The organism is Pseudomonas sp. S3_E10, from assembly GCF_054667615.1.
The window spans coordinates 1,827,208-1,940,665 of record NZ_CP162743.1 but is presented as its reverse complement, the minus strand read 5'-3'; the positions used below and the strand labels follow the sequence as shown (position 1 = coordinate 1,940,665).

General features: G+C 60.5%; 102 protein-coding genes, 5 tRNA genes and 1 pseudogene (2 of these 108 running past the window's edge). 62 read left to right on the top strand and 46 right to left on the bottom strand.

Translation table 11 applies throughout. The features are described 5' to 3' along the window. From AB4N98_RS08740 to AB4N98_RS08730, 3 genes are all read right to left on the bottom strand, one after another. Positions 1–588: the 5' portion of an acyltransferase gene (locus tag AB4N98_RS08740; protein ID WP_460149371.1), read on the bottom strand. 312 nt of this gene lie to the left of the window's left edge; 588 of the gene's 900 nt are visible here — the first part of the coding sequence; it begins with the start codon at positions 586–588; the stop codon falls past the left edge of the window. Then, on the bottom strand, positions 589–2,688 hold the full coding sequence (gene pta, locus AB4N98_RS08735; protein ID WP_017529885.1) for a phosphate acetyltransferase: 2,100 nt from the start codon (positions 2,686–2,688) through the stop codon (positions 589–591). It abuts the gene before it with no gap. Positions 2,689–2,767: 79 nt separating this feature from the next. After that, entirely contained in the window at positions 2,768–3,055 is a 288-nt protein-coding gene (locus tag AB4N98_RS08730; protein WP_065877324.1) for a DUF3565 domain-containing protein, read from the bottom strand. Between AB4N98_RS08730 and AB4N98_RS08725 the strand changes: the two genes are divergently transcribed. Beyond that, a complete protein-coding gene (locus AB4N98_RS08725; protein ID WP_003171645.1) occupies positions 3,054–3,539 on the top strand; it encodes an FKBP-type peptidyl-prolyl cis-trans isomerase in 486 nt (161 codons plus the stop codon). The two genes, AB4N98_RS08730 and AB4N98_RS08725, sit on opposite strands and share 2 nt — an antisense overlap. Before the next feature lie 182 nt (positions 3,540–3,721). Here the strand turns inward: AB4N98_RS08725 and rpsT are convergent, their stop codons facing one another. Further along, positions 3,722–4,000, bottom strand: coding sequence for a 30S ribosomal protein S20 (gene rpsT, locus AB4N98_RS08720; RefSeq protein WP_016976313.1), 279 nt, complete (start codon positions 3,998–4,000; stop codon positions 3,722–3,724). Between the two features lie 253 nt (positions 4,001–4,253). On the opposite strand from rpsT, the gene murJ reads away from it, so the two are divergent. The 6 genes from murJ to ispH all read left to right on the top strand — a co-directional run bounded on the left by murJ (position 4,254) and on the right by ispH (position 11,770). Further along, complete coding sequence (gene murJ, locus AB4N98_RS08715) at positions 4,254–5,792, top strand: murein biosynthesis integral membrane protein MurJ (RefSeq protein WP_135196369.1); 1,539 nt, start codon at positions 4,254–4,256, stop codon at positions 5,790–5,792. Positions 5,793–5,911: 119 nt separating this feature from the next. Beyond that, on the top strand, positions 5,912–6,850 hold the full coding sequence (gene ribF, locus AB4N98_RS08710; protein WP_017529882.1) for a bifunctional riboflavin kinase/FAD synthetase: 939 nt from the start codon (positions 5,912–5,914) through the stop codon (positions 6,848–6,850). Positions 6,851–6,864: 14 nt separating this feature from the next. Next, the gene (ileS, locus tag AB4N98_RS08705) at positions 6,865–9,696 is read left to right on the top strand and encodes an isoleucine--tRNA ligase (protein WP_065877322.1); all 2,832 of its coding nucleotides are present in this window, start codon (positions 6,865–6,867) and stop codon (positions 9,694–9,696) included. Beyond that, positions 9,689–10,198 (top strand): signal peptidase II, encoded by a 510-nt coding sequence (lspA, locus tag AB4N98_RS08700; protein WP_017529880.1) that lies wholly within the window; start codon positions 9,689–9,691, stop codon positions 10,196–10,198. Before ileS ends, lspA begins: the two co-directional genes overlap by 8 nt. A gap of 7 nt (positions 10,199–10,205) precedes the next feature. After that, positions 10,206–10,643: an FKBP-type peptidyl-prolyl cis-trans isomerase gene (gene fkpB, locus AB4N98_RS08695; RefSeq protein WP_175404195.1), complete on the top strand. Its 438-nt coding sequence runs from the start codon at positions 10,206–10,208 to the stop codon at positions 10,641–10,643. A gap of 179 nt (positions 10,644–10,822) precedes the next feature. Then, on the top strand, positions 10,823–11,770 hold the full coding sequence (ispH, locus tag AB4N98_RS08690; RefSeq protein ID WP_017529878.1) for a 4-hydroxy-3-methylbut-2-enyl diphosphate reductase: 948 nt from the start codon (positions 10,823–10,825) through the stop codon (positions 11,768–11,770). On the opposite strand, the gene AB4N98_RS08685 is transcribed toward ispH, so the two are convergent. Beyond that, positions 11,733–12,305: a GspH/FimT family pseudopilin gene (locus tag AB4N98_RS08685; protein WP_017529877.1), complete on the bottom strand. Its 573-nt coding sequence runs from the start codon at positions 12,303–12,305 to the stop codon at positions 11,733–11,735. The two genes, ispH and AB4N98_RS08685, sit on opposite strands and share 38 nt — an antisense overlap. A gap of 202 nt (positions 12,306–12,507) precedes the next feature. Between AB4N98_RS08685 and pilV the strand changes: the two genes are divergently transcribed. From pilV to thiO, 5 genes are all read left to right on the top strand, one after another. Next, the gene (gene pilV / locus AB4N98_RS08680) at positions 12,508–12,987 is read left to right on the top strand and encodes a type IV pilus modification protein PilV (protein WP_065877320.1); all 480 of its coding nucleotides are present in this window, start codon (positions 12,508–12,510) and stop codon (positions 12,985–12,987) included. Continuing rightward, positions 12,984–13,691, top strand: coding sequence for a PilW family protein (locus AB4N98_RS08675; RefSeq protein ID WP_017529875.1), 708 nt, complete (start codon positions 12,984–12,986; stop codon positions 13,689–13,691). Before pilV ends, AB4N98_RS08675 begins: the two co-directional genes overlap by 4 nt. A 10-nt stretch (positions 13,692–13,701) precedes the next feature. Next, positions 13,702–14,226, top strand: a complete 525-nt coding sequence (locus tag AB4N98_RS08670) for a pilus assembly PilX family protein (RefSeq protein ID WP_460149370.1) — start codon at positions 13,702–13,704, stop codon at positions 14,224–14,226. Between the two features lie 11 nt (positions 14,227–14,237). Next, positions 14,238–14,639 (top strand): type IV pilin protein, encoded by a 402-nt coding sequence (locus tag AB4N98_RS08665; RefSeq protein ID WP_065877319.1) that lies wholly within the window; start codon positions 14,238–14,240, stop codon positions 14,637–14,639. A gap of 62 nt (positions 14,640–14,701) precedes the next feature. Next, entirely contained in the window at positions 14,702–15,811 is a 1,110-nt protein-coding gene (gene thiO / locus AB4N98_RS08660; protein WP_065877318.1) for a glycine oxidase ThiO, read from the top strand. Here thiO and AB4N98_RS08655 read toward each other — a convergent pair. Both AB4N98_RS08655 and AB4N98_RS08650 read right to left on the bottom strand, forming a co-directional pair. Continuing rightward, positions 15,798–16,031: a PP0621 family protein gene (locus AB4N98_RS08655; RefSeq protein ID WP_017529871.1), complete on the bottom strand. Its 234-nt coding sequence runs from the start codon at positions 16,029–16,031 to the stop codon at positions 15,798–15,800. The two genes, thiO and AB4N98_RS08655, sit on opposite strands and share 14 nt — an antisense overlap. Positions 16,032–16,155: 124 nt before the next feature. Continuing rightward, a complete protein-coding gene (locus AB4N98_RS08650) occupies positions 16,156–17,181 on the bottom strand; it encodes an outer membrane protein assembly factor BamD (RefSeq protein WP_017529870.1) in 1,026 nt (341 codons plus the stop codon). Positions 17,182–17,330: 149 nt separating this feature from the next. Between AB4N98_RS08650 and rluD the strand changes: the two genes are divergently transcribed. From rluD to AB4N98_RS08615, 7 genes are all read left to right on the top strand, one after another. Continuing rightward, positions 17,331–18,293, top strand: a complete 963-nt coding sequence (rluD, locus tag AB4N98_RS08645) for a 23S rRNA pseudouridine(1911/1915/1917) synthase RluD (protein ID WP_003171668.1) — start codon at positions 17,331–17,333, stop codon at positions 18,291–18,293. Next, positions 18,290–19,015 carry a peptidoglycan editing factor PgeF gene (gene pgeF / locus AB4N98_RS08640; RefSeq protein ID WP_065877317.1) on the top strand — a complete coding sequence of 242 codons (726 nt, stop codon included), beginning with the start codon at positions 18,290–18,292 and terminating at the stop codon, positions 19,013–19,015. Before rluD ends, pgeF begins: the two co-directional genes overlap by 4 nt. Before the next feature lie 131 nt (positions 19,016–19,146). Then, positions 19,147–21,711, top strand: coding sequence for an ATP-dependent chaperone ClpB (clpB, locus tag AB4N98_RS08635; RefSeq protein WP_065877316.1), 2,565 nt, complete (start codon positions 19,147–19,149; stop codon positions 21,709–21,711). Positions 21,712–22,008: 297 nt separating this feature from the next. Next, positions 22,009–22,084 (top strand) — tRNA-Asn (locus tag AB4N98_RS08630). A gap of 9 nt (positions 22,085–22,093) precedes the next feature. Continuing rightward, a tRNA-Pro gene (locus AB4N98_RS08625) sits at positions 22,094–22,170 on the top strand. A gap of 5 nt (positions 22,171–22,175) precedes the next feature. Further along, positions 22,176–22,251 (top strand) — tRNA-Lys (locus AB4N98_RS08620). 94 nt (positions 22,252–22,345) lie between these two features. Further along, positions 22,346–22,422, top strand: a tRNA-Pro gene (locus AB4N98_RS08615). A 113-nt stretch (positions 22,423–22,535) separates the two neighbouring features. Here the strand turns inward: AB4N98_RS08615 and AB4N98_RS08610 are convergent. Genes AB4N98_RS08610 through AB4N98_RS08600 form a run of 3 tightly spaced genes read right to left on the bottom strand, consistent with a single transcriptional unit; the run spans position 22,536 to position 24,754 of the window. Next, positions 22,536–23,834 carry an NAD(P)/FAD-dependent oxidoreductase gene (locus AB4N98_RS08610; protein WP_065877315.1) on the bottom strand — a complete coding sequence of 433 codons (1,299 nt, stop codon included), beginning with the start codon at positions 23,832–23,834 and terminating at the stop codon, positions 22,536–22,538. A gap of 60 nt (positions 23,835–23,894) precedes the next feature. Then, the gene (locus tag AB4N98_RS08605) at positions 23,895–24,068 is read right to left on the bottom strand and encodes a DUF3094 family protein (protein ID WP_065877314.1); all 174 of its coding nucleotides are present in this window, start codon (positions 24,066–24,068) and stop codon (positions 23,895–23,897) included. Positions 24,069–24,124: 56 nt separating this feature from the next. Continuing rightward, positions 24,125–24,754, bottom strand: a complete 630-nt coding sequence (locus tag AB4N98_RS08600; RefSeq protein ID WP_010213242.1) for a DUF1780 domain-containing protein — start codon at positions 24,752–24,754, stop codon at positions 24,125–24,127. Between the two features lie 129 nt (positions 24,755–24,883). On the opposite strand from AB4N98_RS08600, the gene AB4N98_RS08595 reads away from it, so the two are divergent. Together AB4N98_RS08595 and AB4N98_RS08590 are read left to right on the top strand one after the other, a co-directional pair. Beyond that, entirely contained in the window at positions 24,884–25,573 is a 690-nt protein-coding gene (locus AB4N98_RS08595) for an energy-coupling factor ABC transporter permease (protein ID WP_017529865.1), read from the top strand. A 66-nt stretch (positions 25,574–25,639) separates the two neighbouring features. Continuing rightward, a complete protein-coding gene (locus AB4N98_RS08590) occupies positions 25,640–25,855 on the top strand; it encodes a hypothetical protein (protein ID WP_003171680.1) in 216 nt (71 codons plus the stop codon). Here AB4N98_RS08590 and yacG read toward each other — a convergent pair. From yacG to AB4N98_RS08570, 4 genes are read right to left on the bottom strand one after another with little or no spacing between them, the layout of a single operon-like run. After that, entirely contained in the window at positions 25,852–26,052 is a 201-nt protein-coding gene (gene yacG, locus AB4N98_RS08585; RefSeq protein ID WP_003188437.1) for a DNA gyrase inhibitor YacG, read from the bottom strand. The genes AB4N98_RS08590 and yacG overlap by 4 nt on opposite strands. Next, on the bottom strand, positions 26,049–26,672 hold the full coding sequence (gene coaE, locus AB4N98_RS08580; protein ID WP_017529864.1) for a dephospho-CoA kinase: 624 nt from the start codon (positions 26,670–26,672) through the stop codon (positions 26,049–26,051). The genes yacG and coaE overlap by 4 nt, the downstream gene beginning before the upstream one ends. After that, positions 26,669–27,535 (bottom strand): prepilin peptidase, encoded by an 867-nt coding sequence (locus AB4N98_RS08575; RefSeq protein WP_068938053.1) that lies wholly within the window; start codon positions 27,533–27,535, stop codon positions 26,669–26,671. Before AB4N98_RS08575 ends, coaE begins: the two co-directional genes overlap by 4 nt. Then, on the bottom strand, positions 27,532–28,740 hold the full coding sequence (locus tag AB4N98_RS08570) for a type II secretion system F family protein (protein ID WP_065877313.1): 1,209 nt from the start codon (positions 28,738–28,740) through the stop codon (positions 27,532–27,534). The genes AB4N98_RS08575 and AB4N98_RS08570 overlap by 4 nt, the downstream gene beginning before the upstream one ends. 202 nt (positions 28,741–28,942) lie before the next feature. On the opposite strand from AB4N98_RS08570, the gene AB4N98_RS08565 reads away from it, so the two are divergent. The 4 genes from AB4N98_RS08565 to AB4N98_RS08550 all read left to right on the top strand — a co-directional run bounded on the left by AB4N98_RS08565 (position 28,943) and on the right by AB4N98_RS08550 (position 31,385). Further along, the gene (locus AB4N98_RS08565; protein WP_026067420.1) at positions 28,943–29,356 is read left to right on the top strand and encodes a pilin; all 414 of its coding nucleotides are present in this window, start codon (positions 28,943–28,945) and stop codon (positions 29,354–29,356) included. Between the two features lie 35 nt (positions 29,357–29,391). Then, the gene (locus AB4N98_RS08560) at positions 29,392–30,792 is read left to right on the top strand and encodes an O-antigen ligase family protein (protein WP_065877312.1); all 1,401 of its coding nucleotides are present in this window, start codon (positions 29,392–29,394) and stop codon (positions 30,790–30,792) included. Between the two features lie 50 nt (positions 30,793–30,842). Then, a tRNA-Thr gene (locus tag AB4N98_RS08555) sits at positions 30,843–30,915 on the top strand. A gap of 164 nt (positions 30,916–31,079) precedes the next feature. Next, a complete protein-coding gene (locus AB4N98_RS08550) occupies positions 31,080–31,385 on the top strand; it encodes a DUF6388 family protein (protein WP_017529859.1) in 306 nt (101 codons plus the stop codon). A gap of 52 nt (positions 31,386–31,437) precedes the next feature. On the opposite strand, the gene nadC is transcribed toward AB4N98_RS08550, so the two are convergent. After that, positions 31,438–32,286 (bottom strand): carboxylating nicotinate-nucleotide diphosphorylase, encoded by an 849-nt coding sequence (gene nadC / locus AB4N98_RS08545; RefSeq protein ID WP_017529858.1) that lies wholly within the window; start codon positions 32,284–32,286, stop codon positions 31,438–31,440. Between the two features lie 245 nt (positions 32,287–32,531). On the opposite strand from nadC, the gene AB4N98_RS08540 reads away from it, so the two are divergent. The 5 genes from AB4N98_RS08540 (at position 32,532) to AB4N98_RS08520 (ending at position 38,902) form a co-directional block, all read left to right on the top strand. Next, a complete protein-coding gene (locus tag AB4N98_RS08540; protein WP_135196372.1) occupies positions 32,532–34,679 on the top strand; it encodes a DUF1631 domain-containing protein in 2,148 nt (715 codons plus the stop codon). Positions 34,680–34,740: 61 nt separating this feature from the next. Further along, positions 34,741–35,304, top strand: a complete 564-nt coding sequence (gene ampD / locus AB4N98_RS08535; protein WP_017529856.1) for a 1,6-anhydro-N-acetylmuramyl-L-alanine amidase AmpD — start codon at positions 34,741–34,743, stop codon at positions 35,302–35,304. Then, positions 35,301–36,137: a regulatory signaling modulator protein AmpE gene (ampE, locus tag AB4N98_RS08530; RefSeq protein WP_017529855.1), complete on the top strand. Its 837-nt coding sequence runs from the start codon at positions 35,301–35,303 to the stop codon at positions 36,135–36,137. The genes ampD and ampE overlap by 4 nt, the downstream gene beginning before the upstream one ends. A gap of 175 nt (positions 36,138–36,312) precedes the next feature. Further along, the gene (locus tag AB4N98_RS08525) at positions 36,313–38,343 is read left to right on the top strand and encodes a methyl-accepting chemotaxis protein (protein WP_065877310.1); all 2,031 of its coding nucleotides are present in this window, start codon (positions 36,313–36,315) and stop codon (positions 38,341–38,343) included. A 127-nt stretch (positions 38,344–38,470) separates the two neighbouring features. Further along, positions 38,471–38,902, top strand: coding sequence for a hypothetical protein (locus AB4N98_RS08520; RefSeq protein WP_017529853.1), 432 nt, complete (start codon positions 38,471–38,473; stop codon positions 38,900–38,902). Here the strand turns inward: AB4N98_RS08520 and AB4N98_RS08515 are convergent. Then, positions 38,849–39,625 carry a TatD family hydrolase gene (locus AB4N98_RS08515; RefSeq protein WP_065877309.1) on the bottom strand — a complete coding sequence of 259 codons (777 nt, stop codon included), beginning with the start codon at positions 39,623–39,625 and terminating at the stop codon, positions 38,849–38,851. The genes AB4N98_RS08520 and AB4N98_RS08515 overlap by 54 nt on opposite strands. A gap of 2 nt (positions 39,626–39,627) precedes the next feature. Continuing rightward, positions 39,628–40,623, bottom strand: a complete 996-nt coding sequence (gene cra / locus AB4N98_RS08510; protein ID WP_017529851.1) for a catabolite repressor/activator — start codon at positions 40,621–40,623, stop codon at positions 39,628–39,630. Between the two features lie 294 nt (positions 40,624–40,917). On the opposite strand from cra, the gene ptsP reads away from it, so the two are divergent. The 4 genes from ptsP to AB4N98_RS08490 all read left to right on the top strand — a co-directional run bounded on the left by ptsP (position 40,918) and on the right by AB4N98_RS08490 (position 48,092). Then, on the top strand, positions 40,918–43,776 hold the full coding sequence (ptsP, locus tag AB4N98_RS08505; protein WP_068938057.1) for a phosphoenolpyruvate--protein phosphotransferase: 2,859 nt from the start codon (positions 40,918–40,920) through the stop codon (positions 43,774–43,776). Then, positions 43,777–44,697 carry a 1-phosphofructokinase gene (pfkB, locus tag AB4N98_RS08500; RefSeq protein WP_017529849.1) on the top strand — a complete coding sequence of 307 codons (921 nt, stop codon included), beginning with the start codon at positions 43,777–43,779 and terminating at the stop codon, positions 44,695–44,697. Between the two features lie 11 nt (positions 44,698–44,708). Beyond that, positions 44,709–46,427 (top strand): PTS fructose-like transporter subunit IIB, encoded by a 1,719-nt coding sequence (locus AB4N98_RS08495; RefSeq protein WP_017529848.1) that lies wholly within the window; start codon positions 44,709–44,711, stop codon positions 46,425–46,427. Between the two features lie 123 nt (positions 46,428–46,550). After that, positions 46,551–48,092 carry an alkaline phosphatase D family protein gene (locus AB4N98_RS08490; RefSeq protein ID WP_135196375.1) on the top strand — a complete coding sequence of 514 codons (1,542 nt, stop codon included), beginning with the start codon at positions 46,551–46,553 and terminating at the stop codon, positions 48,090–48,092. Between the two features lie 56 nt (positions 48,093–48,148). Here AB4N98_RS08490 and AB4N98_RS08485 read toward each other — a convergent pair whose 3' ends face one another. Next, on the bottom strand, positions 48,149–50,674 hold the full coding sequence (locus AB4N98_RS08485) for a PepSY domain-containing protein (protein ID WP_065877305.1): 2,526 nt from the start codon (positions 50,672–50,674) through the stop codon (positions 48,149–48,151). Positions 50,675–50,810: 136 nt separating this feature from the next. Then, entirely contained in the window at positions 50,811–53,111 is a 2,301-nt protein-coding gene (locus tag AB4N98_RS08480) for a TonB-dependent receptor (protein ID WP_065877304.1), read from the bottom strand. Between the two features lie 205 nt (positions 53,112–53,316). On the opposite strand from AB4N98_RS08480, the gene AB4N98_RS08475 reads away from it, so the two are divergent. Continuing rightward, the gene (locus AB4N98_RS08475) at positions 53,317–53,997 is read left to right on the top strand and encodes a Fe2+-dependent dioxygenase (protein ID WP_017530143.1); all 681 of its coding nucleotides are present in this window, start codon (positions 53,317–53,319) and stop codon (positions 53,995–53,997) included. Position 53,998: 1 nt separating this feature from the next. Next, positions 53,999–54,754 (top strand): tetratricopeptide repeat protein, encoded by a 756-nt coding sequence (locus tag AB4N98_RS08470; protein WP_065877303.1) that lies wholly within the window; start codon positions 53,999–54,001, stop codon positions 54,752–54,754. Positions 54,755–54,809: 55 nt separating this feature from the next. Here AB4N98_RS08470 and AB4N98_RS08465 read toward each other — a convergent pair whose 3' ends face one another. The 5 genes from AB4N98_RS08465 to AB4N98_RS08445 form a co-directional block, all read right to left on the bottom strand. Continuing rightward, positions 54,810–55,973: a type III PLP-dependent enzyme gene (locus AB4N98_RS08465; RefSeq protein ID WP_014716890.1), complete on the bottom strand. Its 1,164-nt coding sequence runs from the start codon at positions 55,971–55,973 to the stop codon at positions 54,810–54,812. Between the two features lie 414 nt (positions 55,974–56,387). Further along, positions 56,388–57,545: an osmoprotectant ABC transporter ATP-binding protein OsmV gene (locus tag AB4N98_RS08460; RefSeq protein ID WP_017530141.1), complete on the bottom strand. Its 1,158-nt coding sequence runs from the start codon at positions 57,543–57,545 to the stop codon at positions 56,388–56,390. Next, the gene (locus tag AB4N98_RS08455; RefSeq protein ID WP_017530140.1) at positions 57,542–58,195 is read right to left on the bottom strand and encodes an ABC transporter permease; all 654 of its coding nucleotides are present in this window, start codon (positions 58,193–58,195) and stop codon (positions 57,542–57,544) included. Before AB4N98_RS08455 ends, AB4N98_RS08460 begins: the two co-directional genes overlap by 4 nt. Before the next feature lie 12 nt (positions 58,196–58,207). Beyond that, the gene (locus AB4N98_RS08450) at positions 58,208–59,101 is read right to left on the bottom strand and encodes a glycine betaine ABC transporter substrate-binding protein (protein WP_017530139.1); all 894 of its coding nucleotides are present in this window, start codon (positions 59,099–59,101) and stop codon (positions 58,208–58,210) included. Positions 59,102–59,121: 20 nt separating this feature from the next. After that, positions 59,122–59,874 carry an ABC transporter permease gene (locus AB4N98_RS08445; RefSeq protein ID WP_440447073.1) on the bottom strand — a complete coding sequence of 251 codons (753 nt, stop codon included), beginning with the start codon at positions 59,872–59,874 and terminating at the stop codon, positions 59,122–59,124. A 294-nt stretch (positions 59,875–60,168) separates the two neighbouring features. On the opposite strand from AB4N98_RS08445, the gene AB4N98_RS08440 reads away from it, so the two are divergent. Then, complete coding sequence (locus AB4N98_RS08440; protein ID WP_017530137.1) at positions 60,169–61,752, top strand: peptide chain release factor 3; 1,584 nt, start codon at positions 60,169–60,171, stop codon at positions 61,750–61,752. Between the two features lie 199 nt (positions 61,753–61,951). On the opposite strand, the gene AB4N98_RS08435 is transcribed toward AB4N98_RS08440, so the two are convergent. The 11 genes from AB4N98_RS08435 to AB4N98_RS08385 all read right to left on the bottom strand — a co-directional run bounded on the left by AB4N98_RS08435 (position 61,952) and on the right by AB4N98_RS08385 (position 78,345). Then, positions 61,952–62,923 (bottom strand): peptide ABC transporter ATP-binding protein, encoded by a 972-nt coding sequence (locus AB4N98_RS08435; protein WP_017530136.1) that lies wholly within the window; start codon positions 62,921–62,923, stop codon positions 61,952–61,954. Beyond that, positions 62,923–63,891 carry an ABC transporter ATP-binding protein gene (locus AB4N98_RS08430; RefSeq protein WP_017530135.1) on the bottom strand — a complete coding sequence of 323 codons (969 nt, stop codon included), beginning with the start codon at positions 63,889–63,891 and terminating at the stop codon, positions 62,923–62,925. Before AB4N98_RS08430 ends, AB4N98_RS08435 begins: the two co-directional genes overlap by 1 nt. A gap of 10 nt (positions 63,892–63,901) precedes the next feature. Next, positions 63,902–64,813 carry an ABC transporter permease subunit gene (locus AB4N98_RS08425; RefSeq protein WP_017530134.1) on the bottom strand — a complete coding sequence of 304 codons (912 nt, stop codon included), beginning with the start codon at positions 64,811–64,813 and terminating at the stop codon, positions 63,902–63,904. A gap of 10 nt (positions 64,814–64,823) precedes the next feature. Next, positions 64,824–65,834, bottom strand: coding sequence for an ABC transporter permease subunit (locus AB4N98_RS08420; protein WP_026067443.1), 1,011 nt, complete (start codon positions 65,832–65,834; stop codon positions 64,824–64,826). Positions 65,835–65,910: 76 nt separating this feature from the next. Then, entirely contained in the window at positions 65,911–67,509 is a 1,599-nt protein-coding gene (locus tag AB4N98_RS08415) for an ABC transporter substrate-binding protein (protein WP_017530132.1), read from the bottom strand. An 80-nt stretch (positions 67,510–67,589) separates the two neighbouring features. Then, the gene (locus tag AB4N98_RS08410) at positions 67,590–68,987 is read right to left on the bottom strand and encodes an OprD family outer membrane porin (RefSeq protein ID WP_017530131.1); all 1,398 of its coding nucleotides are present in this window, start codon (positions 68,985–68,987) and stop codon (positions 67,590–67,592) included. 171 nt (positions 68,988–69,158) lie between these two features. Beyond that, entirely contained in the window at positions 69,159–70,703 is a 1,545-nt protein-coding gene (locus tag AB4N98_RS08405) for an ABC transporter substrate-binding protein (RefSeq protein ID WP_370737714.1), read from the bottom strand. A 364-nt stretch (positions 70,704–71,067) separates the two neighbouring features. Next, complete coding sequence (locus tag AB4N98_RS08400; RefSeq protein WP_017530129.1) at positions 71,068–72,696, bottom strand: ABC transporter substrate-binding protein; 1,629 nt, start codon at positions 72,694–72,696, stop codon at positions 71,068–71,070. A 258-nt stretch (positions 72,697–72,954) separates the two neighbouring features. Beyond that, positions 72,955–74,556, bottom strand: coding sequence for an ABC transporter substrate-binding protein (locus tag AB4N98_RS08395; RefSeq protein WP_460149367.1), 1,602 nt, complete (start codon positions 74,554–74,556; stop codon positions 72,955–72,957). A gap of 94 nt (positions 74,557–74,650) precedes the next feature. Then, positions 74,651–77,353, bottom strand: a complete 2,703-nt coding sequence (locus AB4N98_RS08390; protein WP_460149365.1) for a hypothetical protein — start codon at positions 77,351–77,353, stop codon at positions 74,651–74,653. Positions 77,354–77,634: 281 nt separating this feature from the next. After that, positions 77,635–78,345 (bottom strand): SIMPL domain-containing protein, encoded by a 711-nt coding sequence (locus AB4N98_RS08385; protein WP_065877300.1) that lies wholly within the window; start codon positions 78,343–78,345, stop codon positions 77,635–77,637. Between the two features lie 204 nt (positions 78,346–78,549). Between AB4N98_RS08385 and AB4N98_RS08380 the strand changes: the two genes are divergently transcribed. The 3 genes from AB4N98_RS08380 (at position 78,550) to AB4N98_RS08370 (ending at position 82,190) form a co-directional block, all read left to right on the top strand. Continuing rightward, positions 78,550–79,812: an ATP-binding protein gene (locus AB4N98_RS08380; RefSeq protein ID WP_017530125.1), complete on the top strand. Its 1,263-nt coding sequence runs from the start codon at positions 78,550–78,552 to the stop codon at positions 79,810–79,812. After that, positions 79,805–80,365, top strand: coding sequence for a response regulator transcription factor (locus tag AB4N98_RS08375; protein ID WP_003171731.1), 561 nt, complete (start codon positions 79,805–79,807; stop codon positions 80,363–80,365). The genes AB4N98_RS08380 and AB4N98_RS08375 overlap by 8 nt, the downstream gene beginning before the upstream one ends. Positions 80,366–80,465: 100 nt before the next feature. Next, positions 80,466–82,190 (top strand): ABC transporter ATP-binding protein/permease, encoded by a 1,725-nt coding sequence (locus AB4N98_RS08370; protein WP_065877299.1) that lies wholly within the window; start codon positions 80,466–80,468, stop codon positions 82,188–82,190. A gap of 128 nt (positions 82,191–82,318) precedes the next feature. On the opposite strand, the gene AB4N98_RS08365 is transcribed toward AB4N98_RS08370, so the two are convergent. Then, positions 82,319–82,756 carry a Z-ring associated ZapG family protein gene (locus tag AB4N98_RS08365; RefSeq protein WP_003171734.1) on the bottom strand — a complete coding sequence of 146 codons (438 nt, stop codon included), beginning with the start codon at positions 82,754–82,756 and terminating at the stop codon, positions 82,319–82,321. 146 nt (positions 82,757–82,902) lie between these two features. Between AB4N98_RS08365 and AB4N98_RS08360 the strand changes: the two genes are divergently transcribed. The 3 genes and pseudogenes from AB4N98_RS08360 (at position 82,903) to zapE (ending at position 86,086) form a co-directional block, all read left to right on the top strand. Then, positions 82,903–83,532, top strand: coding sequence for an alpha/beta hydrolase (locus AB4N98_RS08360; protein WP_017530123.1), 630 nt, complete (start codon positions 82,903–82,905; stop codon positions 83,530–83,532). 25 nt (positions 83,533–83,557) lie between these two features. After that, on the top strand, positions 83,558–84,913 hold the full coding sequence (locus AB4N98_RS08355) for a tryptophan--tRNA ligase (RefSeq protein ID WP_017530122.1): 1,356 nt from the start codon (positions 83,558–83,560) through the stop codon (positions 84,911–84,913). 79 nt (positions 84,914–84,992) lie between these two features. Then, a pseudogene (zapE, locus tag AB4N98_RS08350) lies at positions 84,993–86,086 on the top strand (cell division protein ZapE). Between the two features lie 135 nt (positions 86,087–86,221). Here zapE and AB4N98_RS08345 read toward each other — a convergent pair. After that, positions 86,222–87,142 carry a GlxA family transcriptional regulator gene (locus AB4N98_RS08345; RefSeq protein ID WP_175404191.1) on the bottom strand — a complete coding sequence of 307 codons (921 nt, stop codon included), beginning with the start codon at positions 87,140–87,142 and terminating at the stop codon, positions 86,222–86,224. 220 nt (positions 87,143–87,362) lie between these two features. On the opposite strand from AB4N98_RS08345, the gene AB4N98_RS08340 reads away from it, so the two are divergent. Beyond that, positions 87,363–88,499, top strand: coding sequence for an acyl-CoA dehydrogenase family protein (locus AB4N98_RS08340; RefSeq protein WP_065877298.1), 1,137 nt, complete (start codon positions 87,363–87,365; stop codon positions 88,497–88,499). Positions 88,500–88,607: 108 nt separating this feature from the next. On the opposite strand, the gene AB4N98_RS08335 is transcribed toward AB4N98_RS08340, so the two are convergent. Beyond that, positions 88,608–89,648 (bottom strand): NADP(H)-dependent aldo-keto reductase, encoded by a 1,041-nt coding sequence (locus AB4N98_RS08335; protein WP_368949024.1) that lies wholly within the window; start codon positions 89,646–89,648, stop codon positions 88,608–88,610. A 248-nt stretch (positions 89,649–89,896) separates the two neighbouring features. On the opposite strand from AB4N98_RS08335, the gene rplM reads away from it, so the two are divergent. The 8 genes from rplM (at position 89,897) to AB4N98_RS08295 (ending at position 95,693) form a co-directional block, all read left to right on the top strand. Then, complete coding sequence (rplM, locus tag AB4N98_RS08330) at positions 89,897–90,325, top strand: 50S ribosomal protein L13 (RefSeq protein ID WP_003171742.1); 429 nt, start codon at positions 89,897–89,899, stop codon at positions 90,323–90,325. Positions 90,326–90,339: 14 nt separating this feature from the next. Beyond that, entirely contained in the window at positions 90,340–90,732 is a 393-nt protein-coding gene (gene rpsI, locus AB4N98_RS08325) for a 30S ribosomal protein S9 (RefSeq protein WP_003216038.1), read from the top strand. Between the two features lie 266 nt (positions 90,733–90,998). After that, positions 90,999–91,592, top strand: coding sequence for a ubiquinol-cytochrome c reductase iron-sulfur subunit (petA, locus tag AB4N98_RS08320; RefSeq protein ID WP_034095877.1), 594 nt, complete (start codon positions 90,999–91,001; stop codon positions 91,590–91,592). Beyond that, positions 91,592–92,803, top strand: a complete 1,212-nt coding sequence (locus AB4N98_RS08315) for a cytochrome b (RefSeq protein WP_003171746.1) — start codon at positions 91,592–91,594, stop codon at positions 92,801–92,803. Before petA ends, AB4N98_RS08315 begins: the two co-directional genes overlap by 1 nt. Next, positions 92,803–93,585: a cytochrome c1 gene (locus tag AB4N98_RS08310; protein ID WP_017530115.1), complete on the top strand. Its 783-nt coding sequence runs from the start codon at positions 92,803–92,805 to the stop codon at positions 93,583–93,585. Before AB4N98_RS08315 ends, AB4N98_RS08310 begins: the two co-directional genes overlap by 1 nt. Positions 93,586–93,731: 146 nt before the next feature. Continuing rightward, positions 93,732–94,349: a glutathione S-transferase N-terminal domain-containing protein gene (locus AB4N98_RS08305; RefSeq protein ID WP_017530114.1), complete on the top strand. Its 618-nt coding sequence runs from the start codon at positions 93,732–93,734 to the stop codon at positions 94,347–94,349. A 17-nt stretch (positions 94,350–94,366) separates the two neighbouring features. Then, positions 94,367–94,786: a ClpXP protease specificity-enhancing factor gene (locus AB4N98_RS08300; protein ID WP_065877296.1), complete on the top strand. Its 420-nt coding sequence runs from the start codon at positions 94,367–94,369 to the stop codon at positions 94,784–94,786. A 157-nt stretch (positions 94,787–94,943) separates the two neighbouring features. Then, the gene (locus AB4N98_RS08295) at positions 94,944–95,693 is read left to right on the top strand and encodes a FadR/GntR family transcriptional regulator (RefSeq protein WP_116078461.1); all 750 of its coding nucleotides are present in this window, start codon (positions 94,944–94,946) and stop codon (positions 95,691–95,693) included. Between the two features lie 11 nt (positions 95,694–95,704). Here AB4N98_RS08295 and AB4N98_RS08290 read toward each other — a convergent pair whose 3' ends face one another. Together AB4N98_RS08290 and AB4N98_RS08285 are read right to left on the bottom strand one after the other, a co-directional pair. Beyond that, a complete protein-coding gene (locus tag AB4N98_RS08290; RefSeq protein WP_017530111.1) occupies positions 95,705–96,028 on the bottom strand; it encodes a hypothetical protein in 324 nt (107 codons plus the stop codon). A gap of 137 nt (positions 96,029–96,165) precedes the next feature. Further along, positions 96,166–97,323 (bottom strand): phospholipase, encoded by a 1,158-nt coding sequence (locus AB4N98_RS08285; protein WP_368949026.1) that lies wholly within the window; start codon positions 97,321–97,323, stop codon positions 96,166–96,168. Positions 97,324–97,557: 234 nt separating this feature from the next. Between AB4N98_RS08285 and kdgD the strand changes: the two genes are divergently transcribed. The 5 genes from kdgD (at position 97,558) to AB4N98_RS08260 (ending at position 104,110) form a co-directional block, all read left to right on the top strand. Next, positions 97,558–98,469, top strand: a complete 912-nt coding sequence (gene kdgD / locus AB4N98_RS08280; protein ID WP_017530109.1) for a 5-dehydro-4-deoxyglucarate dehydratase — start codon at positions 97,558–97,560, stop codon at positions 98,467–98,469. A gap of 54 nt (positions 98,470–98,523) precedes the next feature. Next, on the top strand, positions 98,524–99,969 hold the full coding sequence (locus AB4N98_RS08275; protein ID WP_065877293.1) for an aldehyde dehydrogenase family protein: 1,446 nt from the start codon (positions 98,524–98,526) through the stop codon (positions 99,967–99,969). A gap of 96 nt (positions 99,970–100,065) precedes the next feature. Then, positions 100,066–101,430, top strand: coding sequence for an MFS transporter (locus AB4N98_RS08270; protein WP_017530107.1), 1,365 nt, complete (start codon positions 100,066–100,068; stop codon positions 101,428–101,430). A gap of 11 nt (positions 101,431–101,441) precedes the next feature. Next, positions 101,442–102,995, top strand: a complete 1,554-nt coding sequence (gene garD, locus AB4N98_RS08265) for a galactarate dehydratase (RefSeq protein ID WP_017530106.1) — start codon at positions 101,442–101,444, stop codon at positions 102,993–102,995. Positions 102,996–103,168: 173 nt separating this feature from the next. Further along, positions 103,169–104,110 carry an AEC family transporter gene (locus AB4N98_RS08260; protein WP_017530105.1) on the top strand — a complete coding sequence of 314 codons (942 nt, stop codon included), beginning with the start codon at positions 103,169–103,171 and terminating at the stop codon, positions 104,108–104,110. Here the strand turns inward: AB4N98_RS08260 and AB4N98_RS08255 are convergent. The 6 genes from AB4N98_RS08255 to gatC all read right to left on the bottom strand — a co-directional run bounded on the left by AB4N98_RS08255 (position 104,107) and on the right by gatC (position 109,268). Next, a complete protein-coding gene (locus AB4N98_RS08255) occupies positions 104,107–104,487 on the bottom strand; it encodes a carboxymuconolactone decarboxylase family protein (protein WP_065877292.1) in 381 nt (126 codons plus the stop codon). The genes AB4N98_RS08260 and AB4N98_RS08255 overlap by 4 nt on opposite strands. Next, a complete protein-coding gene (locus tag AB4N98_RS08250) occupies positions 104,484–105,530 on the bottom strand; it encodes a calcium/sodium antiporter (protein ID WP_083221626.1) in 1,047 nt (348 codons plus the stop codon). The genes AB4N98_RS08255 and AB4N98_RS08250 overlap by 4 nt, the downstream gene beginning before the upstream one ends. Before the next feature lie 58 nt (positions 105,531–105,588). Then, positions 105,589–105,960 (bottom strand): septal ring lytic transglycosylase RlpA family protein, encoded by a 372-nt coding sequence (locus tag AB4N98_RS08245; protein ID WP_017530102.1) that lies wholly within the window; start codon positions 105,958–105,960, stop codon positions 105,589–105,591. A 96-nt stretch (positions 105,961–106,056) separates the two neighbouring features. Then, a complete protein-coding gene (gene gatB / locus AB4N98_RS08240; protein ID WP_017530101.1) occupies positions 106,057–107,502 on the bottom strand; it encodes an Asp-tRNA(Asn)/Glu-tRNA(Gln) amidotransferase subunit GatB in 1,446 nt (481 codons plus the stop codon). A gap of 10 nt (positions 107,503–107,512) precedes the next feature. Then, a complete protein-coding gene (gene gatA / locus AB4N98_RS08235; RefSeq protein WP_460149363.1) occupies positions 107,513–108,964 on the bottom strand; it encodes an Asp-tRNA(Asn)/Glu-tRNA(Gln) amidotransferase subunit GatA in 1,452 nt (483 codons plus the stop codon). Positions 108,965–108,980: 16 nt separating this feature from the next. Further along, positions 108,981–109,268, bottom strand: a complete 288-nt coding sequence (gatC, locus tag AB4N98_RS08230) for an Asp-tRNA(Asn)/Glu-tRNA(Gln) amidotransferase subunit GatC (protein ID WP_065877289.1) — start codon at positions 109,266–109,268, stop codon at positions 108,981–108,983. Positions 109,269–109,478: 210 nt separating this feature from the next. On the opposite strand from gatC, the gene mreB reads away from it, so the two are divergent. From mreB to rng, 5 genes are all read left to right on the top strand, one after another. Next, positions 109,479–110,516, top strand: coding sequence for a rod shape-determining protein MreB (mreB, locus tag AB4N98_RS08225; RefSeq protein WP_002555108.1), 1,038 nt, complete (start codon positions 109,479–109,481; stop codon positions 110,514–110,516). A gap of 168 nt (positions 110,517–110,684) precedes the next feature. After that, positions 110,685–111,776, top strand: coding sequence for a rod shape-determining protein MreC (gene mreC / locus AB4N98_RS08220; RefSeq protein ID WP_068936336.1), 1,092 nt, complete (start codon positions 110,685–110,687; stop codon positions 111,774–111,776). Next, a complete protein-coding gene (gene mreD, locus AB4N98_RS08215; protein WP_017530097.1) occupies positions 111,776–112,264 on the top strand; it encodes a rod shape-determining protein MreD in 489 nt (162 codons plus the stop codon). The genes mreC and mreD overlap by 1 nt, the downstream gene beginning before the upstream one ends. A 50-nt stretch (positions 112,265–112,314) precedes the next feature. Then, the gene (locus AB4N98_RS08210; RefSeq protein ID WP_065877287.1) at positions 112,315–112,911 is read left to right on the top strand and encodes a Maf family protein; all 597 of its coding nucleotides are present in this window, start codon (positions 112,315–112,317) and stop codon (positions 112,909–112,911) included. A 70-nt stretch (positions 112,912–112,981) separates the two neighbouring features. Continuing rightward, positions 112,982–113,458, top strand: the 5' end (the start) of a protein-coding gene (gene rng, locus AB4N98_RS08205) for a ribonuclease G (RefSeq protein WP_003171790.1). Its footprint extends 981 nt past the window's final position; 477 of the gene's 1,458 nt are visible here — the first part of the coding sequence; its start codon is at positions 112,982–112,984; the stop codon falls past the right edge of the window.

Sequence of the window (113,458 nt, the reverse complement as noted above, 5' to 3'; positions counted from 1 at the left end):
GCGAAACGGTGAGTTCTGCTGCGCATGTTTGCCCGGCGTAAACCGTGTGCCCTCGGCAAAGTTGAAAATGCCCACCGGGTTGTCGCGAAATTTCGCGCAGGTCTTGCGGGTGGTTTCCAGGTCCTTGCCTTTCTTCTCCGGGTGTTTCTCCAGGTAGGCCTTGGTGTAGCGCTTCATGAACGGAAAGCCCAGCGCCCACCACGCCAGGCCAATCACCGGTACCCAGATCAGCTCTTGCTTGAGAAAGAACTTGAGCGGGCGAATGCGGCGGTTGAGCACGTATTGCAGCACCATGATGTCGACCCAGCTCTGGTGGTTGCTGGTCACCAGGTACGAGTGCTGATAGTCCAGGCCCTCAAGCCCTTTGAGGTGCCAGCGCGTGCGTTGCACCAGGTTCATCCAGCCTTTGTTGTTGGTGACCCAGGCTTCGTGAGTGTGGTTCATCAGCCATTCGCTGAAACGCTTGGCAAACGGCAGTGCCTTGAACAGCGCGACGATAAACAGGAACGAACACAGCAGGATCGTGTTCAGCGCCAACAGCAGTGATGCGATCACCCCGCGCATGGCGGCAGGTAGAAAAGCCAGCATTTAGATATCCATAGGTCGGTTGGCGGCTTGGATCGCAGTCAGCGCGATGGTGTACACGATGTCATCCACTTGGGCGCCGCGCGGCAGGTCGTTGACCGGTTTGCGCAGGCCTTGGAGCATCGGCCCCAGACTCACGCAATCGGCGCTGCGTTGCACCGCTTTGTGGGTGGTATTGCCGGTGTTCAGGTCGGGGAACACAAACACCGTGGCCTTGCCGGCGACCTGGCTATTGGGGGCCAACTGCCGTGCCACGTTTTCGTTGGCGGCGGCGTCGTATTGCAGCGGGCCGTCGATCAGCAGAGAGCTTTGCTGTTCATGGGCGAGCAGGGTGGCTTCGCGAACCTTCTCCACTTCCTCGCCGCTGGCGGAATCGCCGCTGGAATAGCTGATCATCGCCACGCGCGGGGTGATGCCGAACGCGGCCGCCGAGTCGGCGCTTTGCAGGGCGATTTCTGCCAGTTCGGCGGCGCTTGGGTGCGGGTTCATCACGCAGTCGCCATACACCAGCACCTGCTCGGGGAACAGCATGAAGAACACCGACGACACCAGCGTACAGCCCGGCGCGGTCTTGATCAGTTGCAGGGCGGGGCGGATGGTATTCGCGGTGGAGTGAATGACGCCGGAGACCAGGCCGTCGACTTCATCCAGCGCGAGCATCATGGTGGCGATCACCACGGTGTCTTCCAGTTGCTGCTCGGCCATCGGCGCGTTGAGGCTCTTGCTCTTGCGCAGCGCCACCATTGGCTCGACATAGCGCTGGCGGATCAGGTCCGGGTCAAGGATCTCCAGCCCTTCGGGCAATTCGATGCCTTGGGCGCGGGCCACCGCTTCCACATCCGCAGGCTTGGCCAGCAGCACGCAACGGGCAATGCCACGGGCCTGACAGATGGCGGCCGCCTGCACGGTCAGCGGTTCGCTGCCTTCGGGCAACACGATGCGTTTGTTGGCGGCCTGGGCTCGCTGGATCAGTTGGTAGCGGAACACCGCCGGCGACAGGCGCATTTCCCGTGGCGTGCCGCAACGCTGGTGCAGCCAGCGCGCATCGAGGTGGCTGGCGACGAAATCGGTGATGATCTCGGCCCGCTCGCGGTCATCGATGGGGATTTCCTTGTTCAGGTTGTTAAGCAGGTTGGCGGTCTCGTAGGAACCGGTACTCACCGACAGCACCGGCAACCCGGCCTGGAACGCGCCGCGGCACAGCTCCATGATGCGCGGGTCGGGCAGGGTATCGCTGGTCAACAGCAGGCCGGCCAAGGGCACGCCGTTGATCGCGGCCAGGCTGACGGCGAGGATGATGTCGTCACGGTCGCCGGGCGTTACCACCAGCACGCCGGGCTTGAGCAGTTCCACGGTGTTACGCATGGTGCGCGCGCAAATAATGATCTTGGTCATGCGCCGGGTTTCATAGTCGCCGGCATTGAGGATCTGTGCGCCCATCAGGTCGGCCACGTCGCGGGTGCGCGGCGCGTTGAGTTCGGGCTGATAAGGAATGCAGCCAAGCAGGCGGAAATCACCGCTGCGCAACAGCGGCGAATGTTCTTTAAGGCGCGCCGAGAACGCTTCCATGCTCTCGTCGGTGCGCACCTTGTTCAGGATGACGCCGAGTACTTTCGGGTCTTTTGGGCCGCCGAACAGTTGTGCCTGCAATTCCACGCGGCCGGAGAGTTCGGTGAGCACTTCGTTTTCCGGCGCCGATACCAGGATCACCTCGGCATCCAGGCTCTTGGCCAAGTGCAGGTTGACCCGCGCCGCATAACTGGCGCTGCGCGTGGGCACCATGCCTTCGACGATCAGCACGTCTTTGCCCACGGCCGCCTGCTGATACAGCGTGATGATTTCTTCGAGCAACTCGTCGAGCTGGCCGTCGCCGAGCATCCGCTCGACATGGGGCAGGCCCAGCGGGGGCGGCGGTTTGAGGCCGTGGGTGCGTGCCACCAGTTCGGTGGAGCGCTCAGGGCCGGTATCGCCTGGGTGCGGTTGGGCAATCGGCTTGAAAAAGCCGACTTTAAGCCCGGCTCGCTCAAGGGTACGCACCAGCCCAAGGCTGATGGAGGTCAGGCCCACACCAAAATCGGTGGGCGCGATAAAAAAAGTCTGCATGCGAATTCTCTGGAGGTGCATGGCTTCGGCGGCGCTCTATGGCTGAGTGCCTACCGGGAATCAGGCGCCAAGGTTATCGTTATTCACGCGCTTGCGTACACCAGCCGCAGGCAAAGGGCTGGCCTATTTTTTCCAGACGTTGTGCGGGGTCGAGCACCCAGGCGCGCGACTGCCATGGCGGCTGGTGGCGCAGGTGCTGGGTGTGGCCGCAGGACAGCTCGGCCACCCAGTGCCCGTCTTCGTCCTGATGAAAACCACAGACAGTGACCGTTTGTCGGCCCCGTCTGTCCGGGTTCCGTTCGCTTTCGGGCAAATCCTTGTTTAGACTTGTCCGTTCTTCATTCTTATGCAAAAGGTCTCGCCCCATGACGATCGCCGCTAACAAGGCTGTCTCCATCGACTATACCCTGACCAACGACGCTGGTGAGGTCATCGACAGCTCAGCCGGCGGCGCGCCGCTGGTCTACCTGCAAGGCGCAGGTAACATCATCCCAGGCCTGGAAAAGGCTCTGGAAGGCAAGGCAGTTGGTGATGAACTGACCGTTGCCGTAGAACCTGAAGATGCGTATGGCGAATATTCCGCCGAACTGGTCAGCACCCTGAGCCGCAGCATGTTCGAAGGCGTCGACGAACTGGAAGTGGGCATGCAGTTCCACGCTTCCGCGCCGGATGGCCAAATGCAGATCGTGACCATCCGTGATCTGGACGGCGACGACGTGACCGTTGATGGCAACCACCCGCTGGCGGGTCAGCGCCTGAACTTCCAGGTGAAGATCGTTGCCATCCGCGACGCCTCCCAGGAAGAAGTGGCCCATGGTCACGTCCACGGTGAAGGCGGTCATCACCATTGATTGATGTTTTGATCAAGCGGTAGCCAAAACGCCCCGACCTGTTCGGGGCGTTTTTTTATCTGAAATTCACCGCGTTCCAAATGTGGAAGGCGCACTTCAGAAAACAAAAATGCCCCGGACCTTTCGGTACGGGGCATTTCTTAACTGTTTCGCAACCTGGGCTGCGTTGCAGTTGTTACCACTTAGGCTGCGGCAGCAACGCTCAGAGCCTTGATGTGGCCATTCAGGCGGCTCTTATGACGAGCGGCCTTGTTCTTGTGGATGATGCCTTTATCGGCCATACGGTCGATAACAGGCACAGCCAGAACGTAAGCTGCTTGAGCTTTTTCAGCGTCTTTGGTGTCGATGGCTTTAACTACATTCTTGATGTAGGTACGAACCATGGAACGCAGGCTGGCGTTGTGGCTGCGACGCTTCTCAGCCTGTTTTGCACGTTTTTTGGCGGAAGGTGTGTTGGCCACCGTCGAGCTCCTCGAAAGACTTTTTAGGAAATAGCAAACAAAATAGGCCGCGAATCATGCCGATGACTTGACGGGTTGTCAAGGGCGGCTGATGCGAACTGCTGAGTGGTCGATCTGAAGAGGCGGGTGATTTATTTCCGGCGCTTGACCTGTAAACTCGCGAGCTTTGGCTCTGTGCTGTTGCAGGCGCGCAGTATCGCATAAGTAGGCGCTTTGTTCGCCTGCTCTTTATCCATAGGCGCAAACTCTTTCAATGAATCTGCTCAAATCGTTGGCCGCCGTCAGCTCTATCACGATGATCTCCCGGGTTTTAGGGTTTGTGCGTGACACCCTGCTGGCGCGTATTTTTGGCGCCAGTATGGCCACGGATGCGTTCTTTATTGCCTTTAAATTGCCCAACCTGCTGCGGCGGATCTTCGCCGAGGGGGCCTTTTCCCAGGCATTTGTACCGATCCTGGCGGAATACAAAACCCAGCAGGGCGAGGAGGCGACCCGAACCTTTATTGCCTACGTCTCGGGCCTGCTGACCCTGGTGTTGATGCTGGTGACGCTCATCGGCATGCTTGCGGCGCCCTGGGTCATCTGGGCCACGGCCCCCGGCTTTGCCAATACCCCGGAAAAATTCGCGCTGACCACCGACCTGCTGCGAGTGACCTTTCCTTATATATTGCTGATCTCCCTGTCGTCCCTGGCCGGGGCGATCCTCAATACCTGGAACCGTTTCTCGGTGCCGGCATTCGTACCGACCCTGCTTAACGTCAGCATGATCGTCTTCGCGTTGTTCCTCACGCCGTACTTCGAGCCGCCGGTGATGGCCCTGGGCTGGGCCGTGCTGGCCGGTGGCCTGGCGCAATTGTTGTACCAGCTGCCGCACCTGAAAAAGATCGGCATGCTGGTGTTGCCGCGTTTGAACCTCAAGGACACCGGCGTGTGGCGCGTCATGCGCAATATGCTGCCGGCGATCCTCGGCGTGTCGGTCAGCCAGATCTCCCTGATCATTAACACTGCGTTCGCTTCGTTGCTGGTGTCGGGCTCTGTGTCGTGGATGTACTACGCCGACCGCCTGATGGAACTGCCCTCCGGCGTGCTCGGCGTGGCCCTCGGTACCATTCTGCTGCCAACCCTGGCGCGCACCTACGCGAGCAAGGACCGCCAGGAATACTCGCGCATCCTCGATTGGGGGCTGCGCCTGTGCTTCGTCCTGGTGTTGCCCTGCGCCCTGGCCCTGGGCATCCTCGCCGAGCCGCTGACGGTGGCGCTGTTCCAATACGGGCAATTCGATGCCTATGACGCGTTAATGACGCAGCACGCGCTGGTCGCCTATTCCGTGGGCCTGCTGGGCATCATCGTGATCAAAGTGCTGGCACCGGGGTTTTATGCGCAGCAGAACATCCGTACGCCGGTAAAAATCGCGATCTTCACCTTGATCGTCACCCAACTGCTGAACCTGGTGTTTATCGGCCCGCTGGCCCACGCCGGCCTGGCCCTGGCGATCAGCGCCGGTGCGTGCATCAACGCTGGCCTTTTGTTTTACCAACTGCGCAAACAGCAGATGTTCCAGCCGCAGCCGGGTTGGGGCCTGTTTGCGCTCAAGCTGCTGGTGGCGGTGGCAATGATGTCGGCGGTGCTGCTCGGGCTGATGCACGTGATGCCCGCCTGGAGCGAAGGCCATATGCTGGAGCGCTTCATGCGCCTGGGCGTGCTGGTCGTCGCTGGCGTGGTGGTGTACTTCGGCATGTTGCTGCTGCAGGGTTTCCGTTTGCGGGATTTCAATCGCAAGTCCCTGAGTTAGAGAGTTTGCCGCGATAAAACGGCAGTTTTATCGATTCGACCCATTTGGCCTGCGCTGTTGCCTGTCGTCCGGGGCCGGGTGTGGTTATAATCGACCACTTTATGAGCAAGAAGCGCGTTATGCAGCTGGTTCGAGGTCTCCACAACCTGCGCCCCGAGCATCGGGGCTGCGTCGCCACTATTGGCAACTTTGACGGTGTTCACCGTGGCCACCAGGCTATCCTGGCCCGGCTGCGCGAGCGCGCCGTCGAGTTGGGCGTACCCAGCTGCGTGGTGATTTTTGAGCCACAGCCGCGGGAGTTCTTTACCCCAGAAACGGCTCCGGCCCGCCTGGCCCGCTTGCGGGACAAGCTGCAACTGCTGGCTGAAGAAGGCGTGGACCGCGTTCTCTGCCTGGCTTTCAACCAGCGCTTGCAAAGCCTCAGCGCCGCCGAATTCGTCGATCGCATCCTGGTGGATGGCTTGGGCGTACAACACCTGGAGGTCGGTGACGACTTCCGTTTTGGTTGCGACCGCGTCGGCGATTTCGATTTCCTGCAACACGCTGGCGTAGAGCAGGGTTTTACCGTCGAGGCCGCGCAAACCGTCGAACTGGACGGCCTGCGCGTGAGCAGTACACAGGTGCGTAACGCCCTGGCCGCTGCCGACTTCGCCTTGGCCGAGCGATTGCTCGGTCGCCCGTTCCGCATTGCCGGGCGGGTGTTGCACGGCCAGAAGTTGGCGCGCCAATTAGGCACGCCTACCGCCAACGTGCAACTCAAGCGCCGTCGAGTGCCGCTGACCGGGGTTTACCTGGTGAGCGTCGACATCGACGGCCAATCGTGGCCGGGAGTCGCCAATATAGGCGTCAGGCCCACGGTTGCAGGTGATGGCAAGGCCCACCTGGAAGTTCACCTTTTGGATTTTGCCGGTGATTTATACGACCGGCGTTTGACGGTGGTTTTCCACCAAAAGCTGCGTGAAGAGCAGCGTTTCGCCTCCCTTGAGGCGTTGAAAACGGCGATCAATGCGGATGTCGCCGCCGCCCGTGCACTAGCCGCACCTAGCGCCCATCGCTAACCGAAGAGCCTTAAATGACCGACTATAAAGCCACGCTAAACCTTCCGGACACCGCCTTCCCAATGAAGGCCGGCCTGCCACAGCGCGAACCGCAGATCCTGCAGCGCTGGGACAGTATTGGCCTGTACGGAAAGTTGCGCGAAATTGGCAAGGATCGTCCGAAGTTCGTCCTGCACGACGGCCCTCCTTATGCCAACGGCACGATTCACATCGGTCATGCGCTGAACAAGATTCTCAAGGACATGATCCTGCGCTCCAAAACCCTTTCGGGCTTCGACGCACCCTATGTCCCGGGTTGGGACTGCCACGGCCTGCCGATCGAGCACAAAGTCGAAGTGACCTACGGCAAGAACCTGGGTGCCGATAAAACCCGCGAACTGTGCCGTGCCTACGCCACCGAGCAGATCGAAGGGCAGAAGTCCGAGTTCATCCGCCTGGGTGTGCTGGGCGACTGGGCCAACCCGTACAAAACCATGAACTTCAAGAACGAGGCCGGTGAAATCCGTGCCTTGGCCGAAATCGTCAAGGGCGGTTTCGTGTTCAAGGGCCTCAAGCCCGTGAACTGGTGCTTTGACTGCGGTTCGGCCCTGGCTGAAGCGGAAGTCGAGTACGAAGACAAGAAGTCCTCGACCATCGACGTGGCCTTCCCGATCGCCGACGACGCCAAGCTGGCCGAGGCTTTCGGCCTGGCAAGCCTGGCCAAGCCGGCTGCCATCGTGATCTGGACCACCACCCCCTGGACCATTCCCGCCAACCAGGCGCTGAACGTGCACCCGGAATTCACCTACGCCCTGGTGGACGTGGGTGATCGCCTGCTGGTGCTCGCCGAGGAAATGGTCGAGGCGTGCCTGGCGCGTTACGAACTGCAAGGCTCGGTGATCGCCACCACCACCGGCTCCGCGCTGGAACTGATCAACTTCCGTCACCCGTTCTATGACCGCCTGTCGCCGGTGTACCTGGCTGACTACGTCGAGCTGGGTTCGGGTACTGGCATTGTCCACTGCTCGCCGGCCTACGGCGTGGACGACTTCGTGATCTGCAAGAAATACGGCATGGTCAACGACGACATCATCAACCCGGTACAGAGCAACGGTGTCTACGTGCCGTCGCTGGAGTTCTTCGGCGGCCAGTTCATCTTCAAGGCCGATCAGCCGATCATCGACAAGTTGCGTGAAGTCGGTGCGCTGATGCAAACCGACACCATCAAGCACAGCTACATGCACTGCTGGCGCCACAAGACTCCGCTGATCTACCGCGCCACTGCGCAGTGGTTCATCGGCATGGACAAAGCGCCGACCAGCGGCGACACCCTGCGTGTTCGCTCGCTCAAAGCCATTGAAGACACCCAGTTCGTGCCGGCCTGGGGCCAGGCGCGCCTGCACTCGATGATCGCCAATCGCCCGGACTGGTGCATCTCCCGCCAACGTAACTGGGGCGTGCCGATCCCGTTCTTCCTGAACAAGGAAAGCGGCGAACTGCACCCGCGCACCGTCGAACTGATGGAAGTCGTGGCCCAGCGCGTTGAACAGGAAGGCATCGAAGCCTGGTTCAAGCTGGACGCCGCCGAGCTGCTGGGCGACGAAGCGCCGCAGTACGACAAGATCAGCGACACCCTCGACGTGTGGTTCGACTCCGGCACCACCCATTGGCACGTGCTGCGTGGTTCGCACCCGATGGGCCATGACGCTGGCCCGCGTGCCGACCTGTACCTGGAAGGCTCCGACCAACACCGTGGCTGGTTCCACTCTTCGTTGCTGACCGGTTGCGCTATCGACAATCACGCGCCGTACCGCGAACTGCTGACCCACGGCTTCACCGTCGACGAGACGGGTCGCAAGATGTCCAAGTCGCTGAAAAACGTGATCGAACCGAAAAAAATCAACGACACCCTGGGCGCCGACATCATGCGCCTGTGGGTGGCGTCTACCGATTACTCGGGCGAAATCGCCGTGTCGGACCAGATCCTGGCCCGCAGCGCCGATGCCTACCGCCGTATCCGTAATACCGCGCGCTTCCTGCTGTCGAACCTGACCGGTTTTAACCCGGCCACCGACATCCTGCCGGCCGAGGACATGCTCGCCCTGGACCGTTGGGCCGTGGACCGTACCCTGTTGCTGCAGCGCGAGTTGCAGGAACACTACGGCGAATACCGCTTCTGGAACGTCTACTCGAAAATCCACAACTTCTGCGTGCAGGAGCTCGGTGGTTTCTACCTCGACATCATCAAGGACCGCCAGTACACCACCGGTGCCAACAGCAAGGCACGCCGCTCGGCGCAGACCGCGCTGTACCACATCTCTGAAGCGCTGGTGCGCTGGATCGCGCCGATCCTGGCCTTCACCGCCGACGAGCTGTGGGAATACCTGCCGGGCGAGCGTAACGAATCGGTCATGCTCAACACCTGGTATGAAGGCCTGACCGAGTTGCCGGCTGACTTCGAACTGGGCCGCGAATACTGGGAAGGCGTAATGGCCGTCAAGGTCGCGGTGAACAAGGAGCTGGAGGTTCAGCGTGCGGCCAAAGCCGTTGGCGGCAACCTGCAAGCCGAAGTCACCCTGTTTGCCGAGGAAGGCCTGACGGCCGACCTGGCCAAGCTGAGCAACGAACTGCGCTTTGTGCTGATCACCTCCACCGCGAGCCTGGCGCCATTCGCCCAGGCCCCGGCGGACGCCGTGGCCACCGAAGTGCCGGGCCTCAAGCTCAAAGTGGTCAAGTCGGCCTTCCCCAAGTGCGCGCGTTGCTGGCACTGCCGTGAAGATGTCGGCGTAAACCCGGAGCATCCGGAAATCTGCGGTCGTTGCGTCGACAACATTTCCGGTGAAGGCGAGGTTCGTCACTATGCCTGACACCCGTCGTTTCGGACGCCTGGGCTTGCTCGTGTTGAGCCTGCTGATCCTGATCATTGACCAGGTCAGCAAGGCTCACTTCGAAGGCTCCCTGGAAATGTTCCAGCAAATCGTGGTGATCCCGGATTACTTCAGTTGGACCCTGGCCTACAACACCGGCGCCGCCTTCAGTTTCCTCGCCGATGGTGGTGGTTGGCAGCGTTGGTTGTTTGCCCTGATCGCCTTGGTGGTCAGTGCGGTGCTGGTGGTCTGGCTCAAGCGCCTGGGCCGTGATGACACCTGGCTTGCCGTCGCCCTGGCCCTGGTGCTGGGCGGTGCACTGGGTAACCTGTACGACCGCATTGCCCTCGGCCATGTGATCGACTTCATCCTGGTGCATTGGCAGAACCGTCATTATTTCCCTGCGTTCAACTTCGCCGACAGTGCCATCACCGTGGGCGCAATCATGCTGGCGCTGGATATGTTCAAAAGTAAGAAAACCGGAGAGACCGTCAATGACTGATCAGGTATTGGCTGAGCAACGCATCGGCCAGAACACGGAAGTCACTTTGCATTTCGCACTGCGTCTGGAAAATGGCGACACGGTCGACAGCACGTTCGACAAGGCCCCGGCGACCTTCAAAGTCGGCGACGGCAACCTGCTGCCGGGTTTCGAAGCGGCACTGTTCGGTTTCAAGGCCGGTGACAAGCGCACCCTGCAGATCCTGCCGGAAAACGCCTTTGGCCAGCCCAACCCGCAAAACGTACAGATCATCCCGCGTTCGCAGTTCCAGGATATGGAACTGTCGGAAGGCCTGCTGGTGATTTTCAACGATGCGGCGAACACTGAATTGCCTGGCGTGGTGAAAGCATTTGATGACGCGCAAGTGACCATCGACTTCAACCACCCGTTGGCTGGCAAGACACTGACCTTTGACGTCGAGATTATTAACGTCAAAGCGCTGTAACTGAGCGTACGCGCTCTAAAATGTGGGAGGGGGCTAGCTCCCGATAGCGGCGTATCAGCTAAATATGTACAGACTGATATACCGATATCGGGAGCCAGCCCCCTCCCACCTTTGATCTCCATTGTTGGTTGAGTCAGTGTCAAATTGACTCAATGTGGCTGCAAAACACGAGGCACAGCATGCAAATCAAACTCGCCAACCCCCGTGGTTTCTGCGCCGGCGTGGATAGGGCGATCGAAATCGTCAACCGCGCCCTTGAAGTCTTCGGGCCGCCTATCTACGTGCGCCATGAAGTCGTCCACAACAAATTCGTGGTCGAGGACCTGCGCGCACGCGGTGCGATCTTTGTCGAAGAGCTGGATCAGGTGCCGGACGACGTTATCGTTATCTTCAGCGCCCATGGTGTTTCCCAGGCCGTGCGTACCGAAGCGGCAGGCCGTGGCCTGAAAGTCTTCGACGCCACGTGCCCGCTGGTCACCAAGGTGCATATCGAAGTCGCGCGCTACAGTCGCGACGGTCGTGAATGCATCCTGATCGGCCATGCCGGCCACCCGGAAGTTGAAGGCACCATGGGCCAGTACGACGCCAGTAATGGCGGCGCGATTTACCTGGTGGAAGACGAAAAAGACGTCGCCAGCCTACAGGTGAATAACCCTGAACGTTTGGCCTTCGTGACCCAGACCACCTTGTCCATGGACGATACCAGTCGCGTGATCGATGCCCTGCGCACCCGCTTTCCAGCCATTGGCGGCCCGCGCAAAGACGACATTTGCTACGCCACCCAAAACCGCCAGGATGCGGTCAAGCAACTGGCTGATGAATGCGATGTGGTACTGGTCGTCGGCAGCCCAAACAGCTCCAACTCCAACCGCCTGCGCGAGTTGGCTGAGCGCATGGCGACACCGGCATACCTGATCGACGGTGCCGAAGACCTGCAGCGCAGTTGGTTCGACGGTGTCGAGCGGATTGGTATCACCGCCGGCGCCTCGGCCCCGGAAGTGCTGGTGCGCGGCGTTATCCAGCAACTGCATGCCTGGGGTGCTACCGGCGCTGATGAATTGGCTGGCCGTGAGGAGAACATCACGTTCTCTATGCCCAAGGAGCTGCGGGTGCGCTCGCTGCTGTGACGGCCGGGATGCCGGAATAGCTCCGGCACAACGCCTGCTCGGCTTTGTCGCTGCGCAGGCTGATGCGCCCGCTGGGTGCCAGCACCACCTGGTGCAAGCTCTGGGGCTGGTCCGTGGCGCAGACATGCACCGTGCCGGCCCGAAACCCTCCTCCTGAAAACACCGGTTCGCCCAGCCCGTTGAAACGTACCTGGCTCTTGACCGGCCCATTGCCGACGATGGGCACGCGCCCGCTGTCCTGGCGCTCCAGCAGTACGGGGTTGTCATCGTCCTCTTGACCGCGCCCGCTCAGATCCGCGATTACCCGCCAGCCTTGGCTCCAGTCATCATTGACGGCGTAAATGACCACCGCCCGGTTGCGTACGATGGCTTCAGTGCGGGCGAAGCGAAGCCCGCTCGCCAGTGATCGTGCCGCGCTCTGTCGTTGCTGTGACTCGAGCAGGCTCTTGAAACCGGGCACGGCCAGGTGCGCCAGGATGCCGCTCACCAGCAGCCCGAGCAGCAGCTCTATTAAAGTGAAACCCCGTTGGCGCATGTAATGTCCCTCCGTGGACGCAGGTCTGGATGCGGCTCAGTCAAAGGTATAGCGGCTGGAACGAGGCGCTGGATGATGGCCTTTACGTCCAAAGTATTTCCCTTTGTTCCGCGAGCGGCACGGGCGAAAAACCAGCGCTAGGCTTGAGTCGCACGGCGGGCTTTGCCTGCTTTTCTGGCCTTCGACACGGATCGCGACGGTAATGCAGATTTATGTGAACACTTGTTTTTCCTGCTCTTTACCCCGGTACCAAATCGGCATGACGCTGATCGAGGCGCTGGTAGCGGTGCTGATTCTTACCGTTGGTCTGTTAGGTGCGGCTGCGCTTCAGCTCAATGCGCTCAAGTACACCGACAGCGCGAGGATGGCCAGCCAAGCCAGTTTCATCGCCTATGACATGCTCGACCGAATCCGCGCCAATTCCAGCGCGGACTACCAATGGGGGCGAATTGAGCGAGCCCCGACCACCTCTGCCGGGGTGCGCGACCTGGATCTGCGCGATTTCCAGAGCAACATCCTCGGGTTTGCCGGCGAGAGCGCCAAAGGCGCGGTAGCGGTCAGTGCAGATGAAGTGACCGTGAGCATCCGTTGGGATGACAGCAGGGCGACGCACACGGCCGGAGCCCGGGAAACGTTCACGCTGACCAGTCGCATCGGCTCTGCGTCACGAGTGGCGCAATGAGGTACCGGGTTCGCGGTTTCAGTCTGGTGGAGTTGTTATTGGCCTTGGTTATCGGGCTTGTGCTGTTGCTTGGCGCAAGCCAGGTGCTGATCAGTTCCCGCGTGACCCACGCCAGTCAACAGGCGGCGATGCTGCTGCAAGATGACGCACGCTTTGTACTGAGCAAAATGATCCAGGATATTCGTCAGGCAGGCATGTTTGGCTGTTTGGCCCCGGCGTTTATCGAGAATGCGCCTTTAGCCTTTGATCGACCCATCACCTGGAGTGCCGGGGGCGGTTCGACTTCGCTGACGTTGCTCACGGCGCAGGTTGGCGAAGAGGGTGGCAGGCCGGATTGGACGGTACTGTCGGACTGCACGTCCACTGCCCACGCCTATATCGGTAACGCTCCTGCGCCCGAGCCCGGGCAGATCCGTTTTGCTATACGCCAACTCACCTATACCTTCGAGACCGGGCAGTTGAAGGTCGCCACGCCCAATGCACCGGCCAAGGCGGTACTGGTGGATAACGTACGGGCATTCGATATCAGTTTCGGCGTGGCCGCCAGGTTGGATTCGACAGGCGTTGTGCGTTACGAGACCCGCCCCGCCGACGAAGCCTTGATCCGCAGCGTGCGCCTGCGCATGACTCTGCAAGACCCAGCTGGCCGTGTCAAAGACCAAACCTACAGTGTCGTGGCGGCGCTGCGAAACCGCCTGGGGTAGGGGCATCTTGATGATGGTGGGTATTTCTTCGCGACAGACGGGCATGGTCTTGCTGACCAGCCTGGTCCTTCTGCTGCTGTTGTCGTTGATCGGCTTGTCGTCGATGCAGGGGGCCGTTACCCAGCAAAAGATCGCCGGCAGCCTTTGGCATCGCAACCAGTCGTTCCAAAGTGCCGAGAGCGGCTTGAGGCTGGGGGAACGGGCTGTGCAGCAAATGGGCGCCGTCATGCCCCTGTGCCGGTCGATCATCCATTGTGCGCCGCCGGGCGAGGCATTTTCGGTGCTGGGCGCCGGGGCTCATCCTGTTTCGGCGGTTAGCTGGGTTGCCCTCAAGGCTGGGCTTTATGGGGTTCAATCCTTGGGGGTTGGGACCGGGCTGGCGCATTTGCCGCCGCACAGTTCTGCGGCGTTGTTCCGGGTCACGGCGGTCGGCATCAGTGGTCAATCGCGCACCGTATTGGAGACCGTGTATGCGCGGGTAGAAGAGCAGGGGTGCTCGCGGTTTCAGCGAGTGGCGTGGCGACAACTTCAATGAGGAGCAGTGGGATGGGCAAGGACAGCCTGGGCTTTACCCTGATCGAGTTACTGATCGCCATGGCGATCATCGCATTTATGGCCGGGATCGCTTACCCCGGCTACTCCGGCCATGTGAAGAAGGTTTATCGCGCGGAAATTGTCGCGTTGTTGAACGAGCAAGCCCAGCACCTGGAGCGCTTTTATACGAGCAACGGCACTTTTATTGACGCCAGTGGCATCAGCGCGGGCAATGATCGCTATAGAATCACCGCTGTGTTGAATCCTCAGGATTTCCACCTGCTGGCGGTGCCGATCACAGGCTCAGCTATGGTCGACGACCCGTGCGGTAACTTCAGCTTGACCAGCACCGGTGCGCGGGAAAACCCGGGTGCAGCGCCTGAAATGTCGCGGCACCAGTGCTGGGGGCAGTGATGAGAGTGTTGGATGACTGGGCGCCGGGTGCGCTTGTTTCTTTTTATCGGCTGGATCGAATGATGGCTAGGCAACAGCAAGTGGTGATCGTCGGTGGCGGAGTCATCGGTTTGTTGACGGCGTACAACCTTGCGACCCAGGGGCAGGCGGTGGTGCTGCTGGAGCGCGCGGGCGTGGGGCAGGAGTCGTCCTGGGCGGGGGGCGGTATTGTTTCGCCCCTGTATCCGTGGCGCTATAGCCCGGCGGTCACCGCGCTGGCGCATTGGTCCCAAGATTTTTATCCACAACTGGCCGAGCGGCTGTTTGCCGCTACGGGTATCGACCCGCAGGTACATACCACTGGCCTGTACTGGCTGGACCTGGACGACGAAACCGAGGCGCTGGCTTGGGCTGCCCGTGAAGGTCGCCCCCTGAGCAAGGTCGATATGGCGGCTGCCCATGACGCGGTTCCGGTGCTGGGTGGTGGGTATTCCCAGGCGATCCATATGGCCGACGTGGCGAATGTGCGTAACCCGCGCCTGGTCAAGTCGCTCAAGGCTGCGTTGCTGGCTCTACCCGGCGTCACCCTCCACGAACAGTGCGAAGTCAGCGGGTTTGTCCTCGGCGATGGGCGCGTGTTGGGGGTGAATACGGCACATGGCCCGATCCTGGGCAAACAGGTGGTGCTGGCGGCGGGCGCGTGGAGCGGTGAACTGCTGGGCACGCTGGGCTTGTCGCTGCCAGTGGAGCCGGTAAAAGGCCAGATGATCCTCTACAAATGCGCTGCGGATTTTCTGTCGTGCATGGTGCTGGCCAAGGGGCGTTATGCGATCCCGCGGCGCGACGGGCATATCCTGATTGGCAGTACTCTGGAGCACGAAGGCTTCGACAAGACCCCCACTGACACCGCATTGGAAAGCCTCAAGGCCTCAGCCGTCGAGCTGATTCCCGCACTGGCGGACGCCGAGGTGGTTGGGCACTGGGCCGGTTTGCGGCCAGGTTCGCCGGAAGGCATTCCGTATATCGGCCAGGTGCCGGGCTTCGAAGGGTTGTGGCTAAATTGCGGGCATTATCGCAATGGCCTGGTGCTGGCGCCGGCTTCCTGTCAGTTGTTCGCCGATCTGTTGCTGGCTCGTACGCCGATCATCGACCCTTCACCTTATGCGCCTGAAGGGCGAGTCAACGCTGGATAGACTTCGGCCCTTGCTCCAAATGCGCCTGGGTGCAGTACCACTCCTGGCGCAAGCTGAGGGCGCGGTCCTGCGGCAGGTGCACGCCGCAGTGAGCGCAGCGCACCATCAGTGCCGAATGGGGCTCGCCGGCACGCTGTTGCTTGGCGGCTGGGCTTTTGAATTTGCGCCAGAACCATACCGCGGCAGCAATAACGGCGATCCAGAACAGAAGACGAAGCATAGTAGGCAGTTCTCGACAAGTAATGCGCCAGTTTAGCCAAGGACATGTCGGGCGCACAGAGTAATAATGCTCACCCATAAAAAAGGAGCCCCCTGGGGGCTCCTTTTTACGTTTCGCCGACTGATCAGTCGAACACGCCGAACGTCATGTAGCTGAACCACGAGCGGTCCTGATTGTTGCCCAGGGCTTGCGGTGCTTCCTCTTCGATCACGTCGCCGTTCTCGTCGTGAGGCTTGAGATCCGAAGGGATGGCGTCTTTCGCGTCCTGGTACTGCTTGATCACGTCCTGATTGGCGCGGGTTTCGCCCGGCGGCAATGGTGGGCGGGACTCGATCAGGCCCAGGGTATATTTGCTCAACCACGAACGGTTGTCCGCTTCGGCGACCTGAGGCACGAACTGGCCGTCTTTCAGGCTAGGGTGATCCGGGTAGTTGAGCTTCAGGGTTTCCAGGCTGGTGCTGGCCAGATCGTCCAGGTGCAGGCGCTGGTAAGCCTCGGTCATCACGGCCAGGCCATCACCCACCGAAGGGGTTTCCTGGAAGTTCTCGACCACGTAACGGCCACGGTTGGCGGCAGCGACGTAGGCCTGACGGGTCAGGTAGTAGTGCGCCACGTGAATTTCGTAGGACGCCAGCAGGTTGCGCAGGTAGATCATGCGCTGCTTGGCGTCCGGCGCGTAGCGGCTGTTGGGGTAGCGGCTGGTCAGCTGGGCGAACTCGTTGTAGGAATCGCGGGCGGCGCCGGGGTCACGCTTGGTCATGTCCAGCGGCAGGAAGCGCGCCAGCAGGCCAACATCCTGATCGAACGAGGTCAGGCCCTTCATGTAGTAGGCGTAGTCGACGTTCGGGTGCTGTGGGTGCAAGCGGATAAAGCGCTCGGCGGCGGACTTGGCGGCCTCCGGCTCGGCGTTCTTGTAGTTGGCGTAGATGAGTTCAAGCTGCGCCTGGTCAGCATAGCGCCCGAACGGATAGCGCGACTCCAGTGCCTTCAGCTTCGCTGTGGCGCTGGTGTAGCTATTATTGTCCAAGTCTTTCTGAGCCAGTTGGTACAACTCGACTTCGCTCAGGTTTTCGTCGACGACTTCCTTTGTTGACGAGCAAGCAGCAGTCATGGCGAGGATGGCGATCAGCAGCAGGTGTTTCACTTGCATGGCGGCTTGCGTCCCTATGACGGCCGCTGTCTTGGGCGGGGCCGTCCTGTTATGATGAGCGCCCCGTTGAAAGCCTCGGGGCAAAAGACGCCGTATTTAACCACAAGCGCGCAGCCGAAACCAAAGGCTGTGCCACGCCTAGTCTGAGCATGTCCGATAAAATTGAACTTCGCGCAGAGGTGCCGTCCGAATTGGGCGGCCAACGCCTCGATCAAGTCGCCGCACAATTATTCGCTGAGCACTCGCGCTCGCGCCTTTCCGCCTGGATCAAAGACGGCCGCCTGACTGTGGATGGAGCGGTTATCCGCCCGCGAGACATAGTCCATGGCGGTGCGATTCTTGAGCTGACTGCCGAGCAGGAAGCCCAGGGAGAATGGGTCGCCCAGGACATCGAGCTGGATATCGTCTATGAAGACGACGACATCCTGGTCATCAATAAACCCGCAGGCCTGGTGGTTCACCCGGCGGCCGGGCACGCTGATGGCACTTTGCTCAATGCCTTGTTGCACCACATCCCCGACATTATCAATGTGCCTCGCTGCGGCATCGTGCACCGTCTGGACAAGGACACCACCGGCTTGATGGTGGTGGCCAAGACCATTCAGGCGCAGACGCAACTGGTTACGCAGTTGCAGAGCCGTAGCGTCAGCCGGATCTATGAGTGCATCGTGATCGGCGTGGTCGTGGCGGGTGGCAAGATCAACGCCCCGATCGGTCGCCACGGCCAGCAGCGCCAGCGTATGGCGGTGATGGAAGGTGGTAAGCAGGCCGTGAGCCACTACCGCGTGCTGGAGCGTTTCCGTTCCCACACCCACGTGCGGGTTAAGCTGGAAACCGGTCGTACCCACCAGATTCGCGTGCACATGGCCCATATCAACTTCCCGCTGGTCGGCGATCCTGCCTACGGTGGTCGTTTCCGTATTCCGCCGGCAGCCAGCCAGACCATGGTCGAGTCGCTCAAAACGTTCCCGCGCCAGGCGCTGCATGCGCGCTTCCTGGAGCTGGACCATCCGACGAGCGGTCAGCGCATGAGCTGGGAATCGCCACTTCCTGACGATTTTGTCTGGTTGCTGTCGCTGCTCAAGCAAGATCGCGAGGCGTTTGTCGGATGAGTGACTGGCTGATACCTGACTGGCCCGCGCCGGACCGGGTAAAGGCCTGCGTCACCACCCGTGCGGGCGGCGTGAGCCTGGCGCCGTTCGACAGCCTCAACCTGGGCGATCATGTCGAGGACAGCCTTGAGGCCGTCCTCGAGAACCGCCGCCGTCTTACCGAAGCCTTTGGTATTCAGCCGGCCTGGCTGCGCCAGGTTCATGGCGTGAGTGTGGTCGAGGCCGACCCCGACCGCACGGCTGAAGCCGATGGCAGTTGGACCAGCACGCCGGGCATCGCCTGCACCGCCATGACCGCCGATTGCCTGCCTGCGTTGTTCTGCAACCGTGCGGGTACCCGTGTCGCGGCGGCCCATGCCGGTTGGCGTGGGCTGGCGGCGGGTGTGTTGGAAGCTGCTTTTGAAAGCCTGGCCGCAGAGCCCGCCGATGTATTGGTCTGGCTGGGCCCGGCAATCGGTCCGCAAGCCTTCGAGGTCGGCCCGGAAGTGCGTGACGCCTTCGTGAAGCAACTGCCGGGTACCGTCGACGCCTTTGTGCCGAGCCGCAACCTTGGCAAGTTCATGGCCGACATTTATATGCTGGCGCGTCTGCGCCTCGCTGCGCGTGGCGTCACGGCCGTGTACGGTGGCGGTTTGTGCACGGTGACCGACCCGCGTTTCTTCTCTTACCGCCGCAGCCCGCGCACCGGTCGGTTTGCCTCCCTTATCTGGCTGGAACGCTAGACTCTCCTGATCCATATCAAGCATCGCCCGCTTGAATCCTCCAGAATCCACCCCATCTATAAGGGTATCTGGCAGGTTTCTTCATTCAGGAATGTTTTATAGCTCCGGCCTGCTCAAAAGGAAGGTGACTAATGCGTATTGATCGTTTAACCAGCAAATTGCAGTTGGCCTTATCGGACTCCCAATCCTTGGCGGTCGGCCTCGACCACCCGGCCATCGAGCCCGCGCACTTGATGCAGGCGCTCCTGGAGCAGCAAGGTGGTTCTATCAAACCTTTGCTGATGCAGGTGGGCTTTGACGTCAACAGCCTGCGCAAGGAGTTGAGCAAAGAGCTCGACCAACTGCCGAAAATCCAGAACCCGACCGGCGACGTGAACATGTCGCAGGACTTGGCGCGCCTGCTTAACCAGGCCGACCGCCTCGCCCAGCAAAAAGGCGACCAGTTCATTTCCAGCGAACTGGTGTTGCTCGCCGCGATGGACGAAAACAGCAAGCTCGGCAAATTGCTGTTGGGGCAGGGCGTGAGCAAGAAAGCCTTGGAAAATGCCATCAACAACCTGCGTGGTGGCGACGCGGTCAACGACCCCAACCACGAGGAGTCGCGCCAGGCCCTGGACAAGTACACCGTCGACCTGACCAAGCGCGCCGAAGACGGCAAGCTTGACCCGGTGATCGGGCGTGACGATGAAATCCGTCGCACCATCCAGGTCCTGCAGCGGCGTACCAAGAACAACCCGGTACTGATCGGTGAGCCTGGCGTGGGTAAAACCGCGATTGCCGAGGGTTTGGCCCAGCGCATCATTAATGGTGAAGTGCCGGACGGCCTTAAAGGCAAGCGCTTGCTGTCCCTGGACATGGGGGCGTTGATCGCGGGTGCCAAGTTCCGTGGCGAGTTCGAAGAGCGCCTCAAATCCCTGCTCAATGAGCTGTCGAAGCAGGAAGGGCAGATCATTCTGTTCATCGACGAACTGCACACTATGGTCGGCGCCGGTAAAGGCGAGGGCTCCATGGATGCAGGCAACATGCTCAAGCCCGCCTTGGCGCGGGGCGAATTGCATTGCGTCGGTGCGACCACGCTCAACGAATATCGCCAATACATTGAAAAAGACGCAGCCCTTGAGCGGCGTTTCCAGAAAGTGCTGGTAGAAGAGCCGAGCGAGGAAGACACCATCGCGATCCTGCGCGGCCTGAAGGAGCGTTACGAGGTCCACCATAAGGTGGCGATCACCGACGGCGCGATCATTGCGGCGGCCAAACTGAGCCATCGCTATATCACCGACCGTCAGTTGCCGGACAAGGCGATCGACTTGATCGACGAAGCGGCCAGCCGTATTCGCATGGAAATCGATTCCAAGCCGGAAGTGCTCGACCGTCTCGACCGACGCTTGATTCAACTCAAAGTCGAATCCCAGGCGCTGAAAAAAGAAGAGGACGACGCCGCGAAGAAACGCCTGGAAAAACTCCAGGAAGAAATCGTGCGCCTGGAGCGTGAATATTCGGACCTCGAAGAAATCTGGACTTCGGAAAAAGCCGAAGTGCAGGGCTCTGCGCAAATCCAGCAGAAGATCGAGCAATCCCGCCAGGAACTGGAAGCCGCGCGCCGTAAAGGCGACTTGAACCGCATGGCCGAGTTGCAGTACGGGGTCATTCCCGACCTGGAGCGCAGCCTGCAAATGGTTGACCAGCACGGGAAGGCGGAAAACCAGCTGCTGCGCAGCAAGGTGACCGAAGAGGAAATCGCCGAAGTCGTCTCGAAGTGGACCGGCATTCCGGTGTCGAAAATGCTCGAAGGCGAGCGCGATAAGCTGCTGAAGATGGAGCACCTGTTGCACCAGCGCGTGATCGGCCAGGAAGAAGCTGTGGTGGCGGTGTCCAATGCGGTGCGCCGTTCCCGGGCCGGCCTGTCCGACCCGAACCGTCCAAGCGGCTCGTTTATGTTCCTCGGCCCGACCGGTGTGGGTAAGACAGAGCTTTGCAAAGCGTTGGCCGAGTTTCTCTTTGATACTGAAGAGGCCATGGTGCGGATCGATATGTCTGAGTTCATGGAGAAACACTCGGTGGCTCGCCTGATCGGTGCGCCGCCAGGCTATGTGGGCTATGAAGAGGGCGGTTACCTGACCGAAGCGGTGCGGCGCAAGCCTTACTCGGTGATCCTGCTGGATGAAGTGGAGAAGGCGCATCCGGATGTGTTCAACATCTTGCTGCAAGTATTGGAGGATGGTCGGTTGACGGACAGCCACGGGCGTACCGTGGACTTTCGCAACACGGTGATCGTGATGACGTCCAACCTGGGCTCGGCACAGATCCAGGAGCTGGTTGGTGATCGTGAGGCGCAGCGCGCGGCGGTGATGGATGCGCTGACATCGCACTTCCGTCCGGAATTTATCAACCGGGTCGACGAAGTAGTGATCTTCGAACCATTGGCGCGGGATCAGATCGCCGGTATCACTGAGATTCAGTTGGGCCGTCTACGCGCTCGCCTGGCAGAGCGCGAGCTGTCGCTGGAACTGAGCCGCGAGGCGTTGGACAAGCTGATCGCGGTAGGTTACGACCCGGTGTATGGCGCACGGCCTCTGAAACGTGCCATTCAGCGCTGGATCGAGAACCCGCTGGCGCAGTTGATCCTGTCGGGCAGCTTCATGCCGGGTACCAGCGTTGAAGCGACGGTGGAAAACGACGAAATCGTCTTTCACTAAGCCCATCCTGCAAGGCTGATAAGAGAAGGCTCCGCATTGCGGGGCCTTTTTTTTCGATAGGGCGTTGAACTGTAAGGCAAAGGCTTGTAAAGTGCGCCCCGCAGCAACGTCAGCCCACGGGTTTCTTCTCCCCAAGAAGAAATCAGAAAGAAGCGCAAATCATTGTCTTAAAAGCAATTTAAAGGGTTGACAGGGGTTTTTAAGATTGTAGAATAGCGCGCCTCAGAGACGCTAACGTAGCGATACGGACAGGGTCGAAGAGGAAGGTTACACCGCAGTAAAATTGAAATATGTAGTTCCGTGATAGCTCAGTCGGTAGAGCAAATGACTGTTAATCATTGGGTCCCAGGTTCGAGTCCTGGTCACGGAGCCAATTTCAAACCGGGGTATAGCGCAGTCCGGTAGCGCGCCTGCTTTGGGAGCAGGATGTCGGGAGTTCGAATCCCCCTACCCCGACCATATTTGGGTCGTTAGCTCAGTTGGTAGAGCAGTTGGCTTTTAACCAATTGGTCGTAGGTTCGAATCCCACACGACCCACCATTTTTGAAACCAGCTCAGGCTGGAATCGAATCTTAAGATCAGAGGCCAAAAGCGCTGATCGAAGAAGGCGACTGAAAGGTCGCCTTTTTATTACCGGGGTATAGCGCAGTCCGGTAGCGCGCCTGCTTTGGGAGCAGGATGTCAGGAGTTCGAATCCCCTTACCCCGACCATATTGAAAATCCTCGTATCGAAAGATACGGGGATTTTTTTTGCGTGCACGAAACCCAAGTGCGCTGAAGAGTAACTGTGGGAGGGGGCTTGCTCCCACATGGCTTATGCGTTTTTAGTGAAGTTTGAGGCGCGGCTCCGTGCCACGTCCGATCTTGCTGCCCAACATCAACATCGCCGTACGGAAGAACCCATACAGCGCCATCTGGTGCATGCGGTACAGCGACACATAGAACATCCGCGCCAGCCAGCCTTCCAGCATTACGCTGCCGGTCAGGTTGCCCATCAGGTTGCCCACCGCCGAGAAGCGAGACAGCGAAATCAGCGACCCGTAGTCGGTGTACTTGTACGACGGTAACTCCTTGCCCTCAATTCGCAGTTTCAGCGACTTGGCCAGCAGTGATGCCTGCTGGTGAGCGGCTTGCGCACGGGGCGGCACGTTGCGGTCGGTGCCCGGTTGCGGGCAGGCCGCGCAGTCGCCGAAGGCAAAGATATTTTCGTCGCGGGTGGTTTGCAGTGTCTGCAGTACGTGCAGCTGATTGATGCGATTGGTTTCCAGCCCATCGATGTCCTTGAGGAACGCCGGCGCGCGAATCCCGGCGGCCCACACTTTCAAGCTGGCCGGAATCACCTGGCCGCTGCTTGTGATCAGCGCGTCAGCCGTCACCTCACTGACCGCCGAGTCGGTCAGCACGGTCACGCCGAGCTTCTCCAGGGTTTTATGCACGGGCGCGCCGATGCGCTCCGGCAGGGCAGGCAGTACCCGTGGGCCGGCTTCGATCAGGGTGATGTGCATGTTTTCCGGCTTGATGCGGTCCAGGCCATACGCCGCCAGTTCATGGGCGGCGTTATGCAGCTCGGCGGCCAGTTCAACGCCGGTTGCGCCGGCGCCGACGATCGCGACGCTGATTTTCTCCACCACATCGCTCTGCCCTGCATGAGCGCGCAGATAGTGGTTGAGCAATTGTTGGTGGAAGCGTTCGGCCTGCTTGCGGGTGTCGAGGAATAGGCAGTGTTGCGCCGCGCCTTCGGTGCCGAAATCGTTGGTGGTGCTGCCGACCGCGATCACCAGGCTGTCATAGGCCAGCACGCGCGCAGGCACTAGCTCGCGGCCTTCTTCGTCGAGGGTGGCTGCCAGCTGGATTTTCTTCTGTTCACGGTCAAGCCCGCTCATGCGCCCCAGTTGGAACTCGAAGTGGTTCCATTTGGCCTGGGCGACATAATTAAGTTCGTCTTCAGAAGAGTTCAGCGACCCGGCAGCCACTTCGTGCAGAAGGGGTTTCCAGATATGGGTCAGGTTGGTATCTACCAGCGTGATGCTGGCGGTACCGCGCTTGCCCAGAGTCTTACCCAGGCGGGTAGCCAACTCCAGGCCGCCGGCGCCGCCGCCGACGATAATAATACGATGGGTCATGGGGATATCTCGCAAGGCTAAAAGAAATCGGAGCAGTTACCCCCGCGAGCGCCAGGCAGCTCATAGCGTCAGGTAACTCAAAAGGCGGCTCAGCAGGCCGAGCCCAATCACCGCCACCAGCACCACACAGAAGAGCAGCCACGGCCGGAAAGGCTTGCGCTCGACTCTGTTCTGGGAGAGTTGCAGGTACTCTTCGACACGCTGTTGGTCGTCGGGTTTCAGGCGGCTGGTCATATAGAGCCTCGTCAGGTAGACGTTGCAAGGGGGCGCCAAGTTACAGTCCGGGGGGATCAGAGGCTGATGCCCACGTCGAACACTATGCTGCGGCCCAGGTTATTGCGCAAGAAATCCGGCGCGTCCGGGTGGGCGAACAGCACCCGCGCAAACGTCGGCCCCACCAATGACAGCGAGCGCCAGCCTTGGCGCAGGTATTCCGTGGGAGGAGGGAAGTGACTGTTGAGGTCGAGCACTTCGCGCTTGAGGCTGGTGAAGGCGACGATATCCAACTCGCCCAGGTCCATGCCGCGTTCTTTGTAGTTGTGCGCCTTTTTGCGCAATGTGGGCGCCAGGCGCAACAGGAATTCATGGGCAGGGATGCGTCGCGGCTTTGCCTCGCGCCGCACCAGTTGGCTCAAGGAGAAGGCGCTGCGACGGCGCAGTAACTCGTCGCGCCATTCGTCATTCAGGCGCCGGCCTTCATCGAGCACAAAAAACACCTCGAAACTGGCGTCGCGAAACAGCACATCCGGCGGCTCTTGCCCTGCGGCGTGGAATTCTTCGGCGCGGTAAGGCACGTTCAGGCCTTGCAGCAGGCGTTGGCAGACCCAACGCTCACGCTCCCATTTGCGGGCATTGGACAGGAACGCATTGGCTTGTTCGGCCGCCACGGTGAGCAGGCGCAAGTAATCTGAGTCATCCATGTTTGCAGCTTAGCGCTCAAATGATGACCGCAGGAAGTCCTGCTATAAAAGGTCGGTGTAGACTGGCGACTCTACTTCAACGCCAATGTAGAGGTGTGTGGTGAGGTTTTTTGCAGCGGTATTTCGTCTGTGATCAGTGCAGCAGTGCTGGCACCGAGCACTCTGAGCATCGGCTGGCTGCTGTATGCGCCGGTGGTGGCCTGGGCGGTCCTGCGCTCGCCGTGGGTTGAGTTGTTTGCCGATCGCCGACGTCAACATCTGCTGTTCGGTACGGTATTCGCGTTGTTCATGTTGTGGTTGGTCCGGCGGGATTTCGACACCGGCGTTTCCTACCACTTTATCGGCATGACGGCCGTAACCCTGTTACTGGATTGGCCCCTGGCAATCGTCGGCGGCTTCGCGGCGCAATTGGGTTTGATGTTACTCGGGCGTCAGGACCTCGCCGCTCTGGGCGTCAACGGTTTGTTATTGATTGCGTTGCCGGTGCTGGTCACCGAAGGCTGCGCACTGCTGGTGGAACGAGCGCAACCGCGCAATCCCTTTGTGTATATCTTTTGTTCCGGTTTTTTTGCTGCCGCGCTGTCGGCTTTGCTCTGCCTGTTGCTGGGGTTGGGCGTGCTGTGGTTCGACGGCCGGTTTGCGATGCCCGAATGGCTGGAGGATTTCGTCGGCTACCTGTGGTTGATCATCTTCCCCGAAGCCTTTATCAACGGCATGCTGATCAGCGCCCTGGTGGTGTTCTGCCCGGAATGGCTGGAGACCTTCAACCGTACGCGCTACCTCTCGGCGCCCTGGAAGGATGACGATTCACAGCGTTGATCCAGATCAAGCCCCAGGCGGCCAAGCGGGCCCATGCTCTGCCAAATTTCTTCAGGAGCGCGGGTCATGAGTGTGTACGAGTGGGCACGGCAGGAGCTACGCAGAAGTCAGGATGCGGCACAGGAAATCGGTTTTGACCCCGGCTTGACCCTGCGCGCAATGCTCAGCGCCGTGGTACAGCAGAGCAAGGGTGTGCGCAGTTTCGAAGATCTGGCCGACGAGCTGCAATACCTTGCAGAGAACCTCGACGACCAGCAGGAATATGCTTTTATGCGGCCTTAATGGCGCGGCGGCAGGTCCTCGGAAAACAGCTCGTCTTCAGCGTCCGGTGCCACTGGGATCTTGTGTTCTTCAGCGGCCCAGGCACCCAGGTCGATGAGTTTGCAACGGTCCGAGCAGAATGGCCGGTTGAGGTTGGTCGCTTTCCATTCCACGGGTGCGCCGCAGGTTGGGCAGTCGACGGTCAAGGGTTGGCTCATGATCGGCCTCCACGCAAAGTAAGGTAAAAGTAATGCAGTCTCTCGACCTCTGCGTGTAGCCAGGCGAGGTCTTTATCGTTGACCAGCACGTCATCGGCATGGTTCAGGCGGTCTTCGCGGCTGGATTGCGCCTTGAGGATCGCCTGCACCTGTTGCTCGCTGATGCCGTCGCGCTGCAGGGTACGCTGTATCTGCAGCGCTTGCGGCACATCGATCACCAGGATGCGTTGGGTCATGCTGTACTGGCCGGATTCGATCAGCAGCGGCGATACCAGGATCGCGTACGGCGAGCGCGCTCGCGCCAGGTGGCTGCGAATCTCTTCGGCTATCAGCGGGTGCAGCAAGCCTTCGAGCCACAGGCGCTCTTCGGGAACTTCAAAGATCAGCTTGCGCAATGCGGCGCGGTCCAACTGGCCGTCAGGCTGCAGCACGCCGTCACCAAAATGCTCGGCGATGCGTGCCAGTGCCGGACGGCCGGGTTCGACCACCCAGCGGGCGGCATGGTCGGCGTCCACCAGGTCTATGCCAAGGTCGATAAAATGTTGGGCCGCCGCGCTTTTACCGCTGCCGATGCCGCCGGTAAGGCCGAGAATCCAAGGTGCTGCAACAGAAGTGGTCATCTGAAACCGACAGACTGCAAATAGAAGTCGGTTATTTGACCACCCCAGAGCAATGCAATCCAGCCGGCAATTGCCAGATACGGACCAAACGGCATGGGTGTCGATACTTGAGCCTTGCGCACACGCATCAGGATCAGGCCGATAAACACCCCCACCAGCGACGACATCAACAGTGTCATCGGCAGCATCTGCCAGCCACCCCAGGCTCCGAGCAATGCCAATAACTTGAAGTCGCCGTGGCCCATGCCGTCCTTGCCGGTGACCAGCTTGAACAGCCAAAACACGCTCCAAAGGCTCATGTATCCGAGCACCGCGCCCCACAGGGCGTCGGGTAGCGTGGTCAGCAGCCCAAAGCCATTGACGATCAGCCCCAGCCACAGCAGCGGCAGCACCAGCACATCCGGTAGCAACTGATGGTCGGCATCGATCAGGCTCATTGCCAGCAGCCCCCAGCTCACCACCAGCACCGCGCCAGCCTGCCAGCCGAAGCCGAAATGCCAGGCCACCAACGCCGAGGTCAACCCGCAGGCAAGCTCGGTGAAAGGGTAGCGTGCGCTGATTGCCCCCCGGCAGTGAGCGCAGCGGCCCCTGAGCGCCAGATAGCTGAGCACTGGAATATTTTCCCAGGGGCGGATCGCATGCCCGCAGCGTGGGCAACAGGAATTGGGGTGTAACAGGTTGTAGGTCGGCTCGGCGGGTTCTGCGGGCAGACCCAGCACTTCAAGGGCCTGCGCGCGCCATTCGCGGTCGAGCATTTTGGGCAGGCGCCACACCAGCACGTTGATAAAGCTGCCGACTATCAGCCCCAGCACCGCTGCCATCGTGATCAAGGCCCACGGGTGCTCGCTTAGCAGCTGGCTCAAAATGCGCTCCCCAGTTGAAAGACCGGCAGGTACATGGCGATGACCAGCGCTCCGACAATACCCCCGAGTACCAGCATAATCAGCGGCTCCATCAGGCTGGTGAGGTTATCGACCAGGTTGTCGACATCCGCTTCATAGTGGCTGGCGACCTTTTCCAGCATGCGCTCGAGTGTGCCCGACTCTTCGCCGATCGCCGTCATCTGGATCGCCATGCCTGGGAACAGGCCGCTGATGGCCATGGATTGATTCAATTGCATGCCGGTGGATACATCGCGACGCATATGTTCGATTGCCTGTTTGAACGGACCGCTCCCGGCAGCCCCTGCCACCGAATCCAATGCCTGCACCAGCGGGACGCCGGCGGCGAAGGTAGTGGAAAGGGTACGGGCGAAGCGGGCGACGGCGGATTTTGTGAGCAGTTTGCCTGCCAGAGGCGCTTTCAACAAACCGGCATCCAGCCAGTAGCGAAAACCCGGCGAGGCTCGATAGGCATGGCGCAGCCCGATGACGCCCGCGCCCAGGCCCAGCGCCAGTAGCCACCAGGCCTGCTGCATGAACGCAGACAGATTGATGACGTGCAAGGTAAACCCTGGCAGTTGGCCGTTGACGCCGGCAAACAGCGCCTGGAACTGTGGCACCACGTGGATCAGCAGCACGCCCGTCACGAGGCTGGCAATCACCAATACCGCGATAGGGTAAGTCATGGCCTTTTGGATCCTGGCCTTGAGTTGCGCGCTTTTTTCCCGATGGGTCGCCACGCGCTCCAGCAGGGTTTCGAGCGCCCCGGCCTGTTCGCCAGCAGCCACCAGGTTGCAATACAGCTCATCGAAATAGCGGGGTTGTTTGCGCAGTGCTTCAGCCAGGCTGGTGCCGGCGGCGATTTGCTGTTTGAGCCCGTGCACCAGCGCGCGGACTGGGCGGTTTTCGAAGCCTTCGCTGATGATGTCGAAGGCCTGCAGCAGGGCGATCCCGGCTTTGAGCAGCGTAGCCAGTTGGCGAGTGAAGAGGGTGATGTCGGCTGTTTTTATCGGTGGGTAGAGGCTGGGCAGTAACGGGTTTTTTTTGCGCACGCGGCCGGGGCTGATGCCTTGTTGGCGCAATTGCGCCTTGACCAGGGCGGGGTTGTGCGCGCGGGTGTGTCCGCCCACCCGGCGCCCTTTGCGGTTGATGCCTTCCCAGGTATATGTCGTCGAAGCGTTGTTCATGTAACGGTTCCGCACACGGGTCGTAGAAGATTTATAGCTTAGTCAGGTGACGGATTCGGGCTGGCTGGCGTTGGCCAATAAAATGTCAGAATGTGCGTCTTGCGGGCGATTGAGCACTCGCGGGTGAGTACACTGGCGCCGCAGCACAACACGGGGCGCAGGATGCGCCTTGTCATGAGTTCTATTCTGGAGAGTGAATGTGATACGTCAGAAAGGCTTTACCCTGATTGAATTGCTGATCGTCGTTGCGATCATCGGCATTTTGGCCACTATCGGCCTGCCCATGTACACCACCCACCAGGCCAAGGCCAAGTTCACCGCCGGCCTGGCTGAAATCACTGCGCTGAAGGCCGGATACGAAAGCGTCATCAACGAGGGCACCGTGCCGAAACTGGAGTTGATCGGCGGCACCAGCCCCACCGCCAACTGCAAAATCGACGTGGTAGGTGATGTGGCCACGGGGGCGGGCAGCATCAGCTGCGAAATCCTCGACGCCCCTGCGCCGGTGCTGGGCAAGACCATCAGCCTGACGCGCACCGCCGCCACCGGCTGGAAGTGCACCACAACCGCCGAAGGGAAATACGTCGGTAAAGGTTGCGGCACTGACGGGGCGTAACTGCTCAACCATCCACAGGGACGTAGAGGTGGCCGATGGTGTTATCCGTACCGCAGCGAGGCAATATTTTCCTGGTGGTCGTGGTGTGCCTGCTGGCGGTTGGGATTTGCGCGCCGTTCAGCGGGCATGACCTGCAGCGTGTCATGCAGATCGCCATCGGGCTCTGTGCGGTGCTTTACGGGTTGTCGGTCGCCCCTGCCGTGTCGCTGGTGGATCGGCCCACGGCCCTGGGCCTGACGCTGATCATCGGGTTGGGCCTGGTGTCTTCGGCGCTGGCCCATCAGCCTGTGTGGGCACTGATTGAAGTGGCACTGTTTGTCAGCTGTGCGGCGATCACGCTGGCATTTGCCTTGCTCCGCCGTCACGGCGGAGAGTCGCTGGATCGTGTGCTGATCCTTATTGTGGTGCTGCTGTGCCTGATCAAATCGATCCAATACCTGTATGCCGGTGCCCTGGCGTTCACCAGTGGCGAACGCACCCTGGACCCAGACCTGCTGCTGTCCGGCTTTTCCAACAAGCGCTTCTACGGCCAGTTCCAGACATTCACCCTGCCGTTGCTGGCGCTGCCCTTGCTGATGCCCACTGTCTCCCGCGTTTGGCGAGGGGGCGTGTTGGCGTTGCTGTGCGTCTGGTGGCTGATAGCGATCAGCGGTGGCACGCGCGGCACCTGGCTCGGCATGAGCGCGGCGGGGCTGGTGCTCGCGGTGCTGGGGCCGGTTGGTCGACGTTGGCTGGGGTGGCAACTGGCGGCGGTGCTGGGCGGGCTGGTGTTGTATTGGCTGGCATTCACGCTGCTGGCGCAATACCTGGGGTTCGAGACAACCAAGGACGCTGGTGATCGTCTCACTACGACACTGTCGGGCCGGGAGGCGATCTGGTGGCAGGCGTGGCACATGCTTGTCGAGCATCCGTGGCTGGGCTTTGGCCCGATGCATTTTGCGGATATCGCCAACGAGATTGCCGCCCATCCCCATCAAGCAATCCTGCAGTGGGCCAGCGAATGGGGCGTGCCCTCGGCCCTGTGCGTGGCGGTATTGGCGTGGCGAGCCGGATGGGCTACGTGGGGCCTGCTGCGCAGGCGCATGCTTTGCGCCGCGCGCGTGGACCTGCTGCGGTTATGCCTGTTTGCCGCGTTGGTCGCGGCGTTGGTGCAATCCATGGTCGATGGGGTGATCGTGATGCCCAACTCCCAGGTCTGGCTGGCGCTGGTGGTGGGCTGGCTGATGGCGTTGCATGTGTGGCAGGCGCCCGCCACCGCCGCGCTGCCGCCGGCCTGGTTCGCGTGGAGGGTATTGAGCGTGCTGGCCGTTGGTCTGCTGGTCGGGGTTGCGCTTCGCGACGTGCCGCACATCAAGCATGCCCAGCAGGCGTACCTGAGCGGGGAAGGCCGTCATCTGCAACCGCGCTTCTGGGCCCAAGGCGTTATTGCCCGCTAAAAAAGGCGCGAGTTGCCGGACGCCGGATGCGGTGCTAGCTTTAGCCCACCGCCCGTGTAGCTCAGTCGGTAGAGCAGCGCACTCGTAACGCGAAGGTCGCAGGTTCGATTCCTGTCTCGGGCAAAAGAGCATCACTGTTTCAATAGACGTGTTTCAAAGGCAATGTTTTCAGATGATCCCAGAATGGTTCTGAAGGCCAGACGAGTCGGCATTCGTGCCTGCTCTTTTGTATCTGCGCAACCTTGATGTCCCAGATGCATCCCCATTCCTCGATCTAAGAGAACGACATGACCACAACTGAAATGACCCAGGAAGCTCGGCACGAAGAAGCACTCAAGAAATACCTTGAGGCCACGCCGCAGCTTAAAGACGAAATCAAGGACCTGAGCGCCGATGACCAGCGCGACCAGATTCAGTGGGCATTCGAGGACGAGGCCGAGAGCCAGAGTCTTCAGCCTTGGGAGCTGACCCTCAAGTACACCTCCACGCCGGAAGAATTCGAAGCGGCACGGCTGGCCTTGCACAAAGAGGCGGCCGAGGTGTTGGGTGTCGATTGGGAAGAGTATTGCGAGATGAATAATCTGGTCGTCTGACGCAGACACGCCGTAGTGAGCGGGCAAGCCCGCTCACTAAAACGATCAGCCCTCAGATGCTCAGCCGCATCGACAAATCCACCGCCTTCACATCCTTGGTCATCGCCCCGATGGAGATGTAGTCCACCCCGGTTTCAGCGATGGGCAGCAGGGTGGTTTCATTGATCCCGCCGCTGGCTTCCAGCTTTGCCTTGCCGCCGTTGAGGCGCACGGCTTCACGCATATCCTCCAGGCTCAGTTCATCAAGCATGATGATATCGGCGCCCGCCGCCAGTGCCTCGCGCAGTTCATCCAGGCTTTCCACTTCGATTTCCACCGGCTTGCCGGGGGCGATTTTGTGGGCGGCGGTGATGGCCTGGGCGATGCCGCCGCAGGCTGCGATATGGTTTTCCTTGATCAGGAACGCGTCATATAAACCGATGCGATGGTTGTGGCAGCCACCGCAGGTCACAGCATACTTTTGCGCCAGGCGCAGGCCCGGCAGGGTTTTGCGGGTGTCCAGCAACTTGACCTGGGTGCTGGCGACAAAGTCCGCCAGGGATTGCGCGCGCGTGGCTACCCCGGACAGCAATTGCAGGAAATTCAGCGCAGAGCGTTCGCCGCTGAGCAATGAACGTGCCGGGCCTTCAAGGTGAAATAGTGCCTGGTTGGGGCTGACGCGCTCACCGTCGGCCACGTGCCAATGCACGGCGACGCGTGGGTCCAGTTGGCGGAACACCGCGTCCACCCAGGCCGTGCCGGCGATGACGGCGGCATCACGGGTAATGATGTTGGCCGTGGCCAGCCGTTCGGCCGGGATCAACTGCGCGGTGATATCGCCACTGCCGATGTCTTCCAGCAGTGCGCGGCGCACGTTGGCTTCGATTTCGGCGGTGAGGTCGGCAAGACGGAGGTTCGGCATAACAGGCTCCACAAACAAAGTGCCCCGATTATAGGGGCTGCGTGCGTGCGAACCCAGGCTCACCACTCATTTACAGCGCAATGTCAGAGTTTGCTGGCGCAACCCCTCTCATTTGCAAGATAATCTCGCGCCTTGCAATTGGCGTCATAGCTTTGACGTGCTGGTGATAACCGGTTATTCGCAGCGCCCCAACGGGCCTGTACCCGATATTTCCCAACTCAATACCGCCGTTTCAGGAGGCCAGGATGCACAATGACGGAAAGGTGGTGCCAATCAGCACGGCGCATGCCATGCCATCGCCGCTGGCCCGTCTGCCGATAGTGTTGCAGCAGGTTCGCGACAAGGCTGCGCAACAATTGCAGCAGGGCCTGCAAGAGCTGTTCGATAACGCCGACGACACCTTGTTCGAAATGGCTGACAAGGCCGGCAACAACCTCGACCACCATATTTTTTTCGAAGCCATGCGCGACCTGCGCCTCAAGCGCAAGAACTTTGAGCGCGTGTTCATGCAGAGGCTGTTCGACGCCTTTGCCGAGTTGGGCCTGGCGGGGCGTGGTGTGCTTCAACGGGTGCCGGCTTTGTCCTATGACACGACGCCGGGCACCTCCAAGGATGAGCAGGAAAAAGCCGTGGCGCTTGACGCCATGCTTGGCCGGGTACACCACCGCGACGGCCTGGCGCTGTCACAACTCACCGCGCGCTTGAGCGCCGTGCTGGGCAATCGCCTGGATGATCGTGAAAACCCCTTGGGGCCGGCGCAGCTGTGCGAATTTTTTCTGCAGGCGGGGCGCAGCCTGGGCGTTGAGATCCGGGTCAAACTGATCATGCTCAAGCTGTTTGAGAAATACGTGCTCAGTGACGCCGACCAGCTCTACTGCGAAGCCAATCAATTGCTGGTGGCTACCGGGGTGTTGCCCGAACTCAAGGCTGTACCGTCCCGTCGCCCCGGCGGGCGCGCCGCCCGTGATCACCAGCGCGAAGCGGCAATGCCGGCGGCCGATCAGCCCGTCGATGAAAATGGCCAACAGGCATTCGCCGCCTTGCAGACGTTGCTGGCCGCAGTACGCGGTAGTGTCGCGCCCACCCTGGAAGCCAGCGCCGCACCCCAGCCCATCGCCACCCGCGACCTCGTGCGGCTGTTATCGCATTTGCAGCAATACGTGCCGGAGCCTGATGCGGAGGACGATTTTGACCTGCGCAACCAACTCGAGCAGTTGCTAACCCGCGTCAGCGTCAAAAGTGGCAAGTCACGGGTGGTGGAAGCGGTGGATGAAGACGTGATCAACCTGATCGCGTTGCTGTTCGAATTTATCCTCAATGACCGCGCCGTGCCGGATGCCTTCAAGGCCCTGATTGCGCGCTTGCAGATCCCGCTGTTGAAAGTGGCGGTGCAGGACAAGAGCTTCTTCAGCCGTGCCGGCCACCCGGCCCGGCGCCTGCTCAATGAACTCGCGGCAGCGGCCATGGCCTGGAGCCCTGTGGATGACTACGCGCGCGACAGCCTGTACATGCGCATCGAGCAGGTGGTGCAGCGTTTGCTCAATGAATATGTCGAAGATCCGCTGATTTTTTCCCAACTGCTCGCCGAGTTCTGTGGGTTTATCGCCCAAGAGCAGCGCCGCAGCGAGCTGCTTGAACAGCACACCCTCGATACCGAGGCCGGGCGCGTCCTCACCGAAGCCGCCCGGCAGCGGGTAGCCGACGCCTTGAATCGACGGCTGCTGGGCAAGGTGTTGCCGCACGCGGTCGTGCAGTTTTTACAGCAGGCCTGGAGCCAGGTGCTGCTTTTGACCTGCCTTAAGCACGGCGAGCAGTCGGTGCAATGGCAGGCGGCGCTGCGCACCATGGACGAGCTGATATGGAGCGTCGGCCTGCAGGCAGATACCGAAGCCGGACGGCACTTGCTGGAGCAGTTGCCGCGCTTGCTCAAGGCATTGCGCGACGGCTTGGCCAGCGCCGCGTTCGACCCGTTCAGCAGCCGTGATTTTTTTGTTCGCCTGCAGGCCCTGCATGTTCGGCCGCCCGACGGCGAAGGTTTGCTCGAAGTGCGCGAGCCTTTTGTGTTCAGTGTGCTGCCGCCCGATTCGGCCGAAGGCCTGGCGGACGATGATCCTGATCTGCTCAAGGTGCGCCAACTACGGCTCGGTAGCTGGGTCGTGTTCCAGCAAGACCAGGCTGACGCCCTGCGTTGCAAATTGCTGGCGATCATGGCGCCGGCCAATACCTATATTTTTGTCGGCCGCACGGGGCTCAAGGTCCTGGAGAAAAACGCCGGCCAACTGGCGCGGGCGTTCAAGCGCGGCGCACTGCATACCCTGGACGATGGGGCATTGTTCGAACGCGCGCTGACGGCTGTGATCAGTCAATTGCGTCAACTCAATCGCGGCAAGTGATCGCAACCACAGGGTCGAACGCGGCATACTGGTCATAATTAGTCACATTCAAGGATCCTGTATGCAGTTGGACCCCGCCAGTGGTTGGTGTCAGGGCATTCCCCATTGCCCTTCGCCCAACTTCAACGAGCGCCCCACAGGCGAAATCTCACTGTTGGTGGTGCATAACATCAGCCTGCCTCCGGCACAGTTCGCCACCGGCAAGGTGCAGGAGTTTTTCCAGAATCGCCTGGATGTCACGGAACATCCCTACTTTGAAGGGATCGCCGACCTGCGCGTGTCTGCGCATTTTCTGATTGAGCGCGACGGCGATGTGACGCAGTTTGTGTCCTGCAACGACCGGGCCTGGCATGCTGGAGTCTCGTGTTTCGAAGGGCGTGAAACGTGCAATGACTTTTCCGTGGGCATCGAACTGGAGGGGACGGACGATCTGCCCTTCACCGACGCTCAATATGCGTCATTGATCGACCTGAGCCGCCAGTTGCTCAAGGCCTACCCAGGCATCACCGCGCAGCGTATTTGTGGCCACAGCGATATTGCTCCGGGACGCAAGACCGACCCCGGCCCCGCTTTTGATTGGACGCGCTTTCGCAGCGCCCTGCAGGATGGAGGACACGCACGATGAGTTTTCTGGTTTTGGTGCTGGCGGTGTGGATCGAGAAGTTCTCGGCCCTGCGCCAGCGGTTGCAGCGTGACGGCGGCTGGTTGCGCGAATTGGCCAAGTTGGAAGCGAGCCCGCGCATGGGCAAGCGCCCGTGGCTGATCCTGACCGTATTGGTGTTGCTGCCGGTGGCGTTGCTGGCGCTGTTGCTGCTGGTGCTGGAGCCCGTGGCGTATGGCCTGTTGGCGCTGCCGGTGCACCTGTTGGTGGTGATCTACAGCCTGGGGCGTGGTGATCTATTGGCCGGCCTCGGTCCGTTTCGCGATGCCTGGCGGCGTGGGGACCTGCAAGCCGCCGAACATGTAGCCGAACGCGACCTGAAACTGGGCGCCGACAGCGGCGAGCAACTGCTGGAGCGCGTTCAGGGCCATCTGTTGTGGCAGGCCTATCAGAGCTTTTTTGCGGTGATTTTCTGGTACTTCCTGCTGGGCCCGGTCGCCGCCCTGGCTTATCGCCTGCTGGCGCTGGCCAGTGAACACAGCCGCAACCCTCTGGTGGCCGAGCGCGCCGGGCAACTGCGGCATGCGTTTGACTGGTTGCCGGTGCGCTTGCTGGCCGCCAGTTTTGCCTTGGTGGGCAATTTCGTTGCGGTCAGCCGGGTGATGCTGCATGAACTCCTGAGTTGGGACATCAGTGCCGCGCAGTTGGTCGAAAAAGTCGGCCTGGTGGCCGCCGAAATCCCACCGCCGGCAGTGGGCGCCGACGGCATCAACAGTCTGGATCGTCTGTGGGAGTTGCTGTTGCGCGCGGCGGTGTTGTGGTACGCGGGGTTTGCCATCTGGACCGTGTTGCCTTGATCTCAATGGTCAGCCGGGCTTGCCCGCAAGGGGCTGCGTAACAGCAGCCCCGATTCTCGCTCGTTAACCTTAAGTTACAAAACTCCCTTTCGAATTGAGCTATACAGACAGAGCGCCAAATAGTGGCTTTGTGCCGCCGCCCTGCGCCTCAATAAAAATAAAAAGGAGTTCACCTGTGAAGAGCTTGCTCTATCCCGCCGTCGCGCTGATGAATCGCTTGAGCTTTGGCATGAAGTTCAGCTTGATCAGCGTGCTGTTCCTGCTACCGATGCTGGCGACCAACTATTATCTGGTGCGCGATTCCTGGCGCGAATTCCAGGGCACCCGTGTCGAGCTGCAAAGCCTGGACCTGCTTGGCAGCAGCCTGGCCCTGCGCCGCGACCTGGAAACGCTCAACAACCAGGTGCAAATCAACGCGACCCTCGGCCAGTCCGGCAAGGCGGGTGACCTTGAAAGCAAGATCAACAGCCTGGAGCAGGGCGCGCTCAGCCGCCTGCAAGGCTTCAGCGCAATGGCCACCGACCCTGAGCAAATTGCAGTCTTTGACGGCAAGCGCGACGAATTGATCGCCGCCTTCAAGGCTCAGCAACAGGAAACCTCGCTGCTGAGCAAAAGTGCATTGATCGGCAAATTGCTCAACCAAGCGCAGATGCTCAGCCAGATCATCGCCAGCCAGTCAGGCTTGAGCCGCGACCCCCAGAGCGACTTGCGCCAGCTCAGCGAGCTGATCACCAGTGTCACCCCGCAAGTCACCCAGACCTTGGGAGAAGGGCGGGCAATGGGCGCGTACTCACTGGGCCAGGGCTTTCTCAATTCTTCCTCCAGCACGCGGTTTGACGAACTGTTGCAGCAGTTGGAAAAGCTGCAGGCCGAATACGGGTTGAAGTTGCAGGATGCCCTGGGCTCCAGCAAAGCCGCCCACGGCGCGCTCGATGGCCTGGCCAAGGCCAGCAATGCCAGCCTCAAACACGCCAGCGAGTTGTTTGAAGAACAGGTGGTCATGGCCGAAACCCTCGACGCGCCCTGGCAGGGTTTCTATGACGCGGTCAGCCAATTGATGGCCCAGACCTACCAACTCGACGAGGCCACGCTGACGTTCCTCGGGCAGCAGTTGGAGCAGCGCCTGGCGCAGAATCGCCTGCACATGGTGCTACTGGTTTCGGCGCTGACGGCGGTGTTTTTGCTGATCTTCTATTTATATGCCGGGTTCTACGCGTCCACCCGCACGACGCTGCGCAGCCTGGGCGCGATGATGGACAAGGTGGCGGCCGGCGACATGACCGTCACCTTCGTCGCCCACAGCCGTGATGAGCTGGGTGACCTCGGCCAGGTGTTCAACGGCACGGTGGCGAAAATCCATGATTTAATCGAGCGCGTCGGGCACACCGTCGGCCAGGTCGAAGTGCAGGCGGGCCAGGTGCAAACGGTTTCGGCCCAGAGCAACCAGGCGGTTTCGGGCCAGCGCACGCAAATCGAACAGGTGGCGACGGCCATGAACCAGATGTCTTCCACTGCCCAGGAAGTCGCGCGCAATGCGGCTGCTGCGGTGAGCAGTGCCCATAGTGTCAACGCAGAAACCGTCAGCGGCCGCGGCCTGGTGCAATCCCAGCAAGCCAGCATTGCGCGGTTGGCCGGCGAAATCGACCAGTCGGTACGGGTGATCAACCAATTGGCCACCGACAGCCAGTCCATCAGCAGCGTGCTGGAAGTGATCAAAAGCATTGCCGAGCAAACCAACCTGCTGGCGCTCAATGCGGCGATCGAGGCGGCGCGGGCAGGTGAGCAAGGGCGAGGGTTTGCGGTGGTGGCCGACGAGGTTCGCACGCTGGCAAGGCGCACGCAGCATTCCACCGAAGAAATCGAACAAATGATCAGCCGTTTACTCAGCGGAGTAGACGCGGCGGTGCGGGCCATGGGCACCAGCCATGAAGTGGCTAACGGCACGGTGGGCCAGTCGCAGCAGGTCCAGCAGGCCCTGGAGAATATCCTCGGCGCCATCGGCATGATCGTTGATCAAAACCAGCAGATCGCCGCCGCCGTGGAGCAGCAGACGGCGGTAGCCCACGACATCGATCAGAACATCGTCGAAATCAATCGCGCCGGCGAACATGCCGCCCAAGGCGCGCATCAGACCGAAGCGGCGAGCCGACAGCTATCGATGCAGGTGGTCGAATTGAAGCAATTGATAGGTGCCTTTCGCGTGTAGGGCGCAGATGTAGGAGGGGCGCTGCTGCCGGTGTGGCGCATGTCTGGATTTGCCTGGCCGGGTTTTCTCGTCGAGTGAATGGGTGAGAATTTGTTTCACTCAATCACAGTCCAGGGTAGGCACGACGATGACCGGTGCAATTGGCATCAAAGGGCATTGCGCCCATTGCGACATCACGTTTGAACTCAAGGCTTGGCAATTGAATGCCATCGCCATCGAAGTACCTTTCGATTGCCCCTATTGCCAGCGGGTCCTGGCGCTCAATTGCCCCCGGCAGTTGCGCCACTTCAAGGCGCTGGACCACTGGGCGCTGGTACGCCCGGGCATGGTGGCGCTGACGTGCGTGGTGTTGATCGTGGCGCTGGTGGCCGAGTGGCTGGGGCTGCTCAGTGTGCTTGGGCAGTTCAACCTTTCATCACTGGTGGTGTTGGTGCATTTCGCGGTGTTGCGCTATGCCCGTCACCAGCAACGGTTGACCTTGAACCTGCAAGCCGTGAACCCGGCGCTACCAATTAAACAACTCGCACGCATTGCGTGTGCTCGCCTCGGCCAGCAATGACGGGCTGATGCCCATGCGATCGGCCAGCGCGGCGCAGATAGCCGGCAGATGCTCGGGGCTATTGCGCTGGCCTGGGTACATGGCGGGGGCCATGTCCGGCGAGTCGGTTTCCAGTACCACCGCGTCCAGCGGCAGTTGCGCCAGTACCTTGTGCATGCGCAGCGCCTGGGGCCAGGTGGCGGCGCCGCCCAGGCCAAGCTTGAAGCCCAGCTTGATGTATTCGCGCGCCTCTTCCCGGCTGCCGGCGAAGGCATGGATGATGCCGCCCCGTGCCAGGCGGATGCGTTTGAGGGTGGCAATGACCACCGCGTGGCTGCGGCGCACGTGCAGCAGCGCCGGAAGCTGGAAGTCCGCCGCCAGTTGCAGTTGGGCTTCGAACAGGCTTTGCTGGCGTTCGCGGTCCAGGTGTTCAAGGAAGTAATCCAGGCCGATCTCGCCTACCGCGCACAATTGCCGATGGCCGCGCAGGCGGCTCAGCCAGTCGCCCAGGGCCGTCAGGTCGGCGGCGCGGTGATCGTCGAGGTATACCGGGTGCAGGCCAAAGGCGGCGAACAAACCTTCATCAGCCTGTACCAAATCCCACACGCGCTGCCAATTCTGCTGATACACCCCCAGCACCACCATGCGCCGCACGCCCACTTCACGGCTATGGGCGAGGACTTCGCGGCGGTCCGTGTCGAAGTCCGCGAAGTCCAGGTGGGTGTGGGTGTCGATCAGCTCCACGCTCAAGCCTCGACAATGCGCTGCTTGAAGGTCCGGCCGATGGCGTGTACGCCCGGTTGGTACTGTTCTTCTTCAATGACCGCCAGGGCCAGGCGCAGGGCGGTTTCGGCAATAAGCTGATGCTGCTGGGCCATGGCGTTCACGGGCAGCGGCAAGAAGTCCAGCAGTTGGGTGTCACCAAAGGTGCCCAGGCGCAACGGGCGTGATTTCAGCGGGAAGTCATGCAGCGCGTCAAACACACCCTGCAGCAACACGTAGGACGTGGTCACCAGCGCGTCAGGCAGATGCCCCAGTTGATGCAGAAGTTGCTCCATCAACTGGCGGCCACAGTCGCGGCTGAAAGCTTCGCCGTGTTCGACGATCACCTCACCCGCGAACCCTTGCAGCGCTTCACGGAAGCCGGCGGCGCGCTCCTGGCTGATGCTCAGCTCGGGCCGTGCGCCGATCAGCACAATCTGTTTGGGCAACGGCTGCAGCAAGCTGCTGGTCAGTTGCTGGCAGGCCTGGCGGTCGTCGCTGACCACCGAGCAGAACTGCTCCGGCGCCATCACCCGGTCGATGGCGATCACCGGCAGGCCCTTGGCTTGCAGCTCGCGGTAACTGTCGTCGCTGGCGGGCAGGCAACTGGCCACGAACAACGCATCGCAGCGTCGTGCGCGGAACAGTTGCAGCAGTTGGCGCTCGCTGTCTGCGTCGTCGTCGGAACTGGCGATCAGTAGCTGATAGCCGCGCGCGCGCGCGCCTTGTTCCAAGAGCTTGGCGATTCGTGCGTAACTGGGGTTTTCCAGGTCGGGCAGGATAAAGCCCAAGGTGCGCGTGTGCCGACTGCGCAGTCCGGCGGCCTGGGGGTTGGGGGTAAAACCATGGGCCTCGACCACCGCACGCACCCGCTCGACGGTAGCGTTGCTGATGCGTTGCTGTGCGGCCTTGCCATTGATCACGTAACTGGCGGTGGTCACGGAGACACCGGCCAGGCGTGCGATATCACTGAGTTTCAAACCGGGATTTCCTTGTTTTTTGGAGCTTGCCCCGACATTTTGTCCAATCGTAACCGATTCCAGCCTGCCGCCCATGTCCGCGCTCAAACGCCGAGTGGTTCTTCAAGGATGCGCAATAAACGCGTAATCTGCCATAAATTCTAGATTAAACGTTTCAGCCAGCGTATTTTTAAGACGTTCGCTACTGAGTAACTACTGCCAATTGACTACTCAGTCAGCTATCACTGAACACCTTTACACTGTTTTATTCAAAACAATACCTAGTGCACCCTTTGCACTAACTAGGAGAACGGCATGCTTGAGCTCACTGTAGAGCAGATATCCATGGGCCAAGTGGCTGTGGATAAATCTGCTGCCTTGCACCTGCTCGCAGACAAACTGGTGGCCGATGGCCTGGTCGCCGAGGGTTATCTCAGCGGTTTGCAGGCCCGTGAAGCCCAAGGCTCGACTTTTCTCGGCCAAGGTATTGCCATCCCCCACGGCACTCCCGAAACCCGCGACCAGGTTTTTCTTACCGGCGTGCGCCTGCTGCAGTTCCCCGAAGGGGTGGACTGGGGCGACGGCCAGATCGTCTACCTGGCGATTGGTATTGCCGCCCAATCGGATGAACACCTGCGCCTGCTGCAACTGCTTACCCGTGCCCTCGGCGAAACCGACCTGGGCCAGGCGCTGCGCCGTGCCGCGAGCGCCGAAGCCTTGCTGAAACTGTTGCAAGGCGCGCCGCAGGAACTGGCGCTGGATGCGCAGATGATCAGCCTCGGCGTGTCCGCCGACGACTTCGAAGAGCTGGTGTGGCGAGGTGCGCGCCTGTTGCGCCAGGCCGATTGCGTGAGCAATGGCTTTGCCGCGGTGCTGCAGCAGGTCGATGCACTGCCACTGGGCGATGGCCTGTGGTGGCTGCACAGTGAACAGACGGTCAAGCGTCCGGGCCTGGCGTTTGTCACACCGGACAAGCCCATGCGTTACCTCGGCCAGCCGCTCAACGGTCTGTTCTGCCTGGCCAGCCTTGGCGAAGCGCACCAGGCCTTGCTGGAGCGCCTGTGCGCCTTGTTGATTGAAGGCCGCGGCCAAGAGTTGGGGCGCGCTACCAGCAGTCGCGCGGTGCTGGAAGTATTGGGCGGCGAACTGCCGCCTGACTGGCCGAGCGCCCGCATCACCCTGGCCAACGCCCACGGCCTGCATGCACGCCCGGCGAAGATCCTCGCGCAACTGGCCAAGAGTTTTGACGGCGACCTGCGTGTGCGCATCGTCGATGGTCCGGTAGGCGCCGTGTCGGTGAAAAGCCTGAGCAAGCTGCTCAGCCTCGGCGCGCGTCGCGGCCAGGTGCTGGAATTTGTCGCCGAGCCGAGCATTGCCGGTGATGCCCTGCCCGCGCTGTTGGCGGCGGTGCAAGAGGGCCTCGGCGAAGAGGTCGAGGCGTTGCCGACGGTGAGCGCCCAGCCCGAAGTGCTCGATATCGAGCCGGCAGTCAGCGCGCCGCCGGCCGGCAGCCAGGTGCAGGCAATTGCCGCCGCGCCGGGCATTGCCATCGGCCCTGCGCATATCCAGGTCCAGCAAGTCTTCGACTACCCGCTGCGCGGCGAAACCTCGGCCGTTGAGCGTCAGCGCCTGCAAGCCGCCCTGGCGGACGTGCGCCGGGATATCCAGGGCTTGATCGAACGTAACCCGTCCAAGGCGATCCGTGAGATTTTCATCACTCACCAGGAAATGCTCGACGACCCCGAACTGACCGACGAAGTCGACACGCGCCTCAAGCAGGGCGAGAGCGCCGAAGCCGCGTGGATGAGCGTGATCGAAGCCGCCGCCAAGCAGCAGGAGGCATTGCAGGACGCCTTGCTCGCCGAGCGCGCCGCCGACCTGCGCGACATCGGCCGGCGTGTATTGGCGCAATTGTGCGGCGTCGAAGGCGCCCAGGAGCCGAGTGAGCCTTACATCCTGGTGATGGACGAAGTCGGCCCCTCCGATGTTGCGCGCCTGGACCCGACTCGCGTCGCCGGCATCCTCACCGCCCGTGGCGGCGCCACGGCGCACAGTGCCATCGTCGCGCGCGCCCTCGGCATTCCCGCGTTGGTGGGCGCCGGCCCCGGCGTGTTGTTGTTGGCCGCCGGCACGCCGCTGTTGCTCGATGGTCAGCGCGGCCGCCTGCATGTGGACGCCGACGCCGCGACCCTGCAACGCGCCACCGTTGAACGCGACACCCGCGAACAACGCCTGCAAGCCGCTGCGGCCCAGCGCCACGAACCGGCCCTGACCCGCGATGGTCATGCCGTGGAAGTGTTCGCCAACATCGGCGAAAGCGCCGGGGTGGGCAGCGCGGTGGAGCAGGGCGCCGAAGGCATCGGTTTGCTGCGTACCGAACTGATTTTCATGGCGCACCCCCAAGCCCCGGACGAAGCCACCCAGGAAGCCGAATACCGCCGCGTGCTCGATGGCCTCGGCGGGCGCCCGCTGGTGGTGCGTACCCTCGATGTGGGCGGTGACAAGCCGTTGCCTTACTGGCCGATTGCCGAGGAAGAAAACCCCTTTCTCGGTGTGCGCGGTATTCGCCTGACCCTGCAGCGCCCGCAGATCATGGAAGCGCAGTTGCGCGCATTGCTGCGTTCCGCCGACAGCCGCCCGTTGCGCATCATGTTCCCCATGGTCGGCAGCGTGGATGAATGGCGCGCGGCCCGCGACATGACCGAACGCCTGCGCCTGGAGATTCCGGTGGCGGACCTGCAACTGGGCATCATGATCGAAGTGCCCTCCGCCGCGTTGTTGGCGCCGGTGCTGGCCAAGGAGGTCGACTTCTTCAGCGTCGGCACCAACGACCTGACCCAATACACCCTGGCCATCGACCGTGGCCACCCGACCTTGTCGGCCCAGGCCGATGGCCTGCACCCGGCGGTGTTGCAACTGATCGACATCACCGTGCGCGCGGCCCATGCCCATGGCAAATGGGTCGGCGTGTGCGGCGAGCTGGCGGCGGACCCGCTGGCGGTGCCGGTGCTGGTCGGCCTGGGCGTGGATGAGTTGAGCGTGTCGGCCCGCAGCATTCCCGAAGTGAAAGCGCGGGTGCGTGAATTCAGTCTGAGCGAGGCCCAGCGCCTGGCGCAACAAGCACTGGCGGTGGGTTCCCCTGCCGAAGTGCGTGCCCTAGTGGAGGCCGTGTAAATGGCAAGGATTCTAACCCTGACGCTGAACCCGGCGTTGGACCTGACGGTGCGTTTGCCGCGCCTGGCGCCCGGTGCAGTCAACCGCAGCGAAACCCTGCTGACCCATGCCGCCGGCAAGGGCGTGAATGTCGCCCAAGTGCTGGCCGACCTGGGGCATCACGTAAGCGTCGGCGGGTTTCTCGGCAGCGCAAACCCCCAGGCGTTCGAGGCGCTGATCGCCGGCCGTGGGTTTGGCGACGTGTTCATTCGTGTACCGGGCGAAACCCGCAGCAATATCAAGATTGCCGAACAGGATGGCCGGGTTACCGATATCAATGCGCCGGGGCCGCTGGTGAGTGAGCAGGCGCAACAAGACCTGCTCAACAGGATCGCAACCGTCGGCCTCGACTTCGATGTGGTGGTGGTGGCCGGCAGCTTGCCGCGCGGCGTCAGCCCGCAGTGGTTTCAGGGCATGTTGGAGCACCTCAAAAACCTCGGATTGAAAGTCGTGTTGGACACCAGCGGCGAAGCGCTGCGCGCCGGTTTGAAGGCAGGCCCCTGGATGGTCAAGCCCAATACCGAAGAACTGGCCGAGGCGCTGGACAACGCCACCGATGCCGTCAGCCAACTGCATCAACAGGGTGTGGAGCACGTGGTGGTTTCCGACGGTGCCGCAGGCGTGACCTGGTACAGCTCGGGTGCGACGCTGCATGCCACGCCGCCACGGGTGACGGTGGCCAGCACCGTGGGCGCCGGCGACTCGCTGCTGGCCGGCATGCTGCATGGTCTGCTCAGCGGCGACACGCCCGAGCAGACGCTGCGCCGTGCCACCGCGATTGCCGCGATGGCGGTGACGCAGATCGGTTTCGGCATCAGCGATGACGCGCACTTGGCGCGCCTCGAAAGCGGCGTTGTTGTACGCCCGCTGACAGAACAATAAGAGGGTTTGTGATGAAGTTAGCCATTGTTACTGCCTGCCCCAACGGCATGGTCACCAGTGTGCTGTGCGCCCGCTTGTTGGACGCCGCCGCGCAACGCCAGGGTTGGAGCACCAGCGTCGAAGTGGTGGATACGCAGCACCCGGAGCGCGCGTTGTCCCAGGCCACGATCGACGGCGCCGAATGGGTGTTGCTGGTCAGCAGCACACCAGTGGATATGCAGCGGTTTGTCGGCAAGCGCGTATTCCAGAGCACCCCGGCGCAGGCGTTGGCGGATGTCGAAGCGGTGCTGCGTCGCGGTGCTGAAGAAGCCCAGGTATTTGTCGCCAGCCAAGCCCCCGTTGCGCCGAAGAGTGCCCCGCGGATCGTGGCGATCACGGCCTGCCCGACCGGCGTCGCCCACACCTTCATGGCCGCCGAAGCTTTGCAGCAGACGGCCAGGCGCCTGGGTTACGACTTGCAGGTCGAGACCCAAGGCTCGGTTGGGGCGCGTACGCCGTTGAGCCCGCAGGCCATCGCCGATGCCGATGTGGTGTTGCTCGCGGCCGACATCGAAGTCGCCACCGAGCGCTTCGCCGGCAAGAAAATCTACCGTTGCGGCACCGGCATTGCCCTCAAGCAATCCGAGGCGACCCTCAACAAGGCCCTGGCCGAAGGCAGCGTTGAAAGCGCGGCCAGCGGCGCGGTGGCCAAGCCGGAAAAAACCGGCGTGTACAAACACCTGCTCACCGGGGTGTCGTTCATGTTGCCGATGGTGGTGGCGGGCGGGTTGTTGATCGCGTTGTCGTTCGCGTTCGGCATTCACGCGTTTGAACAGCCAGGCACTCTTGCGGCGGCGTTGAAAACCATCGGCAACAGCGCCTTTACGTTGATGGTGCCGCTGCTGGCGGGTTATATCGCGTACTCGATTGCCGACCGTCCTGGCATTGCGCCCGGCATGATCGGCGGCCTGTTGGCCGGCACGTTGGGCGCGGGGTTTATCGGCGGGATCCTGGCGGGTTTCCTGGCGGGCTACAGCGTCAAGCTGATCAGCCGTGCCGTGCGCTTGCCGCAGAGCATGGAGGCGCTCAAGCCGATCCTGATCATCCCGTTGCTGGCGAGCCTGTTCACCGGCCTTGCGATGATCTATCTGGTGGGGCCGCCGGTGGCGCGCATGCTCACCGGGCTGACCGACTTCCTCAGCACGATGGGCACCACCAACGCGGTGCTGCTGGGTATCTTGCTGGGCGGCATGATGTGTGTGGACCTGGGTGGGCCGATCAACAAGGCCGCGTATGCGTTTTCGGTGGGGTTACTGGCGGCGTCCAGTGGCGCGCCGATGGCCGCGACCATGGCCGCCGGCATGGTGCCGCCAATCGGTATGGGCATCGCCACGTTCCTGGCACGGCGCAAATTTGCCCAGACCGAGCGCGAAGCCGGCAAGGCCGCGATGATCCTTGGTTTGTGCTTTATCTCCGAGGGCGCGATTCCGTTTGCCGCCAAAGACCCGCTGCGCGTGATCCCGGCCAGCATCGCCGGCGGTGCATTGACCGGCGCCTTGTCGATGTACTTCGGCTGTGTGCTGGCGGCGCCCCATGGCGGGTTGTTCGTCCTGGTGATCCCGAATGCAATCAACCATGCGCTGTTGTACCTACTGGCGATTATGGCCGGCAGCCTGTTGACCGGCGTGGTGTACGCGTTGATCAAGCGCCCGGAAGCGGTGGAGCTGGCAGTCACCACCGCCAAGGCCTGACACCCTTCAATAAATGTGGGGGCTTGCTCCCACATTGGATCTCGGCTCACCGCAGGGTGAGTGTCACATTCGCTTCATTCCTGCGTGTTTAAGTGCCCTTTTGATTCTCAAGAGGGCACCCGCATGAGCCACTTCGATCTGGGCCGTCGCCGCGTGATGCAAGCCGTCGGCGCCGGTCTTTTGCTGCCGGGCCTGGCGCCTGCGGTGATCGCGTCGGTCAAGGACCGGCCGCAACTCACTGACGGTGTGCAGTCCGGCGACCTGCTTGGCGACCGCGCCATGATCTGGAGCCGCAGCGACCGCCCGGCGCGCATGGTGGTGGAGTGGGACACCCGCAGTGTCTTCAGCAACCCGCGTCGATTCGTTTCGCCGCTGGCCGATAACCGCAGCGACTTTACCGCCCGCGTTGAACTCAGCGGGCTGCCCGCCGACCAGGCGATTTTCTACCGCGTGCACTTCGAAGATGCCCAGACGGGCATCGCCAGCGAGCCCTGGTTTGGCCACCTGCGCAGCGTGCCGCAACAGCGGCGCGACATCCGCTTTGTGTGGAGTGGCGACACCGTCGGCCAGGGCTTCGGCATCAACCCGGACATCGGCGGCATGCGCATCTACGAAGCCATGCGCCTGCGCCTGCCGGACTTCTTTATCCACAGCGGCGACACCATCTACGCCGACGGCCCGGTACCGACGCAACTGACCACCGAGGACGGGCGCATCTGGCGCAACATCACCACCGAAGCCAAGAGCAAGGTCGCCCAAACCCTTGACGAATATCGCGGTAATTACCGCTACAACCTGCTGGATGAAAACGTGCGCCGCTTCAATGCCGAGGTGCCGCAGATCTGGCAGTGGGACGACCACGAGGTGGTGAATAACTGGTCGCCAAGCAAGCAGCTCGATGAGCGTTACCAGACCAAGGACGTCAACACCTTGGTGGGGCGCGCGCGTCAGGCCTGGCTCGAATATGCGCCGATGCGCCTGCAGAGCGCCGACGGCGGTGGGCGGATTTATCGCAAGCTCAGCTACGGCCCGTTGCTGGATGTGTTCGTGCTCGACATGCGCAGCTATCGCGGTGGCAACGATGACAACCTGGGCGGCGCCAAACCCTTCCTGGGCCGCGAGCAACTCGATTGGCTCAAGCGCGAACTCAAGGCTTCCACGGCGCAGTGGAAGGTAATTGCCGCGGATATGCCGATTGGCCTGGGTGTACCCGACGGTGAAGTCAGCCCCGGCGTGCCACGCTGGGAAGCCATTGCCAATGGTGACCCTGGCGCGGCGCAAGGTCGCGAGCTGGAAATTGCCGAGCTGCTGGGCTTTTTAAGGGCGCAACAGGTGCGTAACCACCTGTGGCTGACGGCGGATGTGCACTACTGCGCAGCGCATCACTATCACCCGGACCGCGCAGCGTTCCAGGATTTCGAGCCGTTCTGGGAGTTTGTCGCCGGGCCCCTGAATGCGGGGAGCTTCGGGCCCAATCCATTGGATAAAACCTTTGGCCCGGAGGTGGTGTTCGAGAAGGCACCGCCGGCGCAAAACACCTCCCCATTTGCCGGGTTTCAGTTTTTTGGCGAGGTGAACATCGATGGTCAGACGGCGGAGTTGACCGTGATATTGCGGGACTTGGATGGGATCTCGGTGTTCCAACAGAAGCTGCAACCAACCTGACTTGAAATGCAATCCAAATGTGGGAGGGAGCAAGCCCCCTCCCACATTGGATCGCGTCAGTACACGTCTCTACGGTAACGGCCTTGCTCGATCAAGCGTTCCACCGCCTCACGTCCGAGGATATCCAGCAGTGCCTGATCCACGCCCGCCGCCATCCCCTGCAAACTGCCGCACACATAAATCGCCGCGCCATCGGCCAGCCATTTGCGCACGACATCCGCCGATTCGCGCAGTCGGTCCTGTACGTAGATCTTCTCTGCCTGATCCCGCGAGAACGCCAGGTCCAGCAAGGCCAGATCACCGCTGGCCAGCCAGCTTTGCAGCTCATCCCGGCACAGATAGTCGTGGGCGATATTGCGTTCGCCGAACAACAACCAGTTGCGCTGCTGGCCATCGGCAATGCGTGCCTTAAGCAGGCTGCGCAGTCCGGCGAGGCCGGTGCCGTTGCCCAACAGAATCAGCGGCACCGGCGCATCCGGCAGATGGAAACCACTGTTGCGCCGCAGGCGCAGGCTGATGCCCGAGCCGACCGCCGCGTACTCGGTGAGCCAACCCGAACCCAGGCCCAGGCTGCCGTCGGGGTGGCGTTCCTGGCGCACGATCAGTTCCAGGACGCCGTCGCTGGCAATCGAGGCGATGGAATATTCACGCATGCCCAGGGGCACCAGCGCGTCCACCAGCGCCTGGGCGTGTAGGCCGACCAGATGGGTGCGGTTGTCCGGCAGTTGACGGCTGGCCAGGGCCTGGTTGAGAGGCTGCGCCAGCCCGTCGATCAGTACATCGTCGCTGCCCGCCAGGCCCAGGCCGTCAAGGAAGTGCTCGATGGCCGATGGGCAGTTGCGCGGCAGCACTTCCACCAGGTCACCGGCTTGCCAGGTGTGCGGCTTGGGCGGGGTGAGGCCCAGCAGGTATACCGCCGAGCCGCTGCTGTTGGCGTTGAGCAGGCGGCGCTGGCTGAGCGTCCAGAGTTCGTACTGCGCGGTGGGCCATGCCGTTGCGGGCGCGTGGCCGGTCAGTTGCCCCAGTTGTTGTTGCCAATGCAGCAGCGCGGCGGTGTCGCCGCTGTCCACTTCCACCGGGGCGAACAGCGGGTTGCCGCCCTGGTTGGTCAACCAGAAATGCAGGCGCCGGGCAAAGCCGCAGAAGTGCTCGTACTGGCGATCACCCAGGGCCAGCACCGAGTAGTTCAGGCCCTTGAGGGAGAGGGCTTGCCCAAGCACGCTGCGTTCGAAACCGCGGGCGCTGTCGGGCGCTTCGCCGTCGCCGAAGGTGCTCACCACAAACAGTGCGTGGTGCGATTGGCACAGGTCATCCTGGCTGACGCTACCCAGCGGCTGCACCTTCACCGGCAGGCCGGCCGCCTGCAATTGCGCGGCGGTCTGCCAGGCCAGCTGTTCGGCAAAACCGCTCTGGCTGGCAAAGCCGATCAGCCAGGCCGGTGCATCGCTGTGGTTGGCGCCGAGGCCTTGGCGGGCATCGCGCACCTGGCGCTTTTTGCGACGACGGTCCAGGTACAGCAGCCAGCCGGTGATAAAGAACAACGGCATCAGCATCGAGCTGAGGGTGAGGAGAATGCGCCCGGTCAGGCCGAAATAGCTGCCGGTGTGCAGTGCGTAAAGGCTGGTCAGCAACTGCGCCTTGAAGCTTTTGTTGGCGTACTGATCGTGGGATTTGACCTCGCCGGTGGCCGGGTCCAGGTTGATCTGGTTCAGCGCGCGGTCATGGGGTGAGTTTTGCAGCAGGTAATAGACCGTGGCGGGCTGCCCGGCGACTGCCGGCATACGGATGTTGTAGGCGCTCAAGCCGGGGCCGGCGTTGCTGTAGATACTGCTCCAGATCGCCTCGTAATTGGCGACCGGCGCCGGGCCGGCGGGGGCTGGGCCGCGTGTGCGCACCCGTTCGTTTTGCGGGGCGTCGGACAGCAGCTTGGTCAGGCCCTGGCTGTACCAGTCGTAGGACCAGGACAGGCCCGTCAACGCCGCCAGCAGATAGGCCAACAGGCACCAGGTGCCGAATACCGAGTGCAGGTCCCAATTGAAACTGCGGCCCTTTTTGCGCCAGTCCAGGGTCAGCCACGCACGCCAGTTCGCGACCTGGCGCGGCCAGCGCAGGTACAGGCCGGAGAGGCAGAAGAACACCAGGATCAGGGTGCAGGCGCCGGTGATCTGCCGCCCGGTTTCACCCATGGCGAGGAAACGGTGCAATTGCAGGATAAAGCCGAAGAAGTCCTGGCCGACCACATCACCCCGATAGTCGCCGGTGTAGGGGTCGAAGTAGCGCATCTGGCCCCGGCGCTCGCCCGGCGGCGGGGTGAAGGACACGCGTGCGGCGAGGCCGCTGTCGCGTTCTACCCAGAGCATGGCCACGGTTTTGCCTTCGGTGGCTTCCAGTTTGCGCACCAGTTCGGCGGGTGGCAGCACGCCGGCTTCGCGTTTTTCTACGCTCAGTACGCTGGGGTTGAGCGCGCGCAGTAGTTCATCCTGAAACGAGACCGCCGCCCCGGTGATCCCCATCAAGGCCAGCACCAGCCCGGCAGTGATGCCGAAGAACCAGTGCAACTGGAACAGGGTTTTCTTCAACACGTCTGACCGCCTCGTCTATCTGGGTATGTAGGGCACGGCGCGCATTATGCCGTGGCTTGTCGAGAAACATTCTGTTTTACATAAAAAAGCCCCGCGCATCCGATGCGTGGGGCTGTTTGCTGCGTGTCGCGGCGGTTTAGAAGTGGAAGCTGGTGGTCAACAATGCCGTACGCCCAGCCGCCTGGTTGGCGAAGTGCGAGCCGTAGGCCTTGTCGTAGTAGACCTTGTCGGTCAGGTTTTGCACGTTCAGTTGCAGGTCGACGTTCTTGGTCAGCTTGTAGCTGGCCATGGCGTCGTAGCGGGTGTACGACGGCACGTAAACGGTGTTGCCCACATCACCGTAAACGTCGTCGACATAGAACGCGCCGCCGCCGACGGTCAGCTTCGCGGTGACGTCGTAGGTGGTCCACAGGCTGAAGCTGTTCTTCGGCGTGTTGGGCATTTGGTTGCCCTCGTTGGAACCGGCGCTGATTACCCCGTTGCGCCCGTTACGACCGGCCTTGACCAACTCGCTGTCCAGATAACTGTAGCCGGCGAACACTTGCCAGTGATCGGTGAGCTTGCCGCTGGCGGACAACTCGATGCCATCGACCTGGGATTCACCGGCATTCTGGTAGGTGAGCGCGTCGACCAGGATGCGCGTGTTTTTCTTCTCGGTGCGAAACACCGCGGCGGTCAGCGACAGACGATCGTGGAACAGGTCCCACTTGGTGCCCAACTCGTAGTTGACGGTTTCTTCGGGCTGCAGGTCGCTCGATGCGGCGCCCGCCGACAGTGGGTTTCCGTCGGCGCCTTCACCCACCAGGCCGCCGGCTGGCGATGCCGAGGTGGCGTAGGAGGCATAGATGCTGGCGTTCTCCACCGGCTTCCAGACCAGGCCGGCCTGCCAGTTGAAGAACTGGCTGTCATCCTTGATTTTGCTGCGCGCTTTGACGGTGGCGGTCGGTACCGCGTTGGTGTTGGCTTCGGTGTCGAAGGTGTCGTAGCGCAGGCCGACGTTGAGCAGCCATTTCGGGTCGAGTTCGATGGTGTCGAACACATAAGCGGCGCGGCTGGTGGCCTTGGTGTTGGTGCCCAGGTAGTTGCGCGCGGTGCTGCCGGCCCAGGCGTCGTCCGGGTTCGGGTTGCTCAGCGAGGTGCATTGGCCGCCGCGACCACCGCCGGCCACGGTGCAGACCGGGTTGGCGTTCGGGCTGACGGTGTAGCTGCTGACGCGGGTTTCTTCACCGGTAAATTCCAGGCCGGTGGAGTAGCTGTGCTTGAAGCCCAGCGCCTGGAAGCTGCCGAACAGGTCGGTCTGGTTGGTGGTGGTCGTGGTGGTGGACACGCGGGTGTTGGCGCGGCGCCACACGGTACCGAAACGGTTGACGTTGAACTTGCTGTCATCCGGCTGGGTGAGCACGTAGTCCTGGCCGGTGCTGCCGTGGCGCAGGGTGTTTTTCAGGGTCATGTTGTCGTTCAGGTCGTGCTCGACAGAGACCGTGCTGATATCGGCGCGGGTCTTGCGAAAATCACGGTCCTTGAGGCCGTAGAAGTTGCTGCTGTCGCCGCCGTCGGTGGGTTTGTCATGCACGTGGGCGGTGGCGGTCGAAGAGCCGTAGCCGTAGGGAATGCCCGAGTCCGGCAGGTCGTTGCTTTCCATGTGGTAGTAGCTGAGATTGACGCGGGTCGGGGTGCCCAGGCCGAAGGTCAGCGATGGGGCGACGCCCCAGCGGTCGTAGTTCACCGCATCGCGGCCCGCCACGTTCTGCTCGTGGGTCATCAGGTTGAGACGGAACGCGGCGCTGTCGTCGAGGAACTGGCGGTTCACATCGAGTACGTAGCGACGGGTCTGGTCGGAGCCGTAGGTGAAACCACCGTTGGTGAAGTCCCGCGCCTGTGGGGTCTTGCTCACCAGGTTGAGGCTGCCGCCGGCCGAGCCGCGACCGCCGAACGAAGAGTTCGGGCCTTTGCTGACTTCAATCGACTCGATATCGAAGATCTCGCGGCTCTGGCCGCCGGTGTCGCGCACGCCGTCCAGGTAGGTGTCGCCCTGGGCGTCAAAACCACGGATAAACGGGCGATCGCCCTGCGGGTTGCCGCCTTCACCGGCACCAAACGTGATGCCCGGTACGGTACGCAAGGCATCCTGCAACGAGGTGGCGGCGGTGTCCTTGAGTACCTGCTGTGGCACTACGGTGACCGAGCGAGGGGTGTCCACCAGGGGCGCGGTGTATTTCTGCGAGGATGCTTTTTCGACTTGGTAGGAGGTGTCGTCCTGTGCTTCGCCGGTGATGCTGGTGGCACCCAGGGAAATACTGTTGCGCTGGCCTTTTTGTTCCGTGTCTTCGGCCGCTTGCGCCATGTGGGCGGCAGAGCTGGCACCGAGGGCAACGCCGATGGCCGAGGCCAGCAGACGTGGTGAACCGGCGGTTGTTTTTAGTGTGGTGCGCGACATGACGTGTCCTTTCCCCAAGGATGTGAGGCCGCGGAATATAGGTTGAACAAGACTCCATATCAATTGCGATACATTGCTAATTGCATTGAATTTACATTCTTTACACTTTTTCCTTACGGTTTTTGCGATCTCGTTCGTCCCTGCGTTTTACACAGCGGATAAGAATCAATACCATTGGCGCCTTTCCGCTGACAGGTAGTGCCTCATGTTGCTGCATATTCCCGGCCTGTTCTCTCGCGAGGAAGTGCAGCGCATCCGCCAGGCTCTGGAAAGCGCTGATTGGGCCGACGGTAAAATCACTGCCGGGCACCAGTCCGCCAAGGCCAAACACAACCTGCAATTGCCCGAAGGCCATCCGTTGGCCAAGGAAATCGGCGCGGCGATGCTTGAGCGCCTGTGGCAAAACCCACTGTTTATGTCGGCGGCGTTACCGCACAAAGTCTTCCCGCCGCTGCTCAACTGCTATACCGCTGGCGGCAGTTTCGACTTTCATATCGATAACGCGGTGCGCCAGCCCAAAGGCAGCCACGAGCGTGTGCGCACTGATCTGTCATCCACCCTGTTCTTCAGCGACCCCGACGAATACGACGGCGGCGAATTGGAGATCCAGGACACCTTCGGCCTGCAGCGCGTCAAGTTGCCCGCCGGCGACATGGTGCTGTACCCAGGCTCGAGCCTGCACAAAGTCAACGCCGTAACCCGTGGCGCGCGCTACGCCTCGTTCTTCTGGACCCAAAGCCTGGTGCGCGAAGACAGCCAGCGCACCCTGTTGTTCGAGATGGACGGTGCGATCCGGCAACTGACCGCCGACGTACCCGACCACCCGGCGTTGATCCAGCTCACCGGCACCTACCACAACCTGTTGCGTCGCTGGGTCGAGGTCTGAGATGGGGTTTTTATTGCGCCGCGCAGAAGTGCTCAATGTCGAACAATTGCAGCGCATGCTTGACGACTCGCCGGTGCGCGCCGCCCAGGCGATCCTGATCGCGGCGAAGGAGGGCGTGGTCGATGCCCAGGCCCTGCTCGGGCAAATCCTGCTGCAAGGACGCGGTATTGCCCGTGATGAAGCGCTGGCGCTGCGCTGGTTTCGCATCGCGGCGCAGGGCGGTCACCTGATGGCGCGCAATATGGTCGCGCGTTGCCTGGAACATGGCTGGGGCTGCCCGGCCGATGCGGTCGCGGCGGCGCAACAATACCGTCTGGCCGCCGAGGCGGGGCTGGATTGGGCGCAGTACAACTACGCCAACCTGCTGGCGACCGGTCGCGGTGTGGCTGAGGACCAGCCGCAAGCACTGCGCTTGTATCGTCTGGCGGCGGAGCAGGGCCACGCCAAGTCGATGAACCTGCTGGGGCGCTACCTGGAAGACGGCCTGTATTGCCCGAGGGACCCGCAGGCCGCCGTGGACTGGTATCGCCGCTCAGCCGAAGGCGGGGATTTCCGTGGGCAGTTCAGTTATGCGGCGGTGCTGGCGGATAGAGGCCAGGTCGAGGCGGCGCTGGAGTGGCTGCACAAAGCGCTTGCCGGCGGCAATCTGAAGTTTTTGCGGGTGGCCCACAAGGCGCTGGCGGCGGCCAACGATCCGCCGATTCGCGCGATGGCCGAGGCCTACCGACAACGCGCCGCCAGCCTTCCCGAGGCATAAAAAAACCCATGACACGTCATGGGTTTTTCTTGCAGCTTAAAACTTGCTGCTGCTGTTAAACATAAAACGACTTCAACGGTGGAAAGCCATTGAACTCAACCGCGCTGTAGCTGGTGGTGTACGCACCGGTCGACAGCCAGTACAGACGATCACCGATCGCCAGGTTCAGCGGCAGGCCGTACTTGTAGTTTTCGTACATGATGTCGGCGCTGTCGCAGGTGGGGCCGGCGATGACCACTTCTTCCATCTCGCCTTTCTTCTCGGTCCAGATCGGGAACTTGATGGCTTCGTCCATGGTTTCGATCAGGCCGGAGAACTTGCCCACATCCGTGTACACCCAACGTTCCACGGCGGTACGCGATTTGCGCGCTACCAGCACCACTTCACTGACCAGGATGCCGGCGTTGGCGATCAGCGAACGGCCCGGCTCCAGGATGATTTCCGGCAGGTCGTCGCCGAAGTCTTCCTTGAGGAAGCGGATGATTTCTTCTGCGTAGGTTTCCAGGCTGTTGGTGCGGGTGATGTAGTTGGCCGGGAAGCCGCCACCCATGTTGATCAGCTTGAGATGGATGCCGTCTTCTTCCTTCAGGCGTTCGAAAATCACTTTGACCTTGGCGATCGCCGCGTCCCACACGCTGATGTCGCGCTGTTGCGAGCCGACGTGGAAGGAGATGCCGTAAGGCACCAGGCCCAGGTCACGGGCCAGGATCAGCAGGTCCATGGCCATGTCGGTCTGGCAGCCGAATTTGCGCGACAACGGCCAGTCAGCCGTGGTCGAGCCTTCGGTGAGGATACGCACATACACTTTCGAGCCCGGCGCGGCCTTGGCGATGTTGCGCAGGTCGGCTTCGGAGTCGGTGGAGAACAGGCGCACGCCCTTCTCATAGAAGTAGCGGATGTCTTTGGATTTTTTGATGGTGTTGCCGTAGCTGATACGGTCGGCGCTGACGCCGCGGTCCATGACCTTGTCCAGCTCATAGATCGAGGCGATGTCGAAGCTCGAGCCTTTGTCCTTGAGCAGGTCGATGATTTCGACGGCCGGGTTGGCCTTGACCGCGTAATACACTTTGGCGAATTCGAAACCGGCGCGCAGGTCGTCGTAGGCCTGGCTGATCATCGCGGTATCGATCACCACGAACGGGGTTTCTTGCTTGTCGGCAAACGCCTTCATTTTGTCAAAAGTGGCGCGTGCGAAATAGTCTTCGACGTTGATCGACATGCTGGGAACTCCTAAGGGCAAACTGTATTAATCAATGGGTGCAACTGAACGTCCTCCGTATCCCCACTTTGGTTCGCCTACTTCCCAAGGCATGTCGCCGAAAGCAAAAAGGCCATGGGAGTTACCGCTTCCCTTGGCCTTGCTGTCTCGTCGTCAGTACTTGAGCCGGATGGATCGTTTCCAGCATGGACGTTCGGCGCGAACTTTAGGGCTTGATGGGCGTGGGATCAACTAAAAATGTCGCGTTTCTGCACGCGTTCGTCGCGCGATGGCGTGCAGCTACTTATGTAACCGACCGGTGTGACGGATTGATGTTCCCCGGATGGGGATAATTGAAGGTATTTCCCTGACAGATCACGGACCAAATGTGGGAGGGAGCAAGTCGAATCGTCGCACCGCCCCTCCCACATAAGATCAGGCCAGTGCCGTCTCGGCAGGCGAGACAATGCTGGTCTTGCCCCCACGCGACTTACCGGAACTCAGGTATTCGGCAATCGACTCCTGGGTCACTTCACCCAGGAACACGCGCTCCGCATCCATCACCGGCAACCACGAACGGTTGAACTCGTACATGCGCGACAGCAGGATGCGCAAATGCTCGTCATACGCCGCCGTGGCATTGAACTCGCGCAGGTACTGGCCGCAAGTGCCGGCCTGGCGGTGCAGGTCGCGACGGCGCACATAGCCCAGCGCCTTGTTCTCGGCGCAGGTGACCACCACATAACGGCGGTCCGTTTCGTCCATCAACTCCAGCGCTTCGGCCACCGGCGTTTCCGGGCTCACCGAGGGGGCGTTGTCGGCTGCGTCTTCGGCCTTCACCAGCAACAGGCGCTTGAGGGTGCTGTCCTGGCCCACGAAGTTGCTGACGAACTCGTCGGCCGGGTGGGCCAGCAAGGTGTCCGGATGGTCGATCTGCAACAGCTTGCCGGCGCGGAAGATCGCAATCTTGTCGCCCAGCTTGATCGCTTCATCGATGTCGTGGCTGACCATGATCACGGTCTTGTTCAGCGCGCGTTGCATCTCGAAGAACTCGTTCTGGATCATTTCGCGGTTGATCGGGTCGACCGCGCCGAACGGCTCATCCATCAGCAGCAAGGGCGCATCCGCCGCCAGGGCGCGGATTACACCGATGCGCTGTTGCTGCCCGCCCGACAATTCACGCGGGTAGCGGTGCAGGTACTGCTTGGGCTCCAGCTTGATCATGCTCATCAACTCGCGGGCGCGGTCGTGGCATTTCTGCTTGTCCCAGCCGAGCAGCTTGGGCACGACCACGATGTTCTCCTCGATGGTCATGTTGGGGAACAGGCCGATCTGCTGGATGACGTAGCCGATGTTGCGACGCAGGGTCACTTCGTCAAGGTCAGTGGTGTCTTCGCCGTTGATCAGGATCTTGCCCGAGGTGGGCTTGATCAGGCGGTTGATCATTTTCAGCGTGGTGCTTTTGCCGCAGCCCGAGGGACCGAGGAACACGCAAATTTCGCCTTCATTGACGGTCAGGCTTACGTCGTTAACGGCAGTCACGGTTTTGCCGTTGCTTTGAAAAGTCTTGGACAGGTTTTGAAGTTCGATCATTTGAGTAATCCTTTTGGAGTCAGCGAGCGTTGCAACCACTGCAGAAGCAGGTCGGCGAAGATGGCCAGGAGACTGACCAGCACGGCGCCGACGATCAGCATCGACATATCGCTGCGGCTGATGGAAGCCAGAATAAGTACACCCAGGCCACCGGCGCCGATGGTGGCGGCGATGGTCATCACACCGATATTCATCACCACGGCGGTGCGCACGCCGGCGAGGATCACCGGCACGGCGATCGGCAGCTCGACCATGCGCAGGCGCTGGCCGAAGGTCATGCCGATGCCTCTGGCGGCTTCGCGTATGCCGGGCTCGACGCCGGTCAGGGCCAGGTAGGTGTTACGCATGATCGGCAGCAGGGAGTAGAGGAACACGGCGGTGATCGCCGGCATCGGCCCCAGGCCCTGGCCGAACGTGGAGTAGAACGGCAGCAGCAGGCCAAACAGGGCGATGGACGGCACGGTCAGCAGCACCGTCGCGCTGGCCTGCAACGGGCCGGCCAGGGTCGGGAAACGTGTCATCAGGATGCCCAGCGGCACGCCGATAAAAATCGCGAGGATCACCGCGATGCCGACCAGGGTGATGTGCTGCCAGGTCAGGTGCAGGACCTGGGCCCAATCAAGATGGGAAAAGGCGTTCAAAAATTCCATGTCTTCTCCTCTTTAGTTGATGGGGTGTTGGCGCAGGAAGTCGGCGGCAACGGCGGACGGGCTTTCATGGCCGACGTCGACCCGAGCGTTCAGTTGGCGCATGGTTTCATCGTCGAACAGGTTGGCCAGTGGCTTGAGTTCGGCGGCCAGCTGCGGATGCTGGTCCAGGTATTCCTGGCGGATCACGGGGGCTGCGGTGTAGTCCGGGAAGTAGTGCTTGTCGTCTTCGAGCAGCTTCAATTTGAACGCATTCAAGCGACCGTCGGTGGTGTAGACCAAACCGGCGAACACCTGGCCGTTACGCAGCGCGGTATAGACCAGGCCAGCGTCCATCTGCCGGGTGTTCTTGCGCGTCAGGTTCATGTCGTACAGCTTGACCATGCCGGCCAGGCCGTCGGAGCGGTTGGCGAACTCAGTGTCCAGGGCCACCAGGCGGTGTTCCTTGGTGTCTTGCGTCATGGCCTTGGTGAGGTCGCTGATGCTGTTGATCTCGGGATGTTGCTCGGCGACTTTCTCCGGCAGCGCCAGGGCGTAGGTGTTGCTGAAACGCGACGGCGACAGCCAGACCAGGCCTTTTTTCGCGTCGAGTTCTTTCACACGGGCGTAAGACTGTTCGCTGTCGAGTTTTTCATCGATGTGGTTGTAGGCCACCAACGACACGCCGGTGTATTCCCAGATCAGATCCAGTTGCCCGCTTTCCTGGGCACTGCGCGCCAGGTTGCTGCCCAGGCCGCCGGTCACGCGAGCATCGTAGCCCTTGGTACGCAAGTACTGGGACGTGATTTCGGCGAGCAGGGTCTGTTCGGTGAACACCCGGGCGCCGATACGGATCACGGGTTTTTCGGCGGCTTGCGCAATGCCTGCAAGCAGCAGGGCGCAGCCTAATATCAAGCTTAGTTTTTTCATGTGATTTCCTTGGGCAAGCCTTAAGACGCGCGTACTCCGCGCTCCAGCCAGAGGCGGCTGGCCATGGTCACCAAACCGTCGAGCAGCAATGCCAGCAATGCGGTGCACGCGGCGCCGAGCAGCAGTTGCGGCTGATTGTTCAGGGCGATGCCGGGGAAGATCAGGCTGCCCAGGCTGTTGGCGCCAATCAGGAAGGCCAGCGGCGCGGTGCCGACGTTAATCGCCAGGGCCACGCGCACACCGCCGATGATGATCGGCACCGCGTTGGGCAACTCCACGCGAAACAGCACCTGGCGCGGCGTCATGCCGATGCCGGTGGCGGCTTCCTTGAGCGAACCTTGAACGTTTTTCAGGCCTTCGTAGGTGTTGCGCACGATGGGCAGCAGGGAGGCAAGGAACAGCGCGAAGATGGCCGGGCCACTGCCGATGCCAAGGACGCCGAGAGCGATGGCCAGTACGGCCAGGGGAGGGACGGTATTACCGATGTTGAAGATCTGCATGAAGCGTTCTGCGCGCCCGACCATGTTCGGTCGGCTGAGCAGGATACCGGCGGGGATGCCCACAACGAGGGCCGCCAGCATGGAGGTTAGAACGAGGATCAAATGTGCTTGCAGGTAAAACAACAAATCGTCGCGGTACAGTTCGATCGTGTTGATGCCGATCCAGTGGACCAGCAGGGCCAGGAGCGCGACGACAACCGCGCCTCCTATAAGCCCTTTGCCATAGCGAATAGCCACAGGCGGACTCCTTTTTTCTTTTGTCGGCGAACACATTCTCCGGCGGCAATGCCATTGCTGGCTGCCTTTGAGTGTGGTCGCGAAAAGCAGCTCGTCGATACCGGCAACGCGGTATGTATCGAGCCATGAGCGCAGCCTCGTAAGGCTAACTTGCTGATTTTTCAGCCCCTGTTCCGAGTGCGGTAGCAGGGGAGTGGACGTCTCCACCTTTTAAAAGGTTCCACACTTGGGCGCATTTAGCCACCCCTGATGGGCCCAACGGTGGTCCGTAACCTCGCGTTTGCGCTATACTCGCCGCCCTTTTTTGACTCACCTGCCAGGCGATTTCCCATGACCCACCAGGCCGCCGAAGTCGCGAAACGCCGCACTTTCGCCATTATTTCCCACCCCGATGCCGGTAAAACCACCATCACCGAGAAGCTGTTGCTGATGGGCAAGGCAATCGCTGTGGCCGGCACGGTGAAGTCGCGCAAATCCGACCGCCATGCAACATCCGACTGGATGGAGATGGAGAAGCAGCGGGGTATTTCCATTACCACGTCGGTCATGCAGTTCCCGTATCGCGACCACATGGTCAACCTGCTCGACACCCCGGGCCACGAAGACTTCTCCGAAGACACCTACCGTACCCTCACGGCGGTGGACTCGGCCTTGATGGTCCTCGACGGCGGTAAGGGCGTCGAGCCACGCACCATCGCGCTGATGGACGTGTGCCGTCTGCGTGACACGCCGATCGTCAGCTTCATCAACAAACTCGACCGCGACATCCGCGACCCCATCGAGCTGTTGGATGAAATCGAAGCGGTCCTGAAAATCAAGGCCGCGCCGATCACCTGGCCGATCGGTTGCTACCGCGACTTCAAGGGTGTGTACCACCTGGCCGACGACTACATCATTGTCTACACCGCCGGCCACGGTCACGAACGCACCGAAACCAAGATCATCGAGAAGCTCGACTCGGACGAAGCCCGCGCCCACCTGGGTGACGAGTACGACCGCTTTGTCGACCAACTGGAACTGGTGCAGGGCGCCTGCCATGAGTTCAACCAGCAGGAATTCCTCGACGGCCAGTTGACCCCGGTGTTCTTCGGGACGGCCCTGGGCAACTTCGGTGTCGACCATGTGCTCGACGCCGTCGTGGACTGGGCGCCGAAACCCCTGGCCCGTGTCGCCAATGAGCGCACGGTGGAACCGGTCGAAGAAAAATTCACCGGCTTCGTGTTCAAGATCCAGGCGAACATGGACCCCAAGCACCGCGACCGCATTGCCTTCATGCGCATCTGCTCCGGCAAATACGAAAAAGGCATGAAGATGCGCCACGTGCGCACCGGCAAGGACGTGCGCATCGGCGATGCCCTGACGTTTTTCTCCTCCGAGCGTGAGCAACTGGAAGAGGCGTTTGCCGGCGACATCATCGGCCTGCACAACCACGGCACCATCCAGATCGGCGACACCTTCACCGAAGGCGAAGCGCTGGGCTTCACCGGTATCCCGCACTTCGCCCCGGAACTGTTCCGCCGCGTACGCCTGCGTGATCCGCTCAAATCCAAGCAACTGCGCCAGGGCCTGCAGCAATTGGCGGAAGAGGGCGCCACCCAGGTGTTCTTCCCCGAGCGCAGCAACGACATCATCCTCGGCGCCGTCGGTGTGCTGCAGTTCGATGTGGTGGCCAGCCGCCTGAAAGAGGAATACAAGGTCGAGTGCTCCTACGAGCCGATCACCGTGTACTCCGCGCGCTGGATCGAGTGCGGCGATAAGAAGAAGCTGGAAGAGTTCTCCAACAAGGCCGTGGAAAACCTCGCGGTGGACGGCGGCGGCCACCTGACCTACCTGGCCCCGACACGGGTCAACCTGGCATTGATGGAAGAGCGTTGGCCGGACGTGAAATTCCGCGCGACCCGCGAGCACCACTGATTCCTGAGCGCGGCTGAACAAAAAAGTGGGAGGGGTGATCCTCTCCCACTTTTTTTGATCTCCAGTAGCCATGGGAATCCGATAGCTAAGTCGCCAAAAAGAAAGCCCCTCCCGCCAGGCTGATGCGCAACCTGATGGGAAGGGCTGTAAAACTCAAGAGAGGCTCTGGATTGAAAACCCAGAGCCTTTTTTGTGGCGGTCAGGCCACAAACTGCTCCGCGTAGTGGCAAGCCACCTGGCGGTTGTCCAAGGCGCGCAGTTGCGGCTCCTCGGTGCTGCAGCGTGCCGTCGCATACGGGCAGCGCTTGTGGAAAGCACAGCCGGACGGCGGGTTCAGTGGGTTGGGCAACTCGCCGACGATTTTGATCTTCGGTTTGTTCGGGTCCGGGTGGATCGTCGGTGTGGCCGACAGCAGCGCCTGGGTGTAAGGGTGCAAAGGACGAGCGTAGATGTCTTCCTTGGGGCCGACTTCCACCGGGCGACCGAGGTACATCACCATCACGTCATCGGCCACGTGTTGCACCACCGCCAGGTTGTGCGAGATGAACACGTAGGCGGTGTTGAACTCCTGTTGCAGGTCCATGAACAGGTTGAGCACCTGGGCCTGGATCGACACGTCCAGCGCCGAGGTCGGTTCATCCGCCACCAGCACTTTGGGTTGCAGCATCATTGCGCGGGCGAGGGCGATGCGTTGGCGCTGGCCACCCGAGAACATGTGCGGGTAGCGCTGATAATGCTCGGGGCGCAGGCCCACCTGCTTCATCATCGCCTGCACTTTCTCGCGGCGTTCGGCGGCGGACAGGTTGGTGTTGATCAACAGCGGCTCGCCGAGTTGATCGCCGACCTTCTGGCGCGGGTTCAACGACGCGTAGGGGCTCTGGAACACCATCTGCACGTCTTTGCGCAATTGCTTGCGCTGGGCCTTGTCGGCGCCGGCGACTTCCTGGCCGGCGATTTTCAGCGAGCCTGAAGACGGCTCTTCGATCAGCGTCAGCGCACGGGCCAGGGTGGATTTGCCGCAGCCCGACTCGCCGACCACGGCAAGGGTCTTGCCGGCTTCGAGTTCAAATGACACACCATTAAGCGCGCGTACCAACGCATGGCCCTTGAACAGGCCACGGGACACTTCGTAGTGACGGGTAAGGTCGCGGGCGGTAAGAACGACGGCCATTACGCCACCTCCTGGTTCAAGGGGTAGAAGCAGCGCGCAAGGCTGTTGCTTTTCGGATCAAGGCCGGGGCGCTGGGTGCGGCAGTTTTCCTGCACATACGGGCAACGCGGCGACAACAGGCAGCCCTGCGGGCGGTCGTAACGGCCGGGCACGATGCCGGGCAACGTGGCCAGGCGTGTCGCGCCGAGGCTGTGCTCGGGGATCGCCTTGAGCAACGCTTCGCTGTACGGGTGCGCCGGAATGTCGAACAGTTGCGGTACCTGGCCGACTTCCACCGCTTGGCCGGCGTACATCACGCACACGCGCTGGGCGGTTTCCGCGACGACCGCAAGGTCGTGGGTGATCAGCACCAGGCCCATGTTCTGCTCTTTTTGCAGGGCCAGCAGCAGGTCCATGATCTGCGCTTGAATCGTCACGTCCAACGCTGTGGTCGGTTCGTCGGCGATCAATAGCTTCGGCTCGCCGGCAATCGCCATGGCAATGGCCACGCGTTGGCTCATACCACCGGACAGTTGGTGCGGGTAGGCGTCCATGCGGCTGGCGGCGCCCGGTATTTCGACTTTTTCCAGCAGTTCGATGGCGCGCTTGCGGGCTTGCTTGCCGGACATCTTCAGGTGCAGGCGCAACACTTCTTCAATCTGGAAACCCACGGTGTAGCTGGGGTTCAGCGCGGTCATCGGGTCCTGGAACACCATCGCCAGGTCTTTGCCGACGATCTGGCGGCGCTGGCGGTTGCTCAGCTTGAGCATGTCCTTGCCGTCGAAGGTCAGCGCATCGGCGGTGACGATGCCGGGGTGCTCGATCAGGCCCATCAGCGCCATCATGGTCACGGACTTACCCGAACCCGACTCGCCAACGATGGCCAGGACTTCGCCTTTGTCGACCGACAGGTCGAGGCCATCGACCACCGGCACGGCGGTTTTGTCGCCGAAGCGCACATTGAGATTCTTGATTTCTAACAGTGACATGGGAATCTCCTCAGGCGGCGTTCTTGAGTTTCGGGTCCAGCGCATCGCGCAGGCCGTCACCCATCAAGTTGATTGCCAGCACGCTGAGCAAAATAGTCAAACCAGGCAGGCTCACCACCCACCAGGCGCGTTCGATGTAGTCACGGGCCGAGGCCAGCATGGTGCCCCACTCAGGCGTTGGCGGTTGTACGCCCAGGCCAAGGAAGCCCAGCGCCGCGGCGTCGAGGATCGCCGAGGAGAAGCTCAAGGTGGCCTGTACGATCAGCGGCGCCATGCAGTTGGGCAACACGGTGATGAACATCAGGCGCGGCAGGCCGGCACCGGCGAGGCGCGCGGCGGTCACGTAGTCGCGGTTCAGTTCGCCCATCACGGCCGCGCGGGTCAGGCGCACATAGGACGGCAACGACACGATCGCGATGGCGATCACGGTGTTGATCAGGCCAGGGCCGAGGATCGCGACGATGGCCACGGCCAGCAGCAGCGACGGCAGGGCCAGCATGATGTCCATCAGACGCATGATGGTCGGGCCGAGCAGGCGCGGGAAGAACCCGGCGAACAGGCCTAACAGAATGCCCGGGATCAACGACATCACTACCGATGACAAACCGATCAGCAGCGACAGGCGCGAGCCCTGGATCAGGCGCGAGAGCAGGTCGCGGCCCAGTTCGTCGGTGCCGAGCAGGAACTGGATCTGCCCGCCTTCGAGCCACGACGGCGGGGTGAGCAGGAAGTCGCGGTACTGCTCGCTCGGGTTATGCGGTGCCACCCATGGCGCGAAGATCGCGCAGAACACGATTAGCAGCATGAACAGCAGGCCGGCAACCGCGCCTTTGTTCTTGGAGAAGGCTTGCCAGAATTCTTTGTACGGGGACGGGTACAGCAGGCTTTGATCGACTGCCGACGCTTGTGTAGGTGTGGTCATGGTCATGATCTCAGCGCTGATGACGGATGCGTGGGTTGGCGAAGCCGTAGAGGATATCCACCACGAAGTTCACCAGGATCACCAGGCAGGCGATCAGCAGAATGCCGTTTTGCACCACCGGGTAGTCCCGCGCGCCAATGGCTTCGATCAGCCATTTGCCGATGCCGGGCCACGAGAAGATCGTTTCGGTCAGTACCGCACCTGCCAGCAGGGTGCCGACTTGCAGGCCGACCACGGTGAGCACCGGGATCAGCGCGTTGCGCAGGCCGTGTACGAACACCACGCGTGCCGGCGAAAGGCCCTTGGCCTTGGCGGTGCGGATGTAGTCTTCGCGCAGCACTTCGAGCATCGACGAACGGGTCATCCGCGCGATCACCGCCAGCGGGATGGTGCCGAGCACGATGGCCGGCAGGATCAAGTGATGCAGGGCGTCGAAGAACGCGTCCGGCTCGTCAGCCAGCAGCGTGTCGATGAGCATGAAGCCGGTGCGCGGCTCGATGTCGTAGAGCAGGTCGATCCGCCCGGAAACCGGGGTCCAGCCCAGGCTCACCGAGAAGAACATGATCAGGATCAGGCCCCACCAGAAGATCGGCATCGAATAGCCCGCCAGGGAGATGCCCATCACCCCATGGTCGAACAGGGATCCTCGTTTCAATGCCGCGATCACCCCGGCCAACAGGCCCAGGATGCCGGCGAACAACAGGGCGGCCATGGACAGTTCCAGGGTCGCGGGGAAGAGGGCGGTGAACTCGCTCCATACGCTGGTGCGCGTGCGCAGCGATTCGCCAAGGTCGCCTTGGGCGAGCTTGCCGACGTAATCCAGGTACTGCGCATACAACGGCTTGTTAAGGCCAAGGCGTTCCATTGCCTGTGCGTGCATCTCGGGGTCGACGCGCCGCTCGCCCATCATGACTTCGACGGGGTCGCCAGGGATCATGCGTATCAACGCAAACGTGAGCAACGTGATGCCGAAAAACGTGGGGATCAATAACCCCAATCGGCGCGCAATAAAACTAAACATCTTGGTGTGTACCTCAATCAGCCGGTTAGGCAGGTCCGGCACCGTCCCTGTGGGCGGTGCCGAGCGTTTTTCTTATTTACTTCACCTGGGTAGTGGCGAAGTTATTGGTGGTCAGAGGGCTTTGGGTATACCCCTCGACGTTTTTACGCATGGCGGTAAACATTTTCGGGTAGGCCATGGGGATCCAGGGTTGGTCCTTGGCGAAAACGTCCAGTGCTTGTTGATAGAGTGCGGCGCGTTCCTGGGGTTCAGCGTCGGCGCGGGCCTTGTCGATCAAGGCCTGAAACTCTTTGTTACACCAACGGGCGTAGTTTTCGCCGTTTTTGGCGGCGTCGCAACTCAGGTTCGGCGTGAGGAAGTTGTCCGGGTCGCCGTTATCACCGGCCCAACCGGCCGAGACCATGTCGTGCTCGCCGGCTTTGGCACGCTTGAGCATTTCGCCCCATTCCATGACCTTGATATTCACTTTCAGGCCGATCTGCGCCAGGTCCGCCTGCATGCGCTGGGCGCCGAGCAGCGGGTTGGGGTTGGTCGGCCCACCGCCGTTACGGGTGAACAGGGTGAACTCGGTGCCTTCCGGTACGCCGGCTTCCTTGAGCAGGGCACGGGCCTTAGCGAGGTCGCGCTCGGGGTTTTTCAGCTTGTCGCTGAAGCCCAGCAGGGTCGGTGGGTACGGGCCGGTGGCGTCGACGGCGTTGCCTTTGCCATACAGCGATTCGTTGTAGCCCTTTTTATCGAACGCGATGTTGATCGCGTGGCGCACCCGCGCGTCGCTCATGTACTTGTGGGTGGTGTTCAACGCGGTGTACGCGGTGGTCATTGCGGCCAGTTCATCGACTTTCAGGTTCGGGTCTTTCTTGATGCTCGGAATGTCATCCGGCTTGGGATACAGCGCGACCTGGCACTCGTTGGCCTTGAGCTTCTGCAGGCGCACGTTGTTGTCGGTGGTGATCGCCAGGATCAGCGGATCGGCCGGCGGCTTGCCACGGAAGTACTCCGGGTTGGCCTTGAAGCGCACCTGGGCGTCCTTGGCGTAGCGGATGAAGATAAACGGCCCGGTGCCGACCGGCTTGGCGTTCAGGTCATCGGTCTTGCCGGACTTGAGCAATTGGTCGGCGTATTCGGCGGAGTGGATCGAGGAGAACGCCATGGCCAAGTCGGCCAAAAACGGTGCTTCAGGACGGGTCAGGGTAAAGACGACGGTGTGATCGTCGGTCTTCTCCACGCTTTTGAGCAGTTCCTTGAAGCCCATGCTTTCAAAGTACGGGTAGCCCACGTTGGACTTGTTGTGCCACGGATGTTTCGGGTCCAGCTGGCGCTGGAAGCTCCAAAGCACGTCGTCGGCATTCAGGTTGCGCGTGGGTTTGAAGTAGTCGGTGGTGTGGAACTTGATGTCGTCACGCAGGTGGAAGGTGTAGGTCAGCCCATCGGCGCTGATCTCTGGCAGGTCTTTGGCCAGCGCGGGGACCACTTCGGTGGTGCCGGGCTTGAAGTCCACCAGGCGGTTGAACATGGTTTCGGCGGCGGCGTCAGCGGTCACGGCCGTGGTGTAAAGAACCGGGTCAAAACCTTCCGGGCTGGCTTCGGTGCAGACCACCAGTGGTTTGGCCGAAACGCCAATCGCCACGCTCAACAGCGCGGCAGCCATGGCGGCTTGTAGCGGGAGCATTTTCATTCGGAACCCTCTGCAATCGATGGGACCAGTAAAACGTAGACGGCGGGCTCGTCCTGAGCCCGCCGTTTACCTGGCGCTAATTAAAGAATTTTAAATGGGATGGTGGTGACCAGACGGAACTCTTTGATGTTGCCGTCAGCCTGTTGAGCGCTGCCACGGTGTTCGACGTAGGTGGCACGAATCGCGGTGGCCTTGAGTGGCCCGCTCTGCACGGCGTACGCCGCGCCTACACCGTATTCCTGGTGTTTCTCGCCATCCATCAAACGCAAGTCGCTGCGCGACTTGCCAGCTTCGCCGTAGGCGGTGCCGGTGTAGTGAGTACCGTCGATGCCCCAGCCGCGTGCCGAGTAGACGTTGAACTTCAGGCCAGGCACGCCGTATTCGGCCATGTTGATGGCGTAGGCCACCTGGAACGACTTCTCGTTCGGGCTGTTGAAGTCGGACGTCAGGGAGTTGGCCAGGTAGATGCCGTTGGTTTCGTGCAGGTAGTCGAAGTACTCGTCACCGTTCACTTCCTGGTATGCGAAGGTCAGGCTGTGAGCCTGGTGAGTCAGTCCCAGGGACAACGAGTAGGTATCGTTGTCGATGTCGCCCATCTTCTTGCTGCCGGTGTCGGTGGTCTTGTAGTAGTTCAGGCCGGTGGTCAGTGCCAGGGTCTGTGCATCACCCAGTTCGTGGGTGGCGCCGAAGTAGTACTGGTTCCAGAAGTCTTCGACGTTGGCCGCGAACACGCTGGTTTTCAGGCTCTTGAACGGCTGGTAGTTGAAGCCCAGGGTCTTGACCTTGTCGGTTGTCTGGCCATTGCCGTATTCGGAGCTGAATTTCGACAGGCTCTGTTCGGTACGCGGCGAAACGCGATCGAAAATGCCGCCCTGGAACGACAGGTTGCTGAACTCTTCGCTGTTGAAGCTCACACCCTGGAAGCTGGAAGGCAGCGCACGGTTGCCGATGGTGTCGACGATGCCGCTGCTGAAGTTCTGGCGACCGGCGGTCAGGGTGGTGTTGGACACGCGGAACTGCATGTTGGCCAGGCCCAGTTTGCTCCACTGATCGACTGCATCGCCGTCCGAGCCGGCCAGGGTGCGGTTGGAACCGCCCTTGATATCACGCTTGCTGCGATCCAGAACCAGCGCGTTGTACAGCGCCACTTCGGTCTTCACGCCCACGGTGCCTTGGGTGAAACCCGAGCTGGCGTTGAGGATCGTGCCTTGTACCCAGTTGGTACGGTTGCGGTCGGTTTCAGTCTTGCCGTGTTTTGTGTACGAGAAGGTGCCGCCACGGTATTTGCTTTCGTGGGAGTACCAGTTACGTGTGGTGCCGCCCAGGGTGAAGTCTTCGATAAAGCCCTTGGCCTCGCTTTGCGCGCTGGTGCCGGCCAGTGTGGTAGGCACGAAGTCCTGGCTGGCGGGTTCGGCATAGGCGGTGGCCGTGATGCTGCTGATGGCCAGGGCCAGAAGCGCTTTGCTGCTCAGTTTCATGGGTTGAAGCTCCTTTGGTTCTCTTTTTTATGCCGGTCTTTTTAGGTGGACCGGCTATTGGGTGTGTAACTCGTTCAAGCTATTGCAAACGTTTGCTGTAGGAAAAATCCCAATAAAAGGCTGCACGTTTGCCGCAGAGCCGTTTGGCTCTGCTGTCATCCGGTTATTTTCTTATGGGGTGATACTGACGCCCGAGAACACGTTGCGGCCGAAGGGGCTTACCTTGAAGCCTTCGACTTTGGCGCTTAACGGCTGGTTGACCGTCGAGTGGGCGACAGGCGTGATCGGCACTTGCTGCTTGAGCAATTGCTGCGCCTGTTTGTACAGAGCAGTCCGTTGTTCACGGTCGGTGACGACCTTGGCTTGCTTGATCAGCTTGTCGTACGCCGGGTCACACCACATGGAGTAGTTGTTCCCGCCGATGGCGTCGCAGCTGTAGAGGGTGCCCAGCCAGTTGTCCGGGTCACCGTTGTCGCCGGTCCAGCCGATCAGGCTGACATCGTGCTCACCATTTTTGGTGCGCTTGATGTATTCGCCCCACTCGTAGCTGACGATCTTCACTTTCAGGCCGATCTTGGCCCAATCGTTCTGCAGCATTTCGGCCATCAGCTTGGCGTTGGGGTTATACGGACGTTGTACCGGCATCGCCCACAGGGTGATCTCGGTGCCTTCCTTCACGCCGGCGGCCTTGAGCAGTTCCTTGGCTTTTTCCGGGTTGTAGGCGGCGTCCTTGATGGTGTCGTCGTAGGACCACTGGGTCGGCGGCATGGCGTTGACCGCCAACTGCCCCGCGCCCTGGTACACGGCGTTCAGGATGCTCTGCTTGTTCACCGCCATGTCCAGCGCCTGGCGCACTTCGAGCTGATCGAACGGCTTGTGGCGCACGTTGTAGGCGATGTAACCGAGGTTAAAGCCCGGCTTGGTCAGCAATTGCAGGTTGGGGTCGGCCTTGAGCGCATCGACGTCAGCCGGGCGCGGATGCAGGGTCACCTGGCATTCGCCGGCCTTGAGTTTCTGCACGCGCACCGAGGCGTCGGTGTTGATGGCGAAGATCAGTTGATCGAGTTGGACCCGGCTCGGGTCCCAGTACTGTTTGTTGCCCGCATAGCGGATCTGCGAGTCTTTCTGGTAGCGCTGGAACACGAACGGGCCGGTGCCGATCGGCTTCTGGTTGATGTCGCTGGGCTTGCCGCTCTTGAGTAACTGCTCGGCGTACTCGGCGGAAAGAATCGCCGCAAAGCTCATGGCGATGTTCTGCACGAACGCGGCGTCCACCGTGTTCAGCGTCATCACCACGGTATGCGCGTCGGTCTTCTCGACCTTGGCGATGTTCTTGTTCAGGCTCATCCCGTTGAAGTACGGAAACTCGGTGGGGTAGGCCTTACGAAACGGGTGGTCGGGGTCCAGCATGCGGTTGAAGGTGAACAGCACGTCGTCGGCATTGAAGTCCCGGGTCGGCTTGAACTCCTTGTTGCTGTGGAATTTCACCCCTTCACGCAGGTGGAAGGTGTAGGTCAGGCCGTCTTCGGAAATATCCCACTTGGTCGCCAGGCCAGGTATCACGTTGGTCGCGCCTTTTTCAAACTCGACCAGGCGGTTATACAGCGGCTCGGCCGCATCGTTGTCGGTGGCGGTGGTGTACTGCGCGGTATCAAAGCCTGCCGGGCTGCCTTCGGAGCAGAACACCAGGCTCTTCTTGTCGGCGGCTTGGCCCATGGTGGTCACCGCCAGCAGGCTGGTGGCAAAGATTGCGGAGAGAGCGGTGGTATGGCGCATGACGATCCCGATCCTTGTTTGTAATTGTCATCAGCGAGCAATCAGCCTGGCTTTCGGCCAGGAGGACATCACTGATCCCACGCACAGCAAGTGCCTTTCCCAAATTGAAGCCTCTGCTGTCCTACGACGTTATGGGCCGAGGACTTCGCAGTAAATGCGCCAAATAGGATTGACCCTGTAGGCAACGGAGTCGCGTACCGCAGTTCATTTCTGTAGGAAGCAGCGACTGCGAACGTGGTCTGTTTCATACGGGCCTGGCGGATGCAATAACGGCGACGTTAGGAAACGTCGCCGCCAGTGGTCCTTACTTGCCGCTTACGCTCACGCCGTAGAAGGAATTCAAGCCAAACGGGCTGATCTTGAAGTCCTGCACGGTCGTGCGCATGGGTTGATACACCGTCGAGTGCGCGATAGGTGTCATCGGGACTGCATCTTTGAGGATATGTTGCGCCTGCTTGTACAGCTCGGTGCGTTTGGCGACATCCGAGGTAGCCTTGGCTTCTTTCACGATGCCATCGAATTTTTTGTCGCACCATTTGGAGAAGTTGTTGCCGTTCAGCGAATCGCAGCCGAACAGCACGTTCAGCCAGTTGTCCGGGTCACCATTGTCGCCGCTCCAGCCAATGATCATGGCCTGGTTCTCGCCGCCTTTGGAACGCTTGATGTACTCGCCCCACTCATAGCTGGTGATCTTGACCTTCAGGCCGATCTTGGACCAGTCGTTCTGCAGCATCTCAGCCATCAGCTTGGCGTTCGGGTTGTACGGACGCTGAACCGGCATGGCCCAGAGCACGATCTCGGTGCCCTCCTTGATGCCGGCTTCCTTGAGCAGCGCCTTGGCTTTCTCCGGGTCGTACTTGGCATCCTTGATGGTGGTGTCGTAGGACCACTGGGTCGGTGGCATGGCGTTGACCGCCAGCTGGCCCGCACCTTGGTAAACGGAGTCGATGATCTGTTGCTTGTTCACCGCCATGTCCAACGCTTGGCGAACGCGCAGGTCAGCCAGTGGGTTGGGCTTGTCGTCGCCTTTGACCTTGTCCATCACGTTGTAAGCCACATAACCGAGGTTGAAACCGGCCTGGTGCGGCAGTTTCAGGTCCTTGTCTTCGCCCAGCGCCTTCAGGTCGGCCGGGCGTGGGAACAGGGTGATCTGACATTCGTTTTTCTTGAGCTTCTGGATACGCACCGACGGGTCGGTGGTGATGGCGAAGATCAGGTTGTCGATCTTCACATCGGCAGGGTTCCAGTAGTCCTTGTTGCCGGTGTAGCGAATGTTCGAGTCTTTCTGGTAGCTCTTGAATACGAACGGGCCAGTGCCGATCGGCTTCTGGTTGATGTCCTGTGGCGTGCCGTTCTTCAACAGTTGGGCGGCATATTCAGCCGACTGGATCGACGCGAAGCTCATTGCCAGGTTCTGGATGAAGGCTGCGTCCACGGTGCCAAGGGTGAACTTGACGGTGTGCTCGTCGATTTTCTCGATGTTCTTGATGTTGGTGTCCATCCCCATGTCCGTGAAGTACGGGAACTCGGTGGGGTAGGCCTTACGGAACGGATCGTCTTTATTGATCATCCGGTTGAAGGTGAACAGTACGTCGTCAGCCGAGAATTCACGAGTAGGCTTGAAGTACGGGGTGGTATGGAACTTGACGCCTTCGCGCAGGTGGAAGGTGTACGTCAGGCCATCCGGGGACACGTCCCAGCTGGTGGCCAGGCCCGGAATAACGGCGGTGCCGCCACGTTCGAACTGGCTCAGACGGTTGAACATGGTTTCGGCCGAGGCATCGAAGTCTGTTCCGGTGGTGTACTGGCCTGGATCGAAACCGGCCGGGCTCCCTTCGGAGCAGAACACCAGGTTAGTTGCCGCTTGGGCAAAAGGGGCTGCGGCCATAAGGCCCGCGCTCACTAATAACGGAAGGACTGCGTGTTTAAGCATGTTGGCCTCATGATTTGTTGTCATTTTTGGTGGTGAGGGCGACCTCGTGAGTCGGCCTGCGGATACTTATGCAGGCGCCATACCCATTGCAAGATGCTGAACCGGTGCAAGGCGCAAAGAGTGGGACGAACGTACAGGAATGTCGCAATTATGAAAGTTTCGACATAATTACGTACATTTTGAGGGTTTTTTAGGTGCAAACAGCGCACTAAAACAGCCCAACCGAGGCGTCTGGCGCACTCGGTTGGTGCGTGTTTGTTACTTATCTAGACTCACGCCATAGAACGGCGTCAGCCCAAAGGGGCTGATCTTGAAATCTTTCACTTCTTTGCGCAGGGGCTGGAAAACCGTCGAGTTCGCAATAGGCGTTATAGGTACCTGTTCCTTAAGGATTTTTTGCGCCTGTTGATACCACTTTATGCGTTGCTCGCGGTCACTGCTCAGCTTGGCTTGCTGAACCAGCTTGTCGTACGCCGGGTTACACCATTTGGCGTAATTGCTGCCCTTGACCGCGGCACAACTGTAGAGCACGCCGAGCCAGTTATCCGGGTCACCGTTATCGCCGGTCCAGCCGTAAATCATCGTGTCGTGCTCGCCATTTTTGGCGCGCTTGATGTATTCGCCCCACTCATAACTGACGATATTGGCCTTGATGCCAATCTTTTCCCAATCCTGCTGGATCATCTGGGCCGACATGCGCGCATTCGGGTTGGACGCGCGTTGTACGGTCATTGCCCATAGGTTGATGGTGGTCCCCGGTGCAACCCCTGCTTCTTTTAGTAGCGCCCGGGCCTTGGCCGGATCGTATGGGGCGTCCTTGATGGTCGGGTCATAAGACCACTGCGCCGGTGGCAGGGCGTTCTGCGCCAATTGTCCGGCGCTTTGGTACACGGCCTTGATGATTGCCGGCTTGTCGATGGCCATGTCCAGTGCCTGGCGCACCTTGAGTTGGTCCAGCGGCGGGCGATTGACGTTGTAGGCCAAAAAGCCCAGGTTGAACCCGGCCTGCTGCTGCACGCGCAGGTTCGGGTCCTGTTTCATCACCTCGATGTCGGCGGGGCGTGGGTAGCCGCTGACCTGGCATTCGCCGGCCTTGAGTTTCTGCAGGCGCGACGCCGCATCCGGGGTGATGGCGAACACCAGGTTGTCGAGTTTCACATCCTCGGGCTTCCAGTACTGTTTATTGGCCGAGTAACGAATCTGCGAATCCTTCTGGTAACGCTTGAACACAAATGGCCCGGTACCCACCGGCTTCTGATTGATGTCCGAGGCCGTGCCCTGTTTGAGTAATTGCGCGGCGTATTCGGCCGATTGCACCGAGGCGAAGCTCATGGCCAGGTTTTGCACGAAGGCGGCGTCGACGTTATTCAGGTTGAAACGCACGGTGTGGTCGTCGAGTTTTTCGACATTCTTGATCGTAGTGTTCAAGCCCATGTCGGTGAAATACGGCGATTCGGACGGGTAGGCCTTGCGGAACGGGCTGTCGGCATCCAGCAGGCGGTTGAAAGTGAACAGCACATCGTCCGCATTGAAATCGCGGGTAGGGGTGAAGAAGTCAGTGGTATGAAACTTGACGCCATCACGTAGGTGGAAGGTGTATGCCAGGCCGTCCTGGGACACCTCCCAGCGTGTCGCCAGGCCGGGTTCGACTTCGGTGCCGCCGCGCTTGAACTGGGTCAGGCGGTTGAACACGGTTTCGGCCGACGCATCAAAATCGGTGCCGCTGGTGTACTGGCTCGGGTCGAAACCGGCGGGGCTGGCTTCAGAGCAATAGACCAGGGTGCTGGCGGCGTGGGCCATCGGCATGAACGCCAGCAGCCCGGCGGCGAGGAGGAGCGGTTTCAACGCGATTCTGTCCATGGAGACTCCTGATAGGGCAGGTATATAAAGGCTGCTCAAACGAAAACGGCGGTCACCGAGGTTACCGCCGTTATGTTGTATCAGGAAGGCGTGGTTACTGTTTTAGATCGACGATGCTCGACGCCGTCAGGGTGAACGGTGCCTTTTTATTAATGGCGTAAGGGTTTGCGTCTTCGTTCAGTTCATTGGTTTCTGCGATATCGAAGGTTCGACGCGCGGTGACCTCCATATCGGGTATGGGCGCCGCATCGTTATCGAGGTCGAGTAAGTTGATGTCAGCCTCCAGTTTGACCTGGGCCGTAGGTGTTTGTGGGTCATAAGTAATGATGTAGTGAGTGTCCTTGCCCCGAAATCCCACATGTTCCTGTAATTGGTTGATTTTCAACTCGACCGCTGTGGGCGCTACACTGCCCTGATGCGCGACTTCGGAGATGCGCGAGCGCAAGAGGGGGTCGGGAATGGCACTTTCAAATTGCTTGAGTCGCAGGGCCAGTGTTTCACCATCAGCTTTTCCCGAGGCGTCCAGTTTTACCGTGGTGTAACCGTCGGGTTGCTTTATTTGGACGGTGTAGCGGTCACGGTTCAAATCCTTGAGAAAGTTCTGTGAGTAGGGCGTTTCACTGTGCTCGTTGTGCTGCGCTTTTTCGCTGGAAGAAACCTCGAAGTTGTCCTCTGCAACGCTCCAGGAAACATTGAGCTTGCGTTTAAGAACGTCCCCGTCGTTGAAGTTGCTGATCGATTGCTCGTAAATGGTATTGCTGTTGTAGTTAAAGACTTTGTCAAAACGATCGGCACCGCTGGTCTTGGGATCGCCCAGTACATCGAATCCGTCGGAAAGCCGTGGCTGAATCTTCACGTTCTCTGTGGGGGGGCTCGAAGGTGCGCGACTCCAAGGCCATATGCCGCCGCCCTCTATTCCTCGTCGTTGCCAGACCCCGGCTTCGTCAGGCTTGGCGACAATTGCGCTGTGCGCCAGTTTCGACGGGTCAGCCGGGTCCCTGACGCGCAATAAGTAATGCTCGCCGTCGCTGGCATCAGGCTTATCAGCGACGAAATATTTTTTATCCTTGAACTCGATTTCCCGCATACCCGGGAAGGATTGCGCGGGCTCGTTGGTGGGTTCTACATCAGGCGCTGCCTTGGGTGTGGTTGAGGCCAGATCGCGGTTGTTCAACGTTTCGGGGACGCGCGCCAGTTCAAAATCGCTCGTCTGCGGATTTAGCCGCCATCTGAAGTCGCTGTTGTCGGGGGCCACCGGGACACTGCCCAGGCCACGCTCTGCCCCTGCGGTTGCGACCTCGTGCACCAGCTGCAGGCTGCAGATGACGGCTGCGGCATTGCCGCCAACGCGATCCTCGGCCGTCATGCCATAGATGCCATCGTGCACGCCGAAGACGATGTTGCCGGCGTTGCCAACCACGGGCAGGTAGCCGAAGGTATTGCCCCAAAATTCCTTTGCGGCCTTCCAGCTTTGTTGTGAAGAACCAAAGACCTCGGTCTGGTCGTTCCATACCGCGTTTTTGGCGTTCTGAGCCTGGTATTGGGAGGCAACTTTATCCACGTTGGCGTATTTCAACCGATAGTCGGCGTGTCGCCCGCGGGTGTAATTAAAGGTTTCCCGGATCGGTATGGCCTGGTCCTTGAGGAAGTTTTGATACCCAGGATAAGTGGCGTGATTGTCGGCGATTAAATTATCAAGAACCTCGCCAGCCTTTGGCCAATGGGCGTCATGGCCTCCTTGCCGGTCACTGGCATTGAAGCTGAGTTGCAGGTGGTTGCGATTGTTTTTAGCCCAATCGACAAAACCCTTATCGCCATGTATTTCATAGGCGGCGCCATGTCGTAAGTCGATCATCAGGCCTTGATTAGGCCTATTCCTGTAATTGCCGTCATAGGGCGTATAAGGAACAAATGCATAATCCGCCAGTGGGTAGCCATAAATATTGGGAATGATAACTTGGCCGTTCTGCTCCAGTGTTCGCTTGACTGCCGCTTGGGCTTGCGCACTGAGCTTTTCAAAGCTGTCCTTGTTGTTAGCGAGGCTTTGTAAACTGCCCTTTAATACATAGGCATCCGATTTTCCTGAGCGTCGCGCAATGACGCCCGAGGCGTTCCGCATTGGTGTCGCTATCTCTTTTTCCCAATGATCTTGAAGTTTCTTACCGATGGTTTCCAGATCGTTGACCTTGCCCCGGTCTATTTCGTCGATTTCCATAAAATGAAAATTGAGCGGGCCGCCGCGTTCTACTTTGTCGTGAGCAAACGCACCCGCTGCGATTTCCCAAGCAAAATAAGTACGCTTTTCGGTGTCGGTAAGATGTTCTGGTTTGCCCAAGCCCGTATAGGAAGTAAATGTCACTGTGATCTTTTCGTGCGGGTCGACCCCCGCAGCCAATAACCCCCCGCTGAAGTACCCTGCGGGTTCCATGAACTGGCGTGCGCGTTGGAACTTAACGTTTCTTTCGCCTTCGCTGCCGCTTTCTATATTCCGGATCTGCGTTTTTACGCGATCGGCATAAGCACCGATACGCTGCTCCCGCTGATGAATGGACACGCTCGCATCCAGCGCCATCGCGGTGTTCGAACCGTAAATCGTGGCGTTGTAGGGGGCCGATTCAGCTGTGTGCCGAGGCGTTGGAGGCGGCTTTTGCCCAAGCCCGATCGTTTTGTCCTCTGCACGATTTACCTGGCCCGGCAGCTGGTTATCGGCAGAGGCTGATTCATCAATCGATCGAGGAGGGCGGCTATGCGCGGGTGAATGGGCGCCGACCACATAAGGACTCGGATTTATATTCATCCTCGGTTCCTTATTGTCGGAGCGTTTGAAACACGATGGTTTTTTGAGTCGGCGGGTCGCAAGCGGTGTGTGGGGCGGATAGTCATGTGGGTGCTCCTCGGCGGTGATCTGAATACATCCCCGCTGCACGCTCCTTGTCAGGCGGGACTGTATGTATGTGTTGAAAACCGCCGCCAGGATTCCCGCATAAACGTCGCAATTAATGACCAAACGTTGCGATTGCACAGCCGAAAAAAAACGGCGCAGACCTGAGGTCGCGCCGTTTTTTATCCGTGAAAAAACTACTGAATAACTTCGATCACACCATCGGCAGACATCGTGACCTGGCTGGTACCGGCCTCGACCTCAGGGATCGCCGAGTCCTCCATGGCCGCCGCTTTCATCATCATCGCCCCACGGGCGTAAGGTTGTGGGTAGCCATTGGTATTGAAGTTCAAGTTGACGATCTTGTAGCCCTTGCCGCCCAGCGCGTCGGTGGCCAGTTGCGCACGGGCTTTGAATGCAGTGACTGCGTCCTTGAGCAGGGCATCTTCGCTGGCTTTGCGCGTGGCGTCGGCGATGGCGAAATCCATGTTTTGCATTTTCAGGGTGTTAAGCAGTTCGCCGGTGAGTTTGGACAACGCCGGGAAATCCGCGCTTTCGAGGCGCAGTTCGGCGCGCTCACGCCAGCCGGTGATCTTTTGGTTCTTGTTGTCGTAGATCGGGTAGCTGTTACGGCTGCCCTGGCGCAGGGTCACGGCCTTGACTTCGCGGGCCTGGCCCAGGGCTTTGTTGAGAGTGGTGGTGATTTCGGCGGCGAGCTTGGCCGGGTCGGCGTTCTGGGACTCGGTGTAGAGGGTGACGATCATCTTGTCGCGGGCCACTTCCTGGCTGGCTTCGGCGCGCAGGGAGATCTGGTTGTAATGAAGGTCATCGCCAGCCTGTGCCGGAACGCTGGCCAGGGTGCCGACGCTGAGGGTGATGATGGCTGCATTGCGAGTGAAACGTGACATGGAAGCTCCTTGGGCGGTTCGTATCGGTATGACTGTAGACGGTAACGTCGGGTTCTTCGGGTTTACACATCAGCTACAAATTGTCTGGGCGGCGACGAGCGGTCATTTGGGTGGCCTGCGGCAAAGAGCCACACACGCCGTGCCGGCAGGCCTGCTTCGTTTATACTCCTGCCGATCTGCTAGCAGCGCCCACCGGGAGAGCTCATGCTCGCCGCCGTAAAACTGACTTCCGCCACCCGCCAGAACCTCTGGCGCCTGACGTTCATTCGTACCCTGGTACTGGCCGCACAGGCCGGTTCGGTGGGGCTTGCCTATTGGTTCGACCTGCTGCCGCTGCCCTGGCTGCCACTGGGCGTTACCCTCGGGTTCTCCACCGTGCTTTGCGTGTTTACCGCGATCCGGTTGCGCACCACCTGGCCGGTGACCGAGTTGGAATATGCCCTGCAATTGGCTTGCGACTTATTTATCCACAGTGTGTTGCTGTATTTCTCCGGTGGTTCCACCAACCCGTTCGTTTCGTATTACCTGGTGCCGCTGACCATCGCTGCGGTGACGTTGCCGTGGCGCTATTCGGTGGTGCTGTCAGGCATCGCGCTGACCTTGTATACCTTGTTGTTGGCCCAGTTCTATCCGTTGCAGACGTTTCCCATCGCCCGAGAAAACCTGCAGATCTATGGGATGTGGTTGAGTTTTGCGTTGTCCGCCGCCGTGATCACTTTTTTTGCGGCGCGCATGGCCGAAGAGCTGCGCCGCCAGGAAGAACTGCGCGCTATCCGCCGTGAAGAGGGGCTGCGTGACCAGCAACTGCTGGCCGTCGCCACCCAGGCCGCGGGTGCCGCTCACGAGTTGGGCACGCCGCTGGCCACCATGAGCGTTTTGCTCAACGAAATGACGCAGGACCACCACGACCCCGTCCTGCAAGAAGATCTCGGCGTATTGCGCGAGCAGGTCAAGCAATGCAAGCAAACCTTGCAGCAACTGGTGCGTGCCGCCGAAGCCAATCGCCGCCTGGCGGTGGAGATGCAGGACGTCACCCACTGGCTCGATGAGGCCCTGAACCGCTGGCACCTGATGCGTCCCGAGGCCAGCTACCGCTTCCATCTGCTGGGGCAGGGTACCGTGCCGCGCATGGCACCGCCGCCGGACCTGACCCAGGCGCTGCTCAACCTGCTCAACAATGCCGCCGACGCTTGCCCCGAAGGTCTGGGCGTGCAGTTGGACTGGGATATGGAAAACGTGACCATCAGCATTCGCGACCACGGTGCCGGCGTGCCGCTGGCCATTGCCGAGCAGATCGGCAAGCCGTTCTTTACCACCAAGGGCAAAGGTTTCGGCCTGGGCCTGTTTTTGAGCAAGGCCAGCGTGACCCGCGCGGGCGGCTCAGTGAAGCTCTATAGTCATGAGGAAGGTGGCACGCTCACCGAGCTGCGCCTGCCCCGTGTCGCACGAGGAGATATCGATGAGTGACGAGATCCAAGTCGAAGGCGAAGAACTGCCGCACCTGTTGCTGGTAGATGACGACGCCACTTTTACCCGCGTGATGGCGCGCGCCATGAGCCGTCGCGGTTTCCGTGTAAGCACCGCCGGTTCCGCCGAAGAAGGCCTGACCATCGCCCAGGCCGACCTGCCGGACTACGCCGCGCTCGACCTGAAAATGGACGGCGATTCCGGCCTGGTGCTGCTGCCCAAGTTGTTGGAACTGGACCCGGAAATGCGCGTGGTGATCCTCACCGGTTACTCCAGCATTGCCACCGCCGTCGAGGCTATCAAGCGCGGCGCCTGCAACTACCTGTGCAAACCGGCGGATGCCGATGATGTACTGGCCGCCTTGCTTTCCGAGCACGCCGATCTCGACACCCTGGTGCCGGAAAACCCAATGTCGGTAGACCGCTTGCAGTGGGAACACATCCAGCGCGTGCTGACCGAACACGAAGGCAATATCTCCGCCACCGCGCGTGCCCTGGGCATGCACCGCCGCACCCTGCAACGCAAGTTGCAAAAACGTCCGGTACGACGCTGAACCTAGGCTGAACGACCCGCTTCAGGCCGCACGGAGCCCTGAACCGATCAATTATGATCGGTTCAAACGCCTGTCACTTCTTTCCTACCGAGCCTGAACGATGAATCAGAACGCTGAGTACTCCGCGGTCAATGACGCAGTGCGTGGGCAATTCTTGCGCCGAACCTGGGCGATGATCACGCCTTACTGGCGCAGTGAAGAGAAGGGCAAGGCCTGGCTGCTGCTGGCCGTGGTGATTGGTTTGTCGCTGTTCAGCGTGGCCATTTCGGTGTGGCTCAACCATTGGTACAAGGACTTCTACAACGCCCTGGAGAAAAAGGACACCGCTGCGTTCTGGCAGCAGATCGTCTATTTCTGCGGTATCGCCACGGTGGCGATTCTGGGCGCGGTGTACCGCCTCTACCTGACCCAGATGCTGACTATTCGCTGGCGTGCGTGGCTTACCGACAAGCACTTTGCACGTTGGCTGGGCGACAAAAATTACTACCAGTTGGAGCAGGGCGGCTACACCGATAACCCGGACCAGCGGATCTCCGAAGACCTCAACAGCTTTACCTCCAACACCCTGAGCCTGGGCCTTGGGCTGTTGCGCAATGTCGTCAGCCTGGTGTCGTTTTCGGTGATTTTGTGGGGCGTGTCGGGCAGCATTGATGTGTTCGGCATCACCATTCCCGGCTATATGTTTTGGTGCGCGTTGCTCTACGCCGCTGTCGGCAGTTGGCTGACGCACCTGATCGGGCGTCGTTTGATCGGCTTGAGTAACCAGCAACAACGTTTCGAAGCGGACCTGCGTTTCTCCATGGTGCGGGTGCGGGAGAATGCCGAAAGCATCGCCCTGTACAACGGCGAGCCTAACGAGAAGCAGCGTCTGAGCGCGCGGTTCGGCAAGGTCTGGCATAACTATTGGGACATCATGAAAGTGTCCAAGCGTTTGACGTTTTTCACCGCCGGCTATGAGCAGATTGCAATCGTCTTTGCGTTTATCGTCGCGGCGCCGCGGTATTTCGCCGGCAAGATCGAGCTGGGCGAGTTGATGCAAATCAACTCCGCATTCGGCAACGTGCAGGGCAACTTCAGCTGGTTTATCAGCGCGTATTCCGACCTCGCCGGCTGGCGCGCGACCAGCGACCGTCTATTGAGCTTTCAGCAGGCCATGACTGAAAACGAGCAACGCCCGGCAGCCATCGATGTGAGCACGCAGGGTGAACGCCTGGTGGTGCAAGGCTTGGGCATGAACCTGGGCGATGGTCGCCACTTGCTGACCGACGCCAACATGATCGTTGAGCCGGGCCAGCGCGTCATGCTCAGCGGCCGTTCCGGCAGCGGCAAAAGTACCTTGTTGCGCGCGATGGGCCATCTGTGGCCGGCGGGTCACGGCAGCATTCGCCTGCCGGCCAAGCGTTACCTGTTCCTGCCGCAGAAGCCCTACCTGCCGATCGGCACACTGAAGGCCGTGTTGAGTTACCCACAGGAAGACAGCGTCTACTCGCCGGAACGTTATGCACAGGTCCTGCAAACGTGCCGCTTGGCGCACCTGGTCGTGCGCCTGGACGAAGCCAATCATTGGCAACGCATGCTCTCACCGGGCGAGCAACAACGCTTGGCATTCGCCCGCGCCTTGTTGTTCGCGCCGCAGTGGTTGTACATGGATGAAGCGACCTCTGCCATGGATGAAGAGGACGAGGCGACGCTGTATCAAGCGTTGATCGATGAATTGCCGGGGCTGAGCATCGTCAGTGTCGGACATCGCAGCAGCCTCAAGCGTTTCCATGAGCGGCATGTGCGGATCGAGGGTGGTTGGCTGCAGGAGCAACCCGTGGCCTAAGGTCTTACTCGGTCAGTGTGGGAGGGGGCACGCCCCTCCCACATTTGACCTCAGTGTTTTCGCGAGTCAGCGACAACAAAAAGCCCGGTTGATCTTCGATCAGCCGGGCTTTTTTTGCTTGAAGAAACTTACTTCTTCAAGCCGTAATGCTCATCCAGCATGCCTGGAGCGTTTGGCGTTTTGGGTGCGTAGTCCCGTGGTGGCTCCTGGTTTTCCCGAGGTGGGGTCAGGCGTTCCCGTGGGGTTTGCGGAGCATCGGAATGCAGCGCGGCCAGCAGGCGCTGACGGGTGATGTCGTCGAGGGCTAGGCGGTTTGCGCCATCGGCGAGGTGATCCTGTACTTCCTGGTAGCTCTGAGTGAGCTTCTTGACCAGGGTCGCGGTGCTATTGAAGTGGGTAACAACCTCGTTCTGATAACTGTCAAAACGTTCCTGAATGTCATCCAACTGACGCTGCGTGCGGTTAGGCGCGGCATTCGGCAGCAGGCGAGCAACCAGGAATCCAATGGCGACACCGGCAACCAGGGCAAGAGTCGGCAACAACCAAACTAAGAGCGAGTGTTCCACGAGTCCTTCCTCTATAAACGGCTTTGCTTTACGTTAACGGCTCAAACCTGCGCTGTATACCGCGATTAAGCTCGCAATGATGCCATGCACAGACTTTTAGCTAGACGAGTCGACCCCTTGAGAGGTCACGGAGTTCATCCTTGCTCATGCGTGAAACCCCCGTTTTGATCGATGGCCCGGTGGGCCAACTGGAAGCCTTGTACCTCGACCACCCCGAACCACGTGGCCTGGCGCTGGTCTGCCACCCTAACCCGGTGCAAGGCGGGACCATGCTCAATAAAGTTGTGTCGACCCTGCAACGCACGGCTCGCGATGCCGGTTTGATTACGTTACGTTTTAATTACCGTGGCGTCGGCGCCAGTGCCGGTACGCATGACATGAGCACCGGTGAAGTCGACGATGCCGAAGCGGCCGTCACCTGGCTGCGTGAAAAACACCCCGACCTGCCGATCACCTTGCTCGGGTTTTCCTTTGGTGGCTACGTGGCCGCCAGCCTCGGTGGCCGTCTGGAAGCCAAGGGCGAAAAACTCGCGCACCTGTTCATGGTCGCCGCCGCCGTGATGCGCCTGCGTGATACGGATGTACTGCCTCAAGGCTGCCCATTGACCCTGATCCAGCCCGAAACCGACGAAGTGGTCGACCCGCAACTCGTCTACGACTGGTCCGGCGCCTTGAAACGCCCCCATGAGCTGCTGAAAGTGGCAGAATGCGGGCACTTTTTTCATGGCAAGCTCACCGATCTGAAGGATCTGGTGCTGCCGCGCCTCTCGAATTGATAGCAGTCTGATAAGCGATAAACCCATGACGACGCGTACCCGTATCCTCACCGGCATCACCACCACCGGCACGCCGCACCTGGGCAACTACGCCGGCGCGATCCGCCCCGCGATTCTTGCCAGCCAGGACGCAAATGCCGATTCCTTCTACTTCCTGGCCGACTACCACGCCCTGATCAAATGCGATGACCCGCAGCGCATCCAGCGCTCGCGTATGGAAATCGCCGCGACCTGGCTGGCCGGTGGCCTGGATGTGAACCGGGTAACGTTCTATCGCCAGTCCGACATTCCGGAAATTCCCGAACTGACCTGGTTGCTGACCTGTGTGGCCGCCAAAGGCTTGCTCAACCGCGCGCACGCCTACAAGGCCTCGGTGGACAAGAACGTGGAAACCGGCGAAGACCCGGACGCGGGCATCACCATGGGGCTGTACAGCTACCCGGTGCTGATGGCGGCGGACATTCTGATGTTCAACGCGCACAAAGTGCCGGTCGGCCGCGACCAGATCCAGCACGTGGAAATGGCGCGCGACATCGGCCAGCGTTTCAACCACCTGTTCGGCAACGGCAAAGAATTCTTCACCATGCCTGAGGCGTTGATCGAAGAAAGCGTCGCCACTTTGCCGGGCCTGGATGGCCGCAAGATGTCCAAGAGCTACGACAACACCATCCCGTTGTTCACCAGCGCCAAGGACATGAAGGACGCCATCTCGCGGATCGTCACCGACTCGCGCGCCCCTGGCGAAGCCAAGGACCCGGATAACTCACACCTGTTCACCCTGTACCAGGCGTTTGCCAGCAAGGCCCAGGAAGAGGCGTTCCGCGCCGAACTCCTGCAAGGTCTGGGCTGGGGCGAGGCGAAGAACCGTCTGTTCCAACTGCTCGACGGCCAACTGGGCGAAGCTCGCGAGCGTTACCACCAGTTGATGTCGCGCCCATCGGACATGGAAGACCTCTTGCTGGTAGGCGCCAAAAAAGCCCGTGCCGTGGCGGCGCCGTTCCTGGCCGAGCTGCGTGAAGCGGTGGGCCTGCGTTCGTTCGTCAACCAGGCGGCAGCGCCGGTCGCCAGCAAAAAGAAAGCTGCGAAAGCGGCGCGCTTTGTGAGTTTTCGCGAAGACGACGGCAGCTTTCGCTTCCGCCTGTTGGCTGCCGATGGCGAGCAATTGCTGCTGTCACGCAATTTTGCCGACGGCAAAGCGGCGGGCGCGGTGACCAAGCAACTGCAAAGCGGCGACGCTTTGGATGTACGCCCCGAAGCTCTGAGTTTTAGCGTCTGGCTGGACGGCGCCGTGGTCGCCGACGGCGCCGAGTTCGCCGACGGTGCATCACGTGATGCCGGCATTGAGGCTTTGCGCACTGCGTTGACGCCACTCGAGGATTAACCCGACCAAGGGTTGATTGCCATTATCCGGGGCCGTCGTTACAGTGACGGCCCGTTTTTGTTGCCTTGCTAACGAAATTATGACGCCCCTAGAACGATATCAAGCTGATCTGAAACGCCCTGAGTTCTTCCATGACGCGGCCCAGGAAACGGCGGTGCGTCATTTGCAGCGCCTCTACGACGACCTGCTCGCGGCCTCGCAAAGCAAGCCAGGGATGCTCGGCAAGCTGTTTGGCAAGAAAGACCGCGCACCGGTCAAGGGCCTGTACTTCTGGGGCGGCGTGGGACGCGGCAAGACCTACCTGGTCGATACCTTCTTCGAAGCACTGCCGTTCAAGGAAAAGGTCCGCACTCACTTCCACCGCTTCATGAAGCGCGTGCATGAAGAGATGAAAACCCTGCCGGGCGAGAAAAACCCGCTGACTATCATCGCCAAGCGCTTCTCCGACGAGGCGCGGGTGATCTGCTTCGATGAGTTCTTTGTCTCTGACATCACCGACGCCATGATCCTCGGCACCCTGATGGAAGAGCTGTTCAAAAATGGCGTGACCCTGGTGGCCACCTCGAACATCGTGCCCGACGGCCTGTACAAGGACGGCCTGCAACGCGCGCGCTTCCTGCCGGCCATCGCGTTGATCAAGCAGCACACCGAGATCGTCAACGTCGACAGCGGCGTCGACTACCGCCTGCGTCACCTGGAGCAAGCGGAGCTGTTCCACTTCCCGCTGAACGAAGCGGCCCATGAAAGCTTGAAAAAAGCTTCCGCGCGCTGACACCGGAATGCACCCAGGCGGTGGAAAACGACAAGTTGATGATCGAGAACCGCGAGATCATCGCCCTGCGTACCTGCGATGACGTGGCCTGGTTCGAATTCCGCCAACTGTGCGACGGCCCGCGTAGCCAGAACGACTACATCGAACTGGGCAAGATCTTCCATGCGGTGATCTTGAGTGGCGTGGAGCAGATGAGTGTCACTACTGACGATATCGCGCGGCGTTTTATCAACATGGTCGACGAATTCTACGACCGCAACGTCAAGCTGATCATCTCGGCGGAAGTTGAGCTTAAGGATCTGTACACCGGTGGCCGTTTGAACTTCGAGTTCCAGCGCACCCTGAGCCGCTTGCTGGAGATGCAGTCCCACGAGTTCCTGTCGCGCGGGCACAAGCCTTAAAAGCAACACAAATCAGAATGTGGGAGGGGGCTTGCTCCCGATAGCAGAATGTCAGTCACTGAAGATGTGGACTGACCCACCGCTATCGGGAGCAAGCCCCCTCCCACATTTTTTTACTGTGTTTGTTGGCTGGGGTTATGCCGCCTGCTGGAATTGCTGGCGATACTGGTTCGGCGACAATTCGGTGTGCTGCCTGAACAGCCGCGCAAAGAAACTCGCGTCGTCGTAACCCACCTCATAACTGATGGTCTTGATGCTCTTACGGCTGCCCGAGAGCAGGCCTTTGGCCGTCTCGATTCGCAGGCGTTGCAGGTAGTGCAACGGCTTGTCGCCGGTGGCGGTCTGGAAGCGGCGCATGAAGTTGCGGATGCTCATGCCGTGTTCGCGGGCGACATCCTCGAAGCGGAATTTGTCGGCAAAGTGCTCTTCGAGCCAGTGCTGGATCTGCAGGATGATCACGTCCTGGTGAAGTTTCTGCCCGCCAAAACCGATACGCCCCGGCGCATAGCTGCGTTGCACTTCATACAGAATGTCGCGGGCCACGGCCTGGGCAATGTTGGCGCCGCAGAAGCGCTCGATCAGGTAAATATAGAGGTCGCACGCTGAGGTAGTGCCGCCGGCGCAATACAGGTTATCGGCGTCCGTGAGGTGCTTGTCCTGGTTGAGCTGGACCTTGGGAAAGCGTTCGCTGAAGGCATTGAAGAAGCGCCAATAGGTGGTCGCCTCCTTGCCATCGAGCAACCCGGCTTCGGCCAGCCAGAACACCCCGGTGGCTTCACCGCAGAGCACGGCGCCGCGCGCATGTTGTTCGCGCAACCATGGCAGCACTTGCGGGTAGCGCGTGCAGAGGGCATCGAAGTCATCCCAGAAGGCTGGCAGGACGATGATGTCCGCATCTTCCAGGCCGCCATCCACCGGCATGATCACATCACTGAAGCTGCACACCGATTGCCCGTCGGGGCTGACCAGGCGCGTTGCGAATGCTGGCGTCAGGCCCAGGCCTTGCTGTTTGCCATAGCGCAGGCTGGCGAGGTGGAAGAAATCCTTGGCTTGCATGAGGGTTGAAGCGAATACCCGATCAATGGCCAAAATGCTGACGCGCCGCAGGGGCGTGGAGATTTGGTTAGACATAATTTCATTTATTCTTATAGGGGAAAGTGGTCACCAGACGGCTGGATCGTCTTATTTTTTGTCGCATGTGTCCAGTGTCCCGTGAGCCTTTCGCGGCATAGGCTCTGTAAGCTGATCTTTGTCCGACAATCCATGCAGGTGACCCATGATTCCCAGAACTTTGTTCACTCCGGAACACGAGCTCTTCCGCGAAAGCGTGCGCACTTTCCTCGAAAAAGACGCTGCTCCTTTCCATGGGCAATGGGAAAAGCAGGGTTTCATCGACCGCGATCTGTGGCGCAAGGCGGGGGAGGCCGGAATGCTGTGTTCCCATCTGCCGGAGGAATACGGTGGCCTGGGGGCGGACTTTCTCTACAGTGCGGTGGTGATCGAGGAGATCAGCCGGCTGGGCCTGACCGGCATCGGTTTTTCCCTGCATTCGGATATCGTCGCGCCGTACATCCTGCATTACGGCAGTGAGGCGCTGAAACACAAATACCTACCCAAATTGATCGCCGGCGAAATGGTCACCGCTATCGCCATGACCGAGCCGGGGGCCGGCTCCGACCTGCAAGGGGTCAAGACCAGCGCCGTGTTGGAGGGCGATGAGTATGTAATCAACGGCTCCAAGACGTTCATTACCAACGGCTATCTTGCCGACCTTGTGATCGTGGTGGCCAAGACCGATCCCAAGGCGGGCGCCAAGGGCACCAGCCTGTTTCTGGTGGAGGCCGATACGCCGGGCTTCGCCAAGGGCAAGCGGCTGGAGAAGGTGGGCATGAAGGCTCAGGACACCTCGGAGCTGTTCTTCCAGGATGTGCGCGTGCCCAGGGAAAACCTGCTAGGCCAGGCCGGAATGGGCTTCGCGTATTTGATGCAGGAGTTGCCTCAAGAACGTTTGACGGTGGCGATCGGGGCCTTGTCATCCGCCGAGGCGGCGTTGCAATGGACCTTGGAATACACCCGCGAACGCAAGGCGTTCGGCAAGGCGATTGCCGATTTCCAGAACACACGCTTCAAGCTGGCCGAGATGGCCACCGAGATTCAAATCGGTCGTGTATTCGTCGACCAGTGCATGGCGTTGCACCTGGAAGGCAAGCTGGACGTGCCCACGGCGGCGATGGCCAAGTACTGGGCCACTGACCTGCAGTGCAAGGTGCTGGATGAATGCGTGCAGTTGCACGGTGGCTACGGCTTCATGTGGGAATACCCGATCGCGCGGGCGTGGGCGGATGCGCGGGTGCAGCGAATTTATGCGGGGACCAACGAGATCATGAAAGAGATTATTGCGCGGGCGCTTTGAGTAATCTGGTGTTTGTTTGGGCCTCATCGGGGCAAGCCCCTTCCACACTTGAATGTGTGAACCCAGTCAAATGTGGGGGCTTGCTCCCGATGGCGGCCTAAAGATCAATCACGGCGCGGGGTTTGGATGATCCTTCTGAATCGCCTCAATCCCTTCCAGTACCTCCTTGGACAGTTTCAACTCGGCACTGGCAATGTTGCTATCCAACTGTTCCAGTGATGTGGCGCCAATAATATTGCTGGTCACAAACGGCTGCTGCGTCACGAACGCCAACGCCATCTGCGCTGGGTCCAGGCCGTGCTCGCGCGCCAGGGCGACATAACGGCTGCACGCCGCTTCCGACTGCGGGTTGAAGTAGCGACTGAAGCGGCTGTATTCGGTCAGGCGCGCCTTCGCCGGGCGTGCGCCACCTTCGTACTTGCCGCTGAGCATGCCGAACGCCAGGGGCGAGTAGGCCAGCAGGCCGCATTGCTCGCGAATGGCGACTTCCGCCAGGCCCACTTCAAAGCTGCGGTTGAGCAGGTTGTAGGGGTTCTGGATCGACACCGCGCGCGGCCAGCCACGGGCTTCGGCAAGGGCCAGGAATTTCATGGTGCCCCACGGCGTTTCGTTGGACAGGCCGATGTGGCGGATCTTGCCGGCTTTTACCTGTTCATCCAGCGCTTTGAGGGTTTCTTCAAGCGGTGTGAGGTCGTCTTCGTCCTTGTGCTTGTAGCTCAACTGGCCGAAAAAGTTGGTGCTGCGCTCCGGCCAGTGCAACTGGTAGAGGTCGATCCAGTCGGTTTGCAGGCGCTTGAGGCTGGCGTCGAGGGCTTCGGTGATGTGCTTGCGGTTATGGCGCAGGTGGCCGTCGCGGATGTAGTCAATGGTGTTGCCGGGGCCGGCGATCTTGCTGGCAAGGATCCAGTCGTTGCGGTCGCCACGGCTTTTGAAGTAATTACCGATGTAGCGTTCGGTGGTGGCGTAGGTGTCTGCTTTGGGCGGCACCGGGTACATTTCCGCCGTGTCGAGGAAGTTGATTCCCGCGGACTTGGCCCGCTCGATCTGCGCGAAGGCCTCTGCCTCGCTGTTCTGCTCACCCCAGGTCATGGTGCCCAGGGCTATCGCGCTCACGTTCAGATCCGTACGGCCCAGCTGTCGATAATCCATCGGGTACTCCTTCAGGGAAAACAATCATAAAAGCAGGTTGAATTTTTTTTCGCAATCTGCATAATTGCCCACCTCTTTCTGCAGTGGAAGTGATGCGCCGTCTGCCGAAGAATCTTGCCGTTGAACGGACGCGCCGACCCGAGCCCCCGATAGCGTCTGTATCCGGCTGCCTTTGACTTGTCAAAGTACGCACTATTCAGTAAGATCCGCCGTCTAATTTACAGGGCGGCCCCTGAGGCTATTAAAGAATGACAACTTTTACTGCAAAACCGGAAACAGTTCAGCGCGACTGGTTTGTCGTCGACGCCGCTGGTCAGACCCTGGGTCGTCTGGCCACTGAAGTCGCCAGCCGTCTGCGTGGCAAGCACAAGCCTGAGTACACCCCTCACGTTGACACCGGTGACTACATCGTGATCATCAACGCTGAGCAGGTACGTGTTACCGGCAACAAAGCGCAAGACAAAATGTACTACCGTCACTCCGGTTTCCCAGGCGGTATCAAGTCTTCCAACTTTGAAGGCCTGATCTCCAAGAAGCCTGAAGCCCCGATCGAAATCGCGGTCAAAGGCATGCTGCCTAAGGGCCCACTGGGTCGCGATATGTTTCGCAAGCTGAAAGTCTATGCGGGCGCTGTACACCCTCATGCTGCTCAGCAGCCCCAAGAACTGAAGTTTTAACGGAATAGTTCATTATGTCGGCGACTCAAAATTACGGCACTGGCCGTCGCAAAACCGCAACCGCACGCGTTTTCCTGCGTCCGGGCACTGGTAACATCTCGATCAACAACCGCACTCTGGAAAATTTCTTCGGTCGCGAAACTGCCCGCATGGTAGTTCGTCAGCCGCTGGAACTGACCGAGACCGTTGAAAAGTTCGACATCTACGTCACCGTTATCGGTGGCGGTGTAAGTGGTCAAGCTGGCGCAATCCGCCACGGTATCACTCGCGCTCTGATGCAGTACGACGAAACCCTGCGTGGCGCTCTGCGCAAAGCTGGCTTCGTAACTCGCGATGCCCGTGAAGTTGAACGTAAGAAAGTCGGTCTGCGTAAAGCGCGTAAGCGTCCGCAGTACTCGAAGCGTTAATTCGCTTTACGTTCCACAAAAACGCCCAGCCTCCTTACGGAGCTGGGCGTTTTTTATTGCCTGCGATTTATACACATTTTTCACCGTGACAACTTGCCACATCCGTAGACCCCCTATACTACAAGGCCTGGAGGCTGAGCCCTGGGCAATTCCCTTGTCAGACGTGGGGCTTTTCATTACCATTCGGCAAAATTTTTATAAGTTCAGATTTAATACTTAGTAGACGCCTGATTTAACAGGCCAAAAAGCTGATGGGAGAGGACTGAATGAGCAATGACGGCGTGAATGCAGGCCGGCGTCGCTTCTTGGTAGCAGCCACATCCGTGGTGGGTGCTGCAGGAGCGGTGGGGGCTGCGGTCCCGTTCGTGGGGTCATGGTTTCCCAGTGCCAAGGCGAAAGCCGCAGGTGCACCGGTGAAGGTGAATGTCAGCAAGATCGAGCCAGGCCAGCAGATGATTGCTGAATGGCGCGGCCAGCCGGTGTTCATTGTTCGTCGTACCGAGGAAATCCTGGGAAATCTGAAAAAGATCGAAGGTCAGTTGTCCGACCCGAAATCCGAGAAATCCGACCAACCCGCCTACGCCAAAAACGAAGCACGTTCGATCAAGCCAGAGATTCTGTTGCTGGTCGGTCTGTGTACCCACTTGGGTTGCTCGCCTACCTTCCGCCCGGAAGTCGCTCCTGTCGATCTGGGCAAGGACTGGGTCGGTGGTTATTTCTGCCCATGCCACGGTTCCCACTACGACCTTGCCGGACGCGTCTACAAGTCCCAACCCGCGCCATTGAACCTGCCCGTGCCACCGCATACCTACGAAACTGACGACCTTATTGTCATTGGCCTCGATAAGGAGAACGCGTGATGAGCAAGTTCATGGATTGGGTCGATGCGCGCTTCCCCGCCACTAAAATGTGGGAAGACCATCTCAGCAAGTACTACGCCCCGAAGAACTTCAACTTCTTCTATTTCTTTGGCTCCCTGGCACTCCTGGTGCTGGTCAACCAGATCGTTACCGGCGTCTGGCTGACGATGAGCTACACCCCTTCGGCGGAAGAGGCGTTTGCCTCCGTCGAATACATCATGCGTGACGTCGAGTACGGCTCGATCCTGCGTCTGCTGCACTCCACCGGTGCGTCGGCGTTCTTCATCGTGGTCTATCTGCATATGTTCCGTGGCCTGCTCTACGGTTCGTATCAGAAGCCTCGTGAGTTGGTGTGGGTGTTCGGCATGCTGATCTACCTGGCGCTGATGGCCGAAGCCTTCATGGGTTACCTGCTGCCGTGGGGCCAGATGTCGTACTGGGGCGCGCAGGTGATCATCTCGCTGTTTGGCGCGATCCCTGTGATCGGCAATGACCTGACCCAGTGGATCCGCGGTGACTACCTGATCTCCGGTATCACCTTGAACCGCTTCTTCGCGTTGCATGTGGTAGCCCTGCCTATCGTGATTCTTGGCCTTGTGGTGTTGCATATCCTGGCGCTGCATGAGGTGGGCTCCAACAACCCGGACGGCGTGGACATCAAGAAGCACAAGGACGAGAACGGCATCCCGCTGGATGGCATTCCATTCCACCCTTACTACACCGTGAAAGACATCGTCGGCGTAGTGGTGTTCTTGTTTGTATTCTGCTCGATCGTGTTCTTTTTCCCGGAGATGGGCGGTTATTTCCTGGAGAAACCTAACTTCGAACAGGCCAACGCCTTCAAGACGCCTGAGCACATTGCCCCGGTCTGGTACTTCACGCCGTTCTACGCGATCTTGCGTGCGATCCCCGACAAGCTCATGGGCGTAATTGCCATGGGTGCGGCCATTGCCGTGCTGTTCGTACTGCCTTGGCTCGACCGAAGCCCGGTCAAGTCCATGCGCTACAAAGGCTGGCTAAGCAAGATCTGGCTGTGGGTGTTCTGCATTGCCTTCGTGATCCTGGGCGTATTGGGCGTACTGGCGCCAACGCCTGAGCGTACGTTGTTGTCGCAGGTCTGCACCTTCCTGTACTTCGCCTACTTCATTCTGATGCCGTTCTACACCCGGCTCGAGAAGACCAAACCGGTTCCGGAAAGGGTGACTGGCTGATGAAAAAATTATTCGTTGCATTGATGCTTGCGGCCTTGCCGCTACTGTCCTTCGCCGCCGAGCACGGTGGCCCGGAGCTGGAAAAAGTCGACATCGATGTGTCTGACAAGGCTGCCCTGCAAGACGGCGCGCGAACGTTCGCCAACTACTGCATGGGCTGCCACAGCGCCAAGTTCCAACGTTACGAGCGCGTCGCCGACGACCTGGGCATTCCCCACGAGTTGATGCTGGAGAAACTGGTGTTCACCGGCGCCAAGATTGGTGACCACATGAACATCGGTATGAAACCGGCAGACGCCAAGGCCTGGTTCGGGGCTGCACCGCCTGACTTGACCCTGGTAGCCCGCGTGCGCGGCACCGACTGGCTCTACGGCTACCTCAAGTCTTTCTACGAAGACCCGGCCCGCCCTTGGGGTGTGAACAACAAAGTGTTCCCGAACGTCGGCATGCCTAACGTTCTGGTCGGCTTGCAGGGTCGCCAAGTGGTAGGATGCAAGCAGGTTCAGGTCGTGGACAATGGCAAGAAGCAATATGATCCGTTGACCGGTACGCCTCTGACTCATGAAGCGTGCGATCAACTGACCATTGTGCCCAAGACCGGTACGCTGAACGAAGAGCAGTTTGACGAGAAGGTCAAGAACCTCGTGACCTTCCTGGCCTACTCGGCCAACCCGGTCAAACTGCAGCACCAGCGCATTGGTACTTACGTCTTGCTGTACCTGGCTTTCTTCTTCGTATTCGCCTATCTGCTCAAACGCGAATACTGGAAAGATGTGCATTGATCCAACCGTAAGCAATTGCTGTTAATCTTGCGCGCCCAGCGGCATCCCTGACCCATAGTGACCTGGTTACCAGGTCCTACAGAGATGCTCTCTGGGCGCGCTCGTTTTTGAGCTTTCGATAATTTCAACAAGCGAGGAGGACCGCCATGGGCGTGACCAATCGGTTGGCCTGTTACTCCGACCCCGCCGACCACTATTCCCACCGAGTACGCATCGTGCTCGCAGAGAAGGGTGTCAGCGCCGAGATCATCAGTGTGGAAGCGGGTCGTCATCCGCCGAAGCTGATCGAAGTGAACCCTTACGGCAGCTTGCCCACCCTGGTCGATCGTGACCTGGCGTTGTGGGAGTCGACCGTGGTGATGGAATACCTGGATGAGCGTTACCCGCATCCGCCTTTGCTGCCGGTGTACCCGGTGGCGCGTGCCAACAGCCGTCTGCTGATCCATCGGATCCAGCGTGACTGGTGTGGGCTGGTGGATGTCATTCTGGATTCGCGCAGCAAAGAGGCGGCCCGTGTCGTGGCGCGCAAGGAATTGCGCGAGAGCCTGACCGGCGTTTCCCCGTTGTTCGCCGATAAGCCTTTTTTCCTCAGCGAGGAACAAAGCCTGGTGGATTGCTGCCTATTACCCATACTCTGGCGCTTGCCGATAATGGGTATTGAACTGCCGCGGCCGGCCAAACCGCTGCTTGATTACATGGAGCGCCAGTTTGCGCGTGAGGCTTTCCAGGCGAGTCTGTCTGGTGTCGAACGCGATATGCGCTAAGGCTTAAGGAGCCGTTGATGAACTCCAGTCGACCTTACCTGGTCCGCGCGCTCTATGAGTGGATTGTGGACAACGATTGCACCCCGCACATGCTGGTCAATTCCGAATTTTCTGCGGTTCAGGTACCGCAGGGTTTTGCCAGTGACGGGCAGATTGTGCTGAACGTATCACCCAGTGCCGTGCGCCACTTGCATATGGACAATGAAGCCGTCAGCTTCGAAGGGCGTTTCGGCGGTGTGCCGCATACGCTGTTCGTGCCGATTGGTGCCATCCTCGGGATCTACGCCCGGGAAAATGGCCAAGGCATGGTGTTCGATCTGGAGTCGCCTTTTGAAGACGACGAAACGATCGACAGCGAAGACGGTGATGATCTGCCACCACCGGATACGGAGCCACCGCGCCCTAGCGGCCGGCCAAGTCTGAAAGTGGTGAAGTAAGCGGTTTTTCCGTCAGACCTGTCTGAAAAATGCCTCGATTGATGTCGGGGCATTTTTTTGCGCGCAGGATATAGATGAAAGTCGTGCCCGGACGGTGATCGTACAACCGCCATGGGCTATGATGCGTGCTCAAGTTCGCCGAGAAAGATGATTCATCATGGAAAACGCCAACACCGCCCCTCGTCTTCCCCGCAAGCGCCGCAGCCTTGCCCAGGAATTGGTCACGGTGTTGTCCGAGCAAATCCGCGATGGTGAGCTCAAACGGGGCGACAAGCTGCCCACTGAGTCGGCGATCATGGAAGCCCATGGTGTAAGCCGCACGGTGGTGCGCGAAGCCATTTCGCGCCTGCAGGCGGCGGGGCAGGTAGAAACCCGCCATGGCATCGGTACCTTTGTGCTGGACACGCCGAGCCCTAGCGGTTTTCGTATCGACCCGGCCACGGTGGTCACGTTGCGTGATGTGTTGGCCATTCTGGAGCTGCGTATCAGCCTGGAAGTGGAATCAGCCGGTCTGGCGGCCCTGCGCCGCAGCGACGAACAACTGGCGGCCATGCGCGCGGCGCTCGATGCGCTGAATGAAAGCGCGGCGCATGCTGGCGATGCGGTGGCGTCCGATTTCGCATTCCACCTGGAGATTGCCCTGTCCACCGGCAACCGCTATTTCACCGACATCATGACCCACCTGGGCACCAGCATCATTCCGCGAACCCGCCTGAACTCGGCGCGCCTGGCCCATGATGACCAGCAGCATTACATGGGCCGTCTGAGCCGCGAGCACGAAGAAATTTATGAAGCGATCGCGCGCCAGGATTCGGATGCGGCGCGCGCGGCGATGCGTTTGCACCTGACCAACAGCCGCGAGCGGCTGCGCCAGGCGCATGAAGAGGCGCAGGCACAGCGGGGGTGAATTAGCTAACGCTAAAGCGTAACTTTCAAACGTTCGGAGTCGGCTTCCATTGAAGTTTCTCGCTTCGTTACTCGATAGCCCAGTTCCAACGTTTTGCCTTGAAGGCGTTCCTGCTGGTCTTTAGTCGGCGTAATAACGAGTGTTACCTGCGGGGAGAGTTCTGTAGGAACCCCGAAAACAGATTCGTAGTAGGTAAGGTCGTCTTCCTCATCTGGATTCCTTTCAAACAAAATAGCTTGGACGTTCGCATTTTCCGGCTGCGGCGCGTTAGATGGCAGCTGGAGTTCAATCCGCTCCAATGACGAGGTGATTAAGGTTGGGGCTGGGTAGGTCATGTCGAGGTCTCCTTTTCAGGTATATGTGCCTGTTCATTTATCCGCGATGATCAAGCGCCCGCGAAACTGTCAGAAATCACAGTTCCGACAAATGGTCCCATGCGTACGGTTCACGGCGCGCATGGGACCAGAGTCACTCAACTCAGCGGCGTATTCGGCTTGTAGTCCTTGAGCAACAAATACGTACTCCACCCCCACCAATCGTGAGTCCAGTGCTTGTCGTTCAGGTCATTCACGTCCTTGCGTCGCAGCACCTTGTCACCCTCAACCTTGAACAGCGGCGAAAAGTTATTCGCCGGGTTTTGCGCAGCGTTCAAGTCCGGCACATGCAGCGGCGCCTTGAAGTTGGCCGGGGAGGGCGCCACACCGCTGGCAAACGTTGCGAAGATTTCATCGGCGGACGCCTGCACCGCGCGTTTGACCTGCAGCCGATTAGCCGCATCGATGCCGTCGAAGTAGCGTTTATCCCCATAGGCATGCCACTCATCACCCAGGGCATTGCGTACTTTGAGCCCAAACTGGCTGTCTTCATCGTGCATGAAGCGGCTGATCAACGAGCCCAGTTCGCCAGGCGTCACCACCGCCGCCAGCTGTTTGCGGGGTACGCGCAGGTGTCCGGCGGAAAATAGATCGGTTAAAAAGTGATCAGCGAAACTGTTCATGGCATACGCCAACTCCAGTGCCTGGTCGGTACCGGTTTGATGGGCCGCGACGGCTTGTTGCAAGGCTGCCGTGTGCCCTGCCAGGTAGGCCGATAGGGCCCATTCACCGAAGTGGTCAGCGTTGTCCGCCGCCAGCTTCAAATAACGCCCCAGCGGAATCAGCGCCGAAACCGCGCTGCCGCCTCCGGTGATGCGGTTCCATTCCTCGGAAAACGTATCACCGAGGGCATCGTAGGCTTCGTGGGGTTGTTTGCCGTCCTGGATCGCCTGGTTGATCGCGTTGATCTCCTTTTGCATCACCGCGAGGATCTTGCCGGCTTCTTCCCGCGAGGCTGGCAACACCGCCAGCGAGTTGAAGGCCGCCATAAAACGTTGCACACGGTCGGCAGGGGAGGCGCCATCGCTGATGGGGCGGCCGGGAACGCCATAGAAGTCGCCGCCCAGGGCAATCACTTGGCCGTAAGTCAGGGCCAGCCCGTTGGGCAGGTGCAGTTCGACTTGGCGTGCGGGAATGGCCGGCGCGTCCTTGGCGAAGCGCAACAGTGTGTCGTCGCCGATGGCGGTGTGTTCGCTGCCTTCGAAGCGCAGGGGCGGGGATTTTTTTTCGGGTACTGCGAGTTCAAGACCTGACATGTTAGCTCCTTGCTATGTCGTAGGAATCTTCCTTTTTAACTGTATGTATATACAGTTGTAGCGAGCATAGAGGATAAATTTCCTACGTCAAGAAGCGCGGTATAAACACGCCTCAACGTGAAGGTCGATGAATTGCAGTTGACGAATCTTTTTATAGTTGTACGATGACGTACGACATCATCAAAAACCAACAACAACCTTTCGACAGAAAGTCTTTACCAGGGTGTTCGAATAATGAATCCACAAGAACTGAAGTCCATCCTCTCCCACGGTCTGCTGTCTTTCCCCGTGACCGATTTCAATGCCCAGGGTGACTTCCACCAGGCGGGCTATATCAAGCGCCTTGAGTGGCTGGCCCCTTATGGCGCCACCGCCTTGTTCGCAGCCGGCGGCACCGGTGAGTTTTTCTCCCTGGCCGCCAGCGAATATTCCCAAGTGGTAAAGACCGCTGTTGATACCTGCGCCACCAGCGTGCCGATCCTCGCCGGTGTCGGCGGCTCGACGCGCCAAGCCATCGAATACGCTCAGGAAGCCGAGCGCCTGGGTGCCAAAGGCCTGCTGCTGCTGCCGCACTACCTCACCGAAGCCAGCCAGGACGGCGTTGCCGCCCACGTTGAGGCCGTGTGCAAATCGGTAAAAATCGGTGTGGTGGTCTACAACCGTAACGTGTGCCGCCTGACTGCACCGTTGTTGGAGCGCCTGGCCGAGCGTTGCCCGAACCTGATCGGTTACAAGGATGGCCTGGGTGACATCGAGTTGATGGTGTCGATTCGCCGTCGTTTGGGCGACCGTTTCAGCTACCTCGGCGGCCTGCCGACTGCAGAGGTTTACGCCGCTGCCTACAAGGCCCTGGGCGTGCCGGTGTACTCCTCGGCGGTGTTCAACTTCATCCCGAAAACCGCGATGGACTTCTACCACGCGATTGCCCGCGAAGATCACACCACCGTGGCCAAGATCATTGACGACTTCTTCCTGCCCTACCTGGACATCCGTAACCGCAAGGCCGGTTATGCCGTGAGCATCGTCAAGGCAGGCGCAAAAATCGTCGGCTACGACGCAGGCCCTGTGCGCACCCCGCTGACCGACCTGCTGCCGGAAGAGTACGAGGCCCTGGCCGCGCTGATCGACAAGCAAGGCCCGCAATAACCCATCAACGAGGCCGCTGAGTAATCAGCGGCCTTTTGCGTCAGGAGAAGATTCGTGTCTCAAGCACAGCGTTTTGAAAACTACATCAACGGCCAATGGGTGGCGGGTGCCGACTATTGCGTCAACCTCAACCCGTCGGAGTTGTCTGATGTCATTGGTGAGTACGCCAAGGCCGATGTCGCTCAAGTCAACGCCGCCATCGACGCCGCCCGCGCCGCTTTCCCGGCCTGGTCCACTTCCGGCATCCAGGCGCGTCATGACGCGTTGGACAAAGTCGGCAGCGAAATTCTCGCGCGCCGCGAAGAGCTCGGCACGCTGCTGGCCCGGGAAGAGGGCAAGACCCTGCCCGAGGCCATCGGTGAAGTGACCCGCGCCGGTAACATCTTCAAGTTTTTCGCCGGTGAATGCCTGCGCCTGTCCGGTGATTACGTGCCGTCGGTGCGCCCGGGCGTCAATGTTGAAGTCACCCGCGAAGCCCTGGGCGTGGTCGGCTTGATCACTCCGTGGAACTTCCCGATTGCTATCCCGGCTTGGAAAATCGCTCCGGCCCTGGCCTACGGTAACTGCGTGGTGATCAAGCCGGCCGAGTTGGTGCCGGGCTGCGCCTGGGCCCTGGCGGAGATTATTTCCCGTGCCGGCTTCCCTGCTGGCGTGTTCAACCTGGTGATGGGCAGCGGCCGTGTGGTCGGCGATGTGCTGGTCAACAGCCCGAAGGTCGACGGCATCAGCTTCACCGGTTCCGTGGGTGTGGGGCGTCAGATCGCCGTCAGCTGCGTGTCGCGCCAGGCCAAAGTGCAGTTGGAAATGGGCGGCAAGAACCCGCAGATCATTCTCGATGACGCCGACCTCAAGCAGGCCGTCGAGCTGTCGGTACAGAGTGCGTTCTACTCCACCGGCCAGCGTTGCACGGCATCGAGCCGTTTGATTGTCACCGCCGGCATTCACGACCAATTCGTCGCGGCCATGGCCGAGCGCATGAAGTCGATCAAGGTTGGTCACGCATTGAAAAGCGGTACTGACATTGGCCCGGTAGTGTCCCAGGCGCAGTTGGACCAAGACCTTAAATACATCGACATCGGCCAAAGCGAAGGCGCGCGGCTGGTCAGCGGTGGCGGCGTGGTGACGTGCGACACCGAAGGTTACTACCTGGCGCCGACGCTGTTCGCCGACAGCGAAGCCGCCATGCGCATCAGCCGTGAAGAGATCTTCGGGCCGGTGGCCAACGTGGTGCGCGTGGCGGACTACGAGGCGGCGCTGGCCATGGCCAACGACACCGAGTTCGGCTTGTCGGCGGGCATTGCCACCACCTCGCTGAAGTACGCCAACCACTTCAAGCGCCATTCCCAGGCCGGGATGGTGATGGTCAACCTGCCGACCGCCGGTGTGGATTACCACGTTCCATTCGGTGGCCGGAAGGGCTCGTCCTATGGTTCGCGTGAGCAAGGTCGCTATGCGCAAGAGTTCTACACCGTGGTGAAAACCAGCTACATCGGTTCGTAATACGCAACACCCGCGGGAACCGGCTTTCACCTGAAGCGGTTCCCGCGCACACAATTAATTACCCGCAAAAAAAATAATTAGTGGGAGCACCTCCAGATGCAAACGACCAAGCCGACCCACGTCCGCTATTTGATCCTGCTCATGCTGTTCCTGGTGACCACGATCAACTACGCCGACCGGGCCACCATCGCCATCGCCGGCTCCAGCCTGCAAAAAGACCTCGGCATCGACGCGGTCACCCTCGGTTACATCTTCTCCGCATTCGGTTGGGCCTACGTGGCCGGGCAAATTCCCGGTGGCTGGCTGCTGGACCGTTTCGGCTCGAAAAAAGTCTATGCGCTGAGCATTTTCACCTGGTCACTGTTCACCGTGCTGCAAGGCTATGTGGGTGAGTTCGGTGTCTCCACAGCGGTCGTTGCGCTGTTTATGCTGCGCTTTATGGTGGGCTTGGCCGAAGCGCCATCCTTTCCGGGCAATGCGCGTATCGTCGCGGCCTGGTTCCCGACGGCTGAACGCGGTACGGCATCGGCGATCTTCAACTCCGCGCAGTATTTCGCCACGGTGTTGTTCGCGCCGCTGATGGGCTGGATCGTCTACCGCTTCGGCTGGCAGCACGTATTTATCGTGATGGGCGTGATTGGCATCGTGTTCTCGCTGGTCTGGCTGAAAGTTATCCACAGCCCGCGCCAGCACCCGATGATCAACGAAGCAGAGTTCAATCACATCGCGGCCAACGGCGCGATGGTCGATATGGACCAGGACAAGGGCAAGGGTAAAAAAACCGACGGTCCGAAGTGGGATTACATTCGTCAACTGCTGACCAATCGCATGATGCTGGGCGTGTACCTGGGCCAGTACTGCATCAATGGGATCACCTACTTCTTCCTGACGTGGTTCCCGGTGTATCTGGTGCAGGACCGTGGCATGACCATCCTCAAGGCCGGTTTCATCGCCTCGTTGCCGGCGATCTGCGGCTTCATCGGCGGCGTGCTGGGTGGGGTGATTTCCGACTACCTGCTGCGCAAGGGCCATTCCCTGACCTTCGCCCGCAAAGCGCCGATCATTGCCGGTCTGCTGGTTTCCAGCAGCATCATTGCGTGTAACTACGTCGACGTTGAATGGATGGTGGTGGGCTTCATGGCCTTGGCCTTCTTCGGCAAGGGCGTTGGCGCACTGGGTTGGGCGGTAGTGTCCGACACCTCGCCCAAGCAAATCGCCGGCCTCAGTGGCGGCTTGTTCAACACCTTCGGTAACCTGGCGTCGATCACCACGCCGATCGTGATCGGCTACATCATCAGCACCACCGGCTCGTTCAAATGGGCCCTGGTGTTCGTCGGCGCCAACGCGCTGGTGGCGGTGTTCAGTTACCTGGTCATTGTCGGCCCGATCAAGCGTGTAGTACTCAAAGAGCCGCCAAGCAAGGGGCCAGAGTTGACCAACCTAACCCAAGCGCATTCCTGAGAGGCACCGTGATGCAGTTGATTGAACATGCCGACTCGCCACGCTCCATTCGTTTGCACGAGCGCGACAACGTAGTGATCGTGGTGAATGACCAGGGCGTACCGGCCGGGACCGAGTTTCCGGACGGCCTGGTGACCGTGGAATTCATCCCCCAGAGCCACAAGGTGACCCTGGAAGATATCCCGCAAGGTGGTCAGATTATTCGCTACGGCCAGACCATCGGTTACGCCTTGGCGCCGATCCCGCGCGGCAGTTGGGTGCAGGAGGATCAACTGCGCATGCCCACCGCGCCGCCCCTGGACAGCTTGCCGCTGTCCACCGAGGTGCCTGAGGCTCAGGCGCCGTTGGAAGGTTTCACGTTCGAGGGCTACCGCAACGCCGATGGCACCGTGGGCACGCGCAATATCCTCGGCATCACCACCACGGTGCAGTGCGTGACCGGGGTGTTGGACCATGCGGTCAAGCGCATCAAGGACGAGCTGCTGCCCAAGTACCCGCACGTCGATGACGTGGTGGCGCTGACCCACAGCTACGGGTGTGGGGTAGCGATTACCGCCACCGACGCCTACATCCCGATCCGCACTGTGCGCAACCTGGCGCGCAACCCGAACCTGGGGGGCGAAGCGTTGGTGATCAGCCTGGGCTGCGAGAAATTGCAGGCCGGGCAGGTGATGCATGACAACGACAGTTCCGTGGACTTGAGCGAGCCGTGGTTGTATCGGCTGCAGGACTCCAGCCACGGATTTACCGAAATGATCGAGCAGATCATGGACCTGGCTGAAACCCGCCTGAAAAAACTCGACCAGCGCCGCCGCGAAACCGTGCCGGCGTCCGAGCTGATTCTGGGCATGCAGTGTGGCGGCAGTGATGCGTTTTCCGGCATCACCGCCAACCCGGCGCTGGGGTATGCCTCGGACCTGTTGCTGCGGGCGGGGGCGACGGTGATGTTTTCCGAAGTTACCGAAGTCCGCGATGCGATCTACCTGCTGACTTCTCGCGCAAAGACGAAGGAAGTTGCCGAAGAGTTGGTGCGGGAAATGGACTGGTACGACCGCTACCTGGCCAAGGGCGAGGCGGATCGCAGCGCCAACACCACGCCGGGTAACAAGAAGGGCGGGTTGTCGAATATCGTCGAGAAGTCCTTGGGCTCCATCGTCAAGTCCGGCAGCAGCGCGATCAACGGCGTGTTGGGCCCAGGCGAGCGGTTCAAGGGCAAGGGTTTGATCTTTTGCGCCACGCCGGCCAGTGATTTTGTGTGCGGCACCCTGCAACTGGCGGCGGGCATGAACCTGCATGTGTTCACTACCGGGCGCGGCACGCCTTACGGGCTGGCGATGGCCCCGGTGGTGAAAGTGTCGACCCGTACGGAATTGGCGCAGCGCTGGCCGGACCTCATCGATATTGATGCCGGGCGCATCGCCACCGGCCGCGCGAGCATCGAAGAGCTGGGTTGGGAGCTGTTTCACTTCTACCTGGACGTGGCCAGCGGCAAGAAGCAGACCTGGGCGGAGCATCACAAGCTGCACAACGACATCACCTTGTTCAACCCGGCGCCGATTACCTGAGACCGAGTTGCCTGCATCGCGGGCAAACCCCCTCCCACCTTTGACCGAGTTCCAGCATGAAAGCGCGATCAAGGGTGGGAGGGGGCTTGCTCCCGATAGCGGTCTCCCAGACGCCGTTGGGCTGTATGGCTTATCATTAGCCACCTAACGACGCCCACCCAAGGTCCCCCGGCATGCTGGCTATCTTCCTCACCACCCTGACCATCACCGCGCCGGTGTTTGCCATGCTGTTTCTCGGTGTGCTGCTCAAGCGCATCAATTGGATTAACGACAACTTTATCCACACGGCCTCGTCCCTGGTGTTCAACGTCACCATGCCGGCGTTGCTGTTCCTGGGCATCCTGCATGCCGACCTGCACTCGGCGCTCAAGCCGGGTTTGCTGATTTACTTTTCGGTCGCCACCCTGGTGAGCTTTGCCCTGGCCTGGGGTTGGGCGATCTTTCGTTGCAAGCGTGAGGACCGTGGGATCTACACCCAAGGCGCGTTTCGCGGCAATAACGGCGTGATCGGCCTGGCACTGGCGGCCAGCATGTACGGTGACTATGGGATCTCGCTCGGGGCCGTCCTCGCAGCGCTGGTGATCCTGTTCTACAACACCCTCTCGACCATTGTGCTGGCGGTGTACAGCCCGGTGATCAAGTCCGACCCCTGGAGCATCTTCAAAAGTGTGGTGGCCAACCCGTTGATCATCAGCGTTATCGTGGCGGCGCCGTTCGCGTATTTTCAGATTGGCCTGCCCGGCTGGCTGGAAAAATCCATGCAGTACCTGGCCGACACCACCTTGCCGTTGGCATTGATCTGCATCGGCGGCACCCTGTCCCTGGCGGCGCTGCGCAAGAGCGGCAACATGGCGTTGAGCGCGAGCTTGATGAAGATGGTCTGGTTGCCGGTGGTCGCCACTTTGGGTGCCTGGCTGCTGGGCTTTCGCGGGCCTGAACTGGGGATTCTGTTCCTGTATTTCGGCGCGCCGACGGCCGCCGCTAGCTTCGTGATGGCCAGGGCGGCCGAGGGCAATCACGAGCTGGCGGCGGCGATTATTGTGATCACCACCCTGATGGCGGCGGTGACCACGAATATCGGTATTTTTGTGCTGCAGGCGGGTGGCTGGATCTAGCCTTCTTTCTGGTAGGTATCGATCACTTCCTGAGCGGCACGAAACGCATCAATCGCCGCCGGCACACCCGCATACACCGCGCAATGCAGCAGCGCTTCGCGAATTTCCTCCACGGTGCAGCCGTTGTTCAGCGCACCACGCACGTGGCCCTTGAGTTCCTGGGGGCACTTGAGCGCGGTGAGGGCGGCGAGGGTGATCAGGCTGCGGGTCTTCAGCGGCAAACCTTCGCGGTTCCACACGCTGCCCCAGGCATGTTCGTTGACGAAATCCTGCAACGGCTGGGTGAACTCGGTGGCATTGCCCAGGGCGCGGTCGACGAACGCATCGCCCATGACCTGGCGACGCATTTCAACCCCGGGCTTTTTCTGATCGGTCATTGCGATTCCCTCTTATGTTGGCGGCGCCAGGCGCGCAGCGAGGTGAACACCAGGAACACCAGCAGCGCCGGCAGGACGTAATGCAGCATCAATTGTTCCAGCTTGCCGGCCAGGGGCATGCCGGTGGTGAATGACATCACGTGCAACCCATACGCCAGGTATAACCCCAGCAGCACGAGACCTTCGGCGCGAGTCACACGGTAGCCGGTGTAGAACACCGGCAAGCACAACACCACGACGCCGAGCATCACCGGCAGGTCGAAGTCCAGGGCGTTGGGCGATACCGACAACGGCGACGGCGCCAAGAGCGCGGTCAGCCCCAGTACTCCCAGCAGGTTGAACAGGTTGCTGCCGATCACGTTGCCTACGGCAATTTCCCGTTGGCCGCGCAACGCGGCAATCAGCGAGGTGGCCAGGCATGGCAGCGAAGTGCCGACGCCGATCAGCGTCAGGCCGATAATGCGTTCCGACAAGCCCAGGTCGCTCGCTACATCCACGGCCGCGCCCAGCAGCAGGTGCCCGGCCAGCACCAGCACCAACAACCCGCCGAGCATCAGCAGCACGCTGCTCAGCCAGGGCGCTCGGGCCACCGTATCCAGGCTGCGTGGGCGGCGTGAGTGACGGGTCTGGTAGTGCAGCACGCCGAGGTAGGCCAGCAAGGCGGTCAGCAGGCAAAGCCCATCGACCGGCGTCAGCTCTTCATTGGCCGCCAGGGTGAACACCAGCAGGCCGGCGAGGATCATCACCGGGATATCCAGGCGCACCAGTTGCCGCGAGACACGTAACGGAATGATCAGCGCCGACAGGCCGAGGGTCACCAGGATGTTGAAGATACTGCTGCCGATTACGCTGCCCACGGCGATATCGGTGTTGCCGGCCAGGGTGGCCTGCAGGCTGACGGTCATCTGCGGCGCGCTGCTGCCGAAGGCGACGATGGTCAGGCCGATGATCAGCGGGCGCACCTTGAGGCTGGCCGCCAGGCGCACGGCGGCGCGCACCAGGATTTCGGCGCCGGCGATCAGCAGCAGCAGGCCGCTGGCCAGTTCGAGCAGGCTCCAGGGCGAAAGGGCGGTTAATCCGAAAATGGCCAGGCTCCCTCGGTCAGTTGCTCATGGCTTGCACGCGAACCCGCGCGGTGCCGCTGCGCAGCATGCCCAGTTGCTCGGCGGCTTCGCGCGAAAGATCGATCAGGCGTCCACGGGTATGCGGGCCGCGATCATTGATGCGGACCACGACGGATTTGTCGTTGTCGAGATTGGTGACCTTGACCCGCGTGCCGAAGGGCAGTCGCCGGTGGGCGGCGGTCAGGGCGTTCTGGTTGAAGGGTTCACCGCTGGCGGTTTTTTTACCATGGTGCCGGGCGCCGTAATACGAGGCGGTGCCGGTTTCGTCGTAGCCGTTGGGGTCGATGAGGCCGCTGGCGCAACCGGTCAGCAGAGAGAACAAGGCTAAAAGGCCAAGTAAACGCTTCATTCAAGGTATCCCCATATCAAATGTGGGAGGGAGCAAGCCCCCTCCCACAGGAGGTCCGAGTCAAGCATGAAGTCTTGCCCGGATCCTGCATCGCAATCAGCCTTCGAGCTTGCTTTTCAGCAGTTCGTTCACCTGCTGCGGGTTGGCCTTGCCTTTGGAGGCTTTCATGGCCTGGCCGACGAAAAAGCCGAACATCTTGCCGCGCTTGGCTTCGTCCGCCGCGCGATATTGTTCGACCTGCTCGGCGTTGGCCGCCAGCATTTCATCGAGTACGGCCGAAATGGCGCCGCTGTCGGTGACTTGCTTGAGCCCGCGTTTTTCGATGATCTCGTCGGCGCTGCCTTCGCCGGCCGCCATCGCTTCGAACACGGTCTTGGCGATTTTGCCGGAGATGGTGTTGTCCTTGATGCGCAGCAGCATGCCGCCCAATTGTTCGGCGGTCACCGGGGCTTCGTCGATTTCCAGACCTTGCTTGTTCAGCAGGCTGCCCAGCTCAACCATGACCCAGTTGGCCGCCAGCTTGGCGTCACCGGCAATGCTCACAACTTTTTCGAAGTAGTTCGCTTGTTCACGGCTGGAGGCCAAAACGCTGGCATCGTAGACCGACAGGCCGAATTGCTCCTTGAAGCGCTCGCGTTTCTGCTGCGGCAGTTCCGGCAGGGTGGCGCGCACGTCATTGAGGAACGAGTCTTCCAGCACCACCGGCAACAGGTCCGGGTCGGGGAAGTAACGGTAGTCGTTGGCTTCCTCTTTGCTGCGCATGGCGCGGGTTTCGTCTTTGTTCGGGTCGTACAGGCGCGTTTGCTGGATCACCTTGCCGCCGTCCTCGATCAGTTCGATCTGGCGACGCACTTCGGTGTTGATCGCCTTCTCGATGAAACGGAACGAGTTGACGTTCTTGATCTCGCAACGGGTACCGTATTCGGCCTGGCCTTTTGGCCGCACCGACACGTTGCAGTCACAACGCAGCGAGCCTTCGGCCATGTTGCCGTCGCAGATGCCCAGGTAGCGCACCAGCGCGTGGATGGTCTTGACGTAGGCCACCGCTTCCTTGGCGCTGCGCATGTCCGGCTCGGACACGATTTCCAGCAGCGGCGTGCCCGCACGGTTGAGGTCGATACCGGTGGCGCCCGGGAACTCTTCGTGCAGGCTTTTGCCGGCGTCTTCTTCAAGGTGCGCGCGGGTCACACCGACGCGCTTGATGGTGCCGTCTTCCAGGGGAATGTCCAGGTGGCCCTTGCCGACGATCGGCAGTTCCATCTGGCTGATCTGGTAGCCCTTGGGCAGGTCCGGGTAGAAGTAGTTCTTGCGCGCGAACACGTTGTGCTGGCCGATCTCGGCGTCAATCGCCAGGCCGAACATCACCGCCATGCGCACCGCTTCCTGGTTCAGCACCGGCAGTACGCCGGGCATGCCCAGGTCGACCAGGCTGGCCTGGGTGTTGGGCTCGGCGCCGAACGTGGTGGCGCTACCGGAGAAAATCTTCGATTGGGTGGCGAGCTGGGTATGAATCTCCAGCCCGATCACAACTTCCCATTGCATAGTGTTCTCCTCAGAAGCCGGTAGGGGTGCGAGTGTGCCAGTCAGTGTTCAACTGGTACTGGTGCGCCACATTGAGCAGGCGGCCTTCCTGGAAATACGGGGCGAGCAATTGCACGCCGACCGGCAGGCCGTCGACGAAACCTGCAGGCATCGACAAGCCCGGCAAGCCCGCGAGGTTGGCGGTGATGGTGTAGAGGTCTTCCAGGTACTCGGCGATCGGGTCGCCGGTCTTGGCGCCGATCTTCCAGGCCGGGTTCGGCGTGGTCGGGCCGAGGATCACGTCGACTTCTTCAAAGGCTGCCATGAAGTCGTTCTTGATCAGGCGCCGGATTTTCTGCGCCTTGAGGTAGTAGGCATCGTAGTAACCGGCCGACAGAGCGTAGGCTCCGACCATGATCCGGCGCTGCACTTCAGCACCGAAGCCTTCGCCACGGGAGCGCTTGTACAGGTCGGTGAGGTCTTTCGGGTTTTCGCAGCGATAGCCGAAACGCACGCCGTCGAAACGCGACAGGTTGGAGGAGGCTTCCGCCGGTGCGATCACGTAATAGGCAGGAATCGCATGCTGGTTGTTCGGCAAGCTGATGTGCTTGATCACGGCGCCGAGCTTTTCCAGCTCTTTGATACTGTTTTGCACCAACTCGGCGATACGCGGGTCGAGACCGGCGCTGAAGTATTCCTTCGGCACGCCGATGCGCAGGCCCTTGATCGAGGTGTTGAGGTTGGCGCTGTAGTCCGGCACCGGCTCATCGATGCTGGTGGAGTCCTGCGTGTCGAAACCTGCCATGCCTTGCAACAAGATGGCGCAGTCTTCGGCCGTGCGGGCCAATGGGCCGCCCTGATCGAGGCTGGACGCGTAGGCGATCATGCCCCAGCGGGAAACGCGACCGTAGGTCGGCTTCAGACCGGTAAGGTTGGTGAACGCAGCGGGCTGGCGGATGGAGCCGCCGGTGTCGGTGGCCGTGGCCGCCGGCAGGAAGCGGGCGGCAACGGCCGCGGCCGAACCACCGGACGAGCCGCCGGGCACGTGTTCCAGGTTCCACGGGTTTTTCACTGCGCCGTAGTAGCTCGACTCGTTGGCCGACCCCATGGCGAATTCGTCCATGTTGGTCTTGCCCAGGGTCACGGCCCCGGCGGCGGCCAGCTTGGCGACCACGGTGGCGTCGTAGGGCGCCTTGAAGTTGTCGAGCATCTTCGAGCCGCAGCTGGTACGCACGCCCTGGGTGCAGAACAGGTCTTTGTGGGCGATCGGTGCACCCAGCAATGCGCCGTTTTCACCGTTGGCGCGACGTACGTCGGCGGCCTTGGCCTGGCTCAAGGCCAGCTCTTCGGTGAGGCTGATGAAGCTGTTGACCTTGGGGTCGTGCTCGGCGATACGCGCCAGCAGGGTCTTGGTCAGCTCTTCGGAAGAAAACTTTTTATCGGCGAGACCGCGGGCGATCTCGGCCAGAGTCATGTGATGCATGAAAGGCTCTTTCCCTTTAGTCGATGACTTTCGGAACCAGGTACAGGCCGTTTTCGACCGCTGGCGCGATGGACTGATAGGCCTCGCGATGATTGCGCTCGGTCACGAGGTCTGCGCGCAGGCGCTGGCTGGCTTCGAGCGGGTGAGCCAGGGGCTCGATGCCGTCGGTATTGACGGCCTGCATTTGATCAACCAGCCCGAGAATGCTGTTCAGGGCTGCGGTGGTCTGTGGAAGATCGGCATCATTGAGGCCAAGCGAGGCCAGATGAGCGATTTTTTCCACGTCGGAGCGTTCAAGCGCCATGGGAATCTCCAGTGGAAAACAGAACGGAGGCTGTCCGTGTGTTAGATTGTCGGAACACTACCGCATTTCTACGGTCTTACGGCCGCGATTGTGGGGGTTGGTGCACAGAAAGTCGGCCAATTTAGCACATTGGCGCCTTGCCCAAAATCCCTGTCGTTGTTAGAGTTTGCCGCACTTTTTTACCCACGCGTTGCCTAGGGTCCCTTTCCCATGTTCAAGAAACTGCGTGGCATGTTTTCCAGCGATCTTTCCATTGACCTGGGCACTGCCAACACCCTTATTTACGTGCGCGAGCGCGGTATCGTTCTGAATGAGCCATCGGTTGTGGCCATTCGGACCCATGGTAATCAGAAAAGTGTCGTTGCCGTCGGCACCGAGGCCAAGCGCATGCTCGGCCGCACACCTGGCAATATTGCCGCCATTCGTCCGATGAAAGACGGCGTGATCGCCGACTTCAGTGTCTGCGAGAAGATGCTGCAGTACTTCATCAACAAGGTTCACGAAAACAGTTTCCTGCAGCCCAGCCCTCGTGTGCTGATCTGCGTTCCGTGCAAGTCCACCCAGGTAGAGCGTCGTGCTATCCGTGAGTCGGCCCTCGGTGCCGGTGCCCGTGAAGTGTTCCTGATCGAAGAGCCCATGGCCGCTGCGATCGGTGCCGGCCTGCCGGTTGAAGAAGCGCGCGGTTCGATGGTGGTGGATATCGGTGGTGGTACCACTGAAATCGCCCTGATTTCCCTGAACGGTGTGGTGTATGCCGAATCCGTGCGTGTGGGCGGCGACCGCTTCGACGAAGCGATCATCACTTATGTGCGTCGTAACTACGGCAGCCTGATCGGCGAATCCACCGCCGAACGCATCAAGCAGGAAATCGGTACCGCTTACCCGGGCGGCGAAGTTCGCGAAGTCGATGTTCGCGGTCGCAACCTGGCCGAGGGCGTTCCACGTGCCTTCACCCTGAACTCCAATGAAGTGCTGGAAGCTCTGCAAGAGTCCCTGGCCACCATCGTTCAGGCTGTGAAGAGTGCCCTGGAGCAATCGCCGCCGGAACTGGCTTCGGATATCGCCGAGCGCGGGCTGGTACTGACCGGTGGTGGCGCCTTGCTGCGCGACCTCGACAAGTTGCTGGCCCAGGAAACCGGTCTGCCGGTTATCGTCGCCGAAGACCCGCTGACCTGCGTTGCCCGTGGCGGTGGTCGTGCACTGGAAATGATGGATAAACACACCATGGACCTGCTTTCCAGCGAATAAGATCGTTGGTTGCGCCATGTTTTGCCCTCAGGCAGCACTTTGCAGTGCTGCCTGTTGGCGTTTATCTTCTTCAATCTGCATCCAGGCCGGTTAGATGCCGTATGAATAAAGAGAACATTTGCCTGGGAGGAGCGGCTTATTAAACCGCTTTTCGCCAAAGGCCCCTCATTGGGCGTGCGCTTATTGGTGCTGGTCGTGCTTTCGGTCGCGCTGATGGTGGTCGATGCTCGTTTTGCACTGCTCAAGCCCGTGCGTAGCCAGATGTCGCTGGTGTTGATGCAGACCTACTGGATCACCGACCTGCCGCAACGTCTGTTCCAGGGCGTGGCGAGCCAGTTCGGCAGCCGCACCGAGCTCGTCGCCGAAAACGAAAAACTCAAGACCGAAAACCTGCTGTTGCAGGGGCGCATGCAAAAGCTCGCGGCCCTCACCGAGCAGAACGTACGGCTGCGCGAGTTGCTCAATTCTTCCGCGCTGGTCAACGAGAAAGTCGAAGTGGCCGAGTTGATCGGCATGGACCCCAACCCCTTCACGCATCGCATCATCATCAACAAGGGTGAGCGCGATGGTGTGGTCCTGGGCCAGCCGGTGCTCGATGCGCGTGGCCTGATGGGCCAAGTGGTGGAGCTGATGCCCTACACCTCGCGGGTATTGCTGCTGACGGATACAACCCACAGCATTCCCGTGCAAGTCAACCGTAACGGCTTGCGCGCCATCGCCAGCGGCACCGGTAACCCCGAGCGCCTTGAACTCCGTCACGTGGCCGACACCGCCGACATCAAGGAAGGCGACCTATTGGTCAGTTCCGGCTTGGGCCAGCGTTTCCCGGCCGGCTACCCGGTGGCGACGGTCAAGGAAGTGATCCATGATTCCGGCCAGCCATTTGCCATCGTGCGCGCCGTTCCCACCGCAGCCCTGAACCGCAGCCGCTACCTGCTGCTGGTGTTCAGTGATAACCGCACCCCGGAAGAGCGCGCCAATGACGCCGCCCAGGCCCAGGAAGCGGAGGACAAGAAGAACGGCACGGCGCCGATCATTCCTGCAACCGTGCCCAAGCCTGCGCCGGCGGCCCCAACTGCACCGGTGGCCACTCCGGCCGCAGCGGCGCCAGTGGCCACGCCGGTCAAGCCTGCAGCGCATAACACCCACCCGGTAAAACCGGCGGCCGCCAAACCGCCGGCCACCACGCCTGCTACCACCACGCCTGCCGTCAAGCCTGCGACTGCAGCCCCGGCGACCACGCGGCAGAGGGAGGAATAATGGCCGGTACTCATTCGCGCAATGGTTGGATCGTGTGGCTGACATTCGCGGTCGGCCTGCTGCTCAGCGTTTCGCCGCTGCCGCAATTCATGGAAATCCTGCGCCCGCTGTGGCTGGCCTTGTTGCTGGCGTTCTGGTCGCTGAACCTGCCACATAAAGTGGGCATGGTCACGGCCATGTTCCTGGGCTTGGCGGAAGATGTGCTGTATGGCACCTTGCTGGGCCAGAACGCGTTGATCCTGACCTTGATCACCTTCCTGGTACTGTCGCTGCAGCAGCGTTTGCGTATGTTCCCGATGTGGCAGCAATGCCTAGTGATCCTGGTGATTTTCGGCCTGGCGCAGCTTGTTCAGTTATGGCTCAGCGCCTTGACCGGCAACCGCCAGCCAACCCTGGCGCTGGTGCTGCCGGCGCTGGTCAGCGCGCTGCTGTGGCCATGGATCAGTTTCGGTCTGCGTGGGCTGCGTCGTCGCTATAAAATCAATTGAATGGATTGCGAGGCTCTGCCTGGTTATCGAACCCTACAGGGAGAGTCTGCATGAATTCGCTTTATCTGGCCTCCGGCTCCCCGAGGCGACGTGAACTGCTGACCCAGATCGGTGTGCCCTTCAAGGTGGTCAGCGCCGCTATTGACGAAACTCCCATCCCCAATGAATCCGCTGTTGCCTATGTCGAGCGTCTTGCGCGCGGCAAGGCGGCGGCGGGTTTTGCTGCGCTTGAGCAAACGTCGGATGCCTGCGTGTTGGGTGCCGACACGGCGGTGATTGTCGACGGCAAGATCCTCGGCAAGCCGGTAGACCAAGCCGACGCCTTGGCGATGTTGATGGCCTTGGCGGGCCGTGAGCATGAGGTGCTCACGGCCATTGCCCTCACCGATGGGCTGCGCTGCGAAACCCGATGTGTCAGGAGTCGTGTACTTTTTCGCGAGGTTTCTGTCGAGGAGGCTACAACCTACTGGCACAGCGGCGAACCGCAAGACAAGGCGGGCGGCTATGCTATTCAAGGGCTTGGCTCGGTGTTTGTCGCCGGGCTCAACGGCAGTTATTCCGCCGTGGTAGGCCTGCCGGTGTGCGAAACCGCGCAACTGCTTGGCCGATTCGGCATACCCTGTTGGCAACACCTTACCGCGCGCTGAACGCGTTACTCCAGCGCCCAGCCTTAAGCGACCGGCCACTATTGTGAAAACGCCTGAACGAGACCCAGCCATGAGTGAAGAGATTCTGATCAATATCACGCCGATGGAATCGCGCGTGGCGGTGGTAGAGAACGGTGTTTTGCAGGAAGTACACGTCGAGCGCACCCAGAAGCGCGGGATCGTTGGCAATATCTACAAAGGCAAGGTAGTGCGCGTGCTGCCGGGGATGCAGGCGGCATTCGTCGACATCGGCCTGGACCGTGCCGCGTTTATCCATGCTTCGGAAATCTCCCTGCGTGAAGGCCCGGCGGTCGAAAGTATCAGCGCCCTGGTGCATGAAGGGCAGAGCCTGGTGGTGCAAGTCACCAAGGACCCCATCGGTTCCAAGGGCGCGCGCCTGACCACGCAACTGTCGATTCCTTCGCGTTATCTGGTGTACATGCCGCGTACCGCCCACGTCGGTATCTCCCTCAAGATCGAGGATGAAGGCGAGCGCGAACGCCTGAAGAAGGTGGTCAGCGACTGCGTGGCCGCCGAAGGCATCAAG

What these genes read in the sequence shown, in the direction of transcription:
- AB4N98_RS08375 (WP_003171731.1), top strand. Translation starts at nt 79,805, where the DNA reads ATGAGTGACGAGATCCAAGTCGAAGGCGAAGAACTGCCGCACCTGTTG.
- AB4N98_RS08380 (WP_017530125.1), top strand. Translation starts at nt 78,550, where the DNA reads ATGCTCGCCGCCGTAAAACTGACTTCCGCCACCCGCCAGAACCTCTGG.
- coaE (WP_017529864.1), bottom strand. Translation starts at nt 26,672, where the DNA reads ATGACCACTTCTGTTGCAGCACCTTGGATTCTCGGCCTTACCGGCGGC.
- pgeF (WP_065877317.1), top strand. Translation starts at nt 18,290, where the DNA reads ATGAGTGACTGGCTGATACCTGACTGGCCCGCGCCGGACCGGGTAAAG.
- AB4N98_RS08420 (WP_026067443.1), bottom strand. Translation starts at nt 65,834, where the DNA reads ATGTTTAGTTTTATTGCGCGCCGATTGGGGTTATTGATCCCCACGTTT.
- yacG (WP_003188437.1), bottom strand. Translation starts at nt 26,052, where the DNA reads ATGAGCCAACCCTTGACCGTCGACTGCCCAACCTGCGGCGCACCCGTG.
- AB4N98_RS08490 (WP_135196375.1), top strand. Translation starts at nt 46,551, where the DNA reads ATGAGCCACTTCGATCTGGGCCGTCGCCGCGTGATGCAAGCCGTCGGC.
- AB4N98_RS08345 (WP_175404191.1), bottom strand. Translation starts at nt 87,142, where the DNA reads ATGCAAGCCAAGGATTTCTTCCACCTCGCCAGCCTGCGCTATGGCAAA.
- ribF (WP_017529882.1), top strand. Translation starts at nt 5,912, where the DNA reads ATGCAGCTGGTTCGAGGTCTCCACAACCTGCGCCCCGAGCATCGGGGC.
- AB4N98_RS08570 (WP_065877313.1), bottom strand. Translation starts at nt 28,740, where the DNA reads ATGAACAACGCTTCGACGACATATACCTGGGAAGGCATCAACCGCAAA.
- AB4N98_RS08550 (WP_017529859.1), top strand. Translation starts at nt 31,080, where the DNA reads ATGACCACAACTGAAATGACCCAGGAAGCTCGGCACGAAGAAGCACTC.
- AB4N98_RS08460 (WP_017530141.1), bottom strand. Translation starts at nt 57,545, where the DNA reads ATGATCGAACTTCAAAACCTGTCCAAGACTTTTCAAAGCAACGGCAAA.
- AB4N98_RS08395 (WP_460149367.1), bottom strand. Translation starts at nt 74,556, where the DNA reads ATGGACAGAATCGCGTTGAAACCGCTCCTCCTCGCCGCCGGGCTGCTG.
- pfkB (WP_017529849.1), top strand. Translation starts at nt 43,777, where the DNA reads ATGGCAAGGATTCTAACCCTGACGCTGAACCCGGCGTTGGACCTGACG.
- AB4N98_RS08245 (WP_017530102.1), bottom strand. Translation starts at nt 105,960, where the DNA reads ATGAAGCGTTTACTTGGCCTTTTAGCCTTGTTCTCTCTGCTGACCGGT.
- AB4N98_RS08685 (WP_017529877.1), bottom strand. Translation starts at nt 12,305, where the DNA reads ATGCGCCAACGGGGTTTCACTTTAATAGAGCTGCTGCTCGGGCTGCTG.
- AB4N98_RS08520 (WP_017529853.1), top strand. Translation starts at nt 38,471, where the DNA reads ATGACCGGTGCAATTGGCATCAAAGGGCATTGCGCCCATTGCGACATC.
- ispH (WP_017529878.1), top strand. Translation starts at nt 10,823, where the DNA reads ATGCAAATCAAACTCGCCAACCCCCGTGGTTTCTGCGCCGGCGTGGAT.
- AB4N98_RS08670 (WP_460149370.1), top strand. Translation starts at nt 13,702, where the DNA reads ATGATGGTGGGTATTTCTTCGCGACAGACGGGCATGGTCTTGCTGACC.
- nadC (WP_017529858.1), bottom strand. Translation starts at nt 32,286, where the DNA reads ATGCCGAACCTCCGTCTTGCCGACCTCACCGCCGAAATCGAAGCCAAC.
- AB4N98_RS08390 (WP_460149365.1), bottom strand. Translation starts at nt 77,353, where the DNA reads ATGAATATAAATCCGAGTCCTTATGTGGTCGGCGCCCATTCACCCGCG.
- AB4N98_RS08430 (WP_017530135.1), bottom strand. Translation starts at nt 63,891, where the DNA reads ATGTCACTGTTAGAAATCAAGAATCTCAATGTGCGCTTCGGCGACAAA.
- AB4N98_RS08410 (WP_017530131.1), bottom strand. Translation starts at nt 68,987, where the DNA reads ATGAAACTGAGCAGCAAAGCGCTTCTGGCCCTGGCCATCAGCAGCATC.
- AB4N98_RS08340 (WP_065877298.1), top strand. Translation starts at nt 87,363, where the DNA reads ATGATTCCCAGAACTTTGTTCACTCCGGAACACGAGCTCTTCCGCGAA.
- AB4N98_RS08285 (WP_368949026.1), bottom strand. Translation starts at nt 97,323, where the DNA reads ATGTCAGGTCTTGAACTCGCAGTACCCGAAAAAAAATCCCCGCCCCTG.
- ptsP (WP_068938057.1), top strand. Translation starts at nt 40,918, where the DNA reads ATGCTTGAGCTCACTGTAGAGCAGATATCCATGGGCCAAGTGGCTGTG.
- AB4N98_RS08480 (WP_065877304.1), bottom strand. Translation starts at nt 53,111, where the DNA reads ATGTCGCGCACCACACTAAAAACAACCGCCGGTTCACCACGTCTGCTG.
- gatA (WP_460149363.1), bottom strand. Translation starts at nt 108,964, where the DNA reads ATGCATCACATGACTCTGGCCGAGATCGCCCGCGGTCTCGCCGATAAA.
- AB4N98_RS08665 (WP_065877319.1), top strand. Translation starts at nt 14,238, where the DNA reads ATGGGCAAGGACAGCCTGGGCTTTACCCTGATCGAGTTACTGATCGCC.
- AB4N98_RS08360 (WP_017530123.1), top strand. Translation starts at nt 82,903, where the DNA reads ATGCGTGAAACCCCCGTTTTGATCGATGGCCCGGTGGGCCAACTGGAA.
- ampE (WP_017529855.1), top strand. Translation starts at nt 35,301, where the DNA reads ATGAGTTTTCTGGTTTTGGTGCTGGCGGTGTGGATCGAGAAGTTCTCG.
- thiO (WP_065877318.1), top strand. Translation starts at nt 14,702, where the DNA reads ATGGCTAGGCAACAGCAAGTGGTGATCGTCGGTGGCGGAGTCATCGGT.
- AB4N98_RS08465 (WP_014716890.1), bottom strand. Translation starts at nt 55,973, where the DNA reads ATGTCGATCAACGTCGAAGACTATTTCGCACGCGCCACTTTTGACAAA.
- rplM (WP_003171742.1), top strand. Translation starts at nt 89,897, where the DNA reads ATGACAACTTTTACTGCAAAACCGGAAACAGTTCAGCGCGACTGGTTT.
- AB4N98_RS08470 (WP_065877303.1), top strand. Translation starts at nt 53,999, where the DNA reads ATGGGGTTTTTATTGCGCCGCGCAGAAGTGCTCAATGTCGAACAATTG.
- AB4N98_RS08405 (WP_370737714.1), bottom strand. Translation starts at nt 70,703, where the DNA reads ATGGGCCAAGCCGCCGACAAGAAGAGCCTGGTGTTCTGCTCCGAAGGC.
- gatB (WP_017530101.1), bottom strand. Translation starts at nt 107,502, where the DNA reads ATGCAATGGGAAGTTGTGATCGGGCTGGAGATTCATACCCAGCTCGCC.
- kdgD (WP_017530109.1), top strand. Translation starts at nt 97,558, where the DNA reads ATGAATCCACAAGAACTGAAGTCCATCCTCTCCCACGGTCTGCTGTCT.
- ampD (WP_017529856.1), top strand. Translation starts at nt 34,741, where the DNA reads ATGCAGTTGGACCCCGCCAGTGGTTGGTGTCAGGGCATTCCCCATTGC.
- AB4N98_RS08385 (WP_065877300.1), bottom strand. Translation starts at nt 78,345, where the DNA reads ATGTCACGTTTCACTCGCAATGCAGCCATCATCACCCTCAGCGTCGGC.
- clpB (WP_065877316.1), top strand. Translation starts at nt 19,147, where the DNA reads ATGCGTATTGATCGTTTAACCAGCAAATTGCAGTTGGCCTTATCGGAC.
- AB4N98_RS08400 (WP_017530129.1), bottom strand. Translation starts at nt 72,696, where the DNA reads ATGCTTAAACACGCAGTCCTTCCGTTATTAGTGAGCGCGGGCCTTATG.
- AB4N98_RS08560 (WP_065877312.1), top strand. Translation starts at nt 29,392, where the DNA reads ATGGTGTTATCCGTACCGCAGCGAGGCAATATTTTCCTGGTGGTCGTG.
- pta (WP_017529885.1), bottom strand. Translation starts at nt 2,688, where the DNA reads ATGCAGACTTTTTTTATCGCGCCCACCGATTTTGGTGTGGGCCTGACC.
- AB4N98_RS08335 (WP_368949024.1), bottom strand. Translation starts at nt 89,648, where the DNA reads ATGGATTATCGACAGCTGGGCCGTACGGATCTGAACGTGAGCGCGATA.
- AB4N98_RS08425 (WP_017530134.1), bottom strand. Translation starts at nt 64,813, where the DNA reads ATGACCACACCTACACAAGCGTCGGCAGTCGATCAAAGCCTGCTGTAC.
- AB4N98_RS08310 (WP_017530115.1), top strand. Translation starts at nt 92,803, where the DNA reads ATGAAAAAATTATTCGTTGCATTGATGCTTGCGGCCTTGCCGCTACTG.
- AB4N98_RS08725 (WP_003171645.1), top strand. Translation starts at nt 3,054, where the DNA reads ATGACGATCGCCGCTAACAAGGCTGTCTCCATCGACTATACCCTGACC.
- gatC (WP_065877289.1), bottom strand. Translation starts at nt 109,268, where the DNA reads ATGGCGCTTGAACGCTCCGACGTGGAAAAAATCGCTCATCTGGCCTCG.
- AB4N98_RS08590 (WP_003171680.1), top strand. Translation starts at nt 25,640, where the DNA reads ATGAGTGTGTACGAGTGGGCACGGCAGGAGCTACGCAGAAGTCAGGAT.
- AB4N98_RS08440 (WP_017530137.1), top strand. Translation starts at nt 60,169, where the DNA reads ATGACCCACCAGGCCGCCGAAGTCGCGAAACGCCGCACTTTCGCCATT.
- AB4N98_RS08290 (WP_017530111.1), bottom strand. Translation starts at nt 96,028, where the DNA reads ATGACCTACCCAGCCCCAACCTTAATCACCTCGTCATTGGAGCGGATT.
- AB4N98_RS08445 (WP_440447073.1), bottom strand. Translation starts at nt 59,874, where the DNA reads ATGTGTTCGCCGACAAAAGAAAAAAGGAGTCCGCCTGTGGCTATTCGC.
- petA (WP_034095877.1), top strand. Translation starts at nt 90,999, where the DNA reads ATGAGCAATGACGGCGTGAATGCAGGCCGGCGTCGCTTCTTGGTAGCA.
- AB4N98_RS08600 (WP_010213242.1), bottom strand. Translation starts at nt 24,754, where the DNA reads ATGGATGACTCAGATTACTTGCGCCTGCTCACCGTGGCGGCCGAACAA.
- AB4N98_RS08475 (WP_017530143.1), top strand. Translation starts at nt 53,317, where the DNA reads ATGTTGCTGCATATTCCCGGCCTGTTCTCTCGCGAGGAAGTGCAGCGC.
- AB4N98_RS08300 (WP_065877296.1), top strand. Translation starts at nt 94,367, where the DNA reads ATGAACTCCAGTCGACCTTACCTGGTCCGCGCGCTCTATGAGTGGATT.
- AB4N98_RS08270 (WP_017530107.1), top strand. Translation starts at nt 100,066, where the DNA reads ATGCAAACGACCAAGCCGACCCACGTCCGCTATTTGATCCTGCTCATG.
- AB4N98_RS08370 (WP_065877299.1), top strand. Translation starts at nt 80,466, where the DNA reads ATGAATCAGAACGCTGAGTACTCCGCGGTCAATGACGCAGTGCGTGGG.
- AB4N98_RS08540 (WP_135196372.1), top strand. Translation starts at nt 32,532, where the DNA reads ATGCACAATGACGGAAAGGTGGTGCCAATCAGCACGGCGCATGCCATG.
- AB4N98_RS08415 (WP_017530132.1), bottom strand. Translation starts at nt 67,509, where the DNA reads ATGAAAATGCTCCCGCTACAAGCCGCCATGGCTGCCGCGCTGTTGAGC.
- rpsI (WP_003216038.1), top strand. Translation starts at nt 90,340, where the DNA reads ATGTCGGCGACTCAAAATTACGGCACTGGCCGTCGCAAAACCGCAACC.
- AB4N98_RS08210 (WP_065877287.1), top strand. Translation starts at nt 112,315, where the DNA reads ATGAATTCGCTTTATCTGGCCTCCGGCTCCCCGAGGCGACGTGAACTG.
- AB4N98_RS08355 (WP_017530122.1), top strand. Translation starts at nt 83,558, where the DNA reads ATGACGACGCGTACCCGTATCCTCACCGGCATCACCACCACCGGCACG.
- AB4N98_RS08455 (WP_017530140.1), bottom strand. Translation starts at nt 58,195, where the DNA reads ATGGAATTTTTGAACGCCTTTTCCCATCTTGATTGGGCCCAGGTCCTG.
- AB4N98_RS08605 (WP_065877314.1), bottom strand. Translation starts at nt 24,068, where the DNA reads ATGACCAGCCGCCTGAAACCCGACGACCAACAGCGTGTCGAAGAGTAC.
- AB4N98_RS08315 (WP_003171746.1), top strand. Translation starts at nt 91,592, where the DNA reads ATGAGCAAGTTCATGGATTGGGTCGATGCGCGCTTCCCCGCCACTAAA.
- mreB (WP_002555108.1), top strand. Translation starts at nt 109,479, where the DNA reads ATGTTCAAGAAACTGCGTGGCATGTTTTCCAGCGATCTTTCCATTGAC.
- AB4N98_RS08675 (WP_017529875.1), top strand. Translation starts at nt 12,984, where the DNA reads ATGAGGTACCGGGTTCGCGGTTTCAGTCTGGTGGAGTTGTTATTGGCC.
- AB4N98_RS08650 (WP_017529870.1), bottom strand. Translation starts at nt 17,181, where the DNA reads ATGCAAGTGAAACACCTGCTGCTGATCGCCATCCTCGCCATGACTGCT.
- AB4N98_RS08730 (WP_065877324.1), bottom strand. Translation starts at nt 3,055, where the DNA reads ATGGGGCGAGACCTTTTGCATAAGAATGAAGAACGGACAAGTCTAAAC.
- rluD (WP_003171668.1), top strand. Translation starts at nt 17,331, where the DNA reads ATGTCCGATAAAATTGAACTTCGCGCAGAGGTGCCGTCCGAATTGGGC.
- AB4N98_RS08450 (WP_017530139.1), bottom strand. Translation starts at nt 59,101, where the DNA reads ATGAAAAAACTAAGCTTGATATTAGGCTGCGCCCTGCTGCTTGCAGGC.
- mreD (WP_017530097.1), top strand. Translation starts at nt 111,776, where the DNA reads ATGGCCGGTACTCATTCGCGCAATGGTTGGATCGTGTGGCTGACATTC.
- AB4N98_RS08655 (WP_017529871.1), bottom strand. Translation starts at nt 16,031, where the DNA reads ATGCTTCGTCTTCTGTTCTGGATCGCCGTTATTGCTGCCGCGGTATGG.
- murJ (WP_135196369.1), top strand. Translation starts at nt 4,254, where the DNA reads ATGAATCTGCTCAAATCGTTGGCCGCCGTCAGCTCTATCACGATGATC.
- ileS (WP_065877322.1), top strand. Translation starts at nt 6,865, where the DNA reads ATGACCGACTATAAAGCCACGCTAAACCTTCCGGACACCGCCTTCCCA.
- AB4N98_RS08435 (WP_017530136.1), bottom strand. Translation starts at nt 62,923, where the DNA reads ATGGCCGTCGTTCTTACCGCCCGCGACCTTACCCGTCACTACGAAGTG.
- pilV (WP_065877320.1), top strand. Translation starts at nt 12,508, where the DNA reads ATGCAGATTTATGTGAACACTTGTTTTTCCTGCTCTTTACCCCGGTAC.
- AB4N98_RS08305 (WP_017530114.1), top strand. Translation starts at nt 93,732, where the DNA reads ATGGGCGTGACCAATCGGTTGGCCTGTTACTCCGACCCCGCCGACCAC.
- AB4N98_RS08295 (WP_116078461.1), top strand. Translation starts at nt 94,944, where the DNA reads ATGGAAAACGCCAACACCGCCCCTCGTCTTCCCCGCAAGCGCCGCAGC.
- AB4N98_RS08610 (WP_065877315.1), bottom strand. Translation starts at nt 23,834, where the DNA reads ATGACCCATCGTATTATTATCGTCGGCGGCGGCGCCGGCGGCCTGGAG.
- garD (WP_017530106.1), top strand. Translation starts at nt 101,442, where the DNA reads ATGCAGTTGATTGAACATGCCGACTCGCCACGCTCCATTCGTTTGCAC.
- AB4N98_RS08255 (WP_065877292.1), bottom strand. Translation starts at nt 104,487, where the DNA reads ATGACCGATCAGAAAAAGCCCGGGGTTGAAATGCGTCGCCAGGTCATG.
- AB4N98_RS08260 (WP_017530105.1), top strand. Translation starts at nt 103,169, where the DNA reads ATGCTGGCTATCTTCCTCACCACCCTGACCATCACCGCGCCGGTGTTT.
- AB4N98_RS08495 (WP_017529848.1), top strand. Translation starts at nt 44,709, where the DNA reads ATGAAGTTAGCCATTGTTACTGCCTGCCCCAACGGCATGGTCACCAGT.
- lspA (WP_017529880.1), top strand. Translation starts at nt 9,689, where the DNA reads ATGCCTGACACCCGTCGTTTCGGACGCCTGGGCTTGCTCGTGTTGAGC.